Consider the following 115,343-nt stretch of genomic DNA (forward strand, 5'->3'; position numbering starts at 1 on the left):
GCGCGTCGAGCGCGGAAAACGGCTCGTCGAGCATCAAAATGCCTGGACGCGCCGCAAGCATGCGCGCAAGCGCCACGCGTTGCTGCTGGCCGCCGGAGAGCTGCACGGGATAGCGCTTCTCGAAGCCCGACAGGCCGAAGCGCTTCAGCTCCGCTTGCACCATGGCGTCGCGATCGGCCGGCGACACGTCCTTCGGGATGCCGGCCGCCACGTTCTGCGCCACGGTCAGGTTGGGGAACAACATGTAGTTCTGGAACAGCAAGGCGGTTTTGCGCTGCTGCGGCGTCAGGTCTACGCGCGCTTTCTTGCCCGGCGCGCGGTCGAAGAACACCGTGCCGTTTACCACGATCTTGCCCGCGTCCGGACGCTCAATGCCGGCGATAGAGCGCATCGTCAGGCTTTTGCCGCAGCCCGATGCGCCCAGAAGACCCATCGTCTCGTCGCCTGCAGTGAACTGCGACTGCAGATGGAACCCTTTGAACTTCTTCTCGATGTCTACTTCAAGGCTCATGATTTACTCCGAACGCTTGCGGTACTTGGTGGTGTGCCCGCTCCACAGGTTGATGAACACGATGACCACCAGGGAGAACACGATGATGACGGCCGTCCAGAACCAGGCGACGTCGCTGTTGCCGTTCATCCACTCGAAGTAGATGGCGATGGGGATGGTGCGCGTGATGCCCACGTAGTTGCCCGCCATGAACAGCGTGGCGCCGAACTCGCCCAGGGCGCGCGCGAACGCCAGCACCATGCCGGCGGCGATGCTCGACCACGAAAGCGGCAGCATCAGGCGCACGAAAATCTTCGCGTTCGACCAACCCAGCGTGCGGGCGGCATCGAGCATGTTGCGGTCAAGGCTTTCGAACGCGCCAAGCGCGTTGCGGTACATAAGGGGGAACGCCACCACCACCGCGGCGATGACGCACGCCGTGGGGCTGAAAATCAGCGGGAAGCCCGTTTCTATCCAAAAACGGCCAAACGCCGTGTTCGAGCCGCACAGAAACAGCAAGATGAAGCCGCACACCGTCGGCGGCAGCACCATGGGGATGGTGAAGATGGCGTCGAAGATGCTTTTCACGCGCGGGCTGAGGTTCAGGCAGAAGTACGCCGCCAACAGCCCCAAGATCACGATGAACACGATGGCGATGCCCGTGGTGCGCAAGCTTACCCACAGCGGGCTCCAATCCAGGTTCTGCAAAAACTCGCTCATAGCGGCCAGACCCGTGGGAGCAGCCGTGATGGTAACCGAGTCGGCGGGCGCGATAACGCCGAAGTCGGCGAACGAAGGTTTGGCGTAGTTCGCGTTCTCGCTGTCGGTGATGTCGCTGCCATCGGCGCCGATGACCAGCGCATACGTTTTGCCGGATATGTCCTGGTCGAACTGGAAGCGAACCGCACCCACCGCGTAAGTTTGCTGCGCGGTGAAATACCACGTGGAAATGTTGGTCAGCGGCACCGAGCCAGACGACTGCCCCGCATCAAGCGCGCAGAACAGCTTTTTCAACGCATCGACGGTTTGCGAATCGGAAAAATCGATGCTGCGCTCCTGCGCCATCTTCTGCGGGATGTAGGCCACCACGTAATCATCAACGGCAACAAGCTGCGCCACCTGACCCGAGCCCTGGCCGATCAGATACGCATAGCCGCGGTATTCCCCATCGATGCTGCGGTTGGACCCCTTCTGCGCTCGCGAGAAATCGCTTATCGCAAAACTGCTGCCGTCAAGCGCGGCGGCATCCCCGTCTTTCGACACCTGCACCGCCGACGTGTCCACCTCGCCCGACGACTGCGCACCGGATGCAGCGGACGTTTGCGCCTTCGCACCTGCCGCCGGCGTATCCACATCGCCGAGCGCATCGTCGGCGAGGGCGGGCAACGCCGCAGCGAAAGCAAGCGCGCAAGCCACAGCAAGGCTTGCGATAAATCGCTTCGCGCGTTTTCCCCTTTTGGTCATAAAACCATCCTTAGGCGATAAGAGGATGGGCCGCAATCAGCCCATCCCCTCCCATGCGTTTGTTGTTGAGACAGCGTGCTCAAGCTGCAAAGCTTAAAAGCTTAGGCCAGCTCGAAGCCCCACTTCTGCCAAATCTCCTGCGCCTTGTCGCTGCTCAGGCACCAATCCAGGAACTCCTGGGTGGCCTCAGCGTTCTTGCAGTTCGAGGTGATGGCGCCGGGGTACACGATGTTCTTGTGCGTGTCAGCCGGCACGGTGCCCACGATCTGCACGCCGCCGAAGCGGTACACGTCGGAGGTGTACACGAACGCAACGTCAACGTCGCCGGACTGCGCATGCTTGCACACGTTGCCCACGGAGGTGTCGAGAACCGGAGCGTAGCCGTCAGCGAAGGTGCCGCCCTTGCCGGAGACGTCCTTGCCCGTCTTGCCCTCGTCGGACGCCGGCGGCAGGTACACACCCACGGTGGACAGGGACTGGCAGGCGTAGTTGCCGGCCGGCACGGACTCGTCGCCCACGCAGAACGTGTACTTGCCGTCAGCGATGTCCTGCAGCGTGACGTCCTTGAGGTCGGTGCCCTCCTTGGAAACCATCACGAGGTCGTTCTTGAACATGTCGACGCGCGTGGAGCTGTCAACGTAGCCCTTCTCCGCAGCGGTGTCCATGGAACCCTTCGAAGCGCTGATCAGCAGGTCAGCGTAGGAACCGGCGCCCAGCATCTCGTTGAGCTCGCCGGAAGCCTTGTACTGCGTGTCGGCGAAAGACACGTTGGTGTGACCGTCGGCGATGTAGGCGGCCTCAACCTCTTCCATGGCCTTCGACAGCGAGTTAGCGGCGAACACCTGCAGCTCGACCTGCTCCTTGTTGTTGTCGGCGGACTGCTCGGTCTGGGTGGAGTCGGACTTCTGCTCCGTAGAGCTGCTGTTGTTAGACGAGCAGCCTGTCAGAGCGAAAGCGCCGACCATGGCGAACGCGCATACGGCCGCGACTACAACGCGAAGTTGCTTCTTCATTGCTTCCCCTTCTTACCTGTTGTTGGATTGCTCCCGCATGCAGCGGCGATGCGCTTTATGCGTTGATGACTATAGTATTCGCAAACCGGTATGCTCGTCAATTGGGAATAATACCCTTTTGAGAATTATTTTAATATGAATACAAGCTTGCAGGTAAACAAACGAAAAGGCCGGCGCCTGCACAGCAGGTCACCGGCCTTTCGCGTTGCTTTCGCCCGCACTCAACAGTTGCGGAAAAGGCAGCTATGCGCCCGGCAGCGTGACCACCACGTTGTTCAGGCCCACCGTATTCTGGTACTCCACACCGCGCACGCCTTGGCGCAGCATGCGAATGCCCACAGCCGAGCACTCGTCGACCGCCGAAAGGTCCAGGTCCATAGGGTTGAACGCCGTGCCGTTGTCACGCAGGCGCAGCACAAGCGTGCCATCGCGCTTCAGGATAAGCTTCACGTCAATGGCCGGGCGCTTCGTTTTGGCGAAGCCGTGCGCAACCGCGTTGCCGGTCATCTCCTCAACCGCCAGTGGCACCAGATAGCACCGTCGCCCGTCCACCTCGTGCTGCTCGCACCATTGCGCCACCTGCTGCGAGCAGGCAACCACGCCTTCGTTGGTGGGTTTGCACGTAAACGACGCGGATGCACGCCAATCCGCCTGAAACCCCGCCGGCAGGTACATCATCTTGTCTAGCAGGGTCACCCTGCCAGAAGCGTTCGCCGCCGCGTCTTCGCTTGCCTCGCCAGGCGCGCCCGCGGCGCCACCTCTGCGCCTCCACAGCACGCAGGCCACGATCAGCTGCAACACCAGCGTGATGGCCTCGCCCACCAAAAACGACGCCCACACCGCCGTGGCGCCCCAGAACCACACGGTGCCGAGCGCGAACAGCACCGCGAACAGGCCCGATTGCCCTACCGCGATGGCGCTTGCGGCGCGCACGTTGCCCGTGCCCTGGTAGTAGTTGACGAACAGCTGGTTGACAAGGTCGATGGGCACGCACAGGATGAACGCGCGGACGGCCACCACGCCGAACGCCTCGGCGTCGCCCTCCAAGCCGAACAGGCCCACCACCTGGGGCGCGAAGACGAACACCGCCGCGCACAGCACGCACGACAGCGCAAGCCCCATGCGCATGCCGGTGCGCAGCGTGCCCTTCAGCGCCGCACGGTCTTCTTCGCCGAAGAAGATGCCGCATAAAAGCGTGGCCGTCTGGCCCACGCCGATGGTCACCGACGAGGCGAACGAGTTCACCGACGACAGCATGGACAGCGCCGCCACCGCGGCGGACGAGGCGACCACGAGCAGCAGCCAGTTGAACACGAACGTGCGCAGCATGACGGTGGCGCGCGTGAGCGAATCGGGCAGGCCCGTTTTCAGCACGCCGCCGAGCTGACGCACATGCGGCAAGGGGTTCACCCACCGCAGCGTATTGCCCTTGCTGGCGAAATGCGTGCAGCACACGGCAACCGCCACGCAGTACGCCAGCGCCGTAGCCAGCCCCATGCCGCGCAGGCCCAGGTCAAGCACGCACACCGCAACCAGGTTGAACACCACATCGCATACGCTCATGCCGACGATGGCCGCGATGCCCAACTGCGGCGCGTTGTCCAGGCGCGTGAAGCCCATGAGCAGCTGCAGCAGCACGATGGCGAACGCGCCGGAGCAGATGCCGCTCAAGTACGCCGCCGTGTCGGCATGAAGCTGCCCCGACGCGGCGCCCAGCAACGTGGCCAGCGCATCGGCACCGGTCACGCCGCCTACCGACAGCGCCACGCCCACGACCACCGCCGCGAACAGCGACACGCTGAACAGCACGTTCACGCGCTCGGCGTCGCGGTTGCCAAGCGCCCGGGCGCACAGGGCCACCGCGCCCGTCTCAAGGATGCCGGCGCACCCCGAGAACAGCATGAACACGGACAGCGACATGCCGATGGCGGCCACCGCGCCCGACCCCAACAAGTTGCCGGCGATGACGTTGTCGATCATCATGCCGAGCGTTGCCGACAACGTGATGAGGATGGACATGGCAAGGTACTTGCCGAACGTCCGCTTGATAAGCTCGCTGTTCTCGGTCTGCGCCCCCATGGCTTCCTACCCTTCGATTTCCCCGTCGATGAGCGCGAAGAAGAAGCGCCGCTTCTGCTCGGTGTCGATGATGTGCACCGGCTTGATCTGGTTCGGGGCCTTGCCGTGCATGACGCGCATGTCGCGCCACAGCTGATTCGTCTCGTCCTGCAGCACGCGCGCAACGGCGGGCGCAAACGTGCCGTCTTCGGTCATGTAGTCCACGTCGTAGTTGCCCGCGCGCAGCTCCTCGTCGGTGATGCGCGACAGTTCGGCCAGGTCGATAGCCGCGTGGTCAGCGTGATAGAACTCGAACAGGTACTCGTAGCGCGCCGGATGGTGATCGACGTTGGGATACACGCTGAAATCGACCAGGTCAAGGCCCGCGCGCTCGGCCACCTTGTCGGCCACCTTGCGCAGCACCATCTCCGTGGTCTTCTCGCCATGCATGTTCACCGTCTGGTCCAGGCGGAAGAGGAACTCCATCGTGGGCATGGTGCCCTTGTGGCCTACGCAGCGGATGGCGTCGCGCATCTTATAGCGGTAGAAGCCCGAACGGCTCGTGATGATGACCTCGTAGTCGTGGCCTTCTTCCAGGTCCTCGACGCCAAGCGTATGGCTGTAATCGGGATCGTCGACTGGCACGAACTCGAAGTACACGCTGCGAGGCAGCAACACGCTGGCGGGGTTATCCAGCTCAAACGGCACCGAGAAGGCACCTTCCGATGCGCTGTAACCGGTGTAGAGGATGTGCACGTCGTTGCCGATGAAGCGGCGCAAACGCTGGGTGTAGGGCGCGAAGCCGCCGCCGGCGACGCTGCGGATGACCAGCAGATTCGGCCACATGGCGGGCGTAATGGGTTCGTCGAAGCCGCGCTCGAAGATGGCGCGAAGCTCGGCGGCGCGCTCGGGGTTCGGCTTGATGCGCGCTTCCAGCGCGGCGCGCACGTCGGCCGGCATCTGGATCGAAGGGTCGATGGTGCCGCACTCGATGTCGCGCACGAGCAGCTCCCAGCTGTCCTCGATGTAGCGCATCAGATCGAGCACGCCGGTGATGAACACCGAAGAGATATCGCGGATGTCGCGCTCTTCGATGGCGAAACGCGCGTGCAGATAGCGCGTGTCGGTGCCGGGCTTGGTGAACACGGCCTCGTCGGGGCTGGTGGTGGTCGCCGCCAGGTACGGCCTGCCCTCCGCGATGGCCTTGCACGACAGCGACCCGAACGAGATGCCGCTTTTCAGCGTGTCGTAGTGGCTTTCGATGAGCGTGAGCATGCGACCGCCGGCCAGGCCCTCGCCCGCGCCCACGTAGCTGCGGTAATAAGTGTACGCGCCCGAGTAGCCCATGAGGATTTCCGCCATGCGCTTGGTATAGGGAATGCCCTTGGGGTTGCCCATGGTGCCCGAGGTCTCGTTGAAATGCACGATCTCCTCGGTGGTCACCACGCCGCGCGTTCCGTGCTCCATCACCTCGTAGATATAGCCGGCATAGTCGTCGTACGTGGTGAACGGGACGCGGGCCTTGAATTCTTCGACCGTCTTTATGTTCGCGAAGTCGTGCTCGCGACCGAACGGCGTGTCCTTGTTCGCCTCGATCATCTCGAACAGCAGCTCTTCCTGCACCTCGCGCGCATGCAGCACGTCGGCCTCAAGCTGCTGCTCAAGGGCCTTGCCCGCCGCATATTGGCGCTCGTGCATCATGGCGCGCAGCGTCGCCACATCGGGCATCTGCGCGGGCGCTGCCGCCGCAGGCTGCTCGCTACGTGCATCGTTGCTGGTCAGTTCTGCGATCTTCTCGTCATGCGCCATAGCCGCCCCTTACTGTTCGACCGTCAAGATCTCGGTGAAGCCGGTGGCGTCGAGCACATCGGCGATGTACTCGTTGGGATGGCGCAGCGTAAGGCCGCTGCCCACCTTCGCCAGCTCCTTGTGCGCGAACAAGAACACGCGCAAACCGGCGCTCGAGACGTACTGCACATCGATCAGGTCGATGGCCAAGTTGGTGACGCCTGCGAGGTTTTCCTTCAGGTACGCCTCAAGCTCGGGCGAGGTGTTCGTATCCAGGCGGCCGGACAGGGCCACCTCAAGCGCCTCGCCGTTTTTCGTTGCCTTGATTTCCATAGGGGTCCTTTCTCGACGGTAGATGGTTACACGAATCGCTTCGTCATACGTAAGATGTTGCGGCCATCGGCGCGCGTGTAGCGCAAGTCGTCCATGTATTTGCGCATAAGTAAGATGCCCAGGCCGCCTTTGCGCTGCTCGTCGGTGGGGTCGACCTTCTTCGGATCGTGCGACAGAGGGTCGTAGGCTATGCCCTGGTCGCTGAACACCAAGTGCAGGCAGCCGGCGCGCTCGTCGACGGCAACCTCGATGTCCACCGGCAAGCGCGGCTGGCCGTCGGGGAAGCCGTAATGGCAGATGTTGACGAATATCTCCTCGCACACCAGCATCATCTGCGCCAGCAGCTTCGGCGTGCGACCTTCGCCTTCGCACAGAGGCTCCAGGAAGGCGAACAGGTTGTCCAGCTGCTCGTCTTGCGCCGGCAGCGTCAGGCTTGCGATGGGCAGACTCCAGCGGAACGCCAACATGGTGATGTCGTCGGCTTGCGGCGCGTTGCCTGCAAATGCGTCCACGCTTGCGGCCAGGGCATCCACTGCCGCCTGGGCAGACGACCCGCGCGGGGCGCCGCCCGCCGCCGCAGCGCCGGTTTGCGCAGCGGCGTCCAAGGCGGCAAGCGTTTGCAGCAAGCGCTCTTCGCCGTACAGCTGCTCGCGCTCATCGGCGGCTTCCGACACGCCATCGGTGTACAGCAGCAACCCGTCGCCGGGGCTGCACGTGAAGCTTCCCTCGCTATACTTCACCACGTCCATGGCGCCAAGCACCAGCCCCGGGCGGCACGTCAGATAGCTCAGACGACCGTTTTGCTTGAGCACGGGCGGATTGTGGCCCGCGTTCGCATAGCGCACTTCGCCAGTGGTCGTGTCAACAACGCACGCGAACGCCGTCACGAACAGCATGGCGTCGTTGCGCTCGCACAACTGGCGGTTGGCCAGGGTAAATGCCGTGCCCAGGTCCTCGGTTTCCAGCAGGTATTGGCGCAGCAGGCTTTGCGCGCGCATCATGAACAGCGCGGCGGGCACGCCTTTGCCCGACACGTCGCCAATGACGAACGCCACACCGTGCTCGCCCACTTCGAACACGTCGTAGAAGTCGCCGCCCACCTCGCGCGCCGGGCGCATGAAGCCGGCGATATCAAGCGCGAAGCGTTCCGTGAACGAGTCGAAATCGTGCGGCACGGCACTCATCTGAATCTGCTTCGCCACGTCAAGCTCGGTGGCCGCACGTTGGCGCTCGGCCGTGACGTTGTACAGGCGCTCGATGAACCCCACCATGTCGCGGCGCATCTTGTTCGTGGACTCGAACAGGTCCGCGATTTCGTAGCGCGGCATCGTGCCGCGTTCGTCCACGGCGATGAGCGTGTCGCGACGCCCCTGCTCAACGTCGGTTTCCATGCGTTCGATGAATGTTTGCTGGTCGTAGGCAAGCACCTCGATCGGGCGCGTGAAGCGGCGCTCCAGGAAATGCAGGAACGCGAACATGGGTAGGAAAAAAAAGCAGCGTCAGCAGCGCAACCTCGAAGTACATGGTGTACACGACCGTCTGGAAACTCTCCTCGTCGCCCGACGCGAAGAAGATGATGGCCAGCGAGATGCCAAGCAGCAACAGCGCCGAAGCCACCACGAACGTGATAACGAAACGCTGCGTGAGGTTCGCTTCCGTGGTGTTGCGATACGGGACATGAATCCAATGCGGCGCGGTTGGCGTCAGTGGACTGCGCTCAAGCACGTACAGCAGCGGCAGGCCAACGTACAGCAGCATCCACACGTTGTTAAGCCCGCGCATGGCGAACGTAGGGCCCGACTCGGGCGAGGCGCCCACGAACAGATACACCGCCATGTTGACGCATGCGCTGTCCACCAGGGCAAGCGCCATGTACAGCGCCGTTTTCGACGCCGAATCGAACCGCGGATACGGGCGCGCGCTCTTGCGATTGACGGCGTACCACGCCCAACGCGGCAAGCCGTTGTACATAATCTGTATAACGAAGTAACCCGCAAGCATGAAGGGCGTGGCGCCTTCGTGCAGAATGTCGGACACCAGGTTCGCCGCCGCGCAGCCAAGGATGCCCGGCAGGCCGAAGAACAGGCCGAGCACCGGGCCAAACGCCGATGCCGGGCGCACCTGCACGATGTCGTTGAACTGAGGGACGGCAAGAAAGGCTTCGAGGACTACCAGATACACGATAAAGCAAGCAGCGCCGATGCCCAACGAGTGCTTCCAGGTTCGCCGAGCGTGCGCCGCCGGAGCATTTTCGGGCGCACAGGAGCTTGCACCTTCTGCCTCATCGGAAGAGGCAGGCCCAGGCGTTGCATAGTCTTTCGGTTGAACCGAACCCATTGCCTTCCCCCGCATCTGCTCGCCGAAAACGTCCATCGCGTTTCTTTCGCCCTTACTATACCGAATGCCTTCAGCGTAAGCGAAGGCAAACGCCAACGGTGTGCGAAAACAGGCATTTGCGACACGAAGCGGGAAGCCGCGTACTTGCGCTTGACGCGAGGGCAAGCCCCACGTTCCCTTTGCTGCCAAAAGCCTGGTCTAGGAGGAGATAGATCGGCAAGCGACGCGCGAATGCTACGACAGCGAGGCGATTGCTTCGGGAATGGCCGCCACCACGTCTTCGGCAACCACGCAGATGCTGGTCAGGCGCTTGGCCGTTGCCTGCGCGGCGCGCGCATGCAACGTGGCGGCAAGCACGCAGGCGTCAACAGGAGCAAGCTTTTGGGCAAGCAACGCCGCGGTCATGCCGGCCAGCACGTCGCCCGTGCCCGCCTTCGCGAGCGCGGGCGTTCCGTCCGACATGCGCACGACGGTTTCGCCATCCGATATATAGGTAGTGGGGCCTTTCACCATGGCGGTGACGCCGTAGGCTTGCGACAACAGCAACGCCAGCTGCGCCGGGTCGTCGGTGGGAAGCTCAAGCGGCGCGGCAAGCCGAGCGGCCTCGCCCGCATGCGGCGTGATGACGGTGGGCAGGCCGTCCACAAAGCGACGGCGCAGCAACAGGCGGCCCTCGGGAGAGGTCAGCGCGTCAAGCGCGCCGCCGTCAACGAGCACCGGAGCCGCCGCGCCGTCAAGGACGGCGCACGTCAGCTGCGCCGAAAGCGCGTCGTCGGCGCTAAAGCCGCTGCCCACAAGGAACGCCAGCGGGTGCTTCGGGCGCGCAGGGCCCAGCGCTTTCGGGCGCGGGACCGCGTACAAGGGACGCGCTGACCTGGCAGGATGATGCGGCGCGGCCAAGCCAGGCGCCGCGGGCGCAACAAGCGGCGCCATAGCGGCGCCGCGCTCGTCGGGATCAAGCTGCGCGTAGGCCGCCAGCTCGTCCCACGCGCGCACCACCAGCGACGGGCTCGCCGCGCGAACCGCCGACACGGACTGCGGCGCGCAAACAACTTCGGTATACCCCGCACCCATGCGCTGCGAGGCCGTAGCCGCCAAGCACGCGGCGCCCGGATAGTCCGCGCAACCCGCAACAAGCGTCACCTTGCCGCGCGAGTATTTGTTCGCCGCATCGTCGGGCCAAGGAAGCAACGCCGCTACCTGCTCCAACGTGTACTTTTTCGTCCGCCGCATCTTCCACTCGCTCCTAACCGGCCGCCCACATTTTCCGCAAGTGTACCCCAAGCATGTAAACCCTCAGTAAAAAATAATCGCACAGGCCTTGTTTGCCCTCAAGAAGCCCGCGAGCAACCGCCGCGTCATCCGCAGAGCACAAAGTTTCTCTTTGCTTCGATTGGACTTGCCGCCCGCACACTGCCTCTGTAGGTGTTGGCGCATGTCGCCCGGCGGGGTCATCTGGGGCGTGCTGTGGTTGCTGCGTTTGAGAGAGCTTTACGCTTCCTTGGCGTTTTGTGCGTCGCGCACCATGTTCATGGCGGCGTGGGCATCGGGGACCTGGGGTTTTACGGTTGCCGGCTCGGCTGCGTCAAGGTCGTCGAGCAGCGTGCGCGCTTCCTTGAACTGGCGCGCAAGCTCTTCCATCGGGTCGCGGCGCTGCTGCTGCGCGCGCACCGAGCCCTCCGTGATGGCCATGGCACAGGCCACGGCATCGGTATGCGTGAACGAAAGCGAAAGCGGCAGCTCGCGCACGCCAAGCGACTGCGCCACCTGCTTCGCGCGGCCCGAAAGCACTGCGTACGGGCGACCCTTCGACATGCGGCGAACCTCGACGTCGCGCACGCCGATGCCCTCGGAAAAGCCCGTGCCCAACGCCTTGAGCACGGCTTCCTTCGCGGCAAAGCGCGTGGCGTAGTGCACCTCGGGCTGCGAGGTGGCATCGCAATAGCAGCATTCCTCGCAACTGAACACCTTGCGGGCGAACGCGGGGGAACGTTTCAGGATCTTGCGCATACGCTCGATTTCCACAATGTCCACGCCCAGGCCAACCGCGCCATCAACAGCGCCGAACAAGCCTTCCACCTGCGAAGATGCAGCAACGTTTTCACTATTCGCCATAGTTTGCCTCTTGTCTGCCACAGACAGCCTTTCCCACATCGCTTCGAAGCCGCGCACCAGCGCCATAGTTCAACACGGCGAGCGCACCATCTATCTTCTTGACCGCTATTGTACGCAAAGGCGAAGGCCGAAAGCCGATCAGCCCAAGCGGCAGCGCACCAAAACCACGCAGCATTCCAGAAAGCTCCGCCAGGCCAAAATCGGTATGCGAACGGCAGAACCCGGTTGCCGGAGACGGCAGGGGGGGGCGGGACAGATACTGCCCGTCCGCTTTAGCGGCGTTTGACCGCCTCAGCCCGGCAATCACGAAAGCACGATGCGAAAGGTGCTGCGCGAGCAGCGGAAGGGGGCCCAACGCTCGCCCATCTTGACTCCAACGGTCAACGCACTTCCGCGATCGCAAAAGAGGCGCCCCAAGTTGTAAACTTGGGGCGCCTTGTCTCGCGGCAAATTTTCGCAGGTCAAACTGCGCGTTACTCCACCGTTACGCTTTTTGCCAGGTTGCGCGGCTGGTCGACGTCGCAGCCACGGGCCACGGCGATGGCGCGCGCCAGCAGCTGCAGCGGCACGCTGGCCGTGATGGCGGAAAACGCGTCGCGCACCTTCGGGATGTAGATGACGTGGTCGGCGTGCTTGCGAATCTCCTCGTCGCCTTCCGTGGCAATGGCCACCACCATGGCACCGCGCGCCTTGCTTTCCTGCAGGTTCGACACCAGCTTGTCGTACACCGGGCTTTTCGTGGCCACGGCAATGACAGGGAACCCTTCGTCGATCAGCGCGATGGGGCCGTGCTTCATCTCGCCGGCCGGATAGGATTCGGCGTGCAGGTAGCTGATTTCCTTGAGCTTGAGCGCGCCCTCGCGGCTGACCGCCGCGCCCATGCCGCGGCCCACGAACAGCGCGCTGCGGGCGTCTTTACACGCCAGCGCCGCCTCCTCGATGGCCGGCTTGCACTCGGCCAAGATGCGCTCGACCTGGTCGGCGGTATCGGCCAGCTCGCGGAACAGCAAGCGGATCTGATTCATCTTCAACTTACCCTTGACCTGCGCCAACAGCATGGCAAGCAATGTCAGCGACACTACCTGGCCCAGGAAGGACTTCGTGGAGGCAACGGCAATCTCCTTGTTGGCCTTCGTGTAGATGACGCCATCGGACTCGCGCGCCACGGGGCTTCCCACCACGTTGGTGATGCCAAACACGCGGGCGCCCTTCACGCGCGCGTCGCGAATGGCAGCCAGCGTGTCGGCCGTCTCGCCGGACTGCGACACCGCCACCACCAGCGTGGTTGGCGTGATGATGGGGTTGCGATAGCGGAATTCGCTGGCCACTTCGCATTCACAGGGGATGCGCGCCCAGCCTTCAATGAGGTTCTTCGCAATGAGGCCGGCGTGGTAGCTGGTGCCGCACGCGATAATGTACACGCGATCGATGAGGTTGAGCTCCTCAACGGACAGGTCCAGCTCGTCGATGGACAGCGCGCCGCCCACCAGGCGCCCAGCCAGCGTGTCGCGGATGACGCGCGGCTGCTCGTGAATCTCCTTCAGCATGAAGTCGGGGTAGCCGCCCTTTTCGGCCACGTCGAGGTCCCAATCCACGTGCGTGACCTTCGGCTGCTCGATGACCTGGCCAGATGCGGTGTAGTACGTCACGCCTTCAGGCGTCAGGCGCGCCATTTCGCCGTCGTTCATAACCACCACGTCGCGCGTGGCGTCGATCATGGCGATGATGTCGCTGGCAACGTAGGCACCGTCTTCGCCCTGGCCCACAACCAGCGGCGAGTCCTTGCGCGTGGCCACGATGGTGCCCGGCTCGTCAGCCGACGTCACGGCCAGCGCGTAGGCGCCCACCAGGCGCTCGCACGCTCGGGCCACGGCCGCCATCAGGTCGGGCGCGCCTTCGGAAAGCGCCTGCTCAACCAGGTGCGGAACCACCTCGGTGTCGGTGTCGCTGGTGAACGTATGGCCAGCTGCCTGCAATTCCTCGCGCAAATCGGCGAAGTTCTCGATGATGCCGTTGTGCACCACCGCGATGCGGCCGTCGCAGCTGGTGTGCGGATGGGCGTTCGCCTCGCTCGGACGGCCGTGCGTGGCCCAGCGAGTGTGGCCAATGCCGCACGTGCCCGCAAAGTCGAAATGCCCCAACGTGTGCGCCAAGCTGGAAACCTTGCCCTTGCGGTGGACGACCTCAAGCTTGCCGTCCTGATAGATGGCCACGCCGGCGCTGTCGTAGCCGCGATATTCAAGCCGCGACAGGCCCTCGATCAAGACGCCTTGGGCCGCTCGCGTGCCCGTGAAACCAACGATTCCGCACATGCGCATCGCTCCTTTGCCGTTAAGGATTGCATCCCGAACATGGCGTGCGGCCTGCGCAAACGCGAGCCGGCCGCATGGTCGGGCTTGTCGTACCCGCCTATGGTACACAAGCGAAAACCCACGCCCGCGCACCTGCGCACAATCTCTAGCGCAAGCGCCGCTTACCCCGCGCAAGCCGCCGTTTGCGGCGTGCAAAACCATGCTCAGCTCGCAAGCTTCGGCGCAAGCGACGCGACCAAAGTAGTAAGCGCACTAAAAACGGGGCGCCGTACAAGCGACGCCCCGTCCGCAAACAAACCCTGCAGGCCCTCGCGGCTTGCATGTCTCTCACCGCTCGCAAGCAAAACCCGCAAGCCCTTCGCGCTACACCTCGGCGATGACCTCGACCTCCACCAGGGCGCCCTTCGGCAGCTTCGCCACGCCCACGGCCGAACGTGCGGGGCGCGCATCGCCGAACGACTTGGCGTACTCGGCGTTGAACGCCGCAAAGTCGTTGATATCGTCAAGGAAGCACGTGGCCTTCAGCACGTGGTCGAAATCGGTGCCCGCCTCGGCCAGAATTGCCGCCACGTTCTTCATGACCTGCGCCGTCTGCTCCTCGATGGTGGTGCCCACCAGCTCGCCGGTTGCCGGGTCGAGCGCAATCTGACCGCTGGCGAACAGCAAGTTGCCGGACACGCGGCCCTGCACGTACGGACCGATTGCCGCCGGAGCGTTCGGGGTGGCGATAACCTTCATGATGACCTTCCTTCCGGGCGCAATGGCCCCTCTGCGCAAAGCGCGTCTTGCCCAGCGCGGGCGCCGCAGGCAATAAATTACCGCGCAGCGGCAGCTATTTTGTCGCGCTGATATGGAACATCCCCTATTTTACCGCGCGCACGGCTATGATGGTTCCCAACACAAAACCGTCGCGAACAAAGCCAAAGGGGTGAACTATGCTGACGCTGGATGCATTCGAAGAAGCAGCCGCCAAAGTCAAGGAAGTTACACAGGAGACGAAGCTTATTGAAAGCTCCTACTTCAGCGAGATTTCCCACAATCGCGTATTTTTCAAGCCCGAGAACATGCAGCGCACCGGCGCATACAAGGTGCGCGGCGCCTACTACAAAATCAGCACGCTAACCGACGAGGAGCGCGATCGCGGCCTCATCACCGCATCGGCCGGCAACCACGCGCAGGGCGTCGCCTACGCCGCGCGCCATTACGGCGTGAAGGCCACTATCGTCATGCCCACCACCACGCCGCTCATCAAGGTTGAGCGCACGAAAGCGCTCGGCGCCGACGTGGTGTTGGCCGGCAACGTCTACGACGAGGCCTACGAGCACGCACTGAAGCTGGCCGAAGAAAACGGCTACACGTTCATCCACCCGTTCAACGACCTGGGCGTTGCCACGGGCCAGGGCACCATCGCCATGGAAATCGTGCAGGAGCTGCCACTGGTCGACTACATCCTGGTGCCCATCGGCGGCGGCGGACTGGCCACGGGCGTGTCCACGCTGGCCAAGTTGCTGAACCCGCACATCAAGGTCATCGGCGTGGAGCCCGCCGGTGCCGCTTGCATGAAAGCCTCGCTTGAAGCCGGCCACGTGGTGAAGCTGCCCAGCGCGAACACCATCGCCGACGGCACCGCCGTGCTTGAGCCGGGCGACAAGATCTTCCCCTACATCCAGCAAAACCTCGACGGCATCATCACCGTTGACGACGATGAGATCATCGTGGCCTTCCTGGACATGGTGGAGAACCACAAGATGATCGTGGAGAACTCCGGCCTGCTGACCGTGGCCGCCCTGCGTCACCTTGATTTCGAAGGCAAAAAGGTTGTGTCCATCCTGTCCGGCGGCAACATGGACGTCATCACCATGTCGTCGGTGGTGCAGCACGGCCTCATCCAGCGCGACCGCATCTTCACCGTCAGCGTGCTTCTGCCCGACCGCCCCGGCGAACTGGTGCGCGTGGCGTCGGTCGTCGCTGACAACAAAGGCAACGTCATCCGCCTCGACCACAACCAATTCGTCAGCACGAACCGCCAGGCCGCCGTGGAGCTGCGCGTCACCATCGAGGCGTTCGGTCCCGATCACAAGAAGCAGATCGTCAAGGCGCTTGAGGACGAAGGCTTCCGCCCGAAGCTTATCCAGGCGCACCTGTAAGCACCCGCGGGTCTACCCGCGCGCAGCATAACGCCGTAAAGGCCCCTGACCTCGCGTTTCTAAAACGCTGCAGGTCGGGGGCTTGTTTGTTGCCCGCCAAGGTTCCGAAAAGCCCCGTGCACGCCGGGTGAGCAGCGCCGCTGGACCTGCGGCAACGCAACGGGCAAAGGCGTCAGCGGGCAAAGATTATCCGAAACTAGCAACGCCGCAAAACGCAAACTAATGGGAGTTTGCGCTCACAAGCGCAACGCAACAAGCAATTCCCCACAGACCGGACGACCGATCACACCCGCTCACGTTGCTTCGCAGTCGATTTGCAATGTTTTTCAAAATGTAAGTTGACTACGGATTACTTATTGTTACTATGTTAGCCGTTTCGTACTTTAGGAGGCAGCATGAGAACAACCGCAGCTAGCAATTTGCTTGAGCGAAAACTCGTCCACCACTGCTCCCCCACGCTTGCAGGACTGAAGCCGGCGAATCTTTTTGTGTGCCGTGAAGGAATCGAGCACGACGACAATCCCGGAATGCGCACGCAAAATAGCCGCCTGAACTCGGGATCCAGCGCGCTCGCACCCGAGCCGTGCCGGTTCGCCCGCGAACTTGCCGCATGCCGCGCGAAGCTTGAGCCCTGCGGCGTGCGCATCGAAGTGCTGGCGCGCCGCAAAACTGGGCTGCTGTTGTACGTCTACCGTCCAACTATGCTGAAAGCAAGCCTTTCGCAGCCCAACATTGTCCAGTACCTGCAAAGCGAAGGCTACAACCCTGCCGACCTTTCTGCCTGCATCCTGAAACTGCACCGCCGCATCTGCGGCACCGACCTTGCCGCCACGCTTTCGGAAAGTTGCGCATTCCCCCACGAAATCGGTTTCTTCTTGGGCTACCCCTTCGACGACGTCATCGGTTTCATCGAGAACAAGGGCGAAAACTGCCTGTGCACCGGCTGCTGGAAGGTGTACAGCCAGCAACGCGACGCGCAAGCGTGCTTCTGCTGCTACAAAACGTGCACCTCGGCCTACGAAGACCTGTACGACGAGGGCGTGCCCATTGACTGCCTGGCCACGCTCGACGACAACTTCCCCGCAGCCGAGGCATTCGCCGCAGCAGGTTGAAGGCCAAAGACCCTGCGCCTTGCGCTCGGCGCGCTTGAGCAGCGCCCCGGTCGTTCGGCACAGACCGACATTTCACACACAAACGAAAGGATTTTCCCATGAGCAAAGTAGCAGTGGTTTTCTGGAGCGGCACGGGCAACACCGAGGCCATGGCCGATCTGGTGGCACAGGGCGCACGCGCCGCAGGAGCAACCGCCGACATCATCCAGTGCGGCGATTTCAGCGCCGACCGCATCGCCGACTACGACGCCTTTGCGTTCGGCTGCCCCGCCATGGGCGACGAAGAGCTTGAGGACGGCGAATTCCTGCCTATGTACGACGAAGTTGAGCCGGCGCTTTCCGGCCAGAAGGTGGCGCTGTTCGGCTCCTACGATTGGAACGACGGCGAATGGATGGAGCTGTGGGAGCAGCGCGCCGAAGAAGCCGGCTTGAACGTGGTGGATAGCGTCATCGCGAAAGACTATCCCGACGACGATGCCGCAACCGACTGCATGCGTCTTGGAGCTCAACTGGCATAACGCAGCGGCGGCTAGACCACTTGCAAAGCGCTGGTCTAGCCGCTATTTCGATTTCCCGCCGCGTCTCTTATCGCTGTATCACGTAGTAGCCGGCATCGCGCAAAACGTCTTTCGCGCGCCCCATGTCAAGCGGCTGCTTGGACAGCACGTGGGCGTTCTTTTCCGCAAGGTTGACGCGCGCCCACACGCCATCGATGCCGTTCAGTGCATTTTCCACGGCAGCCACGCACTTTTCGCAAGTCATGCCGCCAACGGGCACATCGGTGGTGTACGGATAGTTCGCCTCGTCGGTATCAGTCACGTGCACGCGACGGGCCTTCTTCGCGCTTTTCTTGCCGCAGCACGACCCATCGCCGGAAAACGTGCGGATAGCCTGCCGTCCAGCAAAAAAGCCAGCGACAACGATTGCTATGCAGATAATCACGGTTGCGACCATAGCTTCCTCCTCATAACTTCTGAAACTTAACCGATTGTAACACTTTGGCGCAACCAGGCCATTTACTTCTGCTTCTTCAGCATGGCGGGCCATTGGATGGAAATCCTTTACTGCAGCTTCATGAATATCTTCGGCATCGTGGACGCCGATTCGCTGGTGTGAGACAACCCCCTGCATCCGTTCATGGTATACGGCATCGGCGTGCTGGTGTGCGCCATCGCCCTGGTGCCGCTACGCATCCAGCTGGCAAAACGTCGCAAAACCATGTGGGGCGCCGCACTGGAATTCTTCGTCATCACCGTGCTGGTGTGCATGGCTATGGAGCTTGCCATGGGCTTTCTGCTCAACCAGCCCGATGCCGCGGGCAACTACCCGCTGTGGGACAACTCGCAACTGCCCGGCAACATTTTGGGCCAGGCGTGGATCGTGAACGACATCTGCCTGGGCGTCGTGGCCATGCTGTACACGTGGGTCATCTACCCGCTGTGCCAAAAGGCGCTGGCAAAAGTGCCCATCCGCGTCATGCGCCCCGCTGCGGCAATCGTTGTTGCGGGCTTTGTGGTGCTGTGCGTGGTGAAATTCGCGTAAGTACGGCAACACCGCCGCACGTTTGGCGGCGTTTCCCGAAATTAGTTACCGAAGAGCGTAACCGTGCTTGGCATCATTCGCACTGCCCCGCAGCAACTCCTTCGTGCGGACGCAGCACAACGCTATCACAAAGAGCACATCGTAACATTTGCCGTTTTCCCTGGTCAAAATCTCTTTTCGCCCGTAAGACCTATAATTTTGCTAGGCTTATCGCTCATCACGCGCGCCGGGTATCGATAATTCGAAATACCCGGCGCGCGGAATCTCCTATATCCCTATTGACCCACTTCCTTTGCTTCGGTATAACTAACATCCGTCATCACGTTATACAAAAACAAGAAAGCAATAGTCATCGGTTTAGGAGATAACGAAATGTCTGAGAAAGCGAAGTACGCCTTTGAAACCCTGCAGGTCCACGCCGGCCAGGAGCAGCCCGATCCAGCCACTGATTCCCGCGCCGTGCCGATCTACCTGACGTCGTCCTACGTGTTCAAGGACGCCGCCACCGCTGCCGGCCGCTTCGGCCTGACCGAGCCCGGCAACATCTACAGCCGCCTGACCAACCCCACCGTCAGCATCTTCGAAGAGCGCGTTGCCGCGCTTGAGGGAGGCGTTGGGTCCCTGGGCGTTGCCACCGGTTCTGCTGCCATCACCATCGCCGTGCAGAACATCGCCACGGCCGGCGACCACATCGTGTCCTCCACGAACCTGTACGGCGGCACGCTGAACCTGTTCGAGCACACGCTGGCTGATCAGGGCCTTTCCACCACGTTCGTCAACCCCGCCGACCTGGACGCCGTCGAGGCCGCCATCCAGGACAACACGAAGCTGTTGTACGCCGAAACGCTGGGCAACCCCAACTCCGACGTGCTTGACCTTGAGGCTTGGGCCGACATCGCGCATCGTCACAACGTGCCGCTTATCGTTGACGCCACCTTCTCCACGCCCTACCTGCTGCGCCCCATCGAGCACGGTGCCGACGTCGTCGTGCATTCCGCTACGAAGTTCATCGGCGGCCACGGCACGGCCATGGGCGGCGTGATCACCGACGCCGGCAAGTTCGACTGGGCCGCCAACGCCGATAAATTCCCCGGCGTTGCCAAGCCCAACCCCAGCTATCACGGCGTGGTGTTCACCGAAGCCGCCGGCGAGGCTGCCTACATCACGAAGGCCCGCGCCACGCTGCTGCGCGACCAGGGCGCAACGCTTTCGCCGTTCAACGCCTGGCTGCTGCTGCTCGGCCTTGAAACGCTGTCCCTGCGCGTCGATCGCCACGTGGAGAACGCGCTGAAGGTTGTCGAGTTCCTGAACAACCACCCGCAGGTTGCTTCCGTGAACCACCCGTCGCTGGCCACCGGCCGCGCCAAGGAGCTGTACGAACAGTACTATCCCAATGGCGCCGGCTCCATCTTCACGTTCGATGTGAAGGGCACGGCCGACGATGCCCGCAAGTTCACTGAAAGCCTGAGCCTATTCAGCCTGCTGGCCAACGTTGCTGACGTGAAGTCCCTGGTCATCCACCCGGCTTCCACCACGCACTCCCAGCTGACCGAAGAGGAGCTGCTGGCCGCCGGCATCAAGCCCACCACCGTGCGCCTGTCCATCGGCACCGAGAACATCGACGACATCATCGCCGACCTGGCCGCCGGCTTCGAAGCCATCAAGTAGCCTACCCCTCAACAAGCGCGAAGGCGAATCGCCGCGCTGACGTGCTCTGCATGTTTCCTTGGCTGCGCAAGCTTGGCCTTTGGCAGCCAAGCAAAAGCCCGCTCAACTCCCCATTGAGCGGGCTTTCTTGTATTTGCGAGCCGTTTGACCAGGACTGCAAGAGGAAAAGAGCGAAGGCCGGAGACGCCGCCGTTTAACGAACCCGCGACACCGCAGGCAATTTAGCTAGACCGGAGCAGCCAGCAGCCGAGGCACCACGAGCGACCAGACGCAGCCAATACCCGGGCAGTCGCGTTTCCAAAACCTGCGCGAAAGTGGTTGCTACAGCAAGAACCCAACCGCACCCAGCGCAATGCCCAGCACAGCGCCGGCAACCACATCGCGCGGAAAATGTACGCCCGACACCACGCGAATGACGGCAAGCGCAACGCCCGCCACCAGCATGGCCGGCCCTGCCCACGCAAGCGGGCACCACACGCAAAACGTCATGGCTATCACGAAGATGCTGAACGTGTGCCTGCTGGGAAACGAATTGCCCTGCGTATCTTTCGCGATGACGGGCGCCGCATCGAACACTTCGTAGGGACGCGGCGCGTTGATAGCTTTACGCAAGGCGGTGACCAGCACGAACGATACGCCTGGCACCAGCAGCGCGCACAGCAGCGGCTTTGCCGGCCAGCCAAACGCAATCTGCCACGCAGCAAGCCATGCGAGCAAGCACGGATACGCCACATACACGGCATTCGTGATGGCCTTGTTCGCCAGCACAACCGCACGTGTCGCAGCCGGCCGCGCCCGCAGCGCATTCGTCATACGTATGTACGTTGATTTCCTCATGCGCTTCCCTAGCGGTTGTTCACCGCTTCCGGATGCAAATCGTGGTTCGCCAGGCGGTCCCACGCAACCTGCTCCCAGCGCGTGCCGGGCTTGCCGTAGTTGCAGTACGGGTCGATGGAAATGCCGCCACGCGGCAGGAACTTGCCCCACACCTCGATGTACTTCGGGTCCATCAGCGCAATGAGGTCCTTCATGATGACGTTGACGCAATCCTCATGGAAGTCCCCATGGTTGCGGAAGCTGAACAGGTACAGCTTCAGGCTTTTGCTTTCCACCATGCGGATGTTCGGCACGTACGAGATGTAGATGGTGGCGAAGTCGGGCTGGCCGGTGATCGGGCACAACGCCGTGAATTCCGGACAGTTGAACTTCACGAAGTAATCGTTGCCCGGGTGCTTGTTCTCGAACGTCTCAAGCACGCTGGGGTCGTACGTTTGCGGATATCGCACGCCCTGGTTGCCCAAAAGCGACAGGTCGTCAGCGCCTTCGCGCGTAGGTTTTTCGTTCGTCATAAGATTCCTTTCAAGCGTGGATACGTTACGCGCATATCGTTTTATCAGCAAATGAGATGACCTTGAGAAGAAGCAGGCAGCTTCGATATCTTCTACCGCCAAGAGGCCCCGCAGTTGCTGCAGCTACATTTACCCGAAGGTACTGCGGCCTAATTGCTCGGCAAGGCCGCAGCGCCAAGCCCTATTCGCCCGCTTGCGCGCGCTGCGCGTCAAGCGCATCAAGCAGCGGGTCGCGCACGCCGTTCAGCTCGAACGCGCGATTGCGATCGATGCATGTGCCGCATGCGCCGCACGGGTAGTTGCCTCCCTCGTAGCAGCTCCATGTCAGTTCATAGGGAACGCCCAGCTCAAGGCCGCGTTTCACGATATCGGCCTTCGACCATTCCACAAACGGCGCCTCCATACGCAGCTCGCCGCCCGTGCCCTCCATGATGGCAAGGTTCATGGCGTACACGAACTCCAGCGAGCAGTCGGGGTACGCGTTGCCCGCCCAGTCGTCGTGGTGCGCACCGTAATACAGCACGCTTGCGCCCAGCGACAGCGCCATGGACGCGGCCGACGACAGGAACAGCCCGTTGCGAAACGGCACGTACGTGCTGACTGGCGCGCCGTTGCTTTCGTCAAGCTGCTCGGCATAGCTTTCCTCGGGAACCTGGTCGGTGGAGTGCGCAAGCAGGCTGCAGTTGCTGTCGGCAAAAATGGCCGACAGATCCAAAAACCGCTGCTCAACGCCGTAATACGTCGCAACGGCCTTCGCGCTTTCAATCTCTTTCTCGTGGCGTTGGCCATACGAGATGCTCAGCGCGAACACGTTTTCGGCGCCATAACGCTCAACCGCCATGGCCAGAAGCGTGGTGGAATCCACGCCGCCGCTGCATAGCACCAGCGCCTTTTGCCCCTCTTGCGACGCTCCCAGCTGCGGGCCGGCCGCCTTGTGCGCCGCTGCCGCAGCAGCGAACGACCCGAACGAACGGGGGCTCTCGTTCGCCGCAGTGCCGGACGCGGCCGTAGCGTTGTGCGACTCTTCGCCGACAGCTGCCGTTCCAAAGGCGCCTTCGCGAACCGCAGCCGCGGCTTGCGCCAACGACGGGAACACTTTGTTGGATTCTTTCATGCCTGCTACACGCCCCTCTCAACGTTAGGCCAGATGATCTTGTGCAACTGCAGCTGAGCCGTTGCCCATATCATGCCGTTTTCCTGCATGAACTCGACGATGCGCGCCGGCTCGATGCGCCCGAAGCACGGGCTGAGGTACACCGGAACGCGCCCGGGCAGGTCAAGCTGCCGCGCAACTTCAAGCACGCGCGGCAGATCGCTTTCGGCGCACACGAATTTCACGGCATCGCGCGCATCAAGCAGCGCGAAATTGGTGGGCAGCATGCGCGCCTCCATACCGCTTGAAGGCAGCTTCCAGTCCACGGTAAACGTGAGCGCACCGGGCGCCACGCCGCGAAGCTGCTGCCGCAAATTGGCAAGTTCTGCCAGGTCAGCGGCCCCGTTCGTTTCAACTTCCACGCGCAAGCCATGCCCGGTCGGGCCCGCTTCGCCGCACAGCACGCGCACCAGCTGCGCAAGATGCGGTTGCAGCACCGGCTCGCCACCGGTCAGCGTCACGCACTCCACGCCCGTTTCGCGCACCCACGCCACCAGCGCCGCAACCGTTTCCGATTGCACGGCAGCACCCGGCTCGTTCGCCCACATCGTGTCGCAATACGAGCAGCGCAAGTTGCAGCCCGCAAAGCGAATGAACGCCGCCAGCTTGCCCGCGCAGCGCCCTTCGCCGTTGATGCTGATGAATTTCTCCACCACCGGCATGGCGGCGCAGCCCGCCTCGGCGCCGTTGCCGCCAAGCAGTGCAGACGCTTCGCTCGCATCGGGCGAAGAAGCACCGGCACACACTGCCGCCTGCTTGGCTTGACGCGCGCCGCCGCGCGGCTCGCAAACCGCAGGTTGCACGTTGTTTTCCCTGCTAGGCACGGTAAATCGCGCAGTTGTTCGGGGTTTCGTACACGTCAACCTGCGACACCGGGAAGCCCTTGGCGGCCAGCTTGTCGAAGAAATAGCGCGCCAGATTCTCCGCCGTGGTGCGGAACGGCATCATGGAAAGCGTGAAGCCCTCTTTGTGCAGGCATTCAAGCGTTTCGGGCATAAGCGAACCCTCTTCCACCACGAACGAATGGTCAAGCTCCTCGGTCAAATCGCGCAGCGCACGCTTGAACTCGGCGAAATCGATGACCATGTCCTTGTGCGTACCCTCGGTTTGCAGCTCCGCCTGCTCCAGATACGCCACCACGCGCCAACGGTGGCCGTGCAGGTTCTCGCACTTGCCGTGATAATCCGTCAGAAAATGAGCTGCATCGAAGCTGCTCTCCGTTTTCAAGCCATACATAGCAAAAGCCTTTCCCGTAAAGCGAAAACCGCCGTCGGAAAAGGCCCTTGTATCGCGCGTTACCTGCCACGATGCGCGCAAACACCGCATTCGCCGCGCCGCAGAAACCGCGTCCGCCCGCGCGAGCCATGCCCAGCCGCACAAGACGCAGCACCGGCAGCTCCCGCTGCGAAAGCAAGCAAAGGTACCTAGTTTTGTTTACCGACAGGAGGTTTTCGAACTGTCCATTTCGTTGTGCAGCAAGTATACCGCGCCGCGAAAGCCGCCGCGCGCCCTTCGCACGATTACCGCAAGCGCGAAACGTTACCACTGCTCTGTCTGCAGCATGGCGCGCCGATGGTCCATCAACGCTTGCAAACAAGACTCACCCGAGCCACCGTAGCGTCTTTACCGCCGCCGAAATGCCTCGCGAAAAGGCCGTACGGCGCATCGATTCCGTTAGCGAAGCCCCAAAACGCCCTTCACAAGTTCGTCCCACGTATGCGCCACGAACGTGGGATTTTCGGCCGCAAGCCGCGCTTCGTCGAACATGCCCCAGGTCACGGCCGCTGCTTTCGTGCCGGCCGCATTCCCGGCCTGCAAATCGAACGGAGCATCGCCCACGTACAGGCACTCAGCTGGCGCGAAGCCGAGTATTTCGCAGCCGCGCTGCACCGGCTGCGGATCGGGCTTGGGACGCTCGACGTCGTCCCACCCCACGCAGCAATCCAGGTACTGCGCCGCGCCGACCACCTCAAGCCCGTGCCACGCTACCTCATGGCGCTTCGACGTGACCACGCCCAGATTCAAGCCCGCCGACGCCAGCTTCGCCAGCGCTTCGACGGTGCCGGGAAACGCCTTGATCATCTGGTCGTGCACCGTTTTGTTATGCGCGCGGTACGCCTCGCAGAACCGCTCCTGCAACTGCGGGTCATCGGTGAAATCACGCACCTGTACCGAAAGCGGCTGCCCAACCTTTTGCAGGTACTCTTCATCGCTGAGCTGCCGGCCAAGCACCGCCGGCCCCGCATAGCGAAAACTCGCAAGGATAAGATCATGCGAATCGACCAACGTTCCATCGTTGTCGAACAGCACTGCTTTCAGGCCTGCCATGTTTCTCCTTCGATAATGAGCGGCCTTTGCGAAAAGCCCGGCAAATCGACGGTCCCCGCGCTTCCGACGAGCTCCCGCCTTCCGGCGTGAACCCTTTTGGCCTCCGACATAAAAAAGAGCCGCCAGAAAACTGACGGCTCCGAAGTTTCCATGGTGGAGATGATGGGATTCGAACCCACGACCCCCACGTTGCGAACGTGATGCTCTCCCAGCTGAGCTACATCCCCATGGGTATTGCGCTTTGCGCGAGAAAGCATTTTCCTCGTTCGCCCTTGCTTTGTCAAACAGTTCTTGCGCAGCATTCGCAAAATGTCCATGTTTCATGCCACAGCGCGCCCATACGCAAAACAGGGGCCGCACCGGCCCCCGTTTCTTGCAATTTCGAAAGCGCCTAGGAAAGCACCTTTTCCTCAAGCATGGACATGTCCACGCCCGGCTCATCCCCCTCGGGGATGAACGGCTCGAACAGCGGCTCACCGTTCTGCGACAGCTCCACCATACCCGTCAAAACGTCGACGTACTGGTAGGACTGACGCGCCGTGCGGCCGCGCTTGCGGTCGACTTCCATGATGAACAGCTGCGGATGCACCTGCATCAAAATGCCTTCGCTTTCGACGATCTTGGAACGACCCATGTTCGCGCGAACCTTCAGGCGTTGACCGACGAAGTCATGTAACGTATCATGAATGGAGTCGACGATTTTTGCTTGCTTCGCTAAATCCATAGTAGCTCTTTCCCGCATAACACACAGATAACAGTTCACAATTATATCATGCGGGTCAATGCAAGCTTACTTCTCCATCTTTTGCACCCATTTTTATAGCAGTTATCACAGAACGGCCACATCCGCTGGGCCGTTCTGTGATATTTGGCCGACAAGCGCCGGCCTTATCGGTGCATGAAAACGTTATTGGCCAAGCTGTGCCTGCACCGCAAGCAACTCCTGCCCCAGCTGCACGAACTCCGCAAGCGACAGCGTTTCGCCGCGCCGTTTCGGGTCGATTGACGCGCGCTCGAACAGCTCCGGCAAATGCTGCGCCACCGCCCCACCTTGCGCGCCGCGGCCGGCAAAGTACGTTTTGCAAGAATTCGAAAGCGTTTTGCGGCGGCTGGCGAATGCCGCATCGGCCATAGTGCATGCCGCGCGCACCACATTTGCATCAAGCGGCGCTCCGGAAGCATCCGTCACGGGACGGCGATTCAGGCGGATAACGGCGCTGTCCACGCGCGGCGGCGGAAAGAAGTTGTTCGGACTGACGGGAAAACGGCCAGCGGGCTGCGCGTACAGGCGCAGCTTCACCGTGTACGCCCCGTAGTTCTTCGTGCCGGGCTCGGCCGCCATGCGGTCCGCCACCTCTTTTTGCACCATCACCGTTGCAGATTGAAGCGAATCAATGCGCTGGAAGTAGTCGAGCACCACTGTGGCTGCCACGGCATACGGCAGGTTCGCCACAAGCTTCGTTGGCATAGCCTGCGCATTCAGGTCGGAAAGCTGCAGGTCAAGCGCGTCTTTCTGGATAAGCGTGAACTTGTCCCACCACGGCGCCAGCGTTTCTTCGAGCACGGCCGGCAAATCGGCATCGCGCTCAATGGACGTGACATGCGCGGCGCCTTTCAGCAGCGCCATGGTAAGCGTGCCGATGCCCGGACCGATTTCCAACACGCGATCGGCGCCGTCAAGCTCGGCAAGCGCGACGATTTTCTGCACAATGGTATCGTTGACCAGGAAGTTTTGCCCCAGCGAATACTTTGCCGTCAGGCCGTGGTCGGCCAGCACCTCGCGCGTGGCGGCAAGACTCGCAAGTGTCGACAGGCTACCCACGGCGCTTCCCCTGCTTTCCGCCGCGGTTAGCATTGCCGCCTTTCGCGCCGCCAGCCTTGCCGCCGCCTTTGCCCTTTTGCGCGTGCGGGTTGTCGTGTTTGGCCTGCTGCACGCCGTTTGTGCCGCGCTTAGCGTTCGCGTGCTTCTTTTGCGCGGAGCGCTTGCGCCCGTGCTGAGCCGCATCAACGCGACGGCCTTCTTCGTCAAGCTTGATGACCTGGCGCTCGGAACCGTTTTCGCCCAGGTCAAGGCGCGCACGTTGCTGTCTGCGCGCAGCCTGGGAAGCAAGTTGGGCAGCGAAGTCGTTCTCCGCGAACGCTTCAGGCGCGCTTTCGGCGGGCGCAGCCGGCTGCTCGGCCGGCGCTTCCACAGGCTCGACCGCCGCCGCAGATGCGCCGCCGGCGAACGCGCGCACAACAGGGCCGCTGATGGGATATTCGTCCGCTTCGGCTACGATTTCGCCCGACTCGTCGATCTTGCCTACCCAGTCAAGCACGCGCTCCAGACGGAAGCCCGCCACAGCAGCTGCCGAGCGAACCGTGCCCACTAGCGGGTCGAAGCCGTGCGGATCGCCGCCCTCGCCCACCACGTGCAGCGTGCAGGGGCGCCGCCGCGCGCGCTGGCGCGTCCAGAAATACGGCTGGAACCGGTCGAGCACAGCCTTGAGCTGCGACGACGGGCCCGCAAAGTACACGGGCGCCACCACAATAAGCTCGTCGGCGTCCTCAAGCAGCGGATAGATGTCGTCCATGTCGTCGCGGATAACGCACCGACGATTGGCGTCGTTGGGGTCCCCATCACTCAGGGAATTGGGAGAGTCAGTGAGGGCGCCTGTGGCAGTGCAGCCCGTGGGGAAGACGGAGGCGCCGCGTACTTCGGTACGCAAGTCTCCGGCTTCGCCGCGGGATGCGCTGCCACAGGTGGCCGCAACGTCGGCATCTCCGCCGTTCGGCAGAACAGCGGAACCACGTTTGCACCAATCGCAAGCATTGCACCCGGCCACTTCCAGCGTGGACACCGGCGCCAGGAACACCTCGTCTTCCGGGCATTCTTCGATGCAGCTTTCGAACAGCAGGTCCGCCAGCGCGCCGCTGCGGCCCTCGACGCGAGGCGACCCGACAATAATCAGGCGTTTCATTCGCAATTCCTTTCGTTTACGGCAGCGGGCGCATGGGCTTGCTGCCAAGCGGTGGGCGGACGGTCAAGCAACGCGCGAGCGTTTTCGCGCAGCTGCGCCAGCAATTCGGCCCGGGCGGCGGCGCTTTCACACCCTAGCACTTCAGCCATGCACGCAGCGGTGAACACCGTGTGCGCCGGCCCGCACGGCACGCCGCGCATAGGCTCAGGCGTCATGTACGGGGAATCGGTTTCGGTAAGCAGCAGGTTGCGCGGCGTGCGCGCCACCGCATCGCGCGTATCCTGGCAGCGCTTGAACGTGAGCGCGCCGCCCAGCGCAACGTAGCACCCCTGTTCAACCCAGGGTTCCAGCGTTCCCCAATCCAAATCGAAGCAGTGCAGCAGCGTGCCTGCCGCCGGGAAACCCTCTTCGTGCAACATGGCGAACGCCTCGTCGTGCGCCTCGCGCACATGCAACGCCACCGGCAAGCCCGTTTCATGCGCCAGGCGAATCTGACGGCGAAACGCCTGCCGCTGATCTTCGCGCGGCGACAGATCGTAATGGTAGTCCAGCCCGATCTCGCCCACGGCGCACACGCGCGGATCGGCCAAACGCGCAACAAGGCGCGCCTCCATGGCGTCGTCGTAGAACTTCGCGTTGTGCGGATGCACGCCGCACGCCAGGCGTAGCCGCGGCAGCGGACGCGCGGCGGCCCCCTCGGGCAGCACGAACGCCGCCGGCAGCGCGCCATCGGGCAGATGCGTTACCGCATCGCCACCAGCCGCCAGCACCTCGCGCGTGCATTCGACTACCTGCGGCAAACGCTCGGCCGCTTCGACATACCAGCCATCGAAGCGATCGAACACCTCAGGCGCATCTTCCTGCACGTCGATGATGTCGCACACGAAGTCGACGCCCCACACCGCGCAGCGCGCGAACTCAAGCGCCGGATCGGCCAACAGATGCACGTGCGCGTGCGTATCGGCCACCGCGCCCTCAAGCCGCGGCGGCTCTACCAGGCGAAACTTGCCGTGCTTGCGCTTCTGGCGAAACAGCGCGTCGAGAAATACGGGTTGTTCTTGCTCTTCGGTCATTCACATTCCCTTGGTAAAACGAACCTGACAAGGCACCTGTCCCCTTGTCAGGTTCAAGCTCAAATGGGACAAAGGGACTGTCCCCTTGTCCCATTTTGCCGAGACGGCGCGGACAAACCGCGTCTCGTTCCAAAAAAGCGGGGCAAAAGGAAGTTCCCTTTGCCCCGCTTCGTACGTCCAGTTATTCGGCGTTGACGTCGATCTCGTCCATGTTCAGGCGCGGGAACAGCGGGTCGCCGACGGTGACGGCGTTGCCGGCGGGCAGCTGGCCCCACTTCGTGGCGGCCTCGATGTCCACTACGTCGGTAACCTTGCCCAGGCTGAGGCGATCGAACACCTCGTTGGACGTGTTCGGCATGAACGGAGCCATGTACAGCGCGATGATGCGGATGGCCTCAAGCGCGTTGTAGATGACAGCGGCCAGGTCGCCGGCCGTTTCCTCGCTTTTCGCCAGATTCCACGGCGCGCTTTCCTCGACGTACAGGTTCACGCGGCCGGCCAGCTCCTGCACCGCCGCGGCGGCACCGGTGAAGTCGACCTCGGACAGGCAGGCGTCGTACTTCGCGTACAGCTGCTCGACGATGGGCAGCATGGGGTTCGCCACGCGCTCGGCAGCGTCGACCGGCACGGCGGGAACCTTGCCGTCGAAGTACTTCTTCGTCATGTTGAACACGCGGCTGCACAGGTTGCCCCAGGTGTTGGCCAAATCGGCGTTGTAGACCTGCACCATGCGCTCCATGGAGATGTTGCCGTCATGGCCGAACTGCACGTCGGACATAAAGTAGTAGCGATACGCGTCCACGCCGAAGATCTTCACCAGGTCGGCGGGCTTCATGCCGTTGCCCTTCGACTTCGACATCTTCTCGCCCTTCGTAAGCAAGAAGCCGTGGCCGAACACCGTGTGCGTGATGGGCAGGCCGGCGGCCATGAGCATGGCCGGCCAGATGACGCAGTGGAAGCGCGTGATGTCCTTGCCCACGAAGTGGTACTGCATGGGCCAACGCTGCTCGAACTCGCCGGCGCGCTGCTCGTCGCCGTAGCCGATACCCGTGAGGTAGGCCAAAAGCGCGTCGGCCCACACGTAGGCCACGTGGCCCTCGTCAAACGGCAGCGGCACGCCCCAGTCGAACGTGGAACGGCTGATGGACAGGTCCTTCAGACCGCTTTTCACAAACGTGACCACCTCGTTTTTACGCGTTTCGGGGCGGATGAAGTCGGGGTGCTCCTCGTAGAACTTCAGCAGCGGCTCCTGGAACTCGGACAGCTTGAAGAACCAGTTCTCCTCGCCGCCGGCCTTCTGCACCGGGCGATGGCAGTCGGGGCAGACCAGCTCGCCGTCCTCGTTTTTCTCCAGGTCGGACTCGGCGTAGTACGTTTCCTCGTGCACGCAGTACCAGCCCTCGTAGCTGCCCTTGTAGCACCAACCCTTGTCGTAAAGGTCCTGCCAGAACTTCTGCACGGTGCGCGCGTGGCGCGGCTGGGTGGTACGCACGAAATCGGTGTAGGTGATGTCGAGCAGATCCCACACGTTGCGGAACGCCGGCTCCATGGAATCGCACCAAGCCTGCGGGGTCATGCCCTTCGATGCGGCGGTATCGGCCACTTTCTGGCCATGCTCGTCCATGCCCGTGACGAACGCCACGTCGTAGCCGTTCATGCGCTGGTAGAGCGCGACGGTATCGGCGGCGACGGTGGTGTAGGCCGTGCCCAGATGCGGCTCGGCGTTCACGTAATAAATAGGCGTGGTGAACGAGTAAGTTCCCTTTGACATGGTGCTTCCTTTTGCTCGCGGCCGCAGTCGGGCGAATGATGCCCCGCCAACCTGGGTTTTCGCAGTGCCCCTGATTGTACCACGCGAAAACGCCGGGCCGCGCGGAGGCAGCGGCGGGCACACGGGGGCAACACGGGGAAACCGGGCCGCAAGGCAAGTGCGAAAAGCGCTCCCGCCAAGCACCCGCTGCCCAACGGACCATCGGGCGACCGAAGGACTAGCGCACAAGAGCATGTAGCGCCGCTTTTCCCAAAAGTCCTACGGCAGCGATGAACAACCGCCGCGGCTAGTCAAGCAGAAGAATGTAAGTCGGTCGAAGCCGAGCCCCCGCGCAGGCACATTCGGACACTTGTGCGGGTTTAATGGCACGCATCTTTTGCACACAACCTGCCGGTATAATGACGGAGATTGTTATAAACCAAAGGATGGCGGATGTTTTCTAACAAACCACAAACGAACCCGAGCAACCGCCCTCGCCTTTGCACGCCCCTTGCCCTTGCCTTAAGCGCAACGCTGGCATTCGGCGGCGTGCCGGCAGCGGGTCTTTCGGGGCAAGCTGCCTGGGCCGAGGATATCGACATCAACGTGCAGGCAAATGCCGCACAACAAGAGGTCGAGCGCACAGCGGCCGAATACGACCAGGCCATGGACCGCATCGACCAGCTGAACCAGCAAATTGCCGACAACGAGCATCGCATCTCCGAAATCGAGGAAACGCTTCCCGAGCAGCAGGAACGCAGTTCCGCCGCCGCCGTAAAGCTGTACAAGGCGCAAGCTTCCACTCCCGGCCTTTTGGAGATGGTGCTCAGCTCTGAAAACATCGTCGACTTCTTTACGTCGTTCGAATACGTGTCTCACATCTTCAGCAGCAACCAGTCCGAGATCGAGCGCCTTCAGGAGATGAAGGACGAGCTTGACCAGACGCGTCGCAGCCTGTCGCAAGCGAAGAAGGACGCCGACACCGAGGCCGCCAACGCCGAGCAAGCGCTTGCCGCCGCGCAGGAAGCACGTCAGGAAGCCCAACGCAAAGCGCAAGAGGAAGCCGCGCGTCAAGCTGAAGAGGCAGCAAAGGCTGCAGAAGCACAGGCAGCAGCCGAGCAGGCCGCGCAAACGGAAGAAGCAGGAAAAGCCGACGATGCCGCAACTGATTCCGCAAGCAATTCGCAAGAGTCCGCTGGCACCGGCGAAAGCTCCTCGGGCACCGTTGATGCGCCCAGCAACGATGGCGCCGACTGGACAAGCGACCGCGACGCATTCGTAGCGCAGTGGGCTGGCCGCATCAACGCCTACCTTGCCGGCTCGCCCATGGCGGGCACGGGCGAAACGTTCGCCGAGGCCGCCTGGGATTACGGCGTTGACCCGCGCTGGTCGCCCGCTATCTCGAACACGGAAAGCTCCAAGGGCCTGTACTGTTTCAACAGCTGCAACGCCTGGGGCTGGGGTTCGGCCAGCTGGGACAACTGGGATGACGCCATTCGCACCCACGTTGCCGGCCTTGCCCGTGGCTATGGCTACACCATTTCCGTAGAGGCCGCCAAGAAGTACTGCCCGCCGAATTGGGAGCACTGGTACAGCGCCACGCTGGCGCAGATGAACATGATTTAACGAACAACCCGGCTTCGGCCGGGTTTTCTTTTGCATGAAGCCCGCTGTTTTCCGGGGTTTGTTGCGCTTTTCCAAGAAAGTCGCAGAGCGGGCCCACCATCCCCTTGCCCCTCGTTTCTAAACTGCGGAAATGTCGCGGCGTGAACGACGAAAAGCCCGCGGGTACGTTATCTTGACGAAACCGGGGGGCTTTCCCTTACCGCAATTTGTCGCGGCGCTGTTTCCAGTCGGGCATGAAATGGTCCATGAGCTGGTGAAACCGGGGGCCGTGGCCGCGTTCAAGCAGATGGCATAGCTCGTGCACCACCACGTACTCCAGGCAATCGGGAGGATAGAGAGCCAGGCGCACGTTGATGCAGATGCGGCCGGTGGACGGCTGGCAGCTGCCCCAGCGGCTTGTCATGTTGCGATACGCAAGCGAGCCGACCTTCACGCCCATGATGGGTTCCCATGCGGCAATGAGCGCGGGAACGCATGCTTGCACCACCGCGCGCCACCGCGCCACCTCGGCGGGCGACGCCTGCGAAGCGCGGGCCATGGGCGTTGCCGCCACGCGCGCCATCTGCGTTTCAATCCAGTCGCGCTTGCGGCGCACGAAGTCCACCACATCGGCCTTCGTCATCCATGTGGGCGCGGAAACTTCCACGTGGTCGCCGTCGCGGGCAATACGCAGATTGAGGTTCTTCACGCGTTTGTGCTGCAGGTGGATTTCAATGTCGTCGACGAAGAACACCTCGGGCGGCACCGACGAGCGCGAGGAACGTGGCTGGGAGCCCGCCGACCCGCTGCGCGAGGCGCCCGCACGCGAACCGGATGCGGCTTGCGCGCCAAGCGGGGCTTGCTGCCGCCCGCGCGCCCCGCTTCCCCGCCGCGCGTCAGCTCGCTTGGGTCAACGCGACGCGTGCGCACCAGCCCCGATGCGTTGCGATATGCCATGCCGCTTACGCTTCCAACGCGATATCGTACGCAACGTTGCGCGGCAAGCCGAACTCGGCCGCCAGCGTTTTCGCGATGTCTTTGTTGCGAAGGCCTTCGCCTTTCAGCTGCTGGGCACGCGTGCGCGCGGCGTCTTCGGCGCTTTCTTGGGCCGCCTGGCCCTCGGCCTCGTTCGGCCCGTCGATGACCAGCACGATCTCGCCTTTGATGCCCGGCCCGGCTGCGCGAGCGGCAAACTCGGCGGCTAGCGCGGGCAACGTTGCGCGCACCACTTCCTCGTGGAGCTTCGTCAGCTCGCGGCACACCGCCGCTTCGCGCAGGGGAAACGCTTTCGCCAGCACGTCAAGCGTTGCAGCCACGCGGTTCGGGCTTTCATAGAAGATGAGCGCCGCGTCAAGCGTGCGCACCGCATCAAGCGCCGCCTTTTGGTCGCCGGCCTTGCGCGGGAAAAAGCCGCCGAAATAGAAGCGCGGGTTCGTGCAGCCGCTGGCCACATAAGCCGTGGCCGTGGCCGTGGGGCCCGGCAACACCTCGACGGGGGCGCCCGCCTCGCGACACGCGCGCACCAGGCGCAGCCCCGGGTCGGACACGCCCGGCATGCCGGCGTCGCTGCAGTAGGCGATGATCTCGCCGGCCAGCACGCGCGCAACGACGCCTTCGGCGCGCGAGCCGATCATCGCCTCGTCCAGACGCTCCAGGCGCTTTTCGATGCCGAACGCCGCCAACAGCTTGCCTGTGACGCGCGTGTCCTCCGCGCACACGACATCGGCCGAGCTCAGCGCGTCAAGCGCCCGCTGCGGCATATCGCCAAGGTTGCCGATGGGCGTCGGGCATATGATCAGCTTTCCGGACATGAACGTTCCCTTCACGAAGATGATGGAGAAGATGGTGTCGCGCTTCGCGCTCTTTTGAATGGGCCGAGCTTTCGCTCGGCCCTACGATACAACCAAAAATGCCTTCGCTCGACCCCACGGTGCGGCTCGCGAACCCTTAAGCTCGCGTTTCCTGTACGTCGAGCTTGCCGGCTTCTTCGGCCGCCGGGGTTGCTGCCACCGTGCGGGCGGCGCGGGCCTCGGCTTCCTTGTCGGCCAGGTTGCTCTTCGCCACCGCAATCATAAGCTTGATGCGATTGAGCTGGTTAACCTCCGACGCGCCCGGGTCGTAGTCGACGGCCACGATATTGCTTTCCGGATAGCGGCGACGCAACTCCTTGATAACGGCCTTGCCCACCACGTGGTTCGGCAAGCAGGCGAACGGCTGCGTGCACACCACGTTCGGCGCGCCCGTGCGAATGAGCTCCACCATCTCGGCGGTAAGCAGCCAGCCCTCGCCCATGGAGTTGCACAGGCTCAAAATCTCGCTGGCGTATTCGGCCAACTCGTAGATGCTTGCCGGCGGGTTGAAGCGCGAAGACTCCTCGAGCGCCTTCGTCACCGGCGCGCGCAGGGCCTTCACCACTTTCAGGGCAATCTTGCTGCCGAACGCGCCCTTGGCCGAGCGGCCCAGCGGGTCTTTCTGGAAGATGCCGCCCGCGGCGCCGAACAGGAAGAACTCGATAAGCCCGGGCACCACGGCCTCGCAGCCTTCGCGCTCGATAACGTCGACGATCTGGTTGTTCGCCGTGGGGTGGAACTTCACCAAGATCTCGCCCACCACGCCGACACGGGGCTTCGTGCCCTCGCCTTGCAAAGGCAGCGTGTCGAAGTCCTCGACAATCTGCTTCACCGTTTCCTTGAACTCGCTGCGCTTCACGCCGCGTTTCAGCTGGCGCTTGCACTCGGCCATCCAATGGTCGAACAGGGCGTTCGCGCTGCCGGGCTCCACCTCGTAGGGGCGCGTGCGGTACAGGCACATCATCAGCAGGTCGCCGTACTGCAACGCCGAGACGGCCTGGTACAGCATGGCCGGCGTGATGGAGAAGCCGGGGTTCACCTCGCCCAAGTCCTTGAAGCTGATAGCGATGACCGGGATATGCGACAGGCCCACCGACTTGAGCGCCTTGCGGATAAGCGAGATGTAGTTCGTGGCGCGACAGCCGCCGCCTGTCTGCGTGATGAGCACGGCCAGCTTGTCGGTGTCGTACTTGCCCGACATGACCGCTTCCATGATCTGGCCCGTGACCAGGATGGACGGATAGCAGATGTCGTTGTTCACGTACTTCAGGCCCGCGTCGACCGCGCCGTGGTCCACGGAAGGCAAAAGCTCGACGTTGTAGCCGAAGCGCTCGAAGATGGGCACCAGCAGCTCGAAGTGGTACGGCGCCATCTGCGGGGCCAGGATGGTGTAGCCCGCATCGCGCATCTCCTTCGTGAACTGGGCGCGCGGGAACTCCGTGGTGGCGCCGCTGTCGCGCTGCTTGAACTCGGCCTGCACCTCGGGCGCGGCCTTTTCCGTGAAGCTTGCGGGCGGCTTGATGGCGCGCGCCGCTTCGGCCACGGCCTCGGCATCCGCCCCGCCGGCAGTATTGCCCGCCGCACGCTCCTCGGCCTCTGCCAGCAACTGCTCCACGTCCAGGCTGCACGCGCCGCAGCCCGCGGCGTTCTGCGCCTGCTCGGCCGCGCGGGCCTCGGCCTCCTCGTCGGCCTGGTCCTTCAGGGCCGCAAGCAGGCTGCGCACGCGGATGCGCGCGGCGCCGAGGTTGGACACCTCGTCGATCTTCAGCACGGTGTACACCTTGCCCGCCTGTTCCAAGATCTCCTGCACCTGGTCGGTGGTCAGCGCGTCAAGGCCGCAGCCGAAGCTGTTCAGCTGGATGAGGTCGAGGTCCTTGCGCTCCGATGCCACCTTCGCCGCGGCATACAGGCGCGTGTGGTACATCCACTGGTCCACCAGGCGGATGGGACGCTCGAGCGTGCCCAGGTGCGCGATGGAGTCCTCGGTGAGCACCGCCAGGCCGAAGCTGGTCAGAAGCTCGGGGATGGCGTGGTTGATCTCGGGGTCGTTGTGGTACGGGCGGCCCGCCAGCACGATGCCGTGCGTGTGGGTCTTCTCCATCCACAGCAGCGTCTCGGCGCCCTTCTCGCGGATGTCGGCCTTGAACGCCTCGTCCTCAGCCCATGCGGCGTCCACCGCGGCATCGACCTCGGCCTGCGTAGGCGCCGCCACACCCTTGCCGCACAGCTCGGGATGCGCCTGGATCAGCTCCACGAACAGGCGCTTCTTCAGGTGCTCCTTCTTATCGTAGGGCAGCCACGGGTTCAGGAACTGCGTATCGGAGGTGCGCAGCTCGTCGATGTTGAGGCGCAGCGCCTCGGCGTAGCTGGCCACGATGGGGCAGTTGAAGTGATTGCCGGCGCCCTCGTCCTCCTGGCGCTCCCACTTGCTGCAGGGGAACCAGATGAAGTCGGGGTGCTTGTCCAGCAGGTTCATGATATGGCCGTGCGACAGCTTCGCCGGATAGCACACGCTCTCCGACGGCATGGACTCGATGCCGGCCTCGTAGGTTTTCTTCGTGGACGGGTCGGACAGCACCACGCGCCAGCCCAGCTTCGTGAAGAACGTGAACCAGAACGGGTAGTTCTCGTACATGTTCAGCGCGCGCGGGATGCCCACGGTGCCGCGCGGCGCGTCCTGCTCCGCCAGCGGCGTGTAGTGGTCGAACAGGCGGTGCGACTTGTACTCGAACAGGTTCGGCACCTTCTCGCCACGCGTTGCCTGGCCAAGCGCTCCGGCGCCCTTCTCGCAGCGGTTGCCCGTGATGAAGCGGTGGTGCTTGCCCGTGATCTCGTCTTTTCCGAAGTCGTTGACGGTAAGCAGGCAGTGGTTCGAGCACGCCTTGCAGCGCACGGTCTTGTGCGTGGGGGCCAGCGCCTCAAGCGCGTCAAGGGACAGCAGGCCGCTGACCTGCGAATCCTGGCGGCTGAAGCGGTCGCGGGCCAGAAGCGCCGCGCCGAACGCGCCCATGTTGCCGGCGATGTCGGGGCGCACGGCGTTGACGCCCGAAAGCTGCTCGAACGCGCGCAGCACGGCGTCGTTGAGGAACGTGCCACCCTGCACGATAACCTTGTTGCCCACGTCGTGCGGGTCGCGAATCTTGATAACCTTGAACAGCGCGTTCTTGATGACGGAAATGGCCAGGCCCGCAGCAATGTCGCCGACGGTGGCGCCTTCCTTCTGCGCCTGCTTCACGCGCGAGTTCATGAACACAGTGCAGCGACTGCCCAGGTCAACAGGGTTTTCCGCGCTGATTGCCGTCTTGGCGAACTCGGAAACGTCCAGATTCAGGCCGCTGGCGAAGCTTTCGATGAAGCTGCCGCAGCCCGACGAGCACGCCTCGTTGAGCATGATGTGGTCGATGACGCCGTCTTTCACGCGCAGGCATTTCATGTCCTGGCCACCGATGTCCAAGATGAACTCCACGCCCGGCAGCATCTCCTGCGCGCCGCGCAGGTGCGCCACCGTCTCGATTTCGCCGGAGTCGACGCGCAGCGCCTCAAGCAGCAGGTGCTCGCCGTAGCCGGTGACGGTGGAATGCCCGATGGTCACCAGCGAGCGACCCGCCTCGTCGCAAGGCAGCTCGCGGTACAGCTTGGCGATGGCCGCCTTCGCGCACCCCAGCACGTCGCCCTTGTTCGACACGTAGTGCGTCCACAAAAGCTCGCCGTCTTGGCCGATAAGCGCCGCCTTGAACGTGGTGGAACCGGCGTCGATGCCCAGAAACGCCGTGCCGCGATAGCTTGCCAGGTCGCCGCGGCGCACACGCTCAGAGGCGTGGCGCGCATTGAACTCGTCAAGCTCAGCCTGGTCGGCGAACAGCGGGGGCAGGCGCACAACTTCGCTGCCCTGGATGTCGCCAAGGTTCTTCAGACGGTCAAGCACGTCGGACAAAAGTTCGGCGCGCACCGTTTCGCTTGCCGCGCCCGCGATGGCGCAGCCGCCGGCCACGAACAGGTGGGCGTTTTGCGGCACGATGCGGTGCTCTTCGTCAAGGCTCAGCGTTTCATAGAAGCGTTTGCGCAGTTCAGGCAGGTATTGCAGCGGGCCGCCCAGGAACGCCACGTAGCCGCGGATGGGACGCCCGCACGCCAGGCCGGAAATGGTCTGCGTAACCACGGACTGGAAAATGGACGCGGCGATGTCCTCGCGGCGCGCGCCCTCGTTCAGCAGCGGCTGCACGTCGGTTTTCGCGAACACGCCGCAGCGGCTGGCAATGGGATAAATGGTGGTGGCGTGCTGCGCCAGTTCGTTCAGGCCGCCGGCGTCGGTGTTCAAAAGCGCAGCCATCTGGTCGATGAACGCGCCGGTGCCGCCGGCGCACGTGCCGTTCATGCGCTGCTCGATGCCGTTGTCGAAGTAGATGATCTTCGCGTCCTCGCCACCCAGCTCGATCGCCACATCGGTTTTCGGAATGAACGTCTCAACAGCGGTTTTACTGGCAATGACTTCCTGCACGAATTCGATGCCAAGCCATTGGGCCAGAAGCAGGCCGCCTGAGCCGGTGATGGCGATGGTCATGCGCTTGTCGCCGAAGTCCTTCGCCGCCTCGGAAAGCACCTCCACGATGGTGGCGCGCACGTCGGCGTGATGGCGGCGGTACACGGCATAGCGAATCTGGTTCGCATCGTCGAGGATAGCCAGCTTCACCGTGGTCGATCCCACGTCGATGCCGATGTGCAGGTTCTCGTTCACGTTGTTCTCGCTCATGATCTGCTTACGTCCTTACAGTTTGATGGGGTCGCCGGGTTTGATGAAGAACAGCCGTAGGGCAATTTGCGCCATGTCCTGCGAGCTTTCCTTCATGCCCGTCTCCACCCAATGGGTGATGACCCCCAGATATGCGCTGGCGTAAAACGCCACGTAATATTGCACGAACGGCGCGGGGTCGTTGCGGTAGCGTTCGTGCAGGATGGTTTGGATGATTTCGGTGCATATGGCGTCGCGCACGCGTGGGCCGAAGCTGGGGTCGCCTTTCGAGCCCATGACGGCGTGCAAGAAGCTGCCCTGTTCGCGCAGATGGTCGAACAGGCTGACCAGAAACGGCATGGGCTTTTTGCTGACGCGGTAGCGCAGCACGTCGCGCAGCTCAAGCCGCTGCATCTGCGCCTGGAAGCCCTCGAGGTCGCGCATGACGTCTTCCTCAAGCGCCGCAAGCAGGCCGTCTTTGTCGCCGAAGTTGTTGTAGAGCGTGCCGCGGTTCAGGTTCGCGCGCGAGCACAGATCGCTTGCGTTGAAGTTCGCCAAGCCGCGCTCCTCGATCAGCTCGACCAGCGCGTCTTTGAGCGCGCACTTCGAGCGCGTGATGCGCTTGTCTTCGGTTGCGGCGGTTTCCTCGGCCATACGCCCCCCTTTCCCACAAGTTGCCTTCGGATGCGCGCAACGGCCGCGGGAAAACCCGGGCCGCCGCGCGACCTCTCGTCTTTTGAACAGCCCGGCCAATAATGCACAGGTTGTTCAATAGTGTTATTGTACCGAGCGCACCAAGCGGAATCAACGAAAGCGAAACTCTTCGAAAAGCAACCGTAACCTCTCCATATATATAGGTAGTTCGAATCGTGGCGAAAGCGCCGCCTATAGCCCAACGCCGCAGGCGGGCGAAAACCCACCGTTTACAGCCCATCTGCTGCATAGTAGACTGGGCTATCGTTTTCACAGATAACGTCTGCCCACCTTTTCGTATGAGCAAACATATTGCCCAAAAAATCCCGGTCGGTATACTAGGCGTCATGCAAGAAACAAGGTCGCGCGCTGCCCGTCTGCAAACTCGCGGAAAGCGCTCGCACCACGATGGGAGGGAGACCCAACATGAAGAAGTCCGCATTGAAGAAGCTGGTGGCATTCGCCGCCGCCGGCGTCCTGGCCGCAGGTGTGCTGGCCGGCTGCTCCGGCTCGAACTCCGGCAGCCCGTCAAACGCAAGCTCCGACGACAAGACCATCACGGTTGCCGCAAGCCCCACGCCGCACGCGGAAATCCTCAACAACGCCGTGGCCGATCAGCTCAAGGAGCAGGGCTACACGCTGAACGTGAAGGAATTCACCGACTACGTCCAGCCGAACACGGTCACCGAGGAAGGCGAAGTTGACGCCAACTACTTCCAGCATCAGCCGTACCTGGATTCCTTCAACGAGGAGAAGGGCACGCACCTGGTTTCCGTCGAGGCCATCCACTTCGAGCCCTTCGGCCTGTACGCTGGCAAAACCGCCACGCTTGACGCGCTGGCCGACGGCGCAACCGTTGCCGTGCCGAACGACACCACCAACGAGGCTCGCGCCCTGCTTCTGCTGCAGCAGGAAGGCCTGATCAAACTGGCTGACGGCGCCGGCATCACCGCCACCACGAAGGACATCGTGGAGAACCCGAAGAACCTGAAGATCCAGGAGCTTGAGGCTGCCAACATCCCGAACGCCCTGGCCGACGTGGACATCGCCTGCATCAACGGCAACTACGCTCAGGCTGCTGGCCTGTCCGTGGACAAGGACGCCCTGGCCGTTGAGGCCACCGACTCCCTGGCTGCCGACACGTACGCCAACGTGCTGGTGGTGAAGGACGGCAACCAGAACTCTGAGAAGATCCAGGCTCTGGCCAAGGCCCTGAAGTCCGACGCCGTGCGCGACTATATCAACAAGACCTACGACGGCGCGGTTGTCCCGGTCTTCTAAGTCACAAGCAAGTGCACCACCAGAAAGCGAACCTTCGGGTTCGCTTTCTTTTTTTGCTTGCGGGACCGAAACGCCTTCACTCGCAGCCGAAAACCGAATGGGACAAAGGGACAGTCCTTTTGTCCCATTTCGCAACGCCACCAAGGCGCCGTTTACACGTTAATCCTCTATGAAGCGCGGCCGCCTCGTACACGCAGAGGCGCCCCGTTTGCTATCCTGTTCCAAAAGTTTCGCCGTCAAAAAGGACACCCTCATGCAAATCACGCCGGAAGAAATCGCCGAAACGCTTGCCATGGTCAGCAAGCAACACCTGGACATCCGCACCATCACGCTGGGCTTGAACCTGCGTTCGTGCACGGATTCCGACATCAACACCATGGCACGCAAGGTGTACGACAAGATGACGAAGGCCGCCGAGCAGCTGGTTCCCACCGCCGAGCAGCTCGAGCGCGAATTCGGCATCCCGATTGTGAACAAGCGCATCTCCGTCACGCCCATCGCCGAGATCTGCGCCGCCGTGCCCGATGCCGACCTGTCGCGCATCGCCGTGGCCATGGACAAGGCCGGCGCCGAGGTGGGCGTCGACTTCGTGGGCGGCTTCTCCGCGCTGGTGCACAAGGGCGCCTCAGCCGCCGACAACAAGCTGATGGAGTCCATCCCCAACGCGCTGGCCGCCACCGAGCGCGTATGCTCAAGCGTCAACGTGGGCTCCACGCGCGCCGGCATCAACATGGACGCCGCCTTCAAGATGGCCGGCATCGTGAAGAAGTCCGCCGAGCTGACCGCTGACCGCGACTGCATCGGCGCAGGCAAGCTGGTGGTGTTCTGCAACGCCGTGGAGGACAACCCGTTCATGGCCGGCGCGTTCCACGGTTCGGGCGAGGCCGACGCCGTCATCAACGTGGGCGTTTCCGGCCCCGGCGTGGTGCGCCAGGTGCTGGCGAATATGCCGAAGGACGCCGACATGACCGAGGTCGCCGAGGCCATCAAGGCCACGGCGTTCAAAATCACGCGAGCCGGCGAGCTGATGGCCCGCGAGGCAAGCCGTCGCATGGGCGTGGCGAAGGGCATTCTGGACCTGTCGCTGGCCCCCACCCCGGCCGAGGGCGACTCGGTGGCCGAAATCCTCGAGGCCATCGGCGTTGGCCAGTGCGGCGGCCCGGGCACCACGGCGGCGCTGGCCATGCTCAACGACGCGGTGAAGAAGGGCGGCGTCATGGCGTCGTCGAGCGTCGGCGGCCTGTCCGGCGCGTTCATCCCCGTGTCCGAGGACGCCGGCATGATCCGCGCGGCCGAGTCCGGCGCGCTGTGCCTGGAGAAGCTTGAGGCCATGACGTGCGTGTGCAGCGTGGGCCTTGATATGATCGCCATCCCCGGCGACACGCCGGTCGAGGCCATCTTCGGCATCATCGCCGACGAATGCGCCATCGGCATGATCAACAACAAGACCACCGCCGTGCGCGTCATCCCCGCCATCGGCAAGAAGGTTGGCGACAAGCTGGACTTCGGCGGCCTTTTGGGCTACGCGCCGGTCATGCCCGTGAACACGCACGCCGGCACCGTCTTCGCCCACCGCGGAGGCCGCATGCCCGCCCCCATCAACTCGCTGAAGAACTAAAGGGCAAGCAGGTAACTCGCCCTCTAAACGCTACAAGAAAGGGCTGGCCAAGCGTTAGGCAGCCAGCCCTTTAGCACTTTTTACACAATTGGATAAAATACCACGCTTCACGTTATTCCCGTGAGCGGAGCGGCTCTATGGCCAGCTGCGCCCAAGGCTTGATAGAATAGGCGGACACACCAAGGGTTCGCAAATAAAAAAGCCCGGCGGCCACCGGACTTAACTAAACCGTAAACACGACCCCGCCCGCCGCCTATGAGTAACCCGGGCTTGGTGTGCACCTGCAGTATAGCATGGAGCGGCTTGGCTTTGCCATACGCAAGCTGCTCGACCAGAAAGGCAACACGCATGGCAGAGTTCATCTACCAAATGTACAAAGCGCGCAAAGCGCACGGCGACAAGGTCATCCTCGACGACGTCACGCTGTCGTTCTACCCCGGCGCGAAAATCGGCGTGGTGGGCCCGAACGGCATGGGCAAGTCCACGCTGCTCAAGATCATGGCCGGCATCGAGGAGGTCAGCAACGGCGACGCGCGCTTGACTCCCGGCTACACCGTGGGCATCCTGCAGCAGGAACCCCCGCTTGACGAGGATAAAACGGTTCTGGAGAACATCGAGCTGGCGTTCAGCGACGTGAAGGCGAAGATCGCCCGCTTCAACGAGATCGGCACGCTTATGGGCGAACCCGACGCCGACTTCGACGCGCTCATGGACGAGATGGGCAAGCTGCAAGACGCCATCGACGCCGCGAACGGCTGGGACCTGGACAGCCAGCTGTCCCAGGCCATGGACGCGCTGCAGTGCCCCGACCCCGACATGCCCGTCAACGTGCTGTCCGGCGGCGAGCGTCGCCGCGTGGCGCTGTGCCGCCTGCTGCTCGAGGCGCCCGACCTGCTGCTGCTCGACGAGCCCACCAACCACCTGGACGCGGAATCCGTGCTGTGGCTCGAGCAGTTCCTGCACAAGTACCCCGGCGCCGTGCTGGCCGTCACGCACGACCGTTACTTCTTGGACAACGTGGCCGAGTGGATCTGCGAGGTCGACCGCGGCAGCCTGTACCCGTACAAGGGCAACTACTCCACGTACCTGGAAACGAAGGCCGCGCGCATGGCGTCGCAGAAGCAGCGCGACGAAAAACTGGCGAAACGCCTGGCCAGCGAGCTGGAATGGGTGCGCAGCTCCCCGAAGGCCCGCCAGGCGAAAAGCCGCGCGCGCCTGGAGCGCTACGACCAGATGGCCGCTGAGGCCGCACAGTCGAAGAAGCTCGACTTCACCGAAATCCAGATCCCGGCCGGCCCGCGCTTGGGCGCCGAGGTGCTCAAGGTCGAGCATCTGCACAAGCAGTTCGGCGACCGCGTGCTTATGGACGATTTGTCCTTCGAGCTGCCGCGTAACGGCATCGTCGGCGTCATCGGCCCGAACGGCGTGGGCAAGTCCACGCTGTTCAAGATGATCATGGGCATCGAGCAGCCCACGTCCGGCAGCCTGACGCTGGGCGAAACCGTAAAGGTTTCCTACGTTGACCAGGGCCGCGAGGGCATCGAGGCCAACAAGAGCGTGTGGGAAGTGGTGTCGGGCGGCCTGGACTACATGATGGTCTGCGAAACCGAGGTGCCCAGCCGCGCCTACGTGGCAAGCTTCGGCTTCAAGGGTTCCGACCAGCAGAAGCCAGCCGGTGTGCTGTCCGGCGGCGAGCGCAACCGCCTGAACCTGGCGCTGACGCTCAAGCAAGGCGGCAACCTGCTGCTGCTCGACGAGCCCACGAACGACCTGGATGTCGAGACGCTGTCCAGCCTGGAAGAGGCGCTGCTGCGCTTCCCGGGCTGCGCCGTGGTGACCAGCCACGACCGCATGTTCCTCGACCGCGTGGCCACGCACATCCTGGCATGGGAGGGTACCGACGACAACCCCGGCAACTGGTTCTGGTTCGAGGGCAACTTCGAAAGCTATCAGAAGAACCGCATCGAGCGCCTGGGCGAGGAAGCCGCGAAGCCGCATCGCCTGCACCGCAAGCTGACCAGGGACTAAGCCTTGCGAAAGCCGATTGCAGCGCTGCGCGCATGGTTTGACGGGTCGTGGGATAGCGTGTGTTTGCGTTGCGGCCTGTGCTGTTACGAGCGCGAAGTGGGCGAAGACGGCAGCGTGGCCGTGGATTTAAGCGATGCGTGCGAGTTCCTTGACCCGGAAACGCACCTGTGCCGTGTGTACGAGCGCCGCTTCGAATCGTGCGACCGCTGCCACCAGCTTACGCCGAAGGTTGCCCTTTTCAGCAACCACCTGCCTCCCAGCTGCGGCTACGTGCGAAAGTTCAGGTAAGGAAAACAAGGGGCGCAGTTCAATGTGAACTGCGCCCCATAACTGCAAAGGACCCCGTTTCCTGAACGGCAAAAGAAGTGAATCAAGCAGCCCGGCTGAGCCTGTACTCGACCGGGCTGCTTCCGTCCAGGCGTCTCTTGATGCGCACGTTGTTGTACCAGTCGATGTACTTCTCCAAATCCCTCTCGAAGATATCGGGGTCGTCTCCCTCCCAATCGTAGTAAAGCTCGGTCTTGACCATCGAGAAGAAGTTCTCGGCCTTCGCGTTGTCGAGGCAGTTTCCCTTGCGGGACATGGACTGGGCGATCCCCATCCGCTCGAGCGCGAGCCTGTAGGCGGGCATCTGGTACTGCCAGCCCATGTCCGAATGCAGCAACGGGGCGTCTTCGCCATCGAGCCTGCCCTCGAGGCCCGCCAGCATCTCGAGGACCATCTTCATGTTCGGGGACCTGGATATCGAGTAGGCGACGACCTCGTCGTTGTAGAGGTCGACCACGGGCGAAAGGTAGAGCTTCGTGCCGCCCACCTTGAATTCGGTGACGTCGGTCACCAGCTTGGTCATCGGGCCCTCCGCCTCGAAGTCGCGGGCCAGCAGGTTCGGGGAGGACTTGCCGACCTGGCCCATGTAGGAGCGGTATTTCCTGCGTCTGCGGGTCCGGCACAGCAGCCCCTCCTCGCGCATGACCTTGAGCACCGTCTTGTCGGCGATGCGAATGCCGGTCGCTTTGCGCAACGTGTCGGCAACGCGTCGGTATCCGTATCTGAACTGGGATTTCTCGCATATCTCCACTATGGCCGGCCGCTCGGTCGCCTGCCTGTCCGAGGGAGGGTTAGCCTCGTGTTAGCGCTACTGTAAAAACAACCATTTTGACCAACGCTCAATAACCAATCATGCCAACGCAATCCCGCCATTTGCGCCAACGCATTTTCACCATTTCCACCAACGCCGGGACTTACGCTTCGATCGACGAGCGAACGATGCTTTCGGGAGGAGCGGGCCGTGGCGGAGAAGAACCTGATCGGAGAGTTGGACATGTACAGGGAAGCGGGCATAAAGCCCAACTTCAGCGACATAGCGAAGCGCTACGGCAAGGACAGGCACACCGTGGCGTCGTACTGGAGGGCCGAGGGCGGGCGGCCCCACGACGGGCGCGGCGACAGGGCGGGCTCGTTCGACGCGCACATCGAGGAGGTGGCAGCCAAGGCGCAACTGCCGGGAGTCACCAAGAAGGGCATCCACGAGTGGCTGCTGCACAGGTATCCCGGCGAGGACCTGGCCGGCTACAACGCCTTCACCCAGTTCATGCGCAAGAACGGCATCGCCGTCGGGGCCTCCGGGGGCCCGGAGCCGCACCCGCGCTTCGAGACGCCGCCCGGACTGCAGCTGCAGTTCGACTGGAAGGAGTCCGTCAAGATGGCAAACCGCGACGGCGAGCTGTTCGAGTTCAACGTGTTCGCGGCGACGCTGGGCCATTCCCGCAGGCACATATTCATCCGGTCGAGGACCAGGACGACCGACGACCTGGTCAGGTGCATGTACGCCACGATCGCGAGGCTCGGCGGCGTGCCGCGCGAGTGGGTCACGGACAACATGTCCGCCCTGGTGACGATCAAGGGCGGCAGGCGCCTCAAGGTCCAGCGCGCATACGAGTTCGCCAAGGCCGCCGGCTTCGAGCTGAAGCTGTGCCGCCCGCGCAGCCCCCAGACGAAGGGCAAGGTCGAGTCGTCGAACCGCTTCCTGTCGCGGCTCATGGCCTACCAGGGCGACTTCGACGGCTGGGACGATATCGACGAGATCGTCGCGCGGATCGAGGACGCCAGCAACTCCGAGCCCAACGAGACCACGGGGCTGCCGCCCTCCGCGCTGTTCATGGAGGAGAAGGACGCGCTGCTGCCCGTCGGCAACCTGCGCGCCCTCGAGGAGGCGATGGGCGACGTGGTGCGCGTGGCCAGGGTGCCGGCCACGATGCTGGTGAGCGCGCACGGCGAGCCCATGTCGGTGCCCAGGCGCTGCATCGGCAGGCCCGCCCGCATCGTCTGCATGCCCGGCGGCGCGATGGACTGCTACGTCGGCGGCGAGCTGGTGGCGACGCACGTGGCGGGCGGGCCGGCCTACGACCCGGCGCACTACGCCGAGGCCATGGCCGGCAAGCGGTGGTTCGGCGACGCCGCCGGCGACATCGAGGCGGCCGCCGCGGCCAACCTCGGCCTGCTCGACTCGATAGGGGGCTCGCTGTGAGCGCCGCCGTGCAGGCCAGCCCCCTCAACCGCCTGGCGGCCAACCTCGAGGAGCTGGGGCTCGAGGGCATGGCGTCGTCGGTGCCCGAGTACGTCAGGCTCGTCGCCGACGGGAGGAAGAGCCTGGTCGACGCCATGCTCGAGCTCACCGACGCCCAGATAGCCCTCAAGCGGCGCGCCGACGACGAGCGCCGCACGAGGATGGCCAACTTCCCCTACATAAAGACGCTGGCCGACTTCGACTGGGGCTTCCAGCCGAGCGTGCCGCGCGGGCTGGTCGAGCAGCTGGCCACGCTCGAGTTCATCGACCGCGGCGACAACGTCGTGCTCGTCGGCAGCCCGGGCGTCGGCAAGACCCACCTGTCGATAGCCATAGGCCACGAGGCGGTGATGGCCCGCAAGCAGGTGTACTTCGCCGACTGCTCGAGGCTGGTCGAGGACCTCAAGCACGCCTCGGCGAAGGAGGCGCTGGCGCGCAGGATGCGGTTCTACGAGCACTGCAGCCTGCTGATAATAGACGAGCTCGGCTACCTCGACATCGGCAAGGAGGGCGCCGACCTGCTGTTCCAGCTGGTCAACAGGCGCTACGCGCTCAAGCGGTCGACCATCGTCACGACCAACGTGCCGGTGGGCAGGTGGGGCGACGTGTTCGGCAGCAACGTCACGGCCTCGGCGGTGGCCGACAGGCTTTGCCACCATTGCGCGATGATCAAGATAACGGGACGGTCATATCGCCTGAAGGACGTATCCATCGGCGGTGAGGACGGGAAGGAGGAGGGCGCCTAGACGCCGGAAGCGGCGCATCAGCGTTGGCGAATCCGGCGCATCCGCGTTGGCGCGATTGGCGAAAATACGTTGGTGAAAATGGTGAAAAATATATTGACGCTAACACCTCGTGGTAGTAATAGGTGGAACGCGGCATCCCGATGAGCTCCAGGAGCGTGGAGAGCGGATATTCCCGCCTCAGCGACTTCACTATCTCGTGCTTCCGCCTGCTGCCGAGAGGGCCGTCGCCGAGGCGGACATTCGTTTTAAGATCTCCACCTCCATCTCGAGGCGGGCGCACCGCTGCTCGAGCGTCTCCTCGCCCGCGGGCTCCTTCCTCCTTCGCCCCGACGGATGGACGACGAGGGCGTCTTCGCCTCCCTCTCGGTACCGCTTCACCCAATCTCGTATCTGCGCGCTGTTGCGCACGCCATGCTCGAGAGCTAGGGCCCTGTAGTCGCCCTCGCCACGGAGATAGGCTTCGACGACGCGAAGCTTGAACTCCTGGGGGTAGCGGTTGTTCTTCTTCGGCCTGTCTATGGCCCCGACGCCACCTTGGTCGATCCTCTCCCTCCAAAGCTTCACGGTTGACTTCGTAAGGCCGAACTCGTGCTGCAGCATGGTGATGGTCGCGCCGTCGGCGTACCTGTCCGCAAAGCGCTGCTTGAACTCGGCGGAGTAATCCTTGCTCAGCAAATCAACCCCCTAACGCAGAAGACCCCTATAGAAGGTGCAGAACATTGTCTGTCCAACTATAGGGGTTCACTGCAGAAATGGGAGGCAGTTCAATGCTCGGGCCCCTTGTTTTTTGTTAGAACTCACATGCAAACCCGATTGCACTTCACCCCGCAGTTCTAGCATGCACTACCCCAAACACCTCGCGCTATAGATTACGGTTGTCCCTTTCCGCTGCAAGCGTAACGACGTTTTGTTGCTCGACTTTATTAAACTGGACCTCGCTCTCAAAATCATCGTACGTCAGAGAAGGCCTATACCAACTGCACGCCTCGAAGTATGCAGATAAATCGGGGTCGTTGAATATCAATCCATGCCTAGCGTAAATCTCGTTTATTGCGATAGAAAGATCCCTATCGTTTAACTGGCTAATTTCCTTTTCAGAATAGATTCTCGCGTTGCTGTCGGGAAGAACGAACTCATTTGCATCATACGAAAAAGAGGAAGGGGATTCATCATCCGACGCAATGCCCAACAGCGCAACCAGAGCTACAGTATTGACAATTAGAAGTCCGACTATGGCAAGCGCACAAATCGCAAGTACGGTTAACCTACTATACTTCATCGAAGTTTCTCACTATCTCACGGGCTAAACGTCAGGCGGAAAGTGCCGAGCAATTTCCTCCCAATCAATAACTTGATTTAGGTTGGTAGAAGGTTCCTGTCGGGCACCATCTTGCACGTTACGCGTCTGGGAGGCTGTTCTAATAAGCTGCTCTAATTTTCCTCCGTCAATTAGCTCCATTGACTCTGGAATAGCTCGCGCATATTCGATAGCATTGCTAGTGAAGTGTGATGTGGTAATAAAAATCATTCGAGAGGCCTGCATGCATGCATTTGCGCCTACTAGCTTCTGCAGAGTGTCCCTACCAACACTTTCCGTTCTGGGGTTATAACATTTGCACTCAACGATGCAAATGCCTCCCGATGGGTCGACCATCTTAATATCAAACCCACCATCGTTTGTTTTGGGCGTAGTGGCCGCCTTGTAACCTTGTCGACGAAATAAATCGGCGCAGTACTCCTCAAAATCTGTTGGGTGGCTTTTATAGTGCTCGTAAATATCCTGGATAGCGTTTGTAGTTGGCCTAGACGAATTCGCCAAGGAAGCACGATTTTCTGTCACGGGAAAAGTTGAGCCATTGCACGCTACGAGAGGGGCGGCAACAGCAACGTTTCGAAGTAGCAGCTCTTTATAGAGCCAGTAAATTAAATAAGGTTGCTTGCTCGAAATGCTGTAGTGAGACACCTGCAAAACAGAGGGCTTTCGAATCAGCCGATTGTTGCTACGTCGCTTGTCTCTAGAGCCGTCTTTATTCGAAAAAAGCCAATACGGGACCCGAAATGTAACCGCCGATTGACCGCACGTCGAAGCAATAGGTTTAATAGTGACTCCTCGATTTAACAATATATGGTAATGATTTCTAAATGAAAGCCATAACGCTTCCTGGCATGTTGCCTTGAGAAATCGAGCCGACGCTATTGCAAGACATATTTCAATTGTTATGAGAATTGCGAGCACAATCAACGAAGCTAGCTGCTCGGAAAGACCGGCAAGCACAAATTGTCGAATAGCTTCCTGTCCTATGTCCGCAGGATTCACGGCGTATCCCTTCGGTTTGGTAATGTTAAGCTATTTGATTATAACGTTGCTAGACCACGCAACCTTCATTGCTAAAAGGCAATAGAACGGTCGAGAGCCTAATCGGCTGCGAAATAACTACTCAAGGTCGAATTACGAAAGAACTACGCCATGACTTCGAGGCGAAACCACACACTTCGTCCCCCTACTCTTTCGGTTTCTGCAACGACGCCGCTGCCGCAGCGGCCCACGTGCGCGGCACAAGGCGGCTGCCGAACACGATGGTTTTCGCCAGCACGCCCGGGCAGCACAGCAGCCGGTTGCAGCCCAGCGCTCGGATTGCCGCGCGGGCAACGCGCGGGGCGCTGATGGTCATGCGGGCCAGCGCCGTGCCGCCCGCGTCGGCGTTATCCCAAAACGGCGTGCGAACAGGCCCGGGGCACAGCGCGGTCACGTGCACGCCGTGCGGTCGCAGCTCCATGTGCAGCGCGCTGGAGAACGATTGCACGAACGCCTTCGACGCGTAGTACGTGGACATGTACGGGCCGGGCACGAACCCCGCCACGCTGGCAACGTTCAAGATGGCGCCGTGCCCGCGCGCGGCCATGTCGGGGGCGAATGCGTGGCACAGTTCCATGAGGGCGACGTCGTTGGTTTGCACGAGCGCGCGCTGGCGCTCCAGGCTGCTTTCCGCAAAGGGCGCGTCGTAGCCGAAGCCGGCGTTGTTCACGAGCGTTTCCACCTGCAGGTTCGCCGCCCTCACTTGGGCGACCAAGACGTCGATGGCTCCCGGCTGCGCGAAGTCGGCAACGAATACGCGAACGTCGACGTCATAGCGCTCGCTCAAGTGCTTCGCCAGCTCATCGAGCCTCTCTCGGCTGCGGCCAACGATAGCCAGCGTGCCGTGATCGCGCACAAGCTCGGCGCACAGCTCGCGACCGATGCCGCCCGTTGCACCCGTGACCAGGGCGCAAAGCACCGGCGCGCCCTGCTTGGGCAGCGCACACGCCATGCCCGTCGGGTCCGCCGGCAGCTCAGGGTGCGCGTGCAGATCGGGCGATTGCAAGCGCTCAGGCACAGGCCGCGCGCCGCAATGCGTTTCCGCCGCTTTGCCCGCACGTCCCTCAGCATCTTCGCCCGCGCTTACAACGCCCATCACGTTTTCCGGCAGCACCATGCGCGCCAGCTCCTTCGCATCGTCGCGCCGCTACCCTACGGCGCATTCTCTGCTGCCAGCATACCAGCCATCCGGCGCAGCCGCAGGCACAGCGCGCGCCTGTTGCCTTCCCGATGGGAAAGCGCTGCCCAACGTTACCTGACCATCACCACGCAAATCGCAATGAACGCCGCCACGATCAGAACAAACGCTGCCACCATGGCCCACGCCGCCGGCCGGCCCCAGTTCACCGTCCAGCCGATGCCCGAGCGCTGCGGCAAAAACAGGCTGGCGTCGTCGGGGTTGCAATACAGCATGCCCAGCTTCCAGAAGCGGTCGTCGTCAGAAAGCAGCGTGTCCGACGCCTCCATGCGAAACACGCGCGACCCCGACTGCCCATACTTGACCCCTACGATAAGGTCGCCGACGACGCAAAGCAGCGCCACGCCGACGATGACCGCCACCGCCGCGCCCATGGAGACGATGCCGATCATGGCAAGCGCCATGCCCAAACCGCAGGCAGCCGTGAATGCTAAGCCCATGACCAGCAGAAACGTCGTTTGCGCATACGCGAACATCCCGTACGCCCACGAGGAGCTTGCCGGGCGGCCCGGCTCCAGGCCCTTCTTCGATCGCAGCACCGTCCAATGGCAGAACGCGAATACGGCAGCCAAAAACACCTCCAGCGCAACCGGGAACGCCGCAACCATCGGGCTTTTCGGAACCATATCGGTGACGTTGCCCGAAACGTCCACGTGCATGGGAATTGCATCGGGCATGGAGCCGTAGCCCGCAGCAACAACCGCTACCGTCAGCGCCACAAGCGGCACATACAGCCAGTTCCACGCAAGCGAAATCGGGCGCGGCGCCTGTTCGACCCCTTCGCCAATGGTCGCAACATGCTGCTGAGACTGCGCAACCCAGCCGCAAGCGCGCTTGAGGCCCTGGACCTTCGCGCGGTAGCGCAGGATGAGCCCGTAACCGATCACCATCAGGGCAAGCGAGGCGACAACCACTACCGCCAGGGACGCTTCCGCATTCCCCATCAGACACAACGCTAGCGCAGCAACAGTGAACAGCGCCGTTGCGGCTATCACGATGGCAACGTAGCGGTTCATAAGGCGCCGAATGCGCGGGTCGTCCCACGCCGAGGTGGGCACGGACACGGAGAACACCTCGCCGCGCGGCTGCAAGCGCGGCGTCAGCGCCATGGTCAGCCCCACAAGCGGAATGAACGCCACCAGAATCAGCATGATCGCTTGTACTTCGCTATTCGACATTTTCGACTCCCTTCTGTTTCCCTTGCGCCTTGGCCGCCCCTGTGCTTCCGTTTGAGGCCCCCTTCGCAAGGCGAAGGCGACGCCGCACAAAGCGGCAAGTTTGCACCACGGCTTTTGCAGGTCATCGCGCGGATAGCGAACGACAGCTTGCCGTTCTTGCTAAAACACGTCATCAAGCTGGGATTTCACCAGCTGCTCGAACGCTTTCCTGCCACCGCCGGCAGCCTTGAACGCCAACGCCAGGCGGCGAACCTCGCGAGCGAACGGACTGTTCTCGGCATTGCCCGTGCCCGCCAGTTCCCGCGGCTGCGCTACGTAAGCGCCCTGGCAGCCGCGCATGAGCACGAACCCCTCGTCGCGCAGCAACGCGTACGCTTTGTTCACGGTATGCAGGTTAATGCCCAGGTCGCTGGCCAAGTTGCGAACGCTGGGCAGCGCATCGCCCGGCGCAAGCTCGCCCTGCGCGATGCCGCGAACGATCTCGTCGCGGATTTGCCGGTACAGCGGATCGGGCAACGCCTGGTCTATACGTATGAACATGAGGCCCCCTTCGCTGGATTCCGTTAATTACCGCAACCTCAAGCCCGCAACAAGCGCGATCGCCGGCAAGCGCTCCTGCCGCAACACGCTTTCCGCACCCGCCAGCCGCAGCAGTTCATGCAAACGTGTTGTGCAGGTCTAATTCGCTATGCACGACTTCCCGACGTCCCGATTCGAGCTGTAAGACAATTGTTATATCTGCACTATAACAGATTCCAGGCTATTGTTATAGTACAAGTAGAACAGAATGCTACAAACTCGTGTGATGTTAGGGCAGGCGAAAGGCATTTTGGACACGGCGGGCTTTCCAGGCCGTACCATACGGGTAACGAAAACACCCGCATAACCCGCAGGAGCAACCATGGACTCGCAGAACATCCCCGCCATCTATCCCGACACCGCCGGGCAGGCGCCCACGCCGCAACCGCAGCAGCCCGCAGCGACGCAGGCTGCCCCCGCTGTTGCGGCACCGCAAGCCGCGCCCGCCGCACCGGTTGCGCACCGCCCCATGCGCCAGGCGGGCCGTCAGCTGCGCAGCGCCGGGCAGCTGCACGATGTGGTTGAGGCATGCCAGACGGTGCGCATCGCGTGCGCGGACGAGGAAGGCCTGTTCATCGTGCCCATGAGCTTCGGCTACGACTGGGCCGACCCTGAGGAAATCGACGCCGACGAGCCGCGACTGGCACTGTGGGTGCACTCAGCCGGCGCGGGCCGCAAAGCCGATGCGTTCGACCGCGAACCGCGCGTTGCCATCGAGATGGACGTGCAGGACGGCGTGATTGCGGGCACGTACGCGTGCGCCTATTCGTACGCGTATCGTTCCATCATGGGCACGGGCACCATCCACCGCATCCAAGGGACCGAAGCGAAGCGCTACGGGCTCACCCGCATCATGCAGCACCTTGCGCCCGAGGCGTCCGCCGGCTTCACCGACCAGGCGCTCGCCCGCACGAACATCTACTGCATCGACATCGACCACTTCACCGGCAAACAGCGCGCATAGCAGGCGATTTCACAGGAACGAGAACAGGGCCGCCGGCATATCCGCCGGCGGCCCTGTTCAACGAGCGTATGTTATTGCGCCTGACACCAGGTCAGCAGGCCTTTGCAACCGGCCAACACGTCGCGGTAGGTTTCGTCGAAGTTGCCGGTGAACCAGGGATCGGCCACGTCGGCGGCATTTGCGCCGGCTTGCGCGACAACGCGGGCATCCTGCGCATCGGGCGAGACCTTCCCGTCCTCGCCCACCAACCCCGCGCCGGGAGCGAACGCGAGCAGGCGCACGCACTTCGTTTCAGGGTCGCTTCCGAAGATGCGGCTCAGGTGACGCTCGTTCTCGTCATCCATGTACACGAACAGGTCCCACTCGTCGTACTCGTCGGCGCGGACCTTGCGGGCGCGATGCGGCAGCACCGGCACACCCACCTGCTTGAGCTTGTCGACCGTGCCGTGATGCGGCAGATGCCCGATCTCGTCATTGGTAGTGGCGGCGGAATCGACGAACAGGACGTCGGCCAGCCCCGCCTTGTTCACCAGGTCCTGCATCACGAACTGGGCCATGGTCGACCTGCAGATATTGCCGTGGCAAATGAAAAGGATGCGGTACATGAAAGCCCTCTCAGCAAACGTATCCAAAGTGTGTCCCGAGTACTTTACCACGAGCAAAACAAGAAACCCCCAGCAACGCCGCCGACGGTGCCCGTCGTTCGCCGCCCAATCTATGATGAAGGCTGCGGGACAAAGGCTCTATCCTTTTGACTCGATTCGCAGACGACTCGTACGTTATCCCCGCATCGCCATTGACGTGGGGTTTTGCCGGTTGTGCGGCGGAAGGCTTCGGCGAAGCTGCTTTGGTGTTGGTAGCCCGTCGCCGCGGCCACTTGCGCGACGCTCAAACGTGGGTCGTCAAGCAAGCGGCATGCCAGCTCCATGCGCTTACGCGTTGCGAACGCGCCCACGGCCTCGCCCGTCTCCTGCTTGAACGTGGCGCACAGGCGCGCACGGCTGACGCCCAGCAACTCTGCCAGCTGGTCGACCGTGGGCGCATGCGCGGGATCAGCTTCCACCAAGCAGCGGACCTGCGCCGTCAAACGCGCCGCATCAACGCATCCCTGCAGGTCAAACGCCCGTGCCGCCTCGTAATCCTCTACCGCTAGCAACGCGATGGCACCCTCGACCTTTTCCGCCAGCATCCGGCGCGTTTGCACCGACCCGCTGCGCACGCTCCCTACGCTGCGCAGCGCGGCGCGCACGTACGGCTCGCTGCCGCCAAGACGAACGCCGCCCGGCACCGACATCAACCCATGAGCGCGGCGCGCCACGGCACTGCCGTAACGCACGCGCATCCCGTCGAAATACCCCGGCAGCACACACGCCGCCACGGAATTGAACGAATCGCGCGGGCGCAAGCGGTTCACGCTGCGACCCCCTTGGTCGAACACGGCGATGTTCTCTTCACGACGCAGCTGCGGAGGCGGGGTAACAGGGCACAACGGCACGCCGGCTTGCGAAATGGACGCCACGCACAAGCTGCTTGGCGACTCTTCCTCAAGCGAAAACTCGCTGGTAAGCACCACTTCATGCGCAACCACCAAGCACGACTCGCTCAGCTGCAGCGCCCACAAGCTTCCCTCCCCCACATTGTTCGCGCCGCCGGCGAACACACCGCCATTGCGCTCGTGCGCCTGCATGCCCAGCTGCTCGACCTGCGGCTCGAAAAAGCTGCGCAGGCGCAGGTCAACCGGTAAATCGTTACCAGTTGCATGCGCTGCGTTCGCACGCTGCCCCACCGTCATGTTCGCCACCTTCCCGCACGTTTTAGGCGTTCGTCTCAAGTTTGCCAAGTCGAACCTTTTTCACTGGCTCCCATGATAAGTTTTCTGCCGATAACATAGAAGGGAGTTTTCCATGGATTCCGACGAAAAGAAATCCAAGAAGCCCGGCAGTGCAAAGGAGCAGAAGCAGCGCAGCGGTCTGGCGCGCCTGCTCGACTTCGCGGGCAAGCGCAAAGCGTTCACCTACCTGGGTTGCGCGCTTTCAGGCATATCGCAGCTGCTGAGCTTCGGGCCGTTCGTGTGCATCTGGTTCGTGGCGCGCGACCTCATCGAAGTGGCGCCGAACTGGCAAAACGCCACCAACATCGCCACATACGGCTGGGCCGCCGTCGCCCTCGCCGCCGCGTCCATCATCGTGTACTTCTGCGCGCTGATGTGCACGCATCTGGCGGCGTTCCGCACGGCCACGAACATGCGCAAGGCAACCACCGAGCACCTTATGCGCCTGCCGCTTGGGTTCTTCGACACGCACGCCACCGGCGAGCTGCGCCGCATCATCGACGGTTGCGCCGCGCAAACCGAAACGCTGCTTGCGCACATGCTGCCCGACTGCGCCGGGTCGGTGGTCATGGTGGTTGGCATGCTGGTGATGCTGTTCGCCTTCGACTGGCGCCTGGGCGTATCGTGCCTGGTGGCAGTGGTGATTTCCATCGCATGCCTTATGTCCATGATGTCCGGCAAAGGCATGGAATTCATGAAGCAGTACATGGGCGCGCTCACGAGCATGAACAAAACCGGCACGGAATATGTGCGCGGCATCCCCGTGGTGAAGGTGTTCCAGCAAACGGTGTACAGCTTCAAGGCGTTCCACGATTCCATCACCGAATATGCCGCCATGGCGCAAAACTACGCCGTGAACTTCTGCCGACCTCCGCAAGTAACGCAGCTTACGGTGCTCAACGGCCTCGTGATTTTCCTGGTGCCAACCGCCATTCTGCTGGCTCCGGGCGAAGGCGATTTCGCACGCTTCCTTACAAACTTCGCGTTCTATGCCATCTTCAGCGCCATCATTCCCACGGCCATGACGAAGCTCATGTTCATGAGCGAGGCCGCGCAGATGGCTGGCGATGCCATGAGCGAAGTGGGCAAGCTCCTAGACACGCCTGCGCTGCCCGTGCCCGCAACGCCGCGCCGGACGAACGGCACCGACATCGCCTTCGACAACGTGTCCTTCACCTACGAAGGGGCCGCCGCGCCCGCACTTGACGGCGTGACGTTTGCGGCGCCCGCCGCCTCAACGGTGGCGCTGGTGGGGCCAAGCGGATCGGGCAAGTCCACTGCCGCAAGCTTGGTGCCGCGTTTCTGGGACGTTTCCGCAGGTAGCGTACGCATCGGCGGCACGGATGTGCGAGACATGGACCCGGCCGACCTTATGGGGCAGGTGGCGTTCGTGTTCCAGACGAACCAGCTGTTCGCGCAAAGCCTGGCAGACAACGTGCGCGCCGCGCGGCCCGATGCCACGGATGACGAAGTGCTTGCCGCCCTTTCGGCCGCACAATGCGACGACATCGTGGCAAAGCTGCCGCAGGGCATCAACACGCAGCTTGGCACCGGAGGCGCATACCTGTCGGGCGGCGAGGTGCAGCGTGTTGCCCTGGCGCGCGCCATCCTGAAAGACGCGCCCATCGTGGTGCTTGACGAAGCCACCGCCTTCGCCGACCCCGAAAACGAGGCGCTCATTCAGCGCGCGCTTGCGCACCTAGCCGCCGGACGCACCGTGCTGATGATCGCGCATCGCCTGTCCACCGTGGTTGGCGCCGACAACATCGTGGTGCTTGACGGCGGGCACGTGGCAGAACAAGGCACGCACGCGCAGCTTGTTGCCGCCGGCGGGCTGTACGCCCGCATGTGGGGCGACTACGAGCAGGCCGTTTCTTGGAAGATCGCAAGCGATGCGACGAAGACGGGCAGCGCGGCTCCGGGCGCAGCGGCCGCGAAAGGAGGTGACGCGCGATGATATTCGACAAGCTGAAGGAAACGTACGCGCTCAGCGACCAGGGCATACGCGGCGCGAAATGGGGAACGTTTTGGACATGCGTCACAAATCTGGTGACCATGGGCGGCATGGCGGTGCTGTTCCTTGCTATGGACGCGTTCGTGAAGCACCTGACGCAAGGCGCCGAGCTGCCAGGCATCGCGCCGTTCGCCATTGGGCTGGTGGCGTTCTTCGCGCTACTGTTCCTCTCGAACTGGCAGCAATACAACTACACGTACAACGTGTTCTACGAGGAAAGCGGCCGACAGCGCATTGAGCTGGCCGAACGTCTGCGAAAGTTGCCACTGGCATTTTTCGGCCGTCGCGATCTGGCCGACCTGACGGAGACCATCTTAGGCGACGTGCGCGTGATGGAGCACGCCTACAGCCACGTGCTCGGCGAGCTGTTCGGCGCCGTGCTGTCCACCGCCATCGTGTTCGTCTGCTGCCTGGCATTCAACTGGCAACTGGCCCTGGCGGCGTTTTGGAGCGTGCCGGTGGCGTTCGCCATCCTATTCGCCACGCGCAAGCCCATGGAGCCGGTCATCCGCCGCACGCGCGATGCGGCCGTCACGGTCAGCGAAGGCGTGCAGGAAACGTTGGATTGCGTGCGAGAGATTCGCGCCACAAACCAGGAAACACACTACCTGAGCAGGCTGAACGCGAAAATCGACGCCGCAGAGCGCACCACCACGGGCGCCGAACTGGCAAACGGCTTGCTGGTGAACAGCTCGTTTGTGGTGCTGCGCCTAGGCATTGCCACCACGCTTATCTGCGGCGCCAGCCTGGTTGCCGCCGGACAGGTCGACTTCATGGTGATGTTTGCGTTTCTGCTGGTGGTATCGCGCATCTACGCGCCGTTCGACCAGTGTCTCATGCTGATGGCCGAACTGTTTTCGGCAAAGAATTCCGCGCGGCGCATGCAGGAGATCATGCACGAGCCGTTGGCAGCCGACTCCACCGAATTTTCGCCCGCGAACCACGACGTGACGTTTAGCCACGTGGCGTTTTCGTACGGAGCCGGCACCGACGGCCGCGCCGGCGACGCCGTACTGACCGACGTGAGCTTTACAGCGAAGGAAGGCCAGGTCACCGCATTGGTCGGACCCAGCGGCAGCGGCAAATCCACGTGTGCACGCCTAGCTGCGCGCTTCTGGGACGCAACGGCGGGAACCGTGAGCGTTGGCGGGGTGGACGTTTCCAACGTGGACCCCGAAACGCTGTTGAAAGATTACGCGGTGGTGTTCCAGGACGTGCTGCTGTTCGACGACACCGTGATGGGCAACATCCGCTTGGGCCGGCGCGGTGCCACCGACGCCGAGGTGCTTGCCGCCGCACGTGCCGCGAACTGCGATGAGTTCGCGCACCGCCTGCCGCAGGGCTATGACACGCCCATCGGCGAAAACGGCAGCAAGCTATCCGGCGGCGAGCGCCAGCGCATTTCCATTGCCCGCGCGCTGCTGAAAGATGCGCCCATCGTGCTTCTGGACGAGGCCACCGCAAGCCTTGACGTGGAGAACGAGACGCAGGTGCAGCAGGCGCTTTCACGCTTGCTAGCAGGGAAAACGGTCATCGTGATCGCGCATCGCATGCGCACCGTGGAAAACGCCGACCACATCGTGGTGCTGCGCGACGGCGTGGTGGCCGAGCAGGGATCGCCCGCCGAGCTGAAAGCAGCCGACGGCCTGTTCGCCCACATGGTGCAACTGCAAAAGGAAAGCGACGCCTGGCAGCTGGCATAGAGGGAAGGGGCTCGGGGCTGATTGCGCGCTCGGGCCCCAGGCACCTTCGGGACCGATCTCGTAGAGTCGAGCGAAAGCGCTTCTCGACCAAAACAAAAAAGCGCGAAGCGCGCCACTTTATTAACAGGTCACTTGCAATGAAGCGTCGCCCTCAACGGCATGATTTACCATAATCTGCAAGTAGCGTTTGCCATAATTCGCAAGTAGCGATTACCACAATCTGTAAGTAGATTTATTCACGCATATTTAAGTCCAAGCAATTTCAAAGTGAGCAAGAAAGATCGATCCGCAGCTCAGACCCAAGTGAAATCGCAAAGAATCACCTGTCCAGAACCACTTAAATTAACTTCGCATAATCCTGAGACCGATGAAATACATGGGCAATCACCACTACATCGCCCACTATTTTGTAAAGCGCCACGTAATTCTTAACACGCATGGGGTGATACCCCAATACCGCAAGTTCTTTCAGATGAGATAGGCCGTATAACTCAGGCATCTCGCACGCAAGATCCAGTTGATATTCGAATTCGTCCATGAACCCACGAGCAGCATCGGGGCTGCACAGCACTGTCGCCAAATACGAAACAATGTCTCGATATTCCCGTGCCGCCTCTTCAAGAATCCGGCGCTTATAGGCCATATTCGCGCCTAATGGAAGCAGAGAATTCATCGAAATCAAGCGAATTCCCATTCGCGATTTCCTCTTCCGCAAGCATCATGCGAGAAAGCAACCGCGCTTTCGCGCGTTCTTCCTGCAGCAGCTGATATTCAGCTTCGCTCAAGCAATGAATGACGCTGTAACCATTCTTAGTCACGGTCACATCGCTTTCACGCTCAACCATGCCAACAAAATCGGCAGTATTCTTCATATCGCGAACCGGAACGCATACAGGCATGACAAACTCCTTTCATGTGGCCTAATTGTACCACGTATGCCTGATTCGACAGATACCATGATTCGCAACGGCTCATATCGCGACTTACAACCACCCGTCTTCTAATGGGAAATCCAATATAATTGGTGATGCGCCCTTTGGGCGCTGACTAGAAAGGTCGGAGCTTTCGCTCCGACCTACGGAATCTCGTTGCTATGTTTCTGCGGCAGGCTCTACAACCCCAAGTCCCCAGCTACTTCGGCGGCGCACTTCAAGGCGTCGGCCATGGCGTTTACTACTAGGCTCGAGCCGTTGCGGGCGTCGCCGGCGGCGTAGATTGTCGCGCTTCCCGCCGCGCCTTCTGCTCGCAGGGCTCGGTGCGAATTGCAGCTGCCGGCCATCACCGGCAGGGCTCGGCCTTGCGTGGCCAACGGCACCCCGAACGCGTCGAACACGCCGTGCTCCGGGCCCGCAAAACCGCAGGCTACCAGCACCAGCTGCGCGTCGATCTCGCGCTCGGAACCATCCACTGCCTGGGGCTTGCCGGCCGACCAGTCGAACGTGCGCACCTGCAACCCACGCACGTGCCCCGCCTCGTCCAGCAGCACCTTCTGCGTGTCGGCGCACCATTCGCGCAGGTCAGCGCCTTGCAGCGCCGCAGCTTCCTCCTGGCCGTAATCCGTCTTCTTCACGTTGGGCCATTCGGGCCACGCGTTCGACACCGCGCGCTCCTCGGGCGCGCACGGGCCATACTCCAGCTGGCGAACCGTGCGGGCGCCTTGGCGCACCGCCGTGCCCATGCAGTCGTTGCCCGTGTCGCCGCCGCCGATGACCACGACGTCTTTGCCCGCCGCCGTGATGGCCGGCTTGCGGCCTTCCAGCAGCGCCCGCGTCTGCTCGCCCAGGTAGTCCACCGCGTACACCACGTCGCCCGATGCCAAGCCAGCATCGAAGCCCTCCGCGTTCACGCCGCGCGCCTGGCACGCGCCCGCGGCAACCACCACGGCATCGAACTCGTCGGCCAGCGCCGCCGCCACGGCGGGGTCGGCCGCATCCACGCCCAAACGGAACTCGATTCCCAACTCAGCCATCAAATCCACGCGACGCTGCACCACGGACTTGTCCAGCTTCATGTTCGGGATGCCGTACATCAGCAGGCCGCCCGCGCGGTCATGCCGTTCGACCACGCACACGCGCGCCCCGCGACGCGCCAGGTCCCACGCGGCCACCAGGCCTGCCGGTCCCGACCCCACCACGGCTACGCGCGGCGCGCCCTCACCCGCCGGCTCGAAGCGACGCGGCCCGCCGTGTTCCCACTGCCAATCGGAGATGGCGCGCTCGTTGTCGTGAATCGTCTCAGCCTCGTCGTTGCGCGCCAGGTTGCACGCCGCCTCGCACAGCGCCGGGCACACGCGGCTGGTGAACTCGGGCATGGGGCTGGTCAACGCCAAACGCTCCGCCGCCTGCTCCCACTGCCCGCGCCACACGAGGTCGTTCCACTCGGGAATAAGGTTGTGCAGCGGGCACCCCGAAGGGCGCGCCGACCCAAACGCCTCGCCTACCTGGCAAAACGCCACGCCGCACGCCATGCAGCGGCTTGCCTGCACGCGCGTCTCCTCCTCGGAAACCGTCTGATACAGCTCGTCGAAATCGCGCGTGCGCTCTTTAACCGGGCGCAGGCTGTGGGCCACACGGCCGTGCTCCAAAAATGCTCCGGGCTTTCCCATGGCCTACTCCCCTTCCTTTATGGCATCGAATGCAATCTGCAGCGCTTCCTCGTGCGACTTGCCGCGCACCTCGGCGTTGGCAACCACGTTCATCACGCGCTCGTAGTCGCGCGGAATCACTTTCACGAAATGATGCTTCAGCGTGTTGAACTGGTACAACAGCTTGATACCGCGCGGCGACTGCGTGCGCTCGGCGTGCTCCTCGATCAGGCTGCGAATCAGCTCGATCTCGTCGACCGAAGGCTCGCACAGGCGCACCATGTCTTGGTTGCAGTTGCCCGCCAGCGTGCCGAACTTGTCGTACACGTACGCCACGCCGCCGGACATGCCGGCCGCGAAGTTCGGCCCGACCTCGCCCAAAATCAGCGCCACGCCGCCGGTCATGTACTCGCAGCCGTGGTTGCCCACGCCTTCCACCACCACGGTGGCGCCGGAGTTGCGCACGGCGAAGCGCTGGCCGGACAGCCCGTTCACGAAGCCCTTTCCGCTGGTGGCACCGTAAAACGCCACGTTGCCGATCACCACGTTCTCATCGAACTTGTACGTTGCCGTCTCGGGCGGGCGCACCGTCAGGATGCCGCCGGAAAGCCCTTTGCCGAAGTAGTCGTTCGCGTCGCCCGTGATGTTCAGCGTCACGCCGCGCGGCAGAAACGCGCCGAAGCTCTGGCCGCCCGACCCGTCGCAATCTACGGTGATGGACCCCTCGGGCAAACCCTCGGGATGCTGGCGCGTCACCTGGCTGCCGAGCATGGTGCCCACGCAGCGGTTGACGTTGTCGATGTCGGCGCGGAAGCGGATGGGCTCAAGGTGCTCGCGCGCGTTGGCCGTGTACGGAATGAACAGCGTGGCGTCAAGTGACTTGTCCAGCTGGCAATCCGCCGCCATCGACGGCAGGTAGTGGCGCCCGTCGGCCCCGGGGATGGTGCGACCGAACTCGGTAGCGGCCACGGCCAGCATGTCGGACAGGTCCATCTCATTGGCCTTCCAGTTGCCGGGCACCTCCACCTGACGCAGGCATTCCGGATGGCCCACCATCTCGTCAACGGTGTGGAAGCCCAGCTCAGCCATGATCTCGCGCAACTCTTCGGCCACGAACATCATGAAGTTCACCACGTACTCGGGCTTGCCGGCGAAACATCCGCGCAGCTTGCAGTTCTGCGTGGCGATGCCCACCGGGCACGTGTCCTGCTGGCAGTCGCGCTGCATCATGCAGCCCATGGCAACCAGCGGCATGGTGGCGAAGCCGAATTCCTCGGCACCCAGCAAGCACGCCATGGCCACGTCGCGGCCGCACATGAGCTTGCCGTCGGTTTCCACCACCACGCGGCTGCGCAGGCCGTTGCGCAGAAGCGTCTGCTGCGTTTCGGCCAGGCCGATCTCGAACGGAATGCCTGCATGATAAATCGAATCGCGCGGCGCGGCACCCGTGCCGCCGTTGTGGCCGGAGATGGTGATCTTGTCCGCGCCGCCCTTCGCCACGCCCGTGGCGATGGTGCCTACGCCGGCCAGCGCGCACAGCTTCACGGAAACGCGCGCGCCGGGGTTGGCGTTCTTCAGGTCGAAAATCAACTCGGCCAAATCCTCGATGGAGTAGATGTCGTGGTGCGGCGGCGGGGAGATGAGGCCCACGCCCGGCGTGGAGCGGCGCACTTCCGCAATCCACGGGTACACCTTCTTGCCCGGCAGGTGCCCGCCTTCACCGGGCTTGGCGCCCTGAGCCATCTTGATCTGGATCTCGATGGCACTGGACAGATAACGGCTGGTCACGCCGAAGCGGCCCGACGCCACCTGTTTGATGGCGCTGCACGTGCTGTCGCCGTTGGGAAGCGGCGTCTCGCGCGCCGGGTCCTCGCCGCCCTCGCCGGTGTTGCTGCGCCCGCCCAGGCGGTTCATGGCGATGGCCAGGCACTCGTGCGCTTCCTTTGAGATGGAGCCGTAGCTCATGGCGCCGGTGTTGAAGCGCTTGACGATCTCGCTGGCTGGTTCCACCTCGTCAAGCGGCACAGGCGCGTTTTGCGGCACGAAATCCATAAGGTCGCGCAGCGTCACCGCGCGGCCAGGCACGTGGCACGCGGCGCTGTACTCGCGGAACAGGTTGTAGTCGCCCTCGCGGCAAGCGCGTTGCAGCAGGTAGATGGTCTTCGGGTTGATCAGGTGCTCTTCGCCGCCAAGCGGGCGCCATGCCGTCACGCCCAGCGTGGGCAGCTGCTCAGGCGACGGGCTTTTCGCCAGCGCCACCGCATTGTCATAGCGCTCGTTCAGCTCGCGCTGCACGCCGGCGGCGTCCAAGCCGCCGATGCGCGTGGACGTGTGCGTGAAGCAGCGGTCGACCAAGCTTTCGTCCAGGCCCAGAATCTCGAAAATCTGCGCGCTGTGGTAGCCCTGCATCGTGGAGATGCCCATCTTCGACATGATGGACGTGATGCCGGCCGTCACGGCGCGGTCGTAGTTGGCCACGGCCTCGTCGCCGGACAGCGCGATCTGACCGCACTCGCACAGGTCGCGGATGCACCCGTGCGCCGCGTACGGGTAGATGCCGGACGCGGAATAGCCCACCAAGCAGGCAAAATCGTGCGCGCGCATGGCATCGCCGGTTTCCACCAGCAAGTCGGCGTCCGTGCGCAGACCCACAGCAATCAGGTGGTTGTGCACAGCGCCCAGCGACAACAAGCTGGGGATAGGCACCTCGCCCTCGCCGGCGCGGTCGGATAGCACGATCAAGTTCGCACCCTCGCGCACGGCCTGCTCCACGTCTTCGCACAGCTGGGAAAGCGCCTGCTCAAGCGCACCTTCCGCCGCGCTGCGCTCGTAGGTGCAGCTGAAGCGACGCGTCTTGAAGCCCACGCGGTCGATGGCGCACAGGCGGTCGAACTCCGCGTGCGTGAGCATCGGGCTTTCCAGGCGGATAAGGCGGCACGTGTCGCGGCAATCCTCCAGCATGTTGCCGTGGTTGCCGATGTACAGCACGCTGCTGGTGACGAAGCTTTCGCGCAAAGCGTCAATCGGCGGGTTCGTGACCTGGGCAAACAACTGGTTGAAGTAATCGAAGAAGCTGCGCTGCTTCGCGCTTAGGCACGCCAACGGGGCATCGGTTCCCATGGATGCCAGCGGCACCTTGCCCTGCTCGGCCATGGGGCGCACCAGTTCCTGCACGTCGTCGTAGTGGTAGCCCAGCTTCGCCATGCGGCGCGTGAAGGCAACCTCAGCATCGCGCTCGGCGGGCAGCACGTCGGCCGCCGGTTCGTCCAGGTCGTCTACGGCCAGCGTTTCCTCGTCCAGCCAATCGCGGTACGGCTTCTCGTTGGCGTAACGGTTGCGGATCTCGTCGTTCCAGATGACGCGGCCCTGGCCCGGGTCCACCTCGAGCATCTCGCCGGGGCCCAGGCAACCGGCCTGCAGCACGTTAGCCGGGTCCACGTCGATGGTGCCCACCTCCGACGACAGGATCAACCAGTCGTCGCGCGTGACGTAGTAGCGCGCCGGGCGCAAGCCGTTGCGATCGAGCGCGGCGCCGAGCATGCGCCCGTCGGTGAACGCAATGGCCGCCGGGCCGTCCCACGGCTCCATGAGCATGGACTGGTACGCGTCGTAGGCGCGGCGCTTGTCGGAGATGCGGTCGTTGTGGTCCCACGGCTCGGGGATCATCATGGTGACGGCGCGGTCGAGCGGCCGGCCGTTCATGGTCAGGAACTCCAGCACATTGTCCAGAATGGCCGAGTCCGAGCCCTCGCGGTTGATGATGGGCAGCACCTGGCGCAGGTCGTCGCCGAGCACAGGGCTGTACAGCTTCGGCTCGCGGGCACGCGTCCAGCTGATGTTGCCGCGCAGCGTGTTGATCTCGCCGTTGTGGATGATGTAACGGTTCGGGTGCGCGCGCTCCCAGCTGGGCGTCGTGTTCGTGGAATAGCGCGAATGCACCAGCGCCAGCGACGTTTCCACCGCGGCGTCGTTCAGGTCGATGAAGAAGCGGCGCATCTGCGTGGCCACCAGCATGCCCTTGTACACGATGGTGCGGCTGGACATGGAGCACACGTAGAAGATCTTGCCCGCAAGCGCCGGGTTGGCGTCCGCGGCGCGCTCGATGGTGCGGCGGCACACGTACAGCTTGCGCTCGAAGGCCTGACCTGCGTCAACGTCTGCCGGGCGGCGCAGGAACGCCTGCATGATGGTGGGCATGCAGGCCTGCGCGGTTTGCCCCAGGTCATGCGGATCCACCGGCACCTCGCGCCAGAACATCAGCGGGATGCCGCACTTCGCGCATCCTTCCTCGAACACGCGCTTCGCATCGCGCACGCCCGTGGCGTCGTCGTGCGGGAAGAACAGCATGGCCACGCCGTAATCGCCCTCGTCGGGCAGAAGCTGGCCTTCCTTCTGCGCTTCCTTGCGGAAGAAGCGGTGCGGAATCTGGAACAGCACGCCCGCGCCGTCGCCGGTGTTGCGCTCCAGGCCCGTACCGCCGCGGTGCTCCAGATTCACCAGCACCGACAGCGCGTCATCGAGCATGGCATGACTGCGCACGCCCTTGAGGTGCGCCAGCGCGCCGATGCCGCACGCATCATGCTCGTAGGAGCTGCGGTACAGGCCCCTCTCACGACCAGCAGCGGCCTTCGTCGCTACACCGTGCGCCTGACCAGGGATAACATTCGCGCATTGCGCGCCAACGCCAGCAGCAGCCGCGCCGGTTCGGCGGGCGTCTACGGCGCTTTCGGTAAGTTCAGCGTTCATATGCGGTCCTTCGTCTGCAATCTCACGACCGCCCGAACTTCAGGACGGCCCGCTCACTATGGTGCAGGCCACGTGTTACAGGACCGTTTCCGCGCCGCCGCTTAACCAGGCGGAAACAGAAACGTTCGCGTTCCGAAACATGGGGAAACAAATGGTGTTCTCGACCCACCTCCCGCAAAACACCGCACGACACCGAAAGCACCTCGTCAACAGCACCGCTCGCCCGCCGTTTCGATATCCCTCAATCGCGAATATTGACACAATTACGCACCGTTTTATCATGGTCTTCAGCTGAGGCTTCAAGGCTTGACGAGTGCCCTTACGAAGCCATTTCTGCTCAGCTTCCGGCGTCTTTGCGCGTCAGTTTCTTCGCCGCCCCTAACGCGGCGCATCTCTACTTTCAAACAAACGAATACAACAGAAACGAGGGATTCATGGCAACAGAAACCAAGGATGTCACCTGCGGTTTTTGCCAAGGTGGCTGTCAGGTTACCATCACACTTGAGGACGGCGTACTCGCCGCCGTTAAGCCAAACAGCCAATCGCCGCGCGCTCGCCTGTGCCCGCGCGGCGCGCTGGTGCCGAAATTCATTTATGGCGAGCAGCGCGTGAAAACGCCCCTTATTCGCAACGGCGCCCGCGGCATGGGCGAGCTGCGCGAAGCAACATGGGATGAGGCGCTTGACCATGCCGCAACCCTCATCAAGGACGTAACGCGCCGCCACGGCGCCCGCGCTATGGCGTCGTATTTCGGTCGCGGTGTGCTGTTCAGCCCGGTCATGGGCATGTCGTCGGGACCTGAAGCATTCCTGCGCAACATCGGCTCGCCGAACGACTGCAACTGCGGCTCAATCTGCAACCTGGTATCAAGCACCATTGCTCCGGCGCTCACGCTTGGCGTGCCGACGATGAAACAAGTCCAAGACGTTCCCAACAGCGACCTTATCGTCTCATGGGGCAAAAACTCCGCTACCGATGACGGTCCCCAGATTATGCTCGCGCAGATTCAACAAGCGCAGGCACGCGGCGCAAAACTCATCGTCATCGATCCGCGCCTTGAGGGCTTGGGGCAAATTGCAGACTGGTGGATTCCCATCCTGCCCGGCACCGACGGCGCGCTGGCGCTTGCTATGTGCAAAATCATCGTGGAAGAAAACCGCTACGACACCGAATTTGTGCGCGACTGGACGCAAGGCTTCGAAGAGTTCGCCGCCTACTTGGCAACGCTTGAGCTCGAAAAGCTCGGCACCATCTGCGGCGTCCCCGTTGCCGATATTCGTAAGCTCACTGATGAGTTCTGCGGCACGCAGAAGGCGTCGCTTGTGTCCTATACCGGCCTGGAATACGCCTTGTCGGCCGTCCAAAACATTCGTGCGCAATACGTGCTGTGGGCCATCACCGGAAAGCTCGACGTCGAAGGCGGCATCTACCTAAACGCTTGGGGCCAGCCGACGCAACCCGTTCGCCCTGTTCCCGAAGAGAACACGCCTTTAGGCGCAGCGAAATACCCGCTGTACTTCGGACTTGCAGGCATGGCGCTATTCGGGCAGTTCCCGCACGCCGTGCTTGACGACGACCCCTACCCCGTACGCGGTCTTCTTGTCGTAGGCGGATCGCCTGCGGTTTCGTTCCCTGACAGCAATACGTGGCGCGCTGCTTACGAACGCCTGGAATGTCTGATCGTAGTCGACCGCTTCTATAGCGAAGAGATGCGCTACGCCGATGTAGTGCTGCCGGCCAAAACGCTCTATGAAATGATTCGCGTGCAACCCACCCCCGAGGGGCCCGTGCTCACCGATCCCGCTATCGAAACCATAGGCCAAGCACGCGACGAATCGATAATCTTAGGCCAGCTAGCCGACCGCCTTGGCTTCGGCGACAAATACCCCCGCAACGAAGACGAGCTGCGTTCCTGGCTTGTTGCCGCGCAACGTCCATTCGTGGCGCCGTTTAAAGCAGCAACGCCGCCGGCACGCGCGTACAAAAAGTATGCAACTGGCCAACTTCGCGCGGACGGCAAGCCTGGCTTCCCCACGCCGTCGGGCAAGTTTGAAATTCGCTCGACCACGCTTGAGCAATTTGGCTACACGCCCTATCCGCGTTTCGAAGATGTGCGCGACCTGCCAGGTTTCGGCGCCGATGAGTGGCCGCTGCTTATGACCACCGGCGCGCGCAGCAACAAACGCATGGGCGGTTTAGGCGCAAACCTTGCCCCCATCGGAGAAGGAATCGACCCGAAACCGCTTGTTGACATAAACGAAGCCGACGCCGCAACGGCGGGAATCGCAGACGGCGATGCTATTGTGGTCGAAACACCGTTTGGCCAGGCTCCCTTCTACGCGCACGTCGGCGGCACCACCGAAGGTGCCATACACGTGCCGCACGGCGGTGGCAGCGCCTATATGCCGCAGCCGTGGCGCGAAGGCAACGCGAACTGTCTCACCAGCCTGGAATTCTGCGACAGCATCACCGGCTTCCCCATGCTGAAGTCCGTCCCCTGCAGAATTCGCAAGGCATAGCAATCCCCATAAACCACGCAGGCTGAACAACAAAGCGGGCCATTGGCACATAGCCGATGGCCCGCTGCTTTTACGCTATCCACATCGCCAAATCAAACGCTCGCCAGCACGCTTTCGAAGTGTTCGCAGACAACCCTCGATGCAACACCAGACAATTAAGGGAGTAAAGCGCCTACCGCAAGCTTTCGCACATCTCGTTAAAGGTCAGCAGCCCCATATCGCCGCGCTGCGCAGCATATTCCCGGCAACCTGACGTGAAGCCCGATTTCGAGAACAACACGTAGCGCTTGGTCCCGTAGCGGAACAGTTCGCTTCTGAACACCAACTTTTCGGCAACATCCGCACCCGTAGGCTCGTTGCGCCACTTGCATTCCGCGAACAGGGCGTTGCCTTCATCGTCGTCGACAACGATGTCGATTTCCTCCTGCGACTTCGTCCTGTTGTCGTTACCCCACCAGCGGCCCATGTTCACCGGCAGCACATCGAACCGCCCCGCCTTCGCCTGCGCATACAGATACTGCATGCATACATCCTCGAACACGCCTCCCATGAAATCAGCAATGTGCGGCTCCATCCGCTCGTAGATGACATCTGCCATCCCGTTCGCGATCAGCGACATATAACGCGGCACGAACCGATACCAGAAACGGAACATCGAATCTGCAAGCGCGTAAATCGACTTCCTACTCGATGCCTCTTTAAACGGCGCCTCGCGCTTCACGATTCCCAAGCTTTCAAGCTTGCGCAAGTACGTGCGCGTGTTGCTTTCGGGAATCTTTGCGGTTGTCGCAATCTCGTTCAAACGAGATTTTCCCGATGCGATGGCCTGGATAATCGCATCGTACTGCTCGGGCGAACGGCATTCTTGCAGCAACAGGTTCCCCGGCTCTTCGAACAGGTAGCCATCCGGCGACAAGAACAACTTCTTGATGCTATCGCGCACGCTGTCGCGCGGATCGATCTTCTCGACATAAGCAGGAATACCGCCAGTGCAACCATACAGCACCGCCGCATTTTCCGGATTCATGCCCGGCCAGCAGGACAATGTCGTGAAGAAGTCGAACGGCTCAACCTTCAACTGTGCTGTACGTCTTCCGTACAACGGGCTTTCATACCCAAGAACCTGCTCTTCCATGAACGAAAGCGACGACCCGCACAACACGAGCATCAACTTCGTACCGTCCTTGAGCATATGATCGATCTTGTCTTGCAAAAGCGAAGAAACCTCGGGGAACGAGTACGCCAAATAGGGGTACTCATCGATAACGAACACCAGACGCTCATCCCGAGACAATCGAGCAAGCGCATCGATGGCCTCGTCGAAGGAACCAAACGACCCCATGGGGGCACCAGCGGCAAATGCGGTGATTGCATCGCTAACCAACGCAAGGTTCGCTTCGGCATTCGTGCGGCGAGCCTGCACGTAGATAGCGCGCTTACCCTTCACGAATTCGGAAATCAGACGAGTTTTGCCGACACGACGCCTTCCGTAAATGACGGGCATCTCGAATGAGCCCGAATCATACAACCTGTTCAGCACTTCAAGCTCGCGCTCACGCCCTACGAACATGCTCAGCCCCTTTCTTATAGCTACATATATTATAGCAACGTATAATATATGTAGCTATAAGAAATAGTTTCGCTACGATGCGTCGGGCAGGCAAAGGACCACACCATCCGCTAGCCAATCACGAAGAGCATGGCTCTTACCCCCGAAATGAAAGCGCCGTCGTCGATTTCGATGCCAATATGCTGCGAAATCGACGACGGCACATCAGGAATGCCAGAGCACACGCCTACCCCCGAAACACGGCCCTTACCAGGTATTCCACGTTGCCTTGGGTGCCGGTGATGGGACTTTCCACCACGCCGGTGGGCGTGAAGCCCGCCGCATCAAGCGCATCGCGCACTTCTTGCACGGTGCGTTGGCGCACGGACTCATCGCGCACGATGCCGTGATCGGTTTCGTCGTGCTGACTTTCGAACTGGGGCTTTACCAGGCCTATGAAGATGGTGCCCGCAGCGGCGAAACGCGCGAACACCGGCGCCAGCGCCGCTAAGCCGATGAAGCTCAAGTCCGCCACCAGCACATCGAACGGCGCGCCCAGCTCGGCCGGGTCGGCCAGCTTGATGTTCGTGCGCTCGAACACCGTCACGCGCGGGTCCTGGCGCAGCTTCCACGCCAACTGCCCATAGTTCACGTCCACGCACGCCACGCTTGCCGCGCCCGCCTGCAACAGGCAGTCGGAAAACCCGCCCGTTGAGCTGCCGATATCCATGCAGCGCATGCCCGAAACATCCTGGGCAAACGCATCGAGCGCGCCCTGCAGCTTATGCCCGCCTCGCGATACGAACTGCTTTCGGCCCTTCACCACGATGTCGGCATCTGGCGCCACCTTGATGGCAGCGCTGGTGACGTACACGTCGTCAACCTTCACCTCGTGCGCCAAAACGGCACGCAAAACGGTGCCGGCGTCAGGGAACGTGCCCTGCTCCACCAGCAACTCGTCCAACCGAATCTTTTTCGCTTTCTTAACCATGCCGCCCATTATAGCGAAAGCCACCAGCCAGAGCCGACCCAAACGGACGCCCAGCAGCTCAGCACTAGCACAAGACGTCCAACGGAAAGATGCTCGGCCCAGTTCGACGACCAGTCAAATGACCTTGGCCACCCTGCGCACACAGCCGCATCGATATTCCCAAAAGGCAAAAAGGCGCCGCCGGCTCGAAACCGGCGGCGCCTTCGTTTGGCATTCCCTATTTGCGCGCTATTCCTGCGGGAGCAGCAGCTGGGCAATCTGCACGGCGTTCAGTGCGGCGCCCTTGCGGATTTGGTCGGCAACTACCCACATGGCCAGGCCGTGCTTGACCGTGGGATCGCGGCGGATGCGGCCGACGTACGTGTCGTTTGTGCCGGCAAGCAGGCCCGGCATGGGGTACACGTTGTTCGCAGGGTCGTCCATAACGGTGACGCCCGGCGCGGCGGCCAGCGCCTCGCGAGCATCCGCGGGCGGCACGTCGCCGACGAACTCGACGTTGATGGACTCGCCGTGGCAGCGCAGCACGGGTACGCGCACGCAGGTGGCGGCAACCTGAATGTTGTCGTCGCCCATGATCTTCTTCGTTTCCACGACCATCTTCCACTCTTCCTTCGTGGAATCGTCGTCCAGGAACACGTCGATGTGCGGGATGGTGTTGAACGCGATGCGATGCGCAAACGCGCTGATGGTCAGCTCGTCCTCGGGCTTGCCGTCCAGGAACTCGCGCGTCTGGTCGTACAGCTCGGCCATGGCCGGCGCACCGGCGCCAGATGCGGCCTGGTACGTGGACACCACCACGCGGCTGATGCGCGCCAGGTTGTACAGCGGCTTTAGGGCCACCACCATCTGGATGGTGGAGCAGTTCGGGTTGGCGATAACGCCGTTGTGCCAGCTCACGTCGCCGGGGTTCACCTCGGGCACCACCAGCGGCACGTCCTCTTCCATGCGGAACGCGCTGGAGTTGTCGATCATGACGGCACCGTGGGCCACCACGGCCTCGCGCATGGCCTTCGACACGGAAGCGCCAGCGGAGAACAGCGCGATGTCAACGCCCTCGAACGAATCAGGCGTCATTTCCTGCACGGTCAGCTCGCCCGCAGGCACCTGGCCGCAGCCCTCGAACGGAAGCTTCTTACCGGCAGAACGAGCGGAAGCCAGCGCGATAACCTTCGACGCAGGAAAATCCAGGTCGTGAAGCACCTTCAGAAACTCGTTGCCCACAGCGCCCGTAGCACCGCAAACCGCAACCACCGGATGAGCCGGCATTACCTTCGTCCAAGCCATAAGTTCTCCTATCGTCCCTTATTCATCTTCGCGGCGATTTCTTCCGCGGACAGCTGGGTTTCCTCGAACACGCTGTCGGAGTCCAGGCCAAACGCCGTGTGCAGGCAACGCACGGCCTGCGCGGTTTGCGCGCCGTCCACCACGACGGACAGGCGAATGGGCGACGTGGAAATAGCCAGGATGTTGATGTTGTTCTCACCGAGCGTTTGGAACGCCTTCGCGGCGATGCCCGGGCTCGACTTCATGCCGGTGCCAACCAGGCTGACCTTCGCGATGTCCTCGTCCACCACGCACTCGCGCGCGTTGATGTCGGGCAGGATGCGCTCCACCGTTTCGCAGGCGCGCTTCTTGTCGGCGCCGGGGCACGTGAAGCTGATGTCGGTGATGCCGTCTTCGGACACGTTCTGGATGATCATGTCCACGCTCACCTGGTTGCCCGCCAGCGCGCTGAACAGCTTCGCTGCCACGCCGGACATGTCGGGCACGCCGCGGATGGTCACCTTCACTTCCGAGGTGTCGTGTGCGATGCCGGTGATGACGGCTTCCTCCATCATGTCGGTTTCCTCCTTGACGTAGGTGCCCTCGGCGTCGGAAAACGCCGAACGGGAATGGATGACCACGTGGTACTTGCGGGCGAACTCGACGGCGCGCATCTGCAGCACGCCGGCTCCGGAACCGGAAAGCTCCAGCATGTCGTCGTAGTTGATGACGTCGAGTTTCTTCGCGCGCGGGCAAATGCGCGGGTCGGCGGTATACACGCCGTCCACGTCGGAATAGATCTCGCACACGTCGGCGTTCAGACCGTGCGCCACGGCAACGGCCGTGGTGTCCGAGCCGCCGCGGCCAAGCGTGGTGATGTCGCCCTCGGCGTCGACGCCTTGGAAGCCCGCCACCACGGCGATGGCGCCGCGCTCAAGCGCATCGCGCACGCGCTCGCTGTGCACCATGACGATCTTCGCCTTGTTGTGAATCTTGTCGGTTTCGATGCCGGCTTGGCGGCCGGTGAAGCTCATGGCCTTGTAGCCGCGCGCTTCGATGGCCATGGCCAGAAGCGACATGGACACCTGCTCGCCCGTAGACAGTAGACGGTCCATCTCGCGCGCCGGCGGATTGTCGTTGAGCGCGGCAGCCAGGCCCACCAGCTCGTCGGTGGTTTTGCCCATGGCAGACACCACGGCCACCACGTCGTGGCCGGCCTGCTTCTTCGCGATCAGCTTCTTCGCAACCATTTGGATGCGCTCGGGGCTTGCAACGGACGTGCCCCCGAATTTGCATACGATAAGCGACATGCGTTTCCTCTTTGGACGGTTATCAGTCGTTTGTCACTATAGCAAACAACCCCGCATCCACCTTGTTGAACAGTGGTTGCGAGGTTGTTTTTTCACAGCGAACGTACGCGTTAGCCAACGGTTCGCGCCGCGATCGAACACGCATGGCGCACACAGGCGCATCAAGTGTCTGAAACGCAGTGGCCTGCAGGGCTTTTCGCGCCCGAGCGCAAGCCCGCAAGCGCCGCCTGCGCCGCGCTACGAGAACAGCACGAACGTGACCAAGAATGCCGCCGACACGATCCACATAAGCGGCTTGATGTCGCGCCAGTGGCCCTGCGTGACCTTCACCACCACGTACGTGATGAAGCCGAAGCCGATACCGTTGGTGATGGAGTACGTGAACGGGATGCCCATGATGGTGACGAACGCCGGGATGGCGGCCTCAAGGCTGCCCCAGTCGATCTTGCCGATGTCGCTCATCATAAGGTAGCCCACGATCACCAGCGCGCCGCACGTGGCCGAGCTGGACACCATGCCGATGATAGGAGCCAGGAAGGCGCACACGAAAAACGCCAGCGCCACCACCAGGTTCGACACGCCCGTGCGCGCGCCGGCCGCCGCGCCCGACGTGGACTCGGCGAACGACGTAATGGAGCTTGCGCCCGCGAAGCCGCCGACAATGGCGCCCATGGAGTCCACCAGCAGGATTTCGCGCGTGTTCTTCACGTTGCCGTCTTCATCGACGAAGTCGCCCTGCTGGCCGACGGCCATCATGGTGCCCATGGTGTCGAAGAAGTCGCTCATGAGCAGGCTGAACACGAACATGAGCAGCACGGGCTGCACGAACACCTGCGCGATGGCGATGCCGCCGCCGTCGGGCAGCTGCTGGAACGGTGCGCACAGCGCGCTGAAGTCGGGAATGAAGTCGAATTCGGTGGGCAGCGCCGTGACGCCAAGCGGAATGCCCACGACGGTGGCCACGATGATGGAGATGAGCAGGCCGCCTTTCGTGCCGCGCACCGTCAATATGATGGCAAGCGCAATGGACACGATGGCCACGATGGCCTCGGGCGACGTCAAGCTGCCCATGGTGATAAGCGTGGAGGAATCGGCCGCCAGGATGCCGCCGCCCTTCAGGCCGATGAACGCCACGAACAGGCCGATGCCGATGCCGATGGCCTGGCGCAGCGCAACGGGAATGGCGTCCATAACCGCTTCGCGCAAGCCCATAAGCACGAGCACCATGATGATGACGCCTTCCAGGAACACCACGCCCATGGCAATGCGCCAGTCAAGCCCCATCGAACCGCACAGCGTGTAGGCCACGATGGCGTTGATGCCCATGCCCGACGCCAGCGCGATAGGCCGGTTCGCGATAAGGCCCATGGCCGCCGTCATGATAGCCGCGCCGAAGCACGTAGCGGTAAGCGCCGCGTTGAACGGGATGCCCGCCGCCTCCATCATGGCAGGGTTCACCGCCACGATGTATGCCATGGTCAGGAAGGTGGTAAGGCCCGCCATCACTTCCGTGCCCAGCGAGCTGCCGCGCTCGCTTACCTTGAAGAAACGCTCGATAACCGCTTCCATGCCGCCCCTTCTCCTCATGTCCGTCCGCATCCGGGCAGGATGCGGCGCGCCCGTTGCGGCCACGTGGCCCGCGGCCGCATTTCCGTTAGCGTTCACTTGCGCGCTCGGGCACTCCGCAGGATGCACGACCGCGCGAAAAAACGCACCTTGCAGGGTATCACACGCAGCATACGCCGCGCGATAGCGCAGTGCGCAAGCGTGGCGAACGCAAGCGCGAACGAGACCGGTTCGCACAGCAGCAGGCGGACAATGGGACGAGCAGCCCATCCGGAAGCAACGTCAGCCCCACCCCGCCTCGCCCTGCTCGCCCCAAACGCAAAGCGAGGGGCAAGCCGTCTGGCCCGCCCCTCGCCGGGAAATGCAGTTCGTTGTTTGCCGCTACACGTTCTTCAGCATGATGGTGCTCATGACGTCGGACGCGCGCTCGCACGCGTCGCAGCATGCCTCCATGCTGTCGAACAGCTTCGACCACACCAGCACGCGCATGGGATTCTCGCGATCCTCCACGTGCAGCTGGCGGATGACCTTGATGTAAAGCTGGTCGGCCTGCTCTTCGTGGTCGTGCACCTTCACGATCAGGCTTTTGAAGTTCTTCGACTTCTTGAAGTTGCGGAAGTCGCACATGGCGTCGTCAAGCGCCTCGCAGCTGCCCTTGATGAGCTTCGCGAACTCGATGGCCTGCGGATGCATGAAGTGGATGTCGTACATATAGAAGTGCTGCATGACGTCTTCGATGTCGTCGACGATATCGTCGAGCGCTTGCGACATCTCGATGATGTCCTCGCGGTCGACCGGCGTGATGAAGTCGGTGGCAACCGTCTTGAAGATCTCGTGGTTGATGAGGTCGCCCTCGTGCTCAAGCTCGTGCGCCTTCTGCATGTTGTCATGCAACGCGGACGCTTCCGTGAACTGTTCGATCGTTTCGACCAGTAGCTTAGCCTCAGCCACGGCCAGCTTCGAGTGCTTCTCGAACGCGTCAAAATAATCGAACTTGTGCTTCTTACCCATTGGGTCTCCTTTTGAGAACAAGTGCACTGCACGCTTCCACACGCGGGTTCCCAGTGTAACGCATGTTGACGTGGGGAAAACGCGAAATCGACCGCTTGCCCACGATTCACGACATCCGTAAACATCCCGTAATCTTAAGCGGACGCTCAATGCAACGAACGGCGCGTTGACGTTGGGTTTCACGCGCGGGCAGCATGCACGGCGCCCGCCGGGGCGCCCTTACGTTTCGCTTTCGGGGCGCGTGGGCTGGTCGTCGCTTGCGGGATAGTAGATGTTCTCGCCGTCGGTGCTGGTGACGCCGCTTGGCGTGCCGACGGCGGCCATGCTGCCCGTATTCGAGGGGCTGCCGGAAGAAATCGGCGGCATGCTGCCCGTCACGCCCTTCGCCGTTACCGGCGGAATCTTGCCCGTCAGGCCCGTCGTCTGCGCCGCGCGGCTGGGACGACGGTGCGTGCGCACGCGCGACACCACATGCTTGACGGGCTTGGCCACTGCTTGCGTGACAGCATCGGAATAGTCGCGCGCCGGACGCGTGCGCCAGCCGAACTTCAGCGCCGCATAGCGAATGCCCAGCACCAGCACCACGCACGTGATGGCCGCGTATTGGTCGAACAGGTGGTTCTGCTTCATAAGCGCGAACGCCAGCGCGCCGATAAGCGCCGCCGACACGTACACCGTGCCCGCTTGGAACGCCTCGGGCTCGCGGTTCATGCAGATGTCGCGCACGATGCCACCGCCGTTTGCCGTGATAGTGCCCAGTATAACGGCCGGCACGATGTCAAGCCCGGCCGACAGCGCCTTGCCCGTGCCGATGACGGCCCACAGCGCCACCGACAGGTTGTCCAGGAAGTCCACGAACGGGTCGAAGTACGTGATGAGCTTGCCGAAGTAGAACACCGCCACGCCCGTGATGACGCACGCGATAATCAGATTCGGCTTCTGAAATGCGTAAATGCCGTAATCTTGCAGCAGGACGTCGCGCATGATGCCGCCCGCCAAGCCAACGACGATGGCAATGCAGCACACGCCGAAGATGTCGTAGCGGGCGCGCACGGCGCTTAACGCCCCGAACACGGCGCCGGCGATGGTAGCGGCAAGCTCGAGCCAATACGGAATAGCCAGAGCGGTTTCAAGCATGAAAGCCCTTTCGCCTTACTCGCGTTTACGGAAAGCTTCTGGCAGCGAAGCTAGTCGACCGCCAGGACCTGCGCCTGCGTTGGCTTGCCGGAAAAGTCCAGCTCACCGGTAAGTTCGCGCGTTTTCTCCACGGTATAGCCGGGCTGATCGAACGCGGCGATAAGCGTTTTGGCCTTGCCCTGCGCCTGCTCGAACAAATCCCAGAAGCTGGTGGTGCGCACATCGCCGGTGAACGGATTCGTCCAAGGGGCGCGCTCGTGGTTTGCGAACACGCTTTCGGTCGACTCGATGGCGCGGTGGCTCATGGACTGATAGAACGAATGCGGGCGCATCACGCGCTCCACACGGCCGATGACATCGCGCTTCATGCCCGATGGCGAATAAAACAGCGCCTGCACGCGGCGGAAGCACCGCACGGACAGGTCGAACAAGTTCGACGGCACGATTTCGCCGTACACGTTCAGGGCAATGTAGGCGTACATCTTCGACACGGCGCGCAACACGAACGGGCTGGCGTGCAGAATCTCGCGCGAGGGGTTGAACGTTGCGATGGTGTCGCCACGCTTGACGAACAGCACCATCTCGTCGAATTCGCTTTCGATGACGCCGTGCACCTCGCTGCCGTCGTCGCGCGTCAAGCCGGGCTCGCCGGCATCGCACAGGGCGTATTCGTTGCAGTACACCAGCGGGTGCATGGTGGAATCAAGCGCATAGTGGCACAGAAAACCCAGCGCATAGGCGCGGCCAACGGCCTGCTCTTCCTCGTCAAGCACATCAAGCGATTCCTTAAACGCAGCCAAAAGCTCGGCGGGTTTCGACGAATGCATGGTGTTGCCCAGCTTGTGGTACTGGGTGATGCGCAGGCTTGCCACAGCGTAGAACAGCGGGTCGGGGCCCTGGTTTCCCAGTAAGAACGCGTCGGCTTCGTCGCGCGAGCCGCCGATGGTCTGGAACAGGCAATCGTAGACGTCGCGGCCGAAGAAATCGTGGGTGATGATCGCAGGCATTCCGTGTCCCCGTTTCTCGTGTGTCTGACATTCATTTTACGTGGATGATTATAGCCATCATATACAATGAGGTGCGCGTCGCGCCGCGGCGTTTAACGGACATGCACAAATCGGCGAAAGCCGACGCTGCTTCGCCGCCGCCAATGCTTCGGTGCGCAAAGCGTGCAGCAAGAATAAGGAGCAACCATGGGATTCGGCCTTCGCAGCCTGTCGAAACGCGAGCGCAGCTGGGTGCTATACGACGTGGGCAATTCCGCTTACGTCATGCTGTCGGCTACGTTGATTCCCATCTATTTCGCCGCCATTGCCGACCCAGGCTCTTCTGCGGTGGTGGCCTGGGGCTATGCAACCACCGTGGCCTCGCTGGTGCTGGCGCTGCTTATGCCGTTTTTAGGCAGCTTGGCCGACCTGAAGGGCAACAAGAAGAAGTTTTTGGCTGGCACCATCGGCACCGGCGCCGTGTCGCTTGCCGTTATGGGCATACCTGACGACGCGATGGTGTTTTTGGTGCTGTACGTGTTCTCGTCGGTGATGCTGAACGCGTCCATGGTGTTTTACGACGCGTTTTTGGTGGACGCCACCGAGCAGGACCGCTACGATGAGGTGTCGTCGCAGGGCTATGCGTGGGGCTACATCGGGTCGTGCATCCCGTTCATCGTGTGCCTGGTCATCGTGCTGTTCGGCAGCTCGGTGGGCATCAACCAGCTTGACGGCATTCGCATCTCGTTCGTGATCACGGCCGCGTGGTGGGTGGCGTTTTCCGTGCCCATCTGGCGCGACGTGCACCAAACGCACTTCAAGCCACGCGAGTCGCACCTGTTCCGCCGCACGCTCGCGGGCTTGGTGGGCACGTGCAAGAAGATTGCGCACGACAAGCGCCTGCTCATGTACATGCTGGCGTTCTTCTTCTACATCGACGGCGTGCACACCATCATCACCATGTCCACCAGCTACGGCACCGATCTGGGCATCGACTCCACGCAGCTGGTGCTGGCGCTTCTGCTGACGCAGTTCGTGGCGTTTCCCTCCGCCATTGCCTATGGCCGCTTGGCCGGGCGCTTCGGCACGAAGAAGCTGCTGCTGGTGGCCGTGTTCGCGTATTTCTGCATCACGCTGTTCGCGGCGTTCTTCCTGCGCTCGGCCGCTGAGTTCTGGGTGCTGGCCGTGTGCGTGGGTTTGTTCCAGGGCGGCATCCAAGCGCTGTCGCGCAGCGAGTTCGGCAAGCTTATCCCGAAGGAGCACGCGAACGAGTACTACGGCTTCTTCGACATCTTCGGCAAGTATGCCACCATCATGGGCACGCTGCTGGTAAGCGTGTTCACCCAGGTCACAGGCTCTAGTTCTTACGGCGTGCTCAGCGTAGCCGTGCTGTTCGTCATCGGCTTCGTGCTGCTGTGGAAGATGCCCGAAGGCGAAGCGGAGTAAGGAGTGGGACAAAGGGACTGTCCCTTTGTCCCACTAAATAGAAAGCGCGAAGCGCGCCACAAATTTTCGAAGGCGCGCCACCGTCAAAAAAGATGGTGGCGCGCCTTCGGCACTTCTTTGTGCGGGTTGAGCTTTCGCTCAACCCTACGAATCGTGCGTGAGCAGGGGAAACTTACTCGCTAGCCCAACCTACGCATAGAACGCGAATACTCGGCGGCGTTCGCCGGCTATGGTGGTGAGGCTGCCATGGCCGGGGAGGACTACGGTGTCGTCGGGCAGCGCGGCCAGGCGTTTGAGCGACTTGCGCATGGCCGACATGCTGCCGCCCTCGAAGTCCGTGCGGCCGATGGAACCGCAGAACAGCGTGTCGCCTGCAATAAGCACGGGCTTCGCTTCCGGATGGTCGCCGAACTGCGGGTCCAGGAACAGGCATATGCTGCCTTCCGTGTGGCCAGGCGTCATGATGACCTTCCAAGGCATGTTGCCGATTTTCAGCACGTCGCCGTGGTTCACGCGATGGTCGACCGGGCACGGCTCGAACGGACGCTCCATGCGCGACACGGGCTTTTTGCCCTCGATGGTGTCGGCGTCAATGGCCGACGCGATGACGGTGGCACCCGTGCGGCGGCGCAACTCGGCCGCGGCGCCCACGTGGTCGAAATGGCGGTGCGTCAGCACGATGGCGTCCAGTTTGCGCCCGCCAAGCGCCTCCATGATCACGTCGGGCTTGCACGACGGGTCCACCACAATGGTAGACACCCCATCCGTTACGAAGTACACGTTGTTCGCGATAGCGCCCAGCACCGCGAACGACACGTCCACGCACGTTCCCTTAACCTTATAAGCCACGTTGTTCCCCTTTCCAGAGAAGCATCAAAGCGAATGCGCCAAGCGGCCATCCGCAGAAATCCCCAGTTCAGCACACTGCCAGCAAAACCACTCCCAACAGTCACGCAAAGCATCGGCACCACGCGCGTTAATTCCCAACCCGGGCAGTACGCCAACCAATCTCGCAATCGCGCATTCCGCGAAATACGCTAGGCGCCGCGAGCCACTCTCCAATCAGCGCGCACACCCGCCGTTAGTTCGACGGCGCACCCACTTTCGGCACCATGCGGCGCGCGTCGAACACGCCTTCAAGCCCCTTGAGCTTGCTTAAGATGATGTCGATGTGCGTGATGTCGCTGACCTGGAACAAAAAGCGCATCTCCACCATACCGTCGCGATGCGACACCGTGTTCGACGACAGCACGTTCGCGCCCATGTCGGACAGCACGCCCACCACGTCGGACAGCAAGCGCAGGCGGTCGAGCGCCTCGATGTACACCTCCACCTTGAACGACGTGTTCTTCGGCAAATCGCTTTCCCAGCGCACCTTCATGATGCGCTCGGGCTGCGCCATCAGCTCCTTGGCGTTCGGGCAGTCGCGGCGATGCACCGACACGCCGCGCCCGCGCGTGACGAAGCCGATGATCTCGTCGCCCGGCACGGGGTTGCAGCAGCGCGACAGGCGCACGAGCGCGCCCTCCACGCCTTCCACCACCACGCCGTTCGAGCTTTTCGTCTGCTGCTTCTTCGGCTTGTTCACCAGCGTGAGCATTGGCGGCAGCTTACCCGTGGTCATGGCCTCGGCGGCAAGGTTCAGCGGGTCGGGCTGCTCGTCGGTTTTCTTCCCCAGCTCGGTGAGCAGGCGGTTTGCCACCGACTGCACGCTTTCCTTGCTGGTGCCGATGTTCACCAGCATGTCATCGGCGTCTTTGTAGCCCATGTGGTCGGCCACGGTGCGCAGCGCGCGCTCCGAGCGAGCGTTCGAGATGCCCAGCCCGTGCTTGCGCATCTCGCGGCCCAGCTTGTCGCGGCCGTTCAGCAAGTCGTCAGCACGGCTGACCTTGCTGAAATACGAGCGGATCTTGTTGCGCGCCGACGGCGTTTTCACGATGTTCAGCCAGTCGCGGCTGGGGCTTGCCGACTTCTGCGTAAGGATTTCCACGCGGTCGCCCAGCTGCAGCTCGTAGGCCAGCGGCACAATGGCGCCGTTGACCTTCGCGCCCACGCAGTGGTTGCCCACCTCGGTGTGGATGGCATAGGCGAAGTCCACAGGCGTGGAGCCGGCGCGTAGGCTCATGGCCTCGCCTTTCGGCGTGAACACGAACACCTCGGTAGGCGCCAGGTCCACCTTCAGGTCCTTCAGAAACTCGCGCGAATCGTGCGTTTCGTCCTGCCAGTCCACCATCTCGCGCAGCCAGGCCAGCTGCTTGTCCATGGCGTCGTTGCTGCCGCGGCCGCCCTTTTCCTTGTAGCGCCAGTGCGCCGCCACGCCGTACTCGCTTTGGCGGTGCATCTCTTCCGTGCGGATCTGCACCTCAAGCGGACGACCCGCCGGGCCGATGACCGTGGTGTGCAAGCTTTGGTACATGTTGAACTTCGGCATGGCAATGTAGTCTTTGAACCGCCCGGGCATGGGGTGCCACAGCGTGTGCACCGCGCCCAGCGCCGAGTAGCAGTCCTTCACCGATTTCACGATGATGCGCACGGCAATGAGGTCGTAGATCTCAGAGAAGCCTTTGCCCTTCTTCGCCATTTTCTGGTAGATGCTGTACAGGTGCTTGGGGCGGCCCATGATCTGCGCCTGGATGCCAACTTTGTCCATTTCGCCGCGCAGCACGGAAATGACCTGCTCAAGGTACTCTTCGCGTTCGGCGCGGCTTTCGGTGACCATGCGCGAAACCTGCTTGAACTTGTTCGGCTCCAGGTAGTAGAAGCTTAGGTCCTCAAGCTCCCACTTGATGGAGTTGATGCCCAGACGGTGCGCGATAGGCGCGTAGATTTCCAGCGTCTCGCGCGACTTGAAGATGCGGCGGTCTTCTTTCAGCGCCGCCAGAGTGCGCATGTTGTGCAGGCGGTCGGCCAGCTTGATGACGATGACGCGGATATCCTTGCTCATGGCAACGAACATCTTGCGGATGGTGGCCGCCTGCTCGTCGGTAAGCGTTTCCACCTCGATGCGCGTGATCTTCGTGACGCCGTCCACCAGCTGCGCCACATGCGGGCCGAACTCCTGCTCCACCAGCTGGCTGGTGACGTCGGTGTCCTCCACCGTGTCGTGCAGCAGCGCCGCACACAGCGTTTCCACGTCCATGCGCAAATCGGCCAGGATGATGGCCACCTCCACCGGGTGCGCGATGAACGGCTCGCCCGACTTGCGGCACGCGCCCTCATGGGCGGCGGCGGCGAACTTGAATGCCTTCGCCAGCTTGTCCTCTTCGGCGTCGGTAAGGTAGCTGCGCGTCATGTCCTGCAGCTCGGCGAAGCGCTGCTCGGGGGTTTTCTCGCCTTTCGGCAGCACTTTCGTGGCCTCGGTGGAGAATGCCTTCTCGGCCACGTGCGGGCGCCCGAGCAGGTTGTCCTCTACCGTTTGACGTGCGGTTTCGGGCGCGGCGCCCAGAAGATCACCTTGCTTGTTATTCTGCTTCGTCATGCTGAGCCCCCTTTGCTTGAGCATCGCTGGGAAGGATAGGATGCGACACGCGGCGCTGCAGGTCGGCGGCGTTGCTGCGCATGACCCAATCGCGGAACGTGTGAAAGATCTCGCGCTCGTCAAGGCCCTCGCGGTAGCGCACGCTGTCGGTGAGCTGCACCTTCGATTGCGTGTCCTTCACGTGGATGGAACGCACCAGGCCGTCGGGCCCGAACATGGCGTGCGCCTCGATAAGCCCCAGCTCGCGGAACACCGCAACGGCGCACGTGACCGACGAGGTGTTCACGGGGAATATGTCGGTGGACACGTTTTTGGCCAGCTCGGCATCGCTGGTGGTGAAGAACAGCGTGTCGCTGGCGCGCTGCATGTCGCGCAGCTTGCGGTACACCTGCGCTAGGCTGTCGTGACATGGCGTCATATCGGCTAAGATGCGCTCGTTGAGCGCGCAGTCGTTGCGGCTGAACAGCAGGTGCACGCACGCGGGCTTGCCGTCGCGGCCGGCGCGGCCCGACATCTGGTTGAACTCGATTTCGTTGAACGGCATGTGGTACAGCACCACGTGGCGGATGTTCGGGATGTCAACGCCTTCGCCGAACGCGCTGGTGGCAATGAGCACCAGCAGCGCATCGGTGCGGAACAGCTGCTCGATGCGCTTGCGCTCCGAACGCGACAGGCCGGCGTTGTAGAAGCCGATAAGCGGCGCCACCTGCGGCGCGTGCTTGCGCAGCGCGCGTGCAACGGCCACGGACTGCTCGCGCGAGTTCACGAACACCACCGTTTTCTCGCCCGTGGCTACCAGGTTTGCCAGATAGTTGTCGCGGCTGGGCACGTTGCGGCGGTCATCCAGGCGCAAGTTCGGACGGTCGGCGGAATCGAACACGCACACGTCGATGGGCAGCTCGCGGCGCACGGCAGCGGCGCACTCGTCATCGGCCGTGGCGGTAAGCGCCAGCACCGTGGGGTTGCCCAGGCGGCGCACGGCGGTGCCGATGGTGGCGTACGCGTCGCGCTGACCGGCGCGCGCCAGGCCCACGTGATGCGCCTCATCAACCACCACGAACTTCACGCGCCCGGTATAAGCGAACGAATCGGCGTGCCACGCAAGGAACTCCGGCGTGGTCAGCGCGATATCGACGCTGCCGTCGGCCAGGCCCGCGAATGCCCGCCTGCGCTCGTCCACCGTGGATTCGCCCGTAAGCGTAACCACGGTGATGCCGAAGCGCGCCAGCGCCTCGCGCAGGTGAAACGCCTGGTCAGCAATGAGCGCGCGCAGCGGATACACGAACAGGCTGGCCTCGTGGGCCGCCAGCGCGCGCAGCGTGGCGTGTACCTGGAACGTCAGCGACTTGCCACGCCCCGTGACCATGACGCCCAGCACCGAGCGGCCGGCCGCCAGGTTGTCCAGGATGTCGCGCTGCGCCTGGTGCAGCTGCCCGTCGCCGATGATGGCGCGCACGATGTGCTCCGTCAGCTGCTCGGGATCCTGCCGCGCCATGGCCTCCCACTTCACGCGGTTGACTTCAAGCTCGTTCTCGTATTCCTCGATGGCCTCGGGGTCGTGCGGCGCGTCGGCGCACAACTCCTCGTCGCGCGTGGCATACAGGTCGGACACGAAGCTGAGGTTTTCCGGGTTCAGGCACGCCTCAAGCGCGGCGCACGTGCGCGCCGGCGACAGCGATTTCAGCATGGCCTTCACGCTGCGGCGGTTCTTCCATTCGTCAATCTGCACCTCGAACGCCGCGTTGACCACGCTGTCCGTGGTCATAAGCGCCTTGATGTCGTTGCAGTGGAACATGATGCCCGCCACCGTGGTGCGGCCGTTGGAAAGCGAGCACGAGAAGTGGTTGCGCTCGGCGCCCACGGCGCGGCAGTGCAGCAGCGTGACATCGCGCGCCAGGTACACGGGCACGGAGTGCTCCTGCCCGAACGGCGCCAGCGCATCAAGTTGCGCCACGTTGCGCAGCGTCAGCTCGTCAAGGTTCACGCACGCGTCGATGGTGATAAGCGGATGAAACGCCCCCTCGGGCAGCGCGTCCATGTATTCGCACAGGCGGCGCTCGAATTCCGGCAGCTTTGCAGTGGGCAGCGTCACGCCGACGGCCGCCTCGTGGCCGCCGAAGCGAAGCAGCAGGTCAGAGCAGCTTTCCACCGCCTTGAACAAGTTGACCTGGCCAACGCTTCGCCCTGAACCGCGCGCTTCGTCGCCGTCGATGGTGAACAGCAGCGTGGGCACGCCGTACGTGTTGACCAGGCGGCTTGCCACAATGCCCTTCACGCCTTCGTGCCAGCCTTCGCCGGCCACCACCAGCGCACGCTGGCCCTTGTAAGTTTCGGCTGCCTGCGCCTTGGCGATCTCGGACAGCTCGGCCTCGATGGCGCGACGCTGGTCGTTGACGCTTTCCAGGCGTTGCGCCAGCTGGTTGGCCTCGTCGAAGCTGTCGGTGAGCAGCAGGTCAAGCGCCAGTTGCGCGTCGCCCATGCGGCCGGCGGCGTTCAGGCGCGGGATGATGGAGAAGCTTAAGTTCGTGGCAGTGACCTGCTTGGCCGTGGCGCCCGACGTTTCAAGCAACGCGGCGATGCACGGGCGCGGCGTCTCGTTGATATGGCGCAGACCGTCGGCCACCAGCGCGCGGTTCTCGTCGCGCATGGGCATAAGGTCGGCGATGGTGCCGAGCGTTGCGAAGTCGGTGAACTGGCGCCACAGGTGCGGCTTGCCGAAGCGGCCGCCCAGCGCCTGCACCATTTTCAGCGCCACGCCCACGCCGGCCAGAATGGCGCTAGGGCAGGCGGCGTCGCACTTCGGGTCGGCCACCGGCACGCCTTCGGGCACCAGGTCGGACGGCTCGTGGTGATCGGTGATGGCAACCTGGATGCCGCGCTGCTCAAGCAGACGCACCTCTTCCTTGCAGGCGATGCCGCAGTCAACCGTTACCAGGAAATCGGGGTTGACCTGGGACAGGCGTTCGATGGCCGCCGGCGTGATGGCGTAACCTTCCTCGAAGCGGCGCGGAATGAACGGCGTGACGGTGGCGCCAAGCGCACGCAAGCCGCGCGTCATGACCGTAGTGGCCGAGATGCCGTCAAGGTCGAAGTCGCCGAACACCAGGATGTGGTCGCCGCGACGGATGGCGGCCTCAAGGGCATCGGCAACGTCCGCCAAGCCGGGAATGGTATAGGGGTCGCGCCAGTCGCGGTCAAGCGACGGCGATAAGAAACGGTTCGCAGCTTCCGGGGTGTCGATGCCGCGCGACACGAGCGTGGCCGCAATGAAGTGCGGCATGTGCAGCTCGCGTTGCAGGCAGGCAACAGCCTCGGGGTCCGCTGCCTTGATGTTGAATCTGGCAGACATGATAGGTACCTACTTTATGCAGCATTCCTAATAGTTCGCTTCCCATTGTCGCACAACAGGCGCCCCGCGCCACCGGGAAGTAACGCACCTGACATGTGGAGCTGCGGATGGTCAAACGCGAAGCACATCGAGCGCACAACAAGATTGTCTCAACGTTGTAGCTGTCGGTAGCGCCATCGTACAGGTGCGCGAGCGCGATGTGTGCACGCCCGCGATACACATCCACCAGCGCGTTGTAGCTGCCTTCGTAGATGCGGTCGACGGCAAGGCCCGTGGCGCCAAGGTAGTTTGCCAGCACATCGCCGACGATATCGTTGCCCGCCAGGATGCAGGTGGCCGCTTGCTGCGCGCCGGTTGCCCCCGGCGCTGCCGTTGCCGCCGCCGCATGAGCGCCCGGCGCAGCGCCCACCTGGCCAGACGCAGCCGGTATAGCAAACTGAAGACACATTGAGCGGCCCGTTGTCTCAAGCTGCCGCGCACCATCGATGCTGCTCGTGCGAAGGCGGGGCGGCCTCGCGCAAATGGGGTTGCGGGTGTGCCATAATGGGGTTTCCTAACCTGAACTACTTTGCAGGAGCATCACATGGCCAACTGCCTTGTCGCCCAATCCGGCGGACCCACCGCCGTCATCAACGCCAGCTTGGCTGGCGTCATCCGCGCCAACCAGCTCAACCCGCTGTACGACCACGTCTTCGGCGGCCTGCACGGCATCGAAGGCACGCTCGAAGGCAACCTGTGCGACCTGACGTACCTGTCGGGCCGCGACATTGAGGTGCTGAAGCAAACGCCCTCAAGCGCGCTGGGCACGTGCCGCTACAAATTCTCCGAAGAGGCCGACTTCCAACGCCTCATCAACGTGATGGACGCCAACAACATCGACACCATGTTCTACATCGGCGGCAACGGTTCCATGTCCACCGTGTCCACCATGGCAACATGGGCGGCCGAGCACGGCGTAAGCAAGCGCTTCATCGGCATCCCGAAAACGGTGGACAACGACCTGGGCATCATGGACCACTGCCCCGGGTTCGCCAGCGCGGCGAAGGTGGCGTGCGAGATCACCCACGCCACGCGCATGGACTACGACGCCTACACGCGCCCCGAGGTGTTCGTGCTTGAAACCATGGGCCGCGACGCAGGCTGGCTTGCGGCCAGCACGTTCATGACCGGCGACGTTGACCTGCTGGTGCTGCCCGAAGTGGATTTCCGCCGCAGCATTTTCCTGGAACAGGTGCGCGCAAAGATGGAGCAGCAAGGCAGCTGCTACGTGGTCATTTCCGAAGGCGCGCGCTGGTACGACGGCACGTACCTGTCCGCGAACGGCAAAGCGGCCGATGGGCTGGGCCACGCCATGCTCGGCGGCACGGCCGGGCGTTTGAAGTCCATGATCGTGGAAGCGGGCATCGCACCGCGCTGCGTGGTGCAGGATTTGTCGCGCGTGGCGCGCTCCAGCAACTTCGCCATGAGCCTGGTTGACTTTGAAGAAGCCTATGACCTGGGAGTTTGCGCGCATATGCGCAGCTTCGACCCCACGTTTACCGGCAAGGTGGTGGGCATCTTGCGCGGCGCCACCGAAGACGGCGGCTACAACGCCGAGTTCTTCGCATGCGACGCAGCGCAGGTAGCAAACTACGTCAAGCGCTTCCCCACCGAGTGGATCCTGCCGAACTACCAGGGCATCACGCAGGAAGCCATGGACTACTTCCGCCCGCTTATCCAAGGCGAGCCGAAGCTCATCTGCGAAAACGGCATCCCCGTCACGCTGAAGCCGTTCAACCGGCGATAGCGGGTAGTGCGCGGCCGAAGCGGTTTGATACGACTTGCCAACGATCCGTACGCCGTAGGCGCCGTATGATTTCAACCGAAATTCGTAGGGTCGAGTTTTCGCTCCGCCCTACGAATTTCATTCCCTAGCGATTCCTATAAACAGGTTACTGGATACCGCTTCATGGGGAAGTTCCCAGGTCAGGAGCTTGCCTGCGTGGGGTAGGTTGCGCAGCAGCGGGTCGCCCGCCAGCGCGGTGTCGGGGTTTTTGTGCGACCATGCTAGCACGTCTGAGGATAAGCCACAGCTAGAACGTGATGCCGAAGGCGGTGATGATAAGGCCCCAGCACACGCCCGTAGCCCACAGGCCTGCCAGCACGATAAGGTTTTGGCGCACCTGGCGGTTCGTGCGGAACAGCACAAGCAGGCCCACGCCCGCCGACACCAGAAGGCCCGCCATCATGGCGCCGGCACCCAGCGCGCCATCGACGTACAGCTGCGCGATGACCACGCTGGCCGCACAGTTCGGGATAAGGCCCACCAGCGCCGAGCCGAACACCGACAGCACCGGGTTGCTGCCCAAAAACGCCCCGATGGCATCTTCGCCGACCACTTCAAGCGCACCGTCGAGCACAAGCGTGATCAGGAAGATGAACACGGTGATCTGCGCCGTATGCTTCAACGCGCTGCGCAGGATGGAGCCGTGCTCGTGATGGTGTTCGTGCTCCTCGTCGTGCTGGTAATCGTAGGCAAGCTCGGGGTTCTGCTCGCAGGCATCGCATTCGCCGTTGCAGTGGCAGTGGTCGCGCTCGCATAGCTCGTGGATACGCAGCTTCTCGCGATCTCGTCGCGCCAAGCGCACGGCGGCGTCCACCACAAAGCCCATGATCATGCCGATCATCAGCTTCACGCCCATGATCTTCAGAATGGTCATGGGGTCAACTTGCTCGGCCAGGAAAATGGGCAACATCTCGTCGGACGTGGACAGAAACGCCGCGAACAGCGTGCCCAGCGTGATGACGCGGCCCGCCCACAGCGTTGCAGCCGCCGCCGAGAAGCCGCATTGCGGCACGATGCCCACCACGGCGCCCACCACCGGGCCCGCCGCGCCGGCGCGACGCACGGCCTCTTCGGCCTTGTCGCCCGCCTTGTGCTCCAGCCATTCCATGGCCAAATACGTTACGAACAGAAAAGGGATAAGGTACAGCGTGTCCTCGATGGAGTGCTCGAGGACGTGCCCGACGAGATGCGTGATGTCTTCCATGAACCTTGCCTTGCGATCGAAAGATGCCTTTGCCCGCGCATGCGTCGCATGCGCTCCATGTATCAGGTTCCCAGTTTACAGAACGCGTCAAGCGAACATGAAGAAACCGTGAACGGTAGTTAACTTTCCCGACTTTTACCCTCTGCGGCCTGGGGTGCCTTGCGGCCCACAGCGCCGAACCATCATCGACGGATGAACAAGTTCCAGGGGGCGTTCAACCGACGCCTGCGCGAACGTGAACGGGTTCCTTGAACCCGTTCACGCGGAGCGCCCGCCCTACTGCTGGAACGCGAACGGGTTCCAGTGGGCGTTCGCCCAGCTTGCGATTTGCGACGGGCCCGGGATCTCTCCCGGGCCCGTGAGGGTGTTGTCCGATCAACCTTCGCCTGGTGTCGAGGGCGGCAAACGAAGCTGCGCAAGGCGGCTGGCTAGGCCAGCGCCTCCTTCAGCTGGTCGATGCCGTCGAACGGGGTTTCGTTGTTCCCGTTTTGGCGGTCGATCTTGATGACCGTGCCCTTCCATGTGGGGTCCTTGCGCTGGGCCGCCGAGCTTGCAGCCGCGTCGTCGGCGGGCTTGCAGCCTTCGTCATCGTGCTCCTTGAACTCGTCGGTTCGCACGACGAAACGGTAGTCGAACTTCTTGCGGTCCGGCAGGCCCTTCGAGTCGAAGCCGTACTTCAGCTGGCCGAGCATGCCGCGCATGGCCTCGACCGCGCCGGCCTCCCCGATGCTCACCATGCCGAGTTCGCTGCTGTACAGCGACTTCGGGGACACGTACAGGGTGCGGATCTGACGACGGCGACGCTCCTCGAAGCGGACGATGATCGCGGCGATGGCCACGATGCCGACCCACCACACGATCGCCAACGTCAGGTCGAGCGGGCTATCGATGCGGTTGAAGCCCAAGTGATACCACAGCACCAGCAGCAGCGCCGCAACGACGGCCGCCGCGCCCAGTACCAGATAGTTGCTTTTCCTCATGGCCCTAAGCCTCCATTCCGGCGGGCTTGGCGGCGGGAGACCCCGAGGGGTCCTTTTCGTCGCCATCGCCCAAGACATCGTTCATGTCGTTACGCAGCTTACGCTCATGGTTCTTGCGGCGAAGCGCCACCGCAAGGCCGTAGGCGGCCGTCAGGGCCATGCCGATGATCATGTACCAGTGCACCCAGCAATGATCGGCCGACGACTCCCTGCCCAACGGGTTCTCGGCGTCGTAAATCCGCTCCTCCCCGACCGGGTTATCGGCCTCGGGACTGCCCATCACCGACTCGTACGCGCCCTCAAGTGCATCGGCAACCGCATCAAGCGGGCTGGCTGCCGCAGGCGCCGGGGCCGAAGCCGACGAGCCGGGCGCGGGCGTCGTGCCATCCGGAGTCGAAGCCGGGGCGGGCGTCGTGCCGTCGCCCGGGGTCGGCGTGGGCGTAGGCGCCGGGGGCACCGGAGCCGGCGTGACCGTCAACGTGCCCAGGTGCTCGTCGATGGCGTAGTTGGCAGCAGCGACATCGCCCCACGTGATGCGGTAGGTGTTCTCCGAGCTGCCCACCTCGGTCTGGCTGCCGGTGGTGGCGGCCGTGACGCGATCATCGCCCTGCAGGCCCTCGATCGTCAGCTTGCCGTTCACAAGCTCGCTGCCGTCGTAGATCTTCGAGTCGCTGCCCGTGGCCACCGTCAGCGGCGCGGGCGTGATGCGGTACGCGCGTTCGACGCTACCGGCATAGTTGCCCTTGCCGGCAACGATCACGGTCACCTCGCCGACGTTCTTCACGTCGCCGGAGTAGGAAAGCTCGTAATCGTGGCCCTTCACCAGCGCCTTGCCGTCCTTATCGACCACCTCGGGCTCGAAGCGCTGATCGGCGCCGTTGTACACCGTGTCGGTCAGATAGCCGACCGTCACGCCGCCGAACGCGCCGACGTCATCGGGATCGACGGACTGCGCCGACACCGTCAACGTGCCGAGGCTCTCCTCGATCGTATAGTTCGCCGCCTTCGCGCCACCGTCCCAAACCAGCTCGTAGCCGTTCACGCTGGAGCCGACCTTGGTCTGGCTACCGACCACCTTGAACTCGACGGTCTCGCCGTTGACCAGGCCGTCGACCTTACCGCCGGCGGTCAGGGGCTTGCCATCGTAGACCTTGTTGGCGCTTTCGGTGGCCACCGTCAGCGGCGCAGGCACGATCTGGTACGCAACGTCGACGCTGCCGGCGTAGTCACCCTTGCCGATCACCGTCACCGTGACGGCGCCCGCGTCGGTTGCGTTCCCGGAGTACGTCAACTCGTAGTCGACGCCCTCGACCAGCACCTTATCGCCGTCCTTCACGACCGGCTTCTTCTGCTGGGCCTTGCCGCTATACACAACGTCGGCCGGAGCCTGGACGGTCATATCGGCCGCGGCGATCTGCTTGGCCGTGACGCTCAGCACGCCCTCGTCCTTGGAGATGGCGTAGTTGTCCGCGTTGAAGCCCTCGCCCTCGATGTAGGTAATCACATTCGCCACCTTGCCGTCGGAAACATGGGCGGCGCTGCCCGTGGCGCGGACGTCGGAGACCTGGCCGTCGACGAAGCCCTTATCGCCGAGCTGATTCCAGCCGGCCACATCGGGCCTGGTGAGCGCGGTGCCGTCGAACACTTTCGAGGCGCTTTCGCTCTTCAGGTCGACCGCGCGCTTGGTGATGGACAGCTGCTGCGAGCCATATACGTAGCCCCCGTAGTTGGCCGGGCTGGACGCGCGAAGCTGAACCGTCGCGGAATCGGCCACGTCAATCGCCGTGAGCGAGCCGGGGTCGGTCGTCCAGTTCTCGCCGTCAAGGCTGTACTCGATGGTCACCGCATCCTGCGTCGGGACCGTCGCGGAAGCGGCCTTCGCCGCAAGCGGCTTGCCGTCATAGACCTTGGAGACGGAGACGCCGCTCAGCGCGATATTCCCCTCCACCTTGGCCGCAGCCACTTCCAGCGACCCGATGACATCGGCGCCGTGGGTGTAGTTGCCCTCCTTCGCGGACTTGTCGAACGCGATCGCGTATGCGTTCGCGCTGAAACCCGCATCGGTCTGGCTACCGGTCACGGAAAGCGACGCCTCCTCGCCGTTGACCAGGCCGACAATCTTGCCGGGCGCCGTCAGCGCGGTGCCGTCGTAGACCTTGAAGGCCCCTTCGGTCACGACATGGTACTCGGCGGGCGCGATCTTGATGGCGCCGGCCTGCTTCTCGATATCCAGCTTGTTGGTGACGTCCTCGCCCTGGGCGTTGACGATGACCAGCTCGTCGACCGAAGCGGTCACGCCCGCCCCGTCGGTCGCGTCGGTCGCCGTGGCGTTGGAGCGCGCAGCCTTCACCGAATAGCCCTCGGGCAGGCCGGACACGGTCACATCGACGCCGTGGGCCTGGCCGTCATAGACGCCGGAATAGCTGCCGGGCGTCGCGACCACGCGGCCGGCGAACTCGGCGATGGTCAGCTTACCGATGGATTCGGAAACCGTGTAGTTCGCCTGCTTGGCGGTGGCGCCCACCGCCGCCCAGTCGATGGCGTAGGAGTTGTCGCTCGTGCCCACCTCGGTCTGGGAGCCGGTGGTCTCGAAGGGCGCGGACTCGCCGTTGACGAAGCCGGAGACGGAGCCGGCGGCGGTCAGGGGCTCGCCGTTGTAGACCCTGGAGGCGCTTTCGGTGGCCACCGTCAGCGGCGCGGGCGCGATGCGGTACGTGCGCTCGACGCTGCCGGCGTAGTTGCCCTGGCCGGTGACGGTCACCGTGATGACGCCCGTCACGTTGGTGAAGTCATCGGTGCCGTAGGACACCGTGTAGTCGGCGCCCTCCATCAGGACCTTCTCCCCGTCCTTCACCTCGGGAGTCCACTTGTGCTCCTTGCCGTCGTAGACCAAGTCGCTCGGGCTGGAAACCATCATGTCGGCGGAGGAGGCGATATCCTTCGCGACGACGGACAGCTCGCCCTCGCTCTTCTCGATGGCGAAGTTGCTTGCCTTGAAGCCGTCCTTCCAGGTGTAGGCGATGGTGTTGGGAACCTTGCCCTCGGCCACCGTCATGACCTTGCCGACCGCCTTCAGGTCATCGACCTGGCTACGGAACAGGGCATCGGCGCCCTGGACCGCCACCGCGTCATCGGACTGGTACGCGCCGTTGTACACGAACTCGCGCGTGTTGGACGCAAGCTTCACGGAAGCGGGCGTGATCTGGTACTCCCTTGAAACGGATCCGGTGTAGTCGCCGATGCCCGCAATGGTCACCTTGATGGCGCCCGTGACGTTGACGAAATCATCGGTGCTGTAGGTCACCGCGTAATCGCGACCCTCGACGAGTGAGTTGCCGTCCTTGCCGGTGACCACGGGAATCCACTTATGCTCGCGCGCGTCGTAGACGACGTCGCTCGGAGCGCTGACCTTCACCCCGGCATATGCGCCCGGGGTCGGGTCGTCCGGGTTGATGGACTGCGCGCTCACCGTCAGCGTGCCGTACCTATAGGCTATGTCGTAGTTCTCCACCTTCGTGCTACCGTTGCCGGGCTTTGCGGCGAAGGTGTTCTTGCTGGAGCCCACGGAGGTCTGGAAGCCGAAGAAGTCGTAGCCGAACTCCTCGCCGGAGGCAAGCGAGCCGTCTTCCACGCTGACCTTGCGTTCGGTGAGCGCGGTGCCGTCGTAGACCTTGGAGGCGTCGCCGGAGGCAAGCGTCACCGGGCGCTTGGTCACCACAAGCGAGGCCTTGCCGGTTGCCACGTTGCCGAACTGGTCGGTGACGTCCTGGCCGGCGGCGTTCGTGATGATATAGGAATCGACCTCAGCCGTAACGTACCCGGCATCGGTGATGGAGCCCTTGGTCTTAGTCGAAAGGGAGAAGCCTGCAGGCACGCCGATCACGTTGACCCCGGCGCTTTCGAGGGCCGTGCCGTCGTAGACCTTAGTGCCGCCTTGCGGGATCACCACGATGCCGGCCATGCTCTTGGTGACCTCGAGCGTTCCGAGATTCTCCTCGACCGTGTAGTTCTCCCCCTTCGCGTTGTCGTCCCACACCAGCTCGTAGCCGTTTTCGCTCGTGCCGACGGTGGTCTGGCTGCCGGTGGTCTTGAAGGTGGCGGCCTCGCCGTTCACGAAGCCGGACGCCTTGCCCTCGGCCGTCAGCGCCTGGCCGTCGTAGGGCTTGGAGGCGTTCGGGGTGGCCACCGTCAGCTTCGCCGGCTCAACCTTGATGGTGCCGTCGACGAACTTGACATTCAGCTTGGAGGTGACATCCTCGCCCTGGGCGTTCCTGATGACCAGCACGTCGGCCGTGGCCGCCACCTCGCCGTCGGAGACGTTCGTCGCCGTCGCGCTGGACGCGGCGGCCTCGAGCGTGTAGCCCTCGGGCAGGGCGCCGACCGCCACGGTCGCGCCATGGGCTGCGCCGTCGTAGGTGAACGTGCCACCCGTGGTGGTCACGACCACCTCGTCGGCAGACTCGGTGACGGTCAGCTTGCCGACGGTCTCGGAGACCGTGTAGTTCGCCTGCTTGGCGGTGGCGTCTGCCGCCACCCAGTCGATGGCGTAGGAGTTGTCGCTCGTGCCCACCTCGGTCTGGGAGCCGGTGGTCTCGAAGGGCGCGGACTCGCCGTTGACGAAGCCGGAGACGGAGCCGGCGGCGGTCAGGGGCTTGCCGTTGTAGACCCCGGAGGCGCTCGGCGTGGTAACCGTCAGCGGCGCGGGCGCGATGAGATACGTCACGTCGACGCTACCGGCATAGTTGCCCTTGCCGGTCACGGTCACGGTCACCGTACCCGCATCGGTCGTGTTCCCGGAGTACGTCAGCTCGTAGTCGACGCCTTCTGCCAGCACCTTTTCGCCGTCCTTCACGATCGGCTTCTGCTGCTGAGCCTTGCCGTTGTAGGTCACATCGGGCAGGGTGTCGACCGTCATCTGGGCGATGCCCTTCGGCGTGACGGTCAGCGTGCCGTTGTTCTGCGCGACGATGGAGTAGTTGCCTTCCTTGGCGGTATCCCACGTGATGCCCGACACCGTGTTGGCAGAAGACCCGACCTCGGTCTGGGAACCCTGGGTTTGGGCGGTCGCGGTCTCGTCGCCGACAAGGCCCTCGATCGTCGCGCCCGCGGTCAAGGCTTCGCCGTCATAGACCTTGGAAGCGCTGTCCGCATTCACGGTCAGCGGAGCCTTCGTGATCTCGTACGCCTTCACGCACGTACCCGTGTAGCTGCCCGTGCCGGCGATCGTCACGTTGACGACCTTCACGTTCACGAAGTCATCGGTGTCGTAGGTCACCGTGTAATCGCGGCCCTCGACGAGCTTGTTACCGTCCTTGTCGGTGACCACGGGAGCCCACTTGTGATCCGCGCCATCGTAGACATGGTCGTTCGGCTCGCTGATCGCGACGCCCTTATAGGAATCCGGGTTCTGCGGATCGGGCGCGATGGACTGAGCCGTCACCGTAAGGGTGCCGACATGCTCGCCGATGATGTTGTAGTTGTTCTCCGCACCGGCCTTGAGCTGGTAGGAGATCGCATTATCGGAGGAGCCGACCTCAGTCTGCGAGCCCACCGCGTGCACCTGGCCATCGCCGGCAAGGTCGGTCCAGATGAAGCCCGTGTCAGGACGATTCGGGCCCATGTCGACCCAGTCCTTCGCAAGGGGCGTACCGTCGTATACCTTGGACGCGCTGGCAGACGTCAGCTCGACATCGCGTTTCTGGATGGTAAGGGTCTGCTCCGCATACTTATAGCCGCTGTAGTTCGCAGCGGAAGCGCGAACCTCGACGGTCAGGACGCCGGCGTTGATTGCCGCGATCGCGGAAGCGTTGCTGTGCCACTCGGTATCGGCGCCGCCCATGACGCGATACTCAAGGTTCACGTTGGTTCCCTTAACGGAAGCCGAAGCCGCCGCGGCGCCCGTCTCATGCGAGGACGCATCATATATATAGGTAGCGTTGTTCGGAGTGATGGTGATGCCATCCTCAGCCGCAAGCGCCGTGATGCTCAGCTTGCCCTCGTCCTTGGAAATGTCGTAGTTGTCCGCCTTGAAACCGGCGCCGGCATCGTACACAATCGAGTTGACGACCTCGCCCTCGGCAACGGTGGTCACGGAACCCGTAGCGCGAACATTGGAAACCTGGCCTTCCACGAAGCCGGTGCTTTCCTGCTGCTGCCAGCCGGAAACCTCGGGCTTGGTGAGCGCGGTGCCGTCGTAGGGCTTAGAGTCGCTCTGGGATACTAGCTTAACAGGGCGCTTGGTGATCTGGTACGTGCGCTCAACCTTGCCGGTATAGTTGCCGTTACCGGTGATGGTCACCGTGATCTTGCCGGCGACGTTGGTGCGGTCGGCGGTGCTGTATTCGACGGTGTAATCCGTGCCGGGCTGAAGCGTGCGCTCCCCATCCTTGACCACGGGCGCCCACGTCTGATCCTGGCCGTTGTAGACAACGTCCGCAGGCGAATCAACGGTCATCGTGTTGTCCGGGTTCTCGGGATTCGGAACGATGGACTTCGGCGTGATGGTCAGCGCGCCATCCGTTACGACAAACGTGACCTTCGAGAAGTTGTTGCTGGTGTTCGAGAACTGCTTGGAAGCAAGGTTCATGTGGTAGGTGCCGACATCCGTTCCCTTAGCGACGGCCGTTCCGCTGAAGGTGAAGTCGCTTTCCTTGTATAGCGGGTTAGACGTCTCGAAATCGTAGCCCTCGACGGACTGCTCGGAACCGTTGTACTCGACGATCTTGTTATGGCCGGTGATGGTCGCGACCACCTCGGAATCGCTGGCGGTCACCACGAGCTTGCCGAACTCAGTCGTCACCCAGTAGTCGCTGGCATTCGTGCCTTCGTTGAAGGTGTACTCGAAGGTGTTATCGCTTTCGCCTGCATCGGTCTGGGAGCCGGTGACCTTGATGGTCACACCTTCGCCGTCGACGAAGCCGGTCCCCTCACCCTTCGTTTCAAGCGTCACGCTATCGTTGGTGAGCGGTTCGCCGTCGTATTTCTTATTGCCGCCGCCGGAAGTCAACTTGACCGGACGGCTGGTAATGGCGATCCACTCCCCGTTTTCCGCGTACTGGCCAGCAGCGTAGTTTGCGCTCGTTGCGCGCAGCATCACCGGCTGGCCGCCGAAATGGGTCAGCGTGATAGTCGACGGGTCGTCCGTCCACTGTTCACCGTCGGTGCTGTACTCCACCTTGAGCGCATTGCCAAACTTATCGGTGGCTTTTGCGACATACGCGGAAAGCGGCGTGCCATCGTAGACCTTCTGCACATCATGCACGTCCCAGACAACCTTGTCAGTATCAAGCTCGCCGCCCGTAATCTTAAGCGAACCATCAACGACCACGAACTCAACGTTGGTGAAGTTGCCGCTGATGCTAGAGAACTGCCCAGAAGTCAGGTTCATGCCGTAGGTACCGGCATTCGTTCCCTTGGCAACGGCTTCGCCCTGGAACTTGACGTTGGCTTCGAGGTAACGGCCATCGCTCGCAACGAAGGAGTAGCCAGTCACGCTCTGCTCGGAGCCAGTGTAAGACAGTGTTGCGCTGTTGCCCGTGATGGTGACGGTGACCTTGTCGGTAACCGGCGTCACCTCAAGGGTGCCTTCTTCCTTAGTAATAGTGTAGTTGTCGAAATTGGTGTTCGAGTTGGGCTCATACGTGAAGGTGTTGGCCACCTTACCAGCGTCGGTAATGGTGCCCGTCACGCTATAGACAGCGCCCTGGCCCGCAACGAAGCCATCGCCGCCGACGGTGACGCCATCGTTGGTCAGCGCCTCGCCGGTGTACTCCCGGCTATCGCTTGCCGAGGTCAGCGTGACGGAGCGCTTCGCGATCCCCAACTTGCCCGGAACCAGCGTTACGGCGAACTGGCTCGACACATCGTTGCCGCTAGCATCCTTCACCACCGGCGTGCCGCTGATGGTGTTCGCATATTCGCCGGCGTTAACGGCCTTCGGGTCCGAGGTTTTCAGTCCCTCGACCGTGTACTTCTGGCCTCCCACCGTGAACTCGGATGCTTTCAGGCCCGTCGCCGCGTGCTCGGCGCCGTCGTACGTGTTGTCGGTAGAAGAGTTCGCCTCGACCGTGACCTGGTACTGCGCCTGACGATTGGTAACCGTCAGCTGACCGGGGGTCACCGTGATCTCATAGTTGTCTGCCTTGGTGTTGTCCTTCAGCGTGTAGCTGAACGAGTTGGGGCTTCCGCCCACAAGTGTCTGAGAGCCGGTGAAGGTGTAAGAGGCGCCTTCGCCCTCGGCCCAGCCGGACTCCTTCGCAAGCGGGGTCTGCTCCTCGCCGTCGTTTTTGTTGGTCAGGGCCGTGCCGTCGTACTCCTTCGTAAGGTTAGCGGACTGAAGCATCACCGGTGCCTTGGAGACAGTGACGGAACCGTTCACGATCTTGAAGCTCACGTTGGGGAAGTTGACCGCATCGGCATTCGCGAACTTGCCCTGCAGATCCATGACGGTCGTGCCGGCATCGGTGCGCGACACGCTATCTGCGCCGGAGAAAGCAGCCTTGGCGCTGGTGTACAGCGCATTGGAAGACGCAAAGGTATAACCGGTAGCCGTCAAAGGCTTCCCATTGTAGGTGCCCTCGGCATGGTTGCCCGTAATGGTCACCACAACCTCATCGGACACCGGGTTCACCTTCAGGACGCCTTCGACTTTGGTCACGTTGTAGTTGCGGTAAGCGCCCTCGCCCTCGGCCTCTTTCGCCAGCTCGTTGCCCGCAGCATCCACCAGCTTGTACGTGAACGCGTTGGCACTGCTGCCGGCATCAGTCTGAGAACCAGTGACATCTGCGACGAGTTTGTCCCCGGTAGCCAGGCTGCCGTTCGTAACGCTGACGTTTTGGTCTTCAAGCGGTTCGCCGTCATAGGTTTTCTCGGACGGCGTGGCGGAAGCCAGCGTTACGGCACGCTTCGCGATGACGAGCGAGCCGTCGACGATTTCGAACTTCACGTTGGTGAAGTTAGCGCTGTTGTTTTTGAAGTCCTCGGGCGTGAGGCTCATCTCATACGTGCCGGCATCGGTGCCCTTGGCAACCTGATCGTCGGCGGAGCCTACGAAATCGATATCCGTGGCGGCGTAATTGTTGTTCGAGATGTTGGCAAAGGAGTAGCCCGCAACCCGCTGCTCGGAACCGTTGTATTCCCTGGTGTCGGAGTTCTCGGCGATGGTGACAACCACCTCATCGGCAACCGGCGTCACCTCAAGCTTGCCGGGCGTATACGCGATGTTGTAGTTGGAGGTCTTGGTGCCGCCCTTGAACACGACGCTATCCCGCACCACGTTGCTTGCGGTTTCACCGACGTTGGTGATGGAGCCGTCGACCCTGGCGGACGCGATGCCGTCCTCGCCCACGAAGCCATCGGCCGTGAACTCGTGCTCCGCTTCGGCGGCGGTCAGCGCGGAGCCGTTGTAAGCCCTGGTCGCGGAGCCGGCAGTCACGGTTACCTCGGCAGGCTTGATGGTCAGCGTGCCCGGGGCGACGCTGATGGAGAACTCCTCCGTCACGTCGTTGCCGGTCGGGTCGGTCACCCTGTAGCCGTCTTCGCCGCTGGTGACGATATTGGAGTAGGTGCCAGCATCCGTGCCCGAAACGTTCGCGTGGTAATTGGAAACGGTGTACTCAACGCCATCGAAGGTCCACGTATCCTGCTCCACGCCGGACACCGTGTGCTCTTTGCCGTCATAGCTTGGGGCGGTATCGCTCTTGCCCGTCAGCGTGATGGCGTACTTCTTGTCGTCCGAACGATGCTTCACCGTCAGCGTTCCCGGCTTTACGGTAACGCTGTAGTTATTCCCGTTCGTCCCCTCTTGGAACTTCCAACTGTTGTTCTTGATGGTGCTTTCGGAAGTGCCGCACTGGGTCTGCGAGCCCTCCACGGTAACGTCGGAGATGCCCTGGCCGTCAACGAAGCCGTCAGCGATGAACTTCGGGTTAGCCTGATCGGTGGTCAGCGCGCTGCCGTCGTATTCCTTCTCCGCGGACCCAGCCGTGATCGTCACCGGACGCTTGCCGATGGTGAGCTTGCCGTCCTCGGTCGTGATCTTGAACTGGTCGGTCACGTCGTTGCCCTTAGCGTCTTTCACAACCGGGATGCCCACGACCTTATTCGTATAGGTACCCGCATCGGTTCCGGACACGCTAGCGCTCAGGCCTTCGATAGTGAAGGTCGCATTCTTGTCGTTGGTATAGGTATCGCCCGTCACGCCAGACACCGTGTGCTCTTCGCCGTCGTAGGTAGCCTCGCCCGAGCAAGCGGTAACCGTAATCGCGTACTTGTCCTTGTCGGCACGCGCGTTGACCACCAGCTTGCCAAACACAAGCTGCACGTCGTAGTTGTTTAGGTTGGTGCTGGAAGTGTAGGCGGGCTCGAACTTGTTCTCATACGTACCCGGCAGGATATTGTCCTCGTCATACCAGGTGAGTTTATCTTTAGCCAAGACGCCATCTTCGCCCACGAAGCCGTCGCCGCCCACGGTCTTGCCGATATCGGTGCGACACTGCAGCGTTTCGCCATCGTAGTTCTTATGACCGTCTTCGGATGTCAGGATAACGGTGCGCTTGCCAATGGTAAGCATACCATCGCGCTCAACCCGGAACTTCACGTTGACGTAGTTCTTGGCGGCATCACCCTTAAGCGAGAACTGCGTTTCGGCGAGGCCCATCTTGTACTCGCCGGCATCAGTGCCCTTTGCTTCCGCCTTACCGGTAAAGCTGATATCGCCTTCGCCCACACCAGCAGGCAAGCCGGAAACGTCGTAGCCCGAGACAACCTGCTCTTCACCGCTGTACTTCTCGCCGCCGTTGTGGCCGGAAATCGTAATGGTAACCTCGTCGGTAACGGGGCTGATGTGCAGGTTGCCGGGCGTCGTCTGGGTCACGACATACTTATCATCGGAGCTAACCTTGCCAACGGTGCCATCCGCGAACGTATACGGATAGTCTCCGGCGTTCGTGCCCTTGCCGCCCTCGAGCGTCACGCCGTCAAAGCTGGTGCTCACGCCCGCGGGAAGGTTCGTCGCGTAGCCTTCGATGCTCTGCTCGGAGCCGTTATAGGTTTTGGAATCGGAGTTCGCCGTCAGCGAAACGTTCTGGCGGTAGTAGAACTTCACCACGTTCTTGGACTCGTCGGCGCCGAGCTTGAGGTCCTTGACGTTATCGCTAACCGGCGTGTAACCGGCAATCGCCTTGGGCTCAATCCCGGTGACCTGGTCGCCCACATGGCCCGGATACTTCTCGCTTGAAAGCGGTTCGTCCGAACCCGTCCAGTAGCACTCGACGCTATAGTTCACCGGATTTGCGGTGTAGTAGAAGTCGATGGAGGAATCGGTGCCCACCACGCCGGATTTCGTCTCGCCGGAAACAGGCTCATAGCCTTCAACGGAAATGGGGCTCTGCACAACCGTCTGACCCTTCATGTAACCGGAAAGGGTCTTGGACGGCGCAACCTGGGTTGTGGTCCCCTCAAGATAATAGTTGACCTGAATGGACTGGTCGCAAGCCACATACTTGCCGTAGTAGTTCACGTTCTCGCTCGCGCGCATGGGGAACGACACCGCCTGCGTGCAAGCCTGATCGGAGTACCATCCCATGAACTTGTATTTCACACCGTTGACGGTCTTCTCACCAGCGGGGGTTTTGGAGGGGGCGGCAACCTGCGCAATGCCCTTTTCCAGCTTGTACGTAGCAGCATCGTACTGAGCGAAGCCTGACGCACCGGCATCCTGCAGATAGAACACCGCGTTGATCGCCTTGCTGCACTTCACCACCACCTTGCAATCAAGGTGGTACCCACAACCGACATTCCTATTATTCGAGATCTTATACGGATAGAGAGCGATCTCCTCCACGTCATCTTCCGTGATCTGAGTGCCCTGCTCCTTGGAGAGCGTGTCCTTCCATGCCCGAAAAACGGCGTTCCAGTACTGGCTATATGCGCCGTTCCTATCGAGCACCCAGCTTGAACCCGTGCTTCCATCAGGCCATTGCGTCACGCGATTCGCCACGTTGTCGTAACTGTTCTTACCATCCGGAAGGTTCAAACCGCCAAGATTGACCTTGACCCCTAAAGCATGACGTCCGCCGGAGGGAAACCAGGAGGCAGTGCCGTTGCTGTCCGGGTTGGCGGTAGGACTATTCTGGAAGAACAGGAAGCAATCCGTCGCCGAGGCCTCCGATTTCGTAACCGACACCTCGTGGGTGGCAGTGAGCACCTTGCCCTCCGCGACCGTGGTGGCCGTGATGGTGACCTTGCCCACCTTGACACCGACCACCTTACCGGCGGCATCGATGGTGGCGACCGAGGGGTCGCTCGACGTCCACGTGACGTCCGTGTCGGAGTCCGTGGTCAGCGTGATGTTCTTGAACTGCTCGACCGTATTTTTGCCGGAAATGGACAGCGACGTCGCCGCCGGCTTCTTCATCACATGGATGGTGAAGGTTTCGGTATGCCAGCCCGGGGAATAGTACCCGCGCTCCACTGTCGCGTCGCCGACCTTAAGGCCCTTTGTGGTTCGCGACCCACTGCCGGATTCGGACAGCTTGATGTTATCGGAGCCGCTGGTCACCTTCCAGCTCTCTCCCCACCACGCGCTTCCCTCGCCTTCAAGGTTAACGCTTTCGCCAACGTAGACCCACTTCTCAAAGTCCGTGTTGTCGGGCTTCTTGGTGGAATCGGCTAGCGTAATCTCATCGCCCTGGGCGACGGAGGTGGGGCCGGAGATTGCGCCTGCGCCGGGGACGGAGACCTGCGCCTTGTCGGCGGCCTCGTCCTCGATGGAGACGGCGGCATCCTTGCCGGATTCGTTGGAAACGGCCTCGGTCTCAAGCGTCACGGTCGCGTCGGCGGCGATATCAGCGGCGGAAACGGTATAAACGCCCTGGTCATCGGGGGAGATAGGGTTCTCCTTGCCGGAAACCTCGAGCACCGCCTTCGTGAGGCTATAGCCGTTATCGGGGGATACCGTGAACTTGAAGTCATCGTTCACCGGCACGGTGACCTTATGCGCAGGCGCGGAGACGACCTGATTCATATACGTGATGGAGGCGTTGCCCAGCACCAGCTCGACATCGGCCGTGTCGGCGTCCTCCTTCGCGCTTTCGACCTGCTGCGTTGCGGCAGGCTGCGCAGGTTCGGAAGCGCTCGGGGCGGCCTGCTGCTGCGACGCCGTAGAAGCAGGCTGCTCGCTTGCCGCAGGCGCTGCGGGGCTTGTCGCCGTACCGGCGGCCTTGTCGGCCGCACTCGTGGCCGCGGCGGACGAGGCGCCTTCCACCTGCGCCGCCGCATCGTCGGCCGCGGCGCCATCGCCGGCATACACCTGCGACGGCGAGACCGCCGGCCAGCCGAATCCCATCAAGACGACGGACAGCGCCACGGACAGCGCCTTGTGGCCCAGCGAGTACCGCTGCGTCACGCTCTCTACCGTCAGCTCGTTGCTCTTTGCCTTCATATCGTTCACCTCATCAAGCGCTTCCATCAGAAACGTTCGCAGTTGAAATACCGTTTCAACCCGCTTTGCCACCGCACCCACGACCCTTCGAAAGGCGCGATCGACCCAGTACGGGCTATTGTGGGCAATTATATAACGATTCCCCCTCATCTGTACCTCCTCTACCACTTGTTTTCCGCATTCAAATCAATTTTTTTCACAAACGAAACCCCAGTTCAGCAAGTGATTCTGTCCGCATCTTCAATCCACCTGCAACAAACGACGCTCCTTTTGCATGTCTGCAAAACTGTCACCCCTCTGATAGAAGGGTTTTCGGGTTTTCGCGGCGCACGACGGGCAATGGAACGAACGACCGGTTTCATGTCGAAACCGTTTAGCTGCGTACGCCGAAATCCCACCCTCCACGCGTATAATCGACGCATCATGGAATCATCCGCACAGACAAGGCGTACCTCCCCTCTCATCGCCGCCATCGCGGCGATGGCCTTCTGCGCCCTGCTGTGGCTTACCGCATGCAGCGGATCGGGCGGCGCGGGAGGCGCCGGTAAGGACCAGGCCACCGGCGCCGCGTTCTCCCCTGCCGCCACGGTCGAGGAAACGCAGTTCGACGCGAGCGCCGCCACGGGCGCCAACGACGCGCTCATCGATGCGTCCCACGCGCAAAACGGCTACGTCAGCGTGAGCGCCACTTCGAGCGCACGCATAAAAGCCCAGGTCATCAGCGGTCAAGCAAGCTCCAGCTTCGACGTGCCCCAAGACGGCACGCCCATTGCGTGCCCGTTGGCGTTCGGCGACGGCCCATACACGGTGCGCATCATGCGCAACACGTCGGGCAACAACTACGTGGAGCTGTGCAGTGATGACATCGACGTCGCGCTGACGTCGGAGTTCGCCCCGTTCCTGCGCCCGAACGTCTACTGCAGCTACACCGCCTCCAGCAGCTGCGTGGCCAAGGCCCGCGAACTGGTCGAAGGCTGCGAGAACCAAGGGGAGGCCCTGCGCGCCATTTGCACCTACATCGTCGACAACGTGGCCTACGACGATGACAAGGCCGCTCAGCTCAAGGATTCCACCGGGTACGTCCCCGACCCGGACGAGACGCTGCGGTCGGGCAAGGGCGTCTGCTTCGACTACGTAAGCCTGGGCGCCGCCATGCTGCGAAGCCAGGGGATTCCCGCGAAAATCGTCACCGGCACCGTCTCGCCGCAGGGCATCTACCATGCATGGATCATGGTGAACATCGACGGCACCTGGCAGAGCGCCCGCTTCAGCATCTCCCCGAACACCTGGTCGCGCATCGACCTGACCTTCGCGGCAACGGGAGGCGGGACGAACGTCGGGGACGGGGAAAGCTACACCGACCGCTATGTGTACTAGCAGCGCGGGCGAAAGCGCTCGCTCCCGAAACCCCTTCGTCCGCTACACAGTGGCACCGGGGTGTCAACTTCATCTCAAAAACAGGCGAAAATGCACACCACGACCTACTGCATGTGAGACAATAACCGACGTTTTAACCGATAACCCAGGAGGTACCGATGACAGGAAAGCTTCTGGAGAGCGGCGCCATCAGCGCGTTCTGCAGCAGCGTGACGACCATGCTGGCTGCCGGCGTCCAAACGGACGAAGCCGTTCACATGCTTGCGGAGAACCGTGAGCAATCCGAGTTCAAGCGCGTATGCGACGCGGTCTACTCCAAAGTTGTCGAAGGCTCCAACCTCGCCGATGCCATGGAGGCTACCGGCGCCTTCCCCGCCTACGCAACGGAAACCGTGCGCGTCGGCGAGGCGTCGGGCCGCACCGAGCGCGTGCTGCGCAGCCTCGGGCGCTACTACGATAGCGAAGGCCGCGCGTTCGCCAAGCTGCGCAACTCGGTCGGCTATCCGGCGGCGCTGCTGTGCATCATGAGCGTCATCCTGGTGTTCACCGTGGCGGTCATCCTCCCCATCTTCTCCAGCGCCTATGAGAACCTGTCCGGCTCCATGACCTCGGGGTCCTTCAACACCGTAGGCGCATCCGTCGCCCTCGGCTGGGTCGCCCTGGCCATCGTGCTGGTCGCCACCGTAGCCGCCCTGTACGTGGCCGCCTGCGCGCGCAGCGAAAGCGGGCGCGACCGCGTGATCAAGATGCTCGAACGCTACCCGGGCACCCGGCGTGCCATGTACCAGCTTGCGCTCTCCCGTTTCGTCAGCGCGCTTTCGTCCCTGGTCGCCTCGGGCGTGCAGGAGGAAGATGCCATGCGCAAGGCCATGGCGACCGTCGGCCACGCCAAGCTGCAGGCCAAGCTGCAGGCCGCCTACGATTCCATGATCGACCTCGAGAACCCGCGCAGCCTTGCCCAGGCCATCGTCGAGCACGAGATCGTCGAGCCCGTATACGGCCGCATGCTGCTCATGGGCACGCGCGCAGGCTCCGTCGACGAGGTGCTCGGCCATCTTGCGCAGGTGTTCTTCGACGACGCCAACGTGCAGATCGACGCCGCGGTCGACCGGGTCGAACCCACGCTGGCGGCCTTCCTGACCATCGCGGTCGGCGCAACCCTTATCGCCGTCATGCTGCCGCTCATCGGCATCATGGGCTCGATCGCATAGCGAAACCGCAGGTAACAGCCATGTTCCACGAACTCACCGACAACAACATCAAGCGGCGGCGCAAGCGCATCGCCGTCACCGCATGCCTGGTGGCGGCGCTCGCCCTCGCCGCCTTCGCCGTATACGGCGTCGTGCAGGAGAACACCAAGACGCAAGGCGCCGTGGCCCTGCGCGACTCCATTCTGGCCTCGGCCAAGCAGTGCTGCGCCATCGAGGGCAACTACCCAAGCTCGCTCGAGCACCTCGAGGAGAGCTACGGTCTTACCATCAACCATGATGACTACGTGATCACCTACGAGTGCTTCGCCGACAACATCATGCCCAGCGTGGTGGTGACGCCCCGATGAACCCGCAGGCGAACGAAACCCACAAGCAGCGCATCCACGCCATCGCATCCGTGGCGCAAGATGCGCCGTCCAACGAAAAAGGCAGCGTGGCGAAGCGCGCTTTCCCCACGCTGCTGCTGGCGGTGTTCTTCGCGGTGCTGCTCATGGCGCTCATCTCGGGCGTGACCGTGTACAAAGCCGTTTCCGCAGATCAGCAGGCCAGCGGCGCGCAGCGCGAAGGAGCGGGGCTTATCTGCAACGTCGTGCGCGCCAACGATTCCAAGAGCGCCATCGCCCAAGGCCAGGGGCCGGAGGGCAAGTCGCTCGTGGTGGCGGAGCCGCTGAATTCCGGCACGTACGAGACGCGCTTCTACCTGTATGAGAGCAAGGTGGTGCAGGAATACAGCCTGGCAGGCAGCGGGTACACGCCCGAGAAGGCCACCGAGGTGACCGCTTCCGACAGCTTCGACTTCTCATACTCCAACGGCCTTCTGACCGTGACCACCGACCAGGGGACCGCTGAAGTGGCCCTTCGCTACATGCAGGGAGGTGCCTAGGATGACGAAGGTCGAGCACATCGAAGAAGCATCGAAGACCAAGATCAACACGGCGTTCCTCGTCGAGGCGCTGGTGCTTATGGCGGTGCTGATCGCGTCCATGGCCGTGTTCACGCTGCTGTTCACGCACTCCGCGGTTGCGGCGCATCAGGCCAAGAACCTGACGAGAGCCACGCTGCTGGCCCAAAACGCCGCCGAGGAGTTCTCGTCCGACCCCGCCGCGGTGGCTGCGGGCAAGACGGTCGGCCAGGGCGTCGCCGCCGGGGACGTATCCGCCGTCGACGATTCCGACGGCCTGACGGTCAGCTGCAACGTCGACTCCGACGTGCGGGGCCGTGGCACGCTGTACACGGCGCACATCACTGTGAGCGATGATTCCGGGGAAGTGTACGCACTCGACGCGTCGCGATACGAAAGCGGGGTGAGATAGCATGGCAAGGCGAACCGGAGAAGGGGTGCGCATCGGCCCCATCACGCTGCTGACGCTGGTGTCCGTGCTGCTGCTGGCGGTGCTGGCCATGCTGTGCGTCACCACCTCGCACGCGACCGAGGCCATGGCGCAGCGGCAAGCCGACGCGCTGTCGCAAACCTACGAGCTCGACGCCTTCGGCCAAGCGCTGCTCTCCCAGATAGACGAGCAGATCGCCGAAAGCGGCTCTCCCGCAGCGGCCGCCGCGCTGGTCCAACACCGCTCCGACAAGCTGCTGGAAAACGCCGCCGAGGCAAGTGGCGCCCGCGACCTGCGGTCCTTCATCGACGTAGCGGGCACGCAGGTCGCGTTCACGGTCATCGCACAGGACGGCAAGGAGCTTGCCGCCACGGTGGCCATCGCCGCGAACGGCTGCACCGTGGACTCCTGGAAGATGACCACCGCGCAAGAGCTTCCCGAGCAAGCTCTTCTTTCCACTAACTAACGACGAGAAGCAATAGCATAGGAGGATCGCCATGCAACTGAAAAGTCTACTCGAGAAGATGATCGAGGTGCACGCTTCCGACGTGTTCATCATCGCCGGCCTGCCTCTGGCGTACCAGGCAAGCGGATCGCATGTGCGCACTGACACGGCCCCTCTCACCCCGGCCGACGCGCAGGAGCACATCGAGACGATCTACGAGCTGGCCGGCCGCGACCTGAGCCTGTTCACCGACAGCGTGAACCACGACGACGACTTCAGCTTCGCCGTCCCGAGCGTCGGCCGTTTCCGCGCCAACATCTTCCGCCAACGCGGCTCCTACGGCGCCGTCATCCGCGTCATCCCCTTCGGGCTGCCCGACCCTGACGAGATGAACATCCCGGAGTCCGTCATGCGCCTTGCCGACCTGAACAGGGGCCTGGTGCTGGTGACGGGCCCCACCGGCTGCGGCAAGTCCACCACGCTGGCGTGCATGCTCGACCGCATGAACCACAAGCGCACGGGTCATATCCTGACCATGGAGGACCCCATCGAGTTCGTGCATAAGCACGGCTCCTGCATCGTCACGCAGCGCGAGATTCCCACCGACATCGCCAACTACTCCGAGGCGCTGCGCTCAGCCATGCGCGAAAGCCCCAACGTCATCCTGCTCGGCGAGATGCGCGACGCCGAGACCATCGGCACCTCCATCAACGCTGCCGAGATGGCGCAGCTGGTGCTCTCCACGCTGCACACCACCAGCGCCGCCGACACCATCGAGCGCATGATCGACGCCTTCCCCGCCAACCAGCAGCGCCAGATCCGCACCCAGCTGTCGCTCGTGCTGCAGGCCACGGTCAGCCAGATGCTCATCCCCGCGCTCGACGGCACCACCATCCCCGTGTTCGAGGTCATGCACATGAACACCGCCATCCGCAACCTCGTCCGCGAGGAGAAAACCTACCAGATCGACTCCGTGATCGCCTCCAACGGCGCTTCCGGCATGCAGACCATGGACCAGGCGTTGTTCAACGCCGTACGCGAGGGCAAGGTGGCGAAGGACGTCGCGCTGCAGTACTCGCATCATCAGGAAGCCCTCCTGCGCCGTTTCCAGGCGGAAGGCCTGTAAGGACCCCATCAACCGCATACAAGACCGCAAAAACGCCCTTCTGCAACCGCAGGAGGGCGTTTTTGCCGCGCTTTGCAACCTGAGCGCAGAGCGCCGGATGCGAAAAGGGCCCGCCGAAGCGGGCCCTTTTGCTGCAAGGTTTATGAACCTGTTGCTTACATCATGCCGCCCATTCCACCTGCGGCTGCGGCAGCTGCGGCTGCGGCCGGATCGGGATCCTTCGGGATCTCGTTGATGGTGGCCTCGGTGATGAGGATCAGGGCCGCCACGGAAGCAGCGGACTGCAGAGCCGTGCGCGTAACCTTGACGGGGTCGTTGACGCCCATCTCGATCATCTTGCCAGTGGTGCCGTCGGCGAAGTTCACGCCCTCGCCCTTCTCCATGTGCTTGACCTTGTCAACCACAACGGAACCTTCGAAGCCGGCGTTCTGCGCGATGGCGCGCATGGGGGCCTCCATGGCCTTGCGGATGATCTCCACGCCAACCTTCTCGTCGGCGTCGGTGACCTCAAGCTTGTCCAGCGCGGGGATGGCGTTGATGAGCGCCACGCCACCACCAGCGACGATGCCCTCTTCAACAGCAGCGCGCGTAGCCTGCAGAGCGTCCTCGATGCGGGACTTCTTCTCCTTCAGCTCGGCCTCGGTGGCTGCGCCGACCTTCAGCACGGCAACGCCGCCGGACAGCTTGGCCAGACGCTCCTGCAGCTTCTCGCGGTCGAAGTCGGAGTCGACGCGCTCGAGCTCGTTCTTGATCTGGTTGATGCGGTCCTCGATAGCGGACTTGTCGCCAGCGCCGTCGACGATAAGCGCGGTGTCCTTCGTGACCTTGACGGTCTTGGCGGTGCCCAGCATCTCGATCTTGGCGTCGGCCAGCGTCATGCCGAAGTCCTTGTCGATGACCTGCGCGCCGGTGACGGCAGCGATGTCCTCGAGGATGCGCTTGCGGCGATCGCCAAAGCCGGGGGCCTTGATGGCCACAGCGTTGAACGTGCCACGCAGCTTGTTCAGCAGGATGGTGGCCAGCGCCTCGCCCTCGACGTCCTCAGCAACGATGAACAGCGGGCGGCCGGTCTTCATGATCTGCTCCAGCAGCGGGACCATGTCCTGGATGTTGGAGATCTTCTGGTCGGTCAGCAGAATGAACGGATCGGACAGGTTGGCTTCCATCTTCTCCATGTCGGTTGCCATGTACGGGCTGATGTAGCCGCGCTCGTACTGCATGCCTTCCACGATTTCCATGTCCAGGCCGAACGTCTGGGAATCCTCGACGGAGATGGCGCCGTCCTTGCCCACGGCGTCCATGGCCTGGGCGATCTTCGCGCCGATTTCAGCGTCGCCGGCGGAAATGGTGCCGACGTTCGTGATCTGCTCGGTGGTGGAAACCGGCGTAGCGTCGGCCTTGATGGCCTCGACGACGGCGTCGGTTGCCTTCTGGATGCCGCGGCGGATGCCCAGCGCGTCAGCGCCGGCGGTCACGTTGCGCAGGCCCTCGGACACGATGACGTCGGCCAACAGCGTGGCGGTGGTGGTACCGTCACCGGCAACGTCGTTCGTCTTGACGGCGGCTTCGCGGATGAGCTGAGCGCCCATGTTCTCGACCGGATCCTCCAGCTCGACTTCCTTGGCGACGGTAACACCGTCGTTGGTGATGAGCGGAGCGCCGAACGACTTCTCCAGGGCAACGTAGCGACCCTTCGGGCCAAGCGTAACCTTAACGGCGTTGGCCAGCTTGTTCACGCCGGCGGCAAGAGCGCTGCGGGCATCAGCTTCGAACTTGATATCCTTAGCCATTCTTGAAACTTCCTTTCGAATGCAGCTTGCGCAGCGCGTATGCCCGCGCAAGCCCTACTTACTTAAAGCGTGCGCTTGAGCGCTATTCGAACACGGCGTACAGATCGTCGGCGCGAAGGATGAGCACGTCCTCGCCGTCAACCTTGATCTCCTGGCCGCCGAACTTGCCATAGACGACCTTGTCGCCAACCTTGACCGGCACCGGCACCAGGTTGCCGTCCTTGTCGGGCTTGCCAGCGCCCACTGCCAGAACGACGCCGCTCTGAGGCTTCTCCTTGGCCTCGGATGCGATGAACAGACCGGAAGCCGTGGTCTCCTCAGCTTCGTCAGCCTTCACGATAACGCGATCGCCCAGGGGTTTCAGATTCATAACGCTGCCTTCCTTTCGCATCGATTACGCGAGATTGGTTTCGCATACCCGTTATTTAACCACTCTGTGTTGCTGAGTGCTAGCACTCTTTGGTAACGAGTGCTAAACACATCGCCTACTATAGCAGCCGCCCCGCCGATTGCAAGCAGAAGCGTTAGAAATATGAAGCCCCGCGAAAACTTTTTCGCAGGGCTTCACCATAGAGGAATTAGTACAGGCGGAAAGAAGGCGGTTTGCGACCTTCCCATCGCTGAATCAAGCGAAAGCGGAACTGAATCGGAAGCGCGGTAGTCGCAAAAGCGACTTTCCCGCCGCTGGCCAAATTGCAAGGCGAATCGCAACCGCCGCTGCCGCCCTTACGCCACGCCAGGCTTCACCAGGCCGCTTTCGTAGGCGCGCACCACCAGCTGCGCGCGGTCGTGGGCATCAAGCTTGCCCATGATACGCGCAAGGTGGGTTTTCACCGTTGCCGGGCTGATGAACAGTCGCTCGCCGATCTGCTCGTTGTTCAGGCCGCGCGCCACCAGCGTGAGAATCTCGCGCTCGCGGTCGGTCAGCTGCGACAAGCCCGCCGCTGCGGCCGCGGCCGGCGTTGCCGGGCGCGTGGCCACGAACGTTTCGATGAGCCGCCGCGTGATGGACGGCTCGATAAGCGCATCGCCGGCGGCCACCACGTGGATTGCCGACACGATCTCGTCGGGCTCGGCGTCTTTCAGCAGAAAGCCGCCTGCGCCGGCCGACAGCGCGTCGTACACGTATTCGTCCAGGTCGAACGTGGTGAGGATGAGCACCTGCGTGGACGCAAGCGCGCCGTTTGCGCGGATGGCGCGCGTAGCGTCGATGCCGTTGACGCGCGGCATGCGGATGTCCATGAGCACCACGTCGGGACGCAGCTTCTGCGCCAGCTCCACCGCTTGGTCGCCGTCGCGCGCCTCCCCCACCACCTCAAGGCCGTCGTAGGACGACAAGATCATGCGAAAGCCGCTGCGCACCAGGTCCTGGTCGTCAGCGATGAGCACGCGGATGGGCGCGCCGCCCGCCGCACCTGCGCCTGCGGCGCCTGCAGGCCCGCCAATCAGATTCTCGCCCATGTCGTTTACGCCTCCGTTCCTTTCAGCGGGATGCTTGCCCGCACGCAAAATCCACCCTGCGGCGCATCGCCGGCCGCAAACCAGCCACCCAGCACGCGCACGCGCTCGGCCATGCCCGCCACGCCGTGTCCCGCGCCATCGGCCGCCTGCGGAAGCGGTTCGTCCTGCCCGGGGCAGGCCGCCGGGCGGCCGCAGCCCACGCCGTCGTCGGCCACCAGCAGCGTTGCCGCACCGTCTTCCACGGCGAAACGCAGCGTCGCATGGTGCGCCTGCGCATGCTTCACCGCGTTCGTGCACGCCTCGCGCGCCACCGTGAACAGCGCCATGTCGATGTGCGCCGGCACCTGCGCGCGGTCGTAGCCTTCCATGTCAAGCGTCACATCAAGGCCCGCACCGCGCAGATAGGACTCCAGCTCGCCCACCTGGTTCGTGCCCGCCGCCGGCACGGTTTCGGCCACGTCGTCGCCATGACGCAGCACGCCGATCATGGAGCGGATGTCGTCAAGCGCGCTTTTCGCCGTGGTGCGCGCCGTGGACACGGCCTCCTTCGCCATCTGGGGGTTGCGGTCAAGCAGGCGCTCGGCCGCCGCCAGCTGAATGCTGACGGCCGACAGCGAGTGCGCCGTGATGTCGTGCACCTCGCGCGCGATACGCACGCGCTCCTCCTCCACGCGCCGCGCCGCCTCTTCCTCGCGCGTGCGCTCGGCCTCGGCCGCGCGCTGCTCCACCTCGTGCACGTAGGCCGCATGCGTGCGGTACGCGTAGCCCGCCAGCACGGCCGCCACCATCAGCGCGATGTTCTGGAAACGCGTGAAGAACACCATGCTTGCCGCCTGCATGGGCGCGTCGCCGAACAGCAGCGACAACACGGCCAGCACGCCGCACACCACGCCCGGCACCGTGCCACACTCCACCGCCACCGTGTACAACGCCACCAGCGGGCCCACCACCGTCATGGAGAAGCCCGAGAACTTCAGCTGCAGGCCCAAGAATATGACCAGGCAGGCGGCGAACACGGGCAGCGGGAAGCGGCGGCGCAGCACCAGCGGCACCACCGTCATGGCCAGGCCCACGAACACCTGCAGGTCGGGCACCACGTTCACCATGCCCAGGTATTGGCGCAGCGCCAGGTCGGGGATGATGATTGACGACGCCGTCAGCATCAGCTGCACGCAGCCGAAGGCGAACGCCAAAAGCATCACCGCCGCGTCGACGGCCCAGTCGCGCGCGGTCATTTCACGTTGTGTCATCAGCAAGTTTTCCATGGCCCCATAGTAAGCCACGCG

General features: G+C 62.8%; 83 protein-coding genes, 1 tRNA gene and 2 pseudogenes (1 of these 86 cut by a window edge). 25 read left to right on the forward strand and 61 right to left on the reverse strand.

Translation table 11 applies throughout. From position 1 onward, the window contains the following. The 12 genes from ET524_RS02820 to ET524_RS02875 all read right to left on the reverse strand — a co-directional run. Positions 1-511, reverse strand: partial view of a sulfate/molybdate ABC transporter ATP-binding protein gene (locus ET524_RS02820; protein ID WP_129423239.1) — the 5' portion only. It extends 614 nt beyond the left edge of the window; the window shows 511 of its 1,125 coding nt (coding positions 1-511); the start codon lies at positions 509-511; its stop codon lies beyond the left edge, outside the window. Positions 512-514: 3 nt separating this feature from the next. Next, a complete protein-coding gene (gene modB, locus ET524_RS02825) occupies positions 515-1,954 on the reverse strand; it encodes a molybdate ABC transporter permease subunit (protein ID WP_129423240.1) in 1,440 nt (479 codons plus the stop codon). Between the two features lie 101 nt (positions 1,955-2,055). Then, positions 2,056-2,967 carry a molybdate ABC transporter substrate-binding protein gene (locus ET524_RS02830; RefSeq protein ID WP_129423241.1) on the reverse strand — a complete coding sequence of 304 codons (912 nt, stop codon included), beginning with the start codon at positions 2,965-2,967 and terminating at the stop codon, positions 2,056-2,058. Positions 2,968-3,210: 243 nt separating this feature from the next. Further along, on the reverse strand, positions 3,211-5,046 hold the full coding sequence (locus ET524_RS02835; protein ID WP_129423242.1) for an MATE family efflux transporter: 1,836 nt from the start codon (positions 5,044-5,046) through the stop codon (positions 3,211-3,213). A gap of 6 nt (positions 5,047-5,052) precedes the next feature. After that, positions 5,053-6,834 carry a GH3 auxin-responsive promoter family protein gene (locus ET524_RS02840; protein WP_129423243.1) on the reverse strand — a complete coding sequence of 594 codons (1,782 nt, stop codon included), beginning with the start codon at positions 6,832-6,834 and terminating at the stop codon, positions 5,053-5,055. A gap of 9 nt (positions 6,835-6,843) precedes the next feature. After that, complete coding sequence (locus tag ET524_RS02845) at positions 6,844-7,146, reverse strand: STAS domain-containing protein (protein WP_129423244.1); 303 nt, start codon at positions 7,144-7,146, stop codon at positions 6,844-6,846. 26 nt (positions 7,147-7,172) lie between these two features. Continuing rightward, complete coding sequence (locus tag ET524_RS02850; protein WP_161566587.1) at positions 7,173-8,537, reverse strand: ATP-binding SpoIIE family protein phosphatase; 1,365 nt, start codon at positions 8,535-8,537, stop codon at positions 7,173-7,175. Beyond that, positions 8,521-9,519 carry a hypothetical protein gene (locus ET524_RS02855; protein ID WP_129423246.1) on the reverse strand — a complete coding sequence of 333 codons (999 nt, stop codon included), beginning with the start codon at positions 9,517-9,519 and terminating at the stop codon, positions 8,521-8,523. Before ET524_RS02855 ends, ET524_RS02850 begins: the two co-directional genes overlap by 17 nt. Positions 9,520-9,717: 198 nt before the next feature. Continuing rightward, on the reverse strand, positions 9,718-10,716 hold the full coding sequence (locus ET524_RS02860; RefSeq protein ID WP_129423247.1) for an NAD(P)H-hydrate dehydratase: 999 nt from the start codon (positions 10,714-10,716) through the stop codon (positions 9,718-9,720). 258 nt (positions 10,717-10,974) lie between these two features. Continuing rightward, complete coding sequence (gene acpS, locus ET524_RS02865) at positions 10,975-11,598, reverse strand: holo-ACP synthase (RefSeq protein ID WP_129423248.1); 624 nt, start codon at positions 11,596-11,598, stop codon at positions 10,975-10,977. A 473-nt stretch (positions 11,599-12,071) separates the two neighbouring features. Further along, positions 12,072-13,910, reverse strand: a complete 1,839-nt coding sequence (glmS, locus tag ET524_RS02870) for a glutamine--fructose-6-phosphate transaminase (isomerizing) (RefSeq protein ID WP_129423249.1) — start codon at positions 13,908-13,910, stop codon at positions 12,072-12,074. A 363-nt stretch (positions 13,911-14,273) separates the two neighbouring features. Continuing rightward, complete coding sequence (locus ET524_RS02875) at positions 14,274-14,648, reverse strand: RidA family protein (protein ID WP_129423250.1); 375 nt, start codon at positions 14,646-14,648, stop codon at positions 14,274-14,276. Positions 14,649-14,845: 197 nt separating this feature from the next. On the opposite strand from ET524_RS02875, the gene ilvA reads away from it, so the two are divergent. The 3 genes from ilvA to ET524_RS02890 all read left to right on the forward strand — a co-directional run bounded on the left by ilvA (position 14,846) and on the right by ET524_RS02890 (position 17,687). Continuing rightward, on the forward strand, positions 14,846-16,057 hold the full coding sequence (gene ilvA / locus ET524_RS02880; RefSeq protein ID WP_129423251.1) for a threonine ammonia-lyase: 1,212 nt from the start codon (positions 14,846-14,848) through the stop codon (positions 16,055-16,057). A gap of 395 nt (positions 16,058-16,452) precedes the next feature. Continuing rightward, positions 16,453-17,169 (forward strand): DUF3793 family protein, encoded by a 717-nt coding sequence (locus ET524_RS02885; protein ID WP_129423252.1) that lies wholly within the window; start codon positions 16,453-16,455, stop codon positions 17,167-17,169. Positions 17,170-17,267: 98 nt separating this feature from the next. Further along, positions 17,268-17,687, forward strand: a complete 420-nt coding sequence (locus ET524_RS02890; RefSeq protein WP_129423253.1) for a flavodoxin — start codon at positions 17,268-17,270, stop codon at positions 17,685-17,687. Positions 17,688-17,754: 67 nt separating this feature from the next. Here ET524_RS02890 and ET524_RS02895 read toward each other — a convergent pair whose 3' ends face one another. After that, the gene (locus ET524_RS02895) at positions 17,755-18,123 is read right to left on the reverse strand and encodes a heavy-metal-associated domain-containing protein (RefSeq protein WP_161566588.1); all 369 of its coding nucleotides are present in this window, start codon (positions 18,121-18,123) and stop codon (positions 17,755-17,757) included. 183 nt (positions 18,124-18,306) lie between these two features. Between ET524_RS02895 and ET524_RS02900 the strand changes: the two genes are divergently transcribed. Together ET524_RS02900 and ET524_RS02905 are read left to right on the forward strand one after the other, a co-directional pair. Further along, positions 18,307-18,711: a putative ABC transporter permease gene (locus tag ET524_RS02900; RefSeq protein ID WP_201738627.1), complete on the forward strand. Its 405-nt coding sequence runs from the start codon at positions 18,307-18,309 to the stop codon at positions 18,709-18,711. Between the two features lie 372 nt (positions 18,712-19,083). Beyond that, the gene (locus ET524_RS02905; RefSeq protein WP_129423255.1) at positions 19,084-20,379 is read left to right on the forward strand and encodes an O-acetylhomoserine aminocarboxypropyltransferase/cysteine synthase family protein; all 1,296 of its coding nucleotides are present in this window, start codon (positions 19,084-19,086) and stop codon (positions 20,377-20,379) included. A gap of 321 nt (positions 20,380-20,700) precedes the next feature. Here ET524_RS02905 and ET524_RS02910 read toward each other — a convergent pair whose 3' ends face one another. The 12 genes from ET524_RS02910 to metG form a co-directional block, all read right to left on the reverse strand. Then, positions 20,701-21,216, reverse strand: coding sequence for a phosphatase PAP2 family protein (locus ET524_RS02910; protein ID WP_129423256.1), 516 nt, complete (start codon positions 21,214-21,216; stop codon positions 20,701-20,703). Between the two features lie 8 nt (positions 21,217-21,224). After that, positions 21,225-21,728: a preQ(1) synthase gene (gene queF / locus ET524_RS02915; protein ID WP_129423257.1), complete on the reverse strand. Its 504-nt coding sequence runs from the start codon at positions 21,726-21,728 to the stop codon at positions 21,225-21,227. A 181-nt stretch (positions 21,729-21,909) separates the two neighbouring features. Continuing rightward, positions 21,910-22,842: a 7-cyano-7-deazaguanine synthase QueC gene (gene queC, locus ET524_RS02920; RefSeq protein ID WP_129423258.1), complete on the reverse strand. Its 933-nt coding sequence runs from the start codon at positions 22,840-22,842 to the stop codon at positions 21,910-21,912. Positions 22,843-22,847: 5 nt separating this feature from the next. Next, a complete protein-coding gene (locus tag ET524_RS02925) occupies positions 22,848-23,684 on the reverse strand; it encodes a radical SAM protein (protein WP_201738628.1) in 837 nt (278 codons plus the stop codon). Positions 23,685-23,697: 13 nt separating this feature from the next. Then, positions 23,698-24,117: a 6-pyruvoyl trahydropterin synthase family protein gene (locus ET524_RS02930; protein ID WP_129423259.1), complete on the reverse strand. Its 420-nt coding sequence runs from the start codon at positions 24,115-24,117 to the stop codon at positions 23,698-23,700. 438 nt (positions 24,118-24,555) lie between these two features. Next, positions 24,556-25,209 carry an HAD family hydrolase gene (locus ET524_RS02935; RefSeq protein ID WP_129423260.1) on the reverse strand — a complete coding sequence of 218 codons (654 nt, stop codon included), beginning with the start codon at positions 25,207-25,209 and terminating at the stop codon, positions 24,556-24,558. Positions 25,210-25,360: 151 nt separating this feature from the next. Next, positions 25,361-25,436, reverse strand: a tRNA-Ala gene (locus tag ET524_RS02940). Between the two features lie 164 nt (positions 25,437-25,600). Continuing rightward, positions 25,601-25,933, reverse strand: coding sequence for a Veg family protein (locus ET524_RS02945; protein WP_129423261.1), 333 nt, complete (start codon positions 25,931-25,933; stop codon positions 25,601-25,603). Between the two features lie 183 nt (positions 25,934-26,116). After that, the gene (rsmA, locus tag ET524_RS02950) at positions 26,117-27,031 is read right to left on the reverse strand and encodes a 16S rRNA (adenine(1518)-N(6)/adenine(1519)-N(6))-dimethyltransferase RsmA (RefSeq protein ID WP_129423262.1); all 915 of its coding nucleotides are present in this window, start codon (positions 27,029-27,031) and stop codon (positions 26,117-26,119) included. Beyond that, on the reverse strand, positions 27,024-28,169 hold the full coding sequence (locus ET524_RS02955) for a flavodoxin family protein (protein ID WP_129423263.1): 1,146 nt from the start codon (positions 28,167-28,169) through the stop codon (positions 27,024-27,026). Before ET524_RS02955 ends, rsmA begins: the two co-directional genes overlap by 8 nt. Then, positions 28,166-29,242 (reverse strand): TatD family hydrolase, encoded by a 1,077-nt coding sequence (locus ET524_RS02960; RefSeq protein ID WP_129423264.1) that lies wholly within the window; start codon positions 29,240-29,242, stop codon positions 28,166-28,168. Before ET524_RS02960 ends, ET524_RS02955 begins: the two co-directional genes overlap by 4 nt. A 181-nt stretch (positions 29,243-29,423) precedes the next feature. Continuing rightward, complete coding sequence (gene metG, locus ET524_RS02965) at positions 29,424-31,013, reverse strand: methionine--tRNA ligase (protein WP_129423265.1); 1,590 nt, start codon at positions 31,011-31,013, stop codon at positions 29,424-29,426. A gap of 432 nt (positions 31,014-31,445) precedes the next feature. Between metG and ET524_RS02970 the strand changes: the two genes are divergently transcribed. Then, positions 31,446-32,618, forward strand: a complete 1,173-nt coding sequence (locus ET524_RS02970; protein WP_129423266.1) for a coiled-coil domain-containing protein — start codon at positions 31,446-31,448, stop codon at positions 32,616-32,618. A gap of 196 nt (positions 32,619-32,814) precedes the next feature. Here the strand turns inward: ET524_RS02970 and ET524_RS02975 are convergent, their stop codons facing one another. The 4 genes from ET524_RS02975 to ET524_RS02990 form a co-directional block, all read right to left on the reverse strand. Beyond that, a complete protein-coding gene (locus ET524_RS02975; RefSeq protein WP_201738630.1) occupies positions 32,815-33,351 on the reverse strand; it encodes a M48 family metallopeptidase in 537 nt (178 codons plus the stop codon). Positions 33,352-33,559: 208 nt separating this feature from the next. Beyond that, positions 33,560-34,408, reverse strand: a complete 849-nt coding sequence (gene rsmI / locus ET524_RS02980; protein ID WP_129423268.1) for a 16S rRNA (cytidine(1402)-2'-O)-methyltransferase — start codon at positions 34,406-34,408, stop codon at positions 33,560-33,562. A 136-nt stretch (positions 34,409-34,544) separates the two neighbouring features. After that, the gene (locus tag ET524_RS02985) at positions 34,545-39,197 is read right to left on the reverse strand and encodes a 2-hydroxyacyl-CoA dehydratase (protein WP_129423269.1); all 4,653 of its coding nucleotides are present in this window, start codon (positions 39,195-39,197) and stop codon (positions 34,545-34,547) included. Between the two features lie 15 nt (positions 39,198-39,212). Next, on the reverse strand, positions 39,213-39,830 hold the full coding sequence (locus ET524_RS02990) for a TetR/AcrR family transcriptional regulator (RefSeq protein WP_129423270.1): 618 nt from the start codon (positions 39,828-39,830) through the stop codon (positions 39,213-39,215). 465 nt (positions 39,831-40,295) lie between these two features. Between ET524_RS02990 and ET524_RS02995 the strand changes: the two genes are divergently transcribed. The 4 genes from ET524_RS02995 (at position 40,296) to ET524_RS03010 (ending at position 45,084) form a co-directional block, all read left to right on the forward strand. Beyond that, on the forward strand, positions 40,296-41,150 hold the full coding sequence (locus ET524_RS02995) for a MetQ/NlpA family ABC transporter substrate-binding protein (RefSeq protein WP_129423271.1): 855 nt from the start codon (positions 40,296-40,298) through the stop codon (positions 41,148-41,150). Between the two features lie 253 nt (positions 41,151-41,403). Beyond that, a complete protein-coding gene (locus ET524_RS03000) occupies positions 41,404-42,768 on the forward strand; it encodes a PFL family protein (protein WP_129423272.1) in 1,365 nt (454 codons plus the stop codon). A 348-nt stretch (positions 42,769-43,116) separates the two neighbouring features. Next, a complete protein-coding gene (gene ettA, locus ET524_RS03005) occupies positions 43,117-44,796 on the forward strand; it encodes an energy-dependent translational throttle protein EttA (RefSeq protein ID WP_129423273.1) in 1,680 nt (559 codons plus the stop codon). Positions 44,797-44,799: 3 nt separating this feature from the next. Continuing rightward, positions 44,800-45,084 (forward strand): CxxCxxCC domain-containing protein, encoded by a 285-nt coding sequence (locus tag ET524_RS03010; protein ID WP_129423274.1) that lies wholly within the window; start codon positions 44,800-44,802, stop codon positions 45,082-45,084. Between the two features lie 82 nt (positions 45,085-45,166). Here the strand turns inward: ET524_RS03010 and ET524_RS03015 are convergent. Continuing rightward, a pseudogene (locus ET524_RS03015) lies at positions 45,167-45,898 on the reverse strand (IS3 family transposase); the annotation flags it as partial. 186 nt (positions 45,899-46,084) lie between these two features. Between ET524_RS03015 and istA the strand changes: the two are divergent. Both istA and istB read left to right on the forward strand, forming a co-directional pair. Beyond that, entirely contained in the window at positions 46,085-47,323 is a 1,239-nt protein-coding gene (gene istA / locus ET524_RS03020) for an IS21 family transposase (RefSeq protein WP_118449093.1), read from the forward strand. Beyond that, on the forward strand, positions 47,320-48,108 hold the full coding sequence (gene istB / locus ET524_RS03025; RefSeq protein WP_129423107.1) for an IS21-like element helper ATPase IstB: 789 nt from the start codon (positions 47,320-47,322) through the stop codon (positions 48,106-48,108). Before istA ends, istB begins: the two co-directional genes overlap by 4 nt. Before the next feature lie 189 nt (positions 48,109-48,297). Here istB and ET524_RS03030 read toward each other — a convergent pair whose 3' ends face one another. The 6 genes from ET524_RS03030 to ET524_RS03055 all read right to left on the reverse strand — a co-directional run bounded on the left by ET524_RS03030 (position 48,298) and on the right by ET524_RS03055 (position 53,380). Then, positions 48,298-48,783 carry a helix-turn-helix domain-containing protein gene (locus ET524_RS03030; protein ID WP_129423276.1) on the reverse strand — a complete coding sequence of 162 codons (486 nt, stop codon included), beginning with the start codon at positions 48,781-48,783 and terminating at the stop codon, positions 48,298-48,300. 187 nt (positions 48,784-48,970) lie between these two features. Next, on the reverse strand, positions 48,971-49,387 hold the full coding sequence (locus ET524_RS03035) for a YARHG domain-containing protein (RefSeq protein WP_129423277.1): 417 nt from the start codon (positions 49,385-49,387) through the stop codon (positions 48,971-48,973). A gap of 24 nt (positions 49,388-49,411) precedes the next feature. Continuing rightward, positions 49,412-50,425 carry a restriction endonuclease gene (locus ET524_RS03040; RefSeq protein ID WP_161566590.1) on the reverse strand — a complete coding sequence of 338 codons (1,014 nt, stop codon included), beginning with the start codon at positions 50,423-50,425 and terminating at the stop codon, positions 49,412-49,414. A gap of 184 nt (positions 50,426-50,609) precedes the next feature. Next, a complete protein-coding gene (locus tag ET524_RS03045; RefSeq protein ID WP_129423279.1) occupies positions 50,610-51,581 on the reverse strand; it encodes an SDR family NAD(P)-dependent oxidoreductase in 972 nt (323 codons plus the stop codon). Positions 51,582-51,715: 134 nt separating this feature from the next. Continuing rightward, positions 51,716-52,840 (reverse strand): DUF1648 domain-containing protein, encoded by a 1,125-nt coding sequence (locus tag ET524_RS03050; protein WP_129423280.1) that lies wholly within the window; start codon positions 52,838-52,840, stop codon positions 51,716-51,718. Positions 52,841-52,999: 159 nt separating this feature from the next. Beyond that, positions 53,000-53,380, reverse strand: a complete 381-nt coding sequence (locus ET524_RS03055; protein WP_129423281.1) for a GntR family transcriptional regulator — start codon at positions 53,378-53,380, stop codon at positions 53,000-53,002. A 361-nt stretch (positions 53,381-53,741) separates the two neighbouring features. Here ET524_RS03055 and ET524_RS03060 point away from each other — a divergent pair, with 361 nt between their 5' ends. After that, positions 53,742-54,383, forward strand: a complete 642-nt coding sequence (locus tag ET524_RS03060) for a pyridoxamine 5'-phosphate oxidase family protein (protein WP_236648241.1) — start codon at positions 53,742-53,744, stop codon at positions 54,381-54,383. 71 nt (positions 54,384-54,454) lie between these two features. Here ET524_RS03060 and ET524_RS03065 read toward each other — a convergent pair whose 3' ends face one another. Together ET524_RS03065 and ET524_RS03070 are read right to left on the reverse strand one after the other, a co-directional pair. Further along, positions 54,455-54,988 (reverse strand): low molecular weight protein-tyrosine-phosphatase, encoded by a 534-nt coding sequence (locus tag ET524_RS03065; RefSeq protein ID WP_129423282.1) that lies wholly within the window; start codon positions 54,986-54,988, stop codon positions 54,455-54,457. A 110-nt stretch (positions 54,989-55,098) separates the two neighbouring features. Then, positions 55,099-56,175, reverse strand: a complete 1,077-nt coding sequence (locus ET524_RS03070; protein WP_129423283.1) for a helix-turn-helix domain-containing protein — start codon at positions 56,173-56,175, stop codon at positions 55,099-55,101. 112 nt (positions 56,176-56,287) lie between these two features. Between ET524_RS03070 and ET524_RS03075 the strand changes: the two genes are divergently transcribed. Both ET524_RS03075 and ET524_RS03080 read left to right on the forward strand, forming a co-directional pair. Continuing rightward, complete coding sequence (locus ET524_RS03075; protein WP_201738631.1) at positions 56,288-58,171, forward strand: ABC transporter ATP-binding protein; 1,884 nt, start codon at positions 56,288-56,290, stop codon at positions 58,169-58,171. After that, positions 58,168-59,931, forward strand: a complete 1,764-nt coding sequence (locus ET524_RS03080) for an ABC transporter ATP-binding protein (RefSeq protein WP_129423284.1) — start codon at positions 58,168-58,170, stop codon at positions 59,929-59,931. Before ET524_RS03075 ends, ET524_RS03080 begins: the two co-directional genes overlap by 4 nt. A 337-nt stretch (positions 59,932-60,268) precedes the next feature. Here ET524_RS03080 and ET524_RS03085 read toward each other — a convergent pair whose 3' ends face one another. The 4 genes from ET524_RS03085 to gltB form a co-directional block, all read right to left on the reverse strand. Next, positions 60,269-60,574: a type II toxin-antitoxin system RelE/ParE family toxin gene (locus ET524_RS03085; RefSeq protein ID WP_161566591.1), complete on the reverse strand. Its 306-nt coding sequence runs from the start codon at positions 60,572-60,574 to the stop codon at positions 60,269-60,271. Continuing rightward, a complete protein-coding gene (locus ET524_RS03090) occupies positions 60,564-60,830 on the reverse strand; it encodes a type II toxin-antitoxin system Phd/YefM family antitoxin (protein WP_129423286.1) in 267 nt (88 codons plus the stop codon). Before ET524_RS03090 ends, ET524_RS03085 begins: the two co-directional genes overlap by 11 nt. Before the next feature lie 212 nt (positions 60,831-61,042). After that, positions 61,043-62,536 carry a glutamate synthase subunit beta gene (locus tag ET524_RS03095; protein WP_129423287.1) on the reverse strand — a complete coding sequence of 498 codons (1,494 nt, stop codon included), beginning with the start codon at positions 62,534-62,536 and terminating at the stop codon, positions 61,043-61,045. A gap of 3 nt (positions 62,537-62,539) precedes the next feature. Then, positions 62,540-67,261 (reverse strand): glutamate synthase large subunit, encoded by a 4,722-nt coding sequence (gltB, locus tag ET524_RS03100; RefSeq protein WP_129423288.1) that lies wholly within the window; start codon positions 67,259-67,261, stop codon positions 62,540-62,542. Positions 67,262-67,695: 434 nt separating this feature from the next. Between gltB and ET524_RS03105 the strand changes: the two genes are divergently transcribed. After that, entirely contained in the window at positions 67,696-69,780 is a 2,085-nt protein-coding gene (locus ET524_RS03105) for a molybdopterin-containing oxidoreductase family protein (RefSeq protein WP_129423289.1), read from the forward strand. Between the two features lie 172 nt (positions 69,781-69,952). Here the strand turns inward: ET524_RS03105 and ET524_RS03110 are convergent, their stop codons facing one another. The 8 genes from ET524_RS03110 to ET524_RS03145 form a co-directional block, all read right to left on the reverse strand. Continuing rightward, a complete protein-coding gene (locus ET524_RS03110) occupies positions 69,953-71,350 on the reverse strand; it encodes an ATP-binding protein (protein ID WP_129423290.1) in 1,398 nt (465 codons plus the stop codon). Positions 71,351-71,576: 226 nt separating this feature from the next. After that, positions 71,577-72,320 carry a TlyA family RNA methyltransferase gene (locus ET524_RS03115; RefSeq protein ID WP_129423291.1) on the reverse strand — a complete coding sequence of 248 codons (744 nt, stop codon included), beginning with the start codon at positions 72,318-72,320 and terminating at the stop codon, positions 71,577-71,579. A 228-nt stretch (positions 72,321-72,548) separates the two neighbouring features. Beyond that, entirely contained in the window at positions 72,549-73,604 is a 1,056-nt protein-coding gene (locus tag ET524_RS03120) for an aspartate-semialdehyde dehydrogenase (protein ID WP_129423292.1), read from the reverse strand. 8 nt (positions 73,605-73,612) lie between these two features. Next, positions 73,613-74,893, reverse strand: a complete 1,281-nt coding sequence (locus ET524_RS03125; RefSeq protein WP_129423293.1) for an aspartate kinase — start codon at positions 74,891-74,893, stop codon at positions 73,613-73,615. A 237-nt stretch (positions 74,894-75,130) separates the two neighbouring features. Beyond that, positions 75,131-76,462: an NCS2 family permease gene (locus tag ET524_RS03130; protein ID WP_129423294.1), complete on the reverse strand. Its 1,332-nt coding sequence runs from the start codon at positions 76,460-76,462 to the stop codon at positions 75,131-75,133. Positions 76,463-76,840: 378 nt separating this feature from the next. Then, the gene (locus ET524_RS03135; protein ID WP_129423295.1) at positions 76,841-77,470 is read right to left on the reverse strand and encodes a DUF47 domain-containing protein; all 630 of its coding nucleotides are present in this window, start codon (positions 77,468-77,470) and stop codon (positions 76,841-76,843) included. A gap of 219 nt (positions 77,471-77,689) precedes the next feature. Then, positions 77,690-78,607, reverse strand: a complete 918-nt coding sequence (locus tag ET524_RS03140; protein ID WP_129423296.1) for a trimeric intracellular cation channel family protein — start codon at positions 78,605-78,607, stop codon at positions 77,690-77,692. Between the two features lie 50 nt (positions 78,608-78,657). Beyond that, positions 78,658-79,614: a zinc dependent phospholipase C family protein gene (locus ET524_RS03145; RefSeq protein WP_129423297.1), complete on the reverse strand. Its 957-nt coding sequence runs from the start codon at positions 79,612-79,614 to the stop codon at positions 78,658-78,660. 186 nt (positions 79,615-79,800) lie between these two features. On the opposite strand from ET524_RS03145, the gene ET524_RS03150 reads away from it, so the two are divergent. Beyond that, entirely contained in the window at positions 79,801-81,039 is a 1,239-nt protein-coding gene (locus tag ET524_RS03150; RefSeq protein WP_129423298.1) for an MFS transporter, read from the forward strand. Between the two features lie 189 nt (positions 81,040-81,228). Here ET524_RS03150 and ET524_RS03155 read toward each other — a convergent pair whose 3' ends face one another. The 4 genes and pseudogenes from ET524_RS03155 to ET524_RS12155 all read right to left on the reverse strand — a co-directional run. Next, on the reverse strand, positions 81,229-81,888 hold the full coding sequence (locus ET524_RS03155) for an MBL fold metallo-hydrolase (RefSeq protein ID WP_129423299.1): 660 nt from the start codon (positions 81,886-81,888) through the stop codon (positions 81,229-81,231). 232 nt (positions 81,889-82,120) lie between these two features. Then, entirely contained in the window at positions 82,121-84,517 is a 2,397-nt protein-coding gene (locus ET524_RS03160) for a RelA/SpoT family protein (protein ID WP_129423300.1), read from the reverse strand. Continuing rightward, the gene (gene recJ / locus ET524_RS03165; protein ID WP_129423301.1) at positions 84,501-87,866 is read right to left on the reverse strand and encodes a single-stranded-DNA-specific exonuclease RecJ; all 3,366 of its coding nucleotides are present in this window, start codon (positions 87,864-87,866) and stop codon (positions 84,501-84,503) included. The genes ET524_RS03160 and recJ overlap by 17 nt, the downstream gene beginning before the upstream one ends. 154 nt (positions 87,867-88,020) lie before the next feature. Beyond that, positions 88,021-88,314: pseudogene (locus tag ET524_RS12155) on the reverse strand (substrate-binding domain-containing protein); the annotation flags it as partial. Between the two features lie 135 nt (positions 88,315-88,449). Between ET524_RS12155 and ET524_RS03170 the strand changes: the two are divergent. Then, on the forward strand, positions 88,450-89,652 hold the full coding sequence (locus tag ET524_RS03170; RefSeq protein ID WP_129423302.1) for a diphosphate--fructose-6-phosphate 1-phosphotransferase: 1,203 nt from the start codon (positions 88,450-88,452) through the stop codon (positions 89,650-89,652). 286 nt (positions 89,653-89,938) lie between these two features. Here the strand turns inward: ET524_RS03170 and ET524_RS03175 are convergent, their stop codons facing one another. The 3 genes from ET524_RS03175 to ET524_RS03185 form a co-directional block, all read right to left on the reverse strand. Further along, complete coding sequence (locus ET524_RS03175) at positions 89,939-90,895, reverse strand: putative manganese transporter (RefSeq protein WP_129423303.1); 957 nt, start codon at positions 90,893-90,895, stop codon at positions 89,939-89,941. 428 nt (positions 90,896-91,323) lie between these two features. Then, a complete protein-coding gene (locus ET524_RS03180; RefSeq protein ID WP_129423304.1) occupies positions 91,324-91,875 on the reverse strand; it encodes a hypothetical protein in 552 nt (183 codons plus the stop codon). A gap of 4 nt (positions 91,876-91,879) precedes the next feature. Then, positions 91,880-105,388, reverse strand: a complete 13,509-nt coding sequence (locus ET524_RS03185; RefSeq protein WP_161566592.1) for an MBG domain-containing protein — start codon at positions 105,386-105,388, stop codon at positions 91,880-91,882. A gap of 351 nt (positions 105,389-105,739) precedes the next feature. On the opposite strand from ET524_RS03185, the gene ET524_RS11515 reads away from it, so the two are divergent. The 7 genes from ET524_RS11515 to ET524_RS03220 all read left to right on the forward strand — a co-directional run bounded on the left by ET524_RS11515 (position 105,740) and on the right by ET524_RS03220 (position 110,806). After that, a complete protein-coding gene (locus tag ET524_RS11515; RefSeq protein WP_161566593.1) occupies positions 105,740-106,693 on the forward strand; it encodes a transglutaminase-like domain-containing protein in 954 nt (317 codons plus the stop codon). A gap of 158 nt (positions 106,694-106,851) precedes the next feature. Continuing rightward, positions 106,852-107,904, forward strand: a complete 1,053-nt coding sequence (locus tag ET524_RS03195) for a type II secretion system F family protein (protein WP_129423307.1) — start codon at positions 106,852-106,854, stop codon at positions 107,902-107,904. A 20-nt stretch (positions 107,905-107,924) separates the two neighbouring features. Continuing rightward, positions 107,925-108,251 (forward strand): hypothetical protein, encoded by a 327-nt coding sequence (locus tag ET524_RS03200; RefSeq protein ID WP_129423308.1) that lies wholly within the window; start codon positions 107,925-107,927, stop codon positions 108,249-108,251. Next, on the forward strand, positions 108,248-108,787 hold the full coding sequence (locus ET524_RS03205; protein WP_129423309.1) for a DUF4860 domain-containing protein: 540 nt from the start codon (positions 108,248-108,250) through the stop codon (positions 108,785-108,787). Before ET524_RS03200 ends, ET524_RS03205 begins: the two co-directional genes overlap by 4 nt. 1 nt (position 108,788) lies before the next feature. Further along, positions 108,789-109,217 (forward strand): hypothetical protein, encoded by a 429-nt coding sequence (locus tag ET524_RS03210; protein ID WP_129423310.1) that lies wholly within the window; start codon positions 108,789-108,791, stop codon positions 109,215-109,217. Position 109,218: 1 nt separating this feature from the next. Further along, positions 109,219-109,701, forward strand: a complete 483-nt coding sequence (locus tag ET524_RS03215; RefSeq protein WP_129423311.1) for a hypothetical protein — start codon at positions 109,219-109,221, stop codon at positions 109,699-109,701. A 31-nt stretch (positions 109,702-109,732) separates the two neighbouring features. Next, entirely contained in the window at positions 109,733-110,806 is a 1,074-nt protein-coding gene (locus ET524_RS03220) for a type IV pilus twitching motility protein PilT (protein WP_129423312.1), read from the forward strand. 155 nt (positions 110,807-110,961) lie between these two features. Here ET524_RS03220 and groL read toward each other — a convergent pair whose 3' ends face one another. The 4 genes from groL to ET524_RS03240 all read right to left on the reverse strand — a co-directional run bounded on the left by groL (position 110,962) and on the right by ET524_RS03240 (position 115,307). Beyond that, the gene (groL, locus tag ET524_RS03225; protein ID WP_129423313.1) at positions 110,962-112,596 is read right to left on the reverse strand and encodes a chaperonin GroEL; all 1,635 of its coding nucleotides are present in this window, start codon (positions 112,594-112,596) and stop codon (positions 110,962-110,964) included. Positions 112,597-112,678: 82 nt separating this feature from the next. Beyond that, positions 112,679-112,966 carry a co-chaperone GroES gene (locus ET524_RS03230; protein WP_129423314.1) on the reverse strand — a complete coding sequence of 96 codons (288 nt, stop codon included), beginning with the start codon at positions 112,964-112,966 and terminating at the stop codon, positions 112,679-112,681. Between the two features lie 356 nt (positions 112,967-113,322). After that, entirely contained in the window at positions 113,323-114,057 is a 735-nt protein-coding gene (locus ET524_RS03235; RefSeq protein WP_129423315.1) for a response regulator transcription factor, read from the reverse strand. 5 nt (positions 114,058-114,062) lie between these two features. Continuing rightward, on the reverse strand, positions 114,063-115,307 hold the full coding sequence (locus ET524_RS03240; protein WP_201738632.1) for a sensor histidine kinase: 1,245 nt from the start codon (positions 115,305-115,307) through the stop codon (positions 114,063-114,065). Between the last annotated feature and the right edge of the window lie 36 nt (positions 115,308-115,343).

Origin of the sequence: Senegalimassilia faecalis (assembly GCF_004135645.1) — a bacterium.
Taxonomy (GTDB): Bacteria; Actinomycetota; Coriobacteriia; order Coriobacteriales; family Eggerthellaceae; genus Senegalimassilia; species Senegalimassilia faecalis.

Coding starts and splice junctions, on each gene's coding strand:
- modB (WP_129423240.1), bottom strand. CDS start 1,954: ATGACCAAAAGGGGAAAACGCGCGAAGCGATTTATCGCAAGCCTTGCT.
- ET524_RS02830 (WP_129423241.1), bottom strand. CDS start 2,967: ATGAAGAAGCAACTTCGCGTTGTAGTCGCGGCCGTATGCGCGTTCGCC.
- ET524_RS02835 (WP_129423242.1), bottom strand. CDS start 5,046: ATGGGGGCGCAGACCGAGAACAGCGAGCTTATCAAGCGGACGTTCGGC.
- ET524_RS02840 (WP_129423243.1), bottom strand. CDS start 6,834: ATGGCGCATGACGAGAAGATCGCAGAACTGACCAGCAACGATGCACGT.
- ET524_RS02845 (WP_129423244.1), bottom strand. CDS start 7,146: ATGGAAATCAAGGCAACGAAAAACGGCGAGGCGCTTGAGGTGGCCCTG.
- ET524_RS02850 (WP_161566587.1), bottom strand. CDS start 8,537: ATGGAAACCGACGTTGAGCAGGGGCGTCGCGACACGCTCATCGCCGTG.
- ET524_RS02855 (WP_129423246.1), bottom strand. CDS start 9,519: ATGGACGTTTTCGGCGAGCAGATGCGGGGGAAGGCAATGGGTTCGGTT.
- ET524_RS02860 (WP_129423247.1), bottom strand. CDS start 10,716: ATGCGGCGGACGAAAAAGTACACGTTGGAGCAGGTAGCGGCGTTGCTT.
- acpS (WP_129423248.1), bottom strand. CDS start 11,598: ATGGCGAATAGTGAAAACGTTGCTGCATCTTCGCAGGTGGAAGGCTTG.
- glmS (WP_129423249.1), bottom strand. CDS start 13,910: ATGTGCGGAATCGTTGGTTTCACGGGCACGCGAGCGGCCCAAGGCGTC.
- ET524_RS02875 (WP_129423250.1), bottom strand. CDS start 14,648: ATGAAGGTTATCGCCACCCCGAACGCTCCGGCGGCAATCGGTCCGTAC.
- ilvA (WP_129423251.1), top strand. CDS start 14,846: ATGCTGACGCTGGATGCATTCGAAGAAGCAGCCGCCAAAGTCAAGGAA.
- ET524_RS02885 (WP_129423252.1), top strand. CDS start 16,453: ATGAGAACAACCGCAGCTAGCAATTTGCTTGAGCGAAAACTCGTCCAC.
- ET524_RS02890 (WP_129423253.1), top strand. CDS start 17,268: ATGAGCAAAGTAGCAGTGGTTTTCTGGAGCGGCACGGGCAACACCGAG.
- ET524_RS02895 (WP_161566588.1), bottom strand. CDS start 18,123: ATGGTCGCAACCGTGATTATCTGCATAGCAATCGTTGTCGCTGGCTTT.
- ET524_RS02900 (WP_201738627.1), top strand. CDS start 18,307: ATGGTATACGGCATCGGCGTGCTGGTGTGCGCCATCGCCCTGGTGCCG.
- ET524_RS02905 (WP_129423255.1), top strand. CDS start 19,084: ATGTCTGAGAAAGCGAAGTACGCCTTTGAAACCCTGCAGGTCCACGCC.
- ET524_RS02910 (WP_129423256.1), bottom strand. CDS start 21,216: ATGAGGAAATCAACGTACATACGTATGACGAATGCGCTGCGGGCGCGG.
- queF (WP_129423257.1), bottom strand. CDS start 21,728: ATGACGAACGAAAAACCTACGCGCGAAGGCGCTGACGACCTGTCGCTT.
- queC (WP_129423258.1), bottom strand. CDS start 22,842: ATGAAAGAATCCAACAAAGTGTTCCCGTCGTTGGCGCAAGCCGCGGCT.
- ET524_RS02930 (WP_129423259.1), bottom strand. CDS start 24,117: ATGTATGGCTTGAAAACGGAGAGCAGCTTCGATGCAGCTCATTTTCTG.
- ET524_RS02935 (WP_129423260.1), bottom strand. CDS start 25,209: ATGGCAGGCCTGAAAGCAGTGCTGTTCGACAACGATGGAACGTTGGTC.
- ET524_RS02945 (WP_129423261.1), bottom strand. CDS start 25,933: ATGGATTTAGCGAAGCAAGCAAAAATCGTCGACTCCATTCATGATACG.
- ET524_RS02955 (WP_129423263.1), bottom strand. CDS start 28,169: ATGAAACGCCTGATTATTGTCGGGTCGCCTCGCGTCGAGGGCCGCAGC.
- ET524_RS02960 (WP_129423264.1), bottom strand. CDS start 29,242: ATGACCGAAGAGCAAGAACAACCCGTATTTCTCGACGCGCTGTTTCGC.
- metG (WP_129423265.1), bottom strand. CDS start 31,013: ATGTCAAAGGGAACTTACTCGTTCACCACGCCTATTTATTACGTGAAC.
- ET524_RS02970 (WP_129423266.1), top strand. CDS start 31,446: ATGTTTTCTAACAAACCACAAACGAACCCGAGCAACCGCCCTCGCCTT.
- rsmI (WP_129423268.1), bottom strand. CDS start 34,408: ATGTCCGGAAAGCTGATCATATGCCCGACGCCCATCGGCAACCTTGGC.
- ET524_RS02985 (WP_129423269.1), bottom strand. CDS start 39,197: ATGAGCGAGAACAACGTGAACGAGAACCTGCACATCGGCATCGACGTG.
- ET524_RS02990 (WP_129423270.1), bottom strand. CDS start 39,830: ATGGCCGAGGAAACCGCCGCAACCGAAGACAAGCGCATCACGCGCTCG.
- ET524_RS02995 (WP_129423271.1), top strand. CDS start 40,296: ATGAAGAAGTCCGCATTGAAGAAGCTGGTGGCATTCGCCGCCGCCGGC.
- ET524_RS03000 (WP_129423272.1), top strand. CDS start 41,404: ATGCAAATCACGCCGGAAGAAATCGCCGAAACGCTTGCCATGGTCAGC.
- ettA (WP_129423273.1), top strand. CDS start 43,117: ATGGCAGAGTTCATCTACCAAATGTACAAAGCGCGCAAAGCGCACGGC.
- ET524_RS03035 (WP_129423277.1), bottom strand. CDS start 49,387: ATGAAGTATAGTAGGTTAACCGTACTTGCGATTTGTGCGCTTGCCATA.
- ET524_RS03045 (WP_129423279.1), bottom strand. CDS start 51,581: ATGGTGCTGCCGGAAAACGTGATGGGCGTTGTAAGCGCGGGCGAAGAT.
- ET524_RS03050 (WP_129423280.1), bottom strand. CDS start 52,840: ATGTCGAATAGCGAAGTACAAGCGATCATGCTGATTCTGGTGGCGTTC.
- ET524_RS03055 (WP_129423281.1), bottom strand. CDS start 53,380: ATGTTCATACGTATAGACCAGGCGTTGCCCGATCCGCTGTACCGGCAA.
- ET524_RS03060 (WP_236648241.1), top strand. CDS start 53,742: ATGGACTCGCAGAACATCCCCGCCATCTATCCCGACACCGCCGGGCAG.
- ET524_RS03065 (WP_129423282.1), bottom strand. CDS start 54,988: ATGTACCGCATCCTTTTCATTTGCCACGGCAATATCTGCAGGTCGACC.
- ET524_RS03070 (WP_129423283.1), bottom strand. CDS start 56,175: ATGACGGTGGGGCAGCGTGCGAACGCAGCGCATGCAACTGGTAACGAT.
- ET524_RS03075 (WP_201738631.1), top strand. CDS start 56,288: ATGGATTCCGACGAAAAGAAATCCAAGAAGCCCGGCAGTGCAAAGGAG.
- ET524_RS03080 (WP_129423284.1), top strand. CDS start 58,168: ATGATATTCGACAAGCTGAAGGAAACGTACGCGCTCAGCGACCAGGGC.
- ET524_RS03085 (WP_161566591.1), bottom strand. CDS start 60,574: ATGGCCTATAAGCGCCGGATTCTTGAAGAGGCGGCACGGGAATATCGA.
- ET524_RS03090 (WP_129423286.1), bottom strand. CDS start 60,830: ATGCCTGTATGCGTTCCGGTTCGCGATATGAAGAATACTGCCGATTTT.
- ET524_RS03095 (WP_129423287.1), bottom strand. CDS start 62,536: ATGGGAAAGCCCGGAGCATTTTTGGAGCACGGCCGTGTGGCCCACAGC.
- gltB (WP_129423288.1), bottom strand. CDS start 67,261: ATGAACGCTGAACTTACCGAAAGCGCCGTAGACGCCCGCCGAACCGGC.
- ET524_RS03105 (WP_129423289.1), top strand. CDS start 67,696: ATGGCAACAGAAACCAAGGATGTCACCTGCGGTTTTTGCCAAGGTGGC.
- ET524_RS03110 (WP_129423290.1), bottom strand. CDS start 71,350: ATGTTCGTAGGGCGTGAGCGCGAGCTTGAAGTGCTGAACAGGTTGTAT.
- ET524_RS03115 (WP_129423291.1), bottom strand. CDS start 72,320: ATGGTTAAGAAAGCGAAAAAGATTCGGTTGGACGAGTTGCTGGTGGAG.
- ET524_RS03120 (WP_129423292.1), bottom strand. CDS start 73,604: ATGGCTTGGACGAAGGTAATGCCGGCTCATCCGGTGGTTGCGGTTTGC.
- ET524_RS03125 (WP_129423293.1), bottom strand. CDS start 74,893: ATGTCGCTTATCGTATGCAAATTCGGGGGCACGTCCGTTGCAAGCCCC.
- ET524_RS03130 (WP_129423294.1), bottom strand. CDS start 76,462: ATGGAAGCGGTTATCGAGCGTTTCTTCAAGGTAAGCGAGCGCGGCAGC.
- ET524_RS03135 (WP_129423295.1), bottom strand. CDS start 77,470: ATGGGTAAGAAGCACAAGTTCGATTATTTTGACGCGTTCGAGAAGCAC.
- ET524_RS03140 (WP_129423296.1), bottom strand. CDS start 78,607: ATGCTTGAAACCGCTCTGGCTATTCCGTATTGGCTCGAGCTTGCCGCT.
- ET524_RS03145 (WP_129423297.1), bottom strand. CDS start 79,614: ATGCCTGCGATCATCACCCACGATTTCTTCGGCCGCGACGTCTACGAT.
- ET524_RS03150 (WP_129423298.1), top strand. CDS start 79,801: ATGGGATTCGGCCTTCGCAGCCTGTCGAAACGCGAGCGCAGCTGGGTG.
- ET524_RS03160 (WP_129423300.1), bottom strand. CDS start 84,517: ATGACGAAGCAGAATAACAAGCAAGGTGATCTTCTGGGCGCCGCGCCC.
- recJ (WP_129423301.1), bottom strand. CDS start 87,866: ATGTCTGCCAGATTCAACATCAAGGCAGCGGACCCCGAGGCTGTTGCC.
- ET524_RS03170 (WP_129423302.1), top strand. CDS start 88,450: ATGGCCAACTGCCTTGTCGCCCAATCCGGCGGACCCACCGCCGTCATC.
- ET524_RS03175 (WP_129423303.1), bottom strand. CDS start 90,895: ATGGAAGACATCACGCATCTCGTCGGGCACGTCCTCGAGCACTCCATC.
- ET524_RS03180 (WP_129423304.1), bottom strand. CDS start 91,875: ATGAGGAAAAGCAACTATCTGGTACTGGGCGCGGCGGCCGTCGTTGCG.
- ET524_RS11515 (WP_161566593.1), top strand. CDS start 105,740: ATGGAATCATCCGCACAGACAAGGCGTACCTCCCCTCTCATCGCCGCC.
- ET524_RS03195 (WP_129423307.1), top strand. CDS start 106,852: ATGACAGGAAAGCTTCTGGAGAGCGGCGCCATCAGCGCGTTCTGCAGC.
- ET524_RS03200 (WP_129423308.1), top strand. CDS start 107,925: ATGTTCCACGAACTCACCGACAACAACATCAAGCGGCGGCGCAAGCGC.
- ET524_RS03205 (WP_129423309.1), top strand. CDS start 108,248: ATGAACCCGCAGGCGAACGAAACCCACAAGCAGCGCATCCACGCCATC.
- ET524_RS03210 (WP_129423310.1), top strand. CDS start 108,789: ATGACGAAGGTCGAGCACATCGAAGAAGCATCGAAGACCAAGATCAAC.
- ET524_RS03215 (WP_129423311.1), top strand. CDS start 109,219: ATGGCAAGGCGAACCGGAGAAGGGGTGCGCATCGGCCCCATCACGCTG.
- ET524_RS03220 (WP_129423312.1), top strand. CDS start 109,733: ATGCAACTGAAAAGTCTACTCGAGAAGATGATCGAGGTGCACGCTTCC.
- groL (WP_129423313.1), bottom strand. CDS start 112,596: ATGGCTAAGGATATCAAGTTCGAAGCTGATGCCCGCAGCGCTCTTGCC.
- ET524_RS03230 (WP_129423314.1), bottom strand. CDS start 112,966: ATGAATCTGAAACCCCTGGGCGATCGCGTTATCGTGAAGGCTGACGAA.
- ET524_RS03235 (WP_129423315.1), bottom strand. CDS start 114,057: ATGGGCGAGAATCTGATTGGCGGGCCTGCAGGCGCCGCAGGCGCAGGT.
- ET524_RS03240 (WP_201738632.1), bottom strand. CDS start 115,307: ATGACACAACGTGAAATGACCGCGCGCGACTGGGCCGTCGACGCGGCG.